This window comes from Isoptericola sp. NPDC057559, assembly GCF_042801555.1.
Classification (GTDB): Bacteria; Actinomycetota; Actinomycetes; order Actinomycetales; family Cellulomonadaceae; genus Isoptericola.
Genome location: NZ_JBHVFQ010000002.1, coordinates 145,074 through 256,148, shown reverse-complemented (window position 1 = coordinate 256,148; position 111,075 = coordinate 145,074). Strand labels below are relative to the sequence as shown.

Below are 111,075 nucleotides of genomic sequence, written 5' to 3'. Positions count from 1 at the left end.
CGGCGCGGTCGGGCCGCGGCCTGGCCATCGCGGGCATCGTGCTGGGCGCGCTGAGCACCGTCGGCTGGATCGTGGTCATCGGCCTCGCCGCGTTCGTCGTCAACAACGACGACTTCCAGGACGCGTTCCGGGACAGCTACCAGGAGAGCTTCCAGGAGGGCGCGGGGCTCGACTACGAGGTGGGCGAGTGCTTCGACTACCCCGGCAGCTCCGCCACGATCGGCGACATCACCCCCGCCGACTGCGCCGCGCCGCACGCGGCCGAGGTGTTCTCGGTGTCCCAGCTCCCCGGCGGCGACTTCCCCGGCGAGTCCGGCGTCGAGCAGGCGTTCACGGACACGTGCGTGCCGGCCTTCGAGTCGTACGTGGGCTCGGACCCCGCCGACACGTCGCTGACCGCGTACTACATCGGCCCGGACGAGGTGTCGTGGACGCTCGGCGACCGCCAGCTCCTCTGCGTCGCCGAGGCGGGCGACGGGTCGAAGCTCGACGCGAGCGTCGCGGGCTCCGGCCTCTAGCGGGCTCCGGGGGCGCCTCAGCGCAGGGGCGCCCCCGTCAGCCGCTCGTACGCCTCGAGGTAGCGGTCGCGCGTCCGCTCGACGACCTCGGCCGGCAGCGCGGGCGGCGTGGTGTCCGCGGCGCGGTCCCAGCCGGACGCCGGCGACGTCAGCCAGTCGCGCACGAACTGCTTGTCGAAGCTGGGCTGGGCGTGGCCCGGCTCCCACTCGTCCGCCGGCCAGAACCGCGACGAGTCGGGCGTGAGGACCTCGTCGCCGAGCACCGTGGCCCCGGTCGCCGGGTCCACGCCGAACTCCAGCTTGGTGTCCGCGAGGATGACGCCGCGGTCCCGGGCGATCTCCTCGGCCCGGGAGTAGACCGCGATCGTGAGCTCCCGCAGCCGCGCGGCCGCGTCCTCGCCGACCCGGCGCGCGACCTCCTCGAACGTCACGTTCTCGTCGTGCTCGCCCTCCTCCGCCTTGGTGGCGGGGGTGAAGATCGGCTCGGGCAGCCGCGACCCGTCCACCAGGCCGGCCGGCAGCGGGAGGCCCGTGACCTCGCCGGACTCCCGGTACTCGGCCAGCCCGGAGCCGGTGAGGTAGCCGCGGGCCACGCACTCGACGGGGAACATCTCCAGGCGGCGGCAGATCATCGCGCGCCCCGCGACGACGTCGGGCACCAGGCCGTCGCCCGGCTCCGCGCTCGCCTCGGTGGACACCACGTGGTTCGGCACGAGGTCGGCGAGCTGGTCGAACCACCACAGGCTGAGCTGGGTGAGCACCACGCCCTTGTCGGGGATGCCCGGGGACAGCGCGTGGTCGTAGGCGGACACGCGGTCCGACGCGACGACGAGAACGACGTCGCCCAGCGGGTGCACGCCGCCCAGGGCCGGCAGGTCCGGCTCGTACAGGTCGCGCACCTTGCCGGAGTAGACGTGCCGCCACCCCCGCAGGTCGAGCGGTCCGCCCGCGAAGGCGTCGTTCTGGTCGGCATCGCGCGTGTCGGTCACGCCCCCTAGTGTTCCAGCATGTCGCCCGACGACGGGACCGCCGTCCCCTCCGTGGATCTCCTGCCCTTCCTCGCGGCCTTCCAGCGGGTGTCCGAGCTGGCGGCAGAGACGCAGCAGTCCCGGACCTCCGGCGGCACGACGATCGCCGAGGTCCTGGCCGAGCATCTGGGCCGCGACCCGCGGTCCCTGCCGGTCGTCGCCGAGACGCTCTCGCCCCTGCGGACGGTGGACGCCGACGTCGCGCTCGACGTCCTGGCGGAGCGGCACGGCGGGGGCCGCGTCGTCGGGGTGGGCGGCGGCGAGCAGCGGATGCACTGCTCGCTCTCGGAGATCGTCGAGCAGTCCTCGCAGTGGCGGCAGTTCCCGGTCGGCGCCGTCGACTACACGCGCACCGCGACCGGACCGGACTCCGAGCGCCGCGTGGTCTCCTTCGGGCTCCGGCTCCTGACGGTGGGCGGTACCCCGGTGGCCGTGCTGCAGCGGGCCGCGGCGCCCCGGTTCGGGATGGAGGGGGCGCTCGAGGTGCTCGCCCCGGACCAGGACGACGCGCTCGCGTTCCTCGCCGAGCTGCGCGAGGCGATGGTCGCCCACAGCGTGCTGCGCGGTCAGGTCGTGTCGTTCACCGCGGGCGACTACGAGGCCACGAGCGCCGGCGTCACGTACCACCGGCGCGACCCCGTGCCGGCGGCGGACGTCGTCCTGCCGTCGGGCACGCTCGACCGGGTGACCCGCCAGGTCCTCGGCGTCGCGGAGCACCGGGAGCGGCTGCTCGCCGCCGGGCAGCACCTCAAGCGTGGAGTGCTGCTCTACGGGCCGCCCGGCACGGGGAAGACCCACACCGTCCGCCACCTCGTCGGTCGCGCCGACGGGACCACCGTCATCCTCCTCGCGGGCAGCACCCTCCAGCTGGTGGGGGTGGCCGCCGAGACCGCGCGGGCCATGCAGCCGGCCGTCGTCGTCCTCGAGGACTGCGACCTCATCGCCGAGGACCGTTCGTTCCACGACGGGCCGCAGCCGCTGCTGTTCGAGGTGCTCGACGCGATGGACGGGCTGGCTCCCGACGCCGACGTCGCCTTCGTCCTGACCACCAACCGTGCGGACCTCCTCGAACGGGCCCTGTCGCAGCGCCCGGGGCGCGTGGACCTCGCCGTGGAGATCCCGCTGCCCGACGCCGTCGCGCGGCGCCGCCTCTTCGACCTGTACGGCGGTGGGCAGGGCTTCGGCGGCGCGGCCCTGGACGATGCCGCCGAGCGTACCGAGGGCGTGACGGCGTCCTTCGTCAAGGAGGCGATCCGCCGGGCCGTCCTGCTCGCGGCCGACGACGACCGGCCTGCGGCGGACGGCGACCTGGCCGCCGCCGTCACGGAGATGACCGCCGACGGCGAGCGGATCACCCGCTCGCTGCTCGGGGGCGCGGCGATGGACCCGGACGACGACGTCGACGGCGTGGACGGCGAGGACGACGACCTCGACGGCGGTGACACCTTCGGCTGGTTCCCGGAGGCCCCCGGCCCGGGGGCCTTCCGCCCCGGCCCCTGAGCCGCGGTCCGGCCCGACGGCGTCAGGGGACGGCGACCTCGCCGCGCTCGGCCTTGAGGGCGATGTCGCTGCGGTGGTGCGAGCCGTCCAGGGCGATCCTGGCGACGCCCGCGTAGGACGCGGCACGCGCGGCGGCGAGGTCGGCGCCCCGGCCCACGACGGACAGCACGCGCCCGCCGGCGGAGACGAGGGCGCCGTCGGCGACGGCGGTGCCGGCGTGCAGCACGTGCACGCCGTCGAGCGCCTCGGCGTCGCCGATGCCGGTGATCGGGTCGCCCTTGCGCGGCGACTCGGGGTAGCCCTGGGACGCGACGACCACGTTGACGACGGCGTCGTCCGACCAGCGCAGCGGCTCGATGCCGTCGAGGCGACCGGTGGCGGCGGCGAGGAGGACGCCGGAGAGGGGGGTGCGCAGCCGCGCGAGGACCGCCTGGATCTCCGGGTCGCCGAAGCGGGCGTTGAACTCGACCACCCGGGTGCCGCGGCTGGTCAGCGCGAGCCCCACGTACAGCACGCCCGCGAACGGGGTGCCGCGGCGGGCCATCTCGTCCACCGTGGGCTGCGCGATGCGCTCGACCACCTCGGCCACCAGGCCGGTCGGGGCCCAGTCGAGCGGCGTGTACGCGCCCATGCCGCCGGTGTTGGGGCCGGCGTCGTCGTCGCCCACACGCTTGAAGTCCTGGGCGGGCACCATCGGCACCACGGTGGCGCCGTCGCTCAGGCAGAACAGCGACACCTCGGGGCCGTCGAGGTACTCCTCGACCACCACGCGGCCGTCGGCGCCGCGCGCGTCGAGCGCCTCGCGGGCGTGCGCGAGGGCGGCGTCGCGGTCGGACGTCACGACGACGCCCTTGCCGGCCGCGAGCCCGTCGTCCTTGACGACGTAGGGGGCTCCGAACGCGTCGAGCGCGTCGGCGACCTGGTCGACGGTGGTGCACACGTGCGCCATGGCGGTCGGGACGTTCGCGGCGGCCATGACGTCCTTGGCGAACGCCTTGGACCCCTCGAGGCGGGCGCCCTCGGCCGACGGGCCGAAGCAGGCGATGCCGGCCTCACGGACGGCGTCGGCGACGCCGGCCACCAGCGGCGCCTCGGGGCCGACGACGACCAGGTCGACGCCCAGGGTCCGGGCGAGCGCCGCGACGGCGCGGCCGTCGTTCGCGTCGACCGGGTGCAGGGCGGCCTGCGCGGCCATGCCGGGGTTGCCCGGGGCGGCGTGCAGCTCGTGCGCGGGCTCCTCCGACGCGAGGGCGTGGACGATGGCGTGCTCGCGGGCACCGGTCCCGACGACGAGGATCTTCACGGGCGACCATGCTAACGACCCCGGCGGCGCGGGTGCCGCGTCGTCCGCCGCCGCGGCCCGCTCAGGGCTGCGGCAGGCGGGCCATCCCGTAGACGCGGTCGACGCGCAGGCGCAGCACCTGGCGCCGGTCGGCCACCATCGCCCTCCGGAACTCCTCCCAGGCGGGGTGCTCCTGGCGGGCCGCGACGCGGAACGTCTCGACCAGCTCGTCGGTGGCGGCATCGTGCGGGTCGGCGGCCACGTCGCTCAGCTCGGCCGTGCCGTCGAGGACGGCGTAGCTCCAGAAGTCGGGCGCGCTCACGTGCAGAGAGACGCGCGGGTCACGGGCGGCGTTGCGCGTCTTGGCTCGGTCGGCCGTGACGGACACGCGCGCCGTCCGCGACTCCGCGTCCCACGCGTAGAGCACGTTGGACAGCTGAGGGCGACCCTCGCGCCGCAGGGTCGTGAGGACCCCTTGGTGGCCGTCCGCCACCAGGGCGAGCAGGGCCCGCTGCTCGTCCGTCCCGGTCGTGCTCGACGTCGTCATGCCGGGACAACCGGGCAGGTCAGGCGGATGTTCCCGTGGGCACCGTGGCGTCCTGCCCCGACCGGACGAGCGAGGCGGCGACGAAGCCGTCCGCCACCAGGTCCGCGACCGCGTCGCGCAGCCACGCGACGGCGACGGGGTCGCGGTCGCGACCCGTGGCCACGGCCTGGCGGATCTCCGTGAACCGCGGCTCGACGACCCGCAGCCCGCGGTGCTCGGCGACGTACCGCGTCAGCGGCTGCCGGATGCCGGCCGCCACCTCGAGGCCGTCGGCCTCGAACACGGTGGTGCCGTCGGCGCCGCGCACCACCTCCGCGTGCTGCAGCGTGCGGGTCAGGTACAGGTCGTAGGCGGAGCCCTGCTTGACGCCGACCCGCACGCCCGGCCGGTCGACGTCGTCCGCGGTGCGCACGGGCGAGCCCTCCGGGACGGCGAACACGCCCTCGATGAGCACGTACGGCGCGGTGAACGCGACCAGCGCCGCCCGCTCGGGCTCGACGGCCAGGAAGCCGACGTCGACCCGGCCCTCCGCGACGGCCGCGAACGACAGCCGTGCGGCGTCCACGCACTCGAGGCGCACGGGCACGCCGAGACGGCGCGCCAGCTCCCGCGCGAGGTCGACCGTGACGCCCGACGGGGCGTCCGGCGTGCCCTGCGCCAGCACCGGGTTGCCGAGGTTGACCACCGCGCGCAGCTCCCCCTGCGGGGCGAGCGCGGCGAGGACCTCCGGGGAGACCTGCGCGGGAGCCCCCACGTCAGCGCGCGTGGATCAGGTCGTGCACGGGGATGATCTCGTCGCGGCGCGGGCCCACGCCCACCGCGGAGACGCGGCAGCCGGAGAGCTCCTCGAGCCGGGCGAGGTACGCCTGCGCGTTGGCGGGCAGGTCCTCGACGGTGCGGGCGCCGGAGATGTCCTCCCACCAGCCCGGCATCTCCTCGTAGATCGGCTTCGCGTGGTGGAACGCGGACTGGTCGTCGGGCATCTCGTCGTAGCGCGTGCCGTCCACGTCGTACGCGACGCAGACCGGCACCTTCTCGAGGCCCGTGAGCACGTCCAGCTTGGTGACCACGAGGTCGGTGAGCCCGTTGATGCGTGCCGCGTAGCGGGCGATGACGGAGTCGTACCAGCCGCAGCGGCGCGCGCGGCCCGTGGTGACGCCGTACTCGCCGCCGGTCTTGAGCAGGTACTCGCCCATGTCGTCGAACAGCTCGGTGGGGAACGGGCCCTCGCCGACGCGCGTCGTGTACGCCTTGATGACGCCGATGACGGAGTCGACGCGGGTGGGCCCGATGCCCGAGCCGGTCACCGCGCCGCCGGCGGTCGCGCTGGACGACGTGACGAACGGGTACGTGCCGTGGTCGATGTCGAGCATCGTCGCCTGGCCCGCCTCGAACAGGACGTTCTTGCCGGCGTCCAGCGCCTGGTTCAGCACCAGGGGCGTGTTCGCGACCATGGGGCGCAGGCGCTCGGCGTGCGCGAGCAGCTCGTCGACGGTCTCGTCGATCTCGACGGCGCGACGGTTGTAGACCTTCACCAGCAGGTGGTTCTTCTGGTCGAGGGAGCCCTCGACCTTCTCCCGCAGGATCTTGGGGTCGAACAGGTCCGCGATGCGGATGCCGACGCGGTTGATCTTGTCCGCGTACGCCGGCCCGATGCCGCGGCCCGTGGTGCCGATGCGGCGCTTGCCCAGGAAGCGCTCGGTGACCTTGTCGAGCGTGCGGTGGTAGCCGGCGATGACGTGCGCCTGGCTCGACACCAGCAGGCGGGAGACGTCCACGCCGCGCTCGATGAGGTCGTCCAGCTCCTCGAACAGCACGTCGATGTCCACGACCACGCCGTTGCCGATCACCGGCACGACGCCGGGCGACAGGATGCCGGAGGGCAGCAGGTGCAGGGCGTACTTCTCGTCGCCGATGACGACGGTGTGCCCCGCGTTGTTGCCGCCGTTGAACTTCACGACGTAGTCGACCCGTGACCCGAGCAGGTCCGTGGCCTTCCCCTTGCCCTCATCGCCCCACTGGGCACCGACGAGCACCACGGCTGGCATGAAATCTCCTCGCGTCGACGAGGCCCGGCATGTCACCCGTCAGGCGGGCCTCCTCGGCCGGACCGCGCCCGAGTTTACCTGCCCGTGACCTCGTGCGTTGAGCCGCCGCGACGGGCGTCCCGACGAGCTCAGCCGGCGGGGTGGTGCGACGCGGGTGCCGGCTGCGCCGGGGCGGACTCGCACCGGTGGTCGCGGTCGATGCGGAACAGGTCGAGGGCACCGCAGACCTCGAGGACGAACAGGTCGCGCTCGTCGGCGCCGCGCAGCACGGTGGCTCCGCCGCGCTTGCGGCCGGAGTCGGCCAGCGAGATGAGGAACGCGGCGCCCGTCGAGTCCATGAACGTGACCCGGCACATGTCGATCACCAGCAGCTGACGGCGCAGCCCGACCACCCGGGTGGCGATCTCCGGGAACTGGTCGCGCTCCGCGAGGTCGAGGTCACCGGCGATCACGAGCGTCGTCGTCGTCGATGACGTCGCGATCTCGATCATGCTGCCGAGCGTACCCGCGACGGGCGTTGCACGGCGCCCCAGGCGCGAGGCCCGGCTCCCGGGCCAGAATGGGGCCCATGACCTCCCCTGTGGACGACCTGCTCGCCGGCCCGCCCCCGACCCGCCTGCCCGACGACCACCCCCAGGTGCGCGACGGCCTCGACGTGGGCGCGGACCCGGCGCAGCTCGCGGCCGACCACCCCGCGTCCTCGCTGGCCTGGGCCGTGCTGGCGGAGCGCACCCTCGACGGCGCGGGCGCCGGACCCAGCGCCGCGCGGTCCGTCACGGGGTACGCGTACGCGCGCACCGGCTACCACCGCGGGCTCGACGCGCTGCGCCGGGCGGGCTGGCGCGGCCAGGGCCCGATCCCCGCCGACCACGAGCCGAACCAGGGCTTCCTGCGCGCCCTCACGGCCCTCGCGACCGCGGCCGCCCAGATCGGCGAGACCGCCGAGGCCGAGCGCTGCGAGCAGTTCCTCCGCGACTCCGGCACGTCCTCCGACGAGGTCCGCGCCCTCCGCGACTGACCCGGGCGCGACCCGCGACACGACCCCCGGCCCGGCGCCGAGGTGCCGCACGACGGCACCCCGGGAGTCAGCCGGGGGTCACCGAGCTCGCGTGCAGCTTGGCCCACACGAGCTTGCCGGACCCGGCGGGCCGCCACCCCCAGTCGGCCAGCCGCTCGACGATCTGCATCCCGAACCCGCCGACGCGGTTGGGGTGGCCGTCGGTGGTCACGGGCGGGGCGGGGTTGGAGTCCTCGACCTCGATGCGCAGCCCGTCGCCGGTGTCGAAGAGCCGCAGGGCGATGTTGCCCCACCCGTGCAGCACGCCGTTGGCGACCAGCTCGGAGACGACGAGCTCCGCGGACGCGGACTCCGGCAGCCCCCACGCCTGGCAGGTGCGCAGCACGGCGTGCCGGGCGCGGCCGATGGACGCGGGCTCGCTGGGCAGCAGCCACCGCCGCGAGCGGGGGCTCAGCGGCTGGATCTCGGCGTCGGCGACGGGGTCGGGCACGCGGACGACGACGAGCGCGACGTCGTCCTCGGGCGCGTCGGCGAGCCGGGACAGCAGCTCCTCCCCCACGCCGGCGGCGTCGCGCGCGGTGATACGCGCGGACGTCTCGACGAGGGCGTCGAGGCCGACCTTGAGCGACCGGTCGCGGCGCTCGATGAGGCCGTCGGTGTAGAAGAGCAGCACGTCGCCGCGGCGCAGCTCCGCCTGCCCGGTGGTGCGGGGGCGCGAGCCGAAGCCCACGAGCGACCCGGCGCCGCCGGCGAGCTGCGTGACGGTGCCGTCGCGCAGCAGCAGCGGCGGCAGGTGGCCGGCGCGGGTGTACTGGACGGTCCAGGCGTCGCCGTCGGGCTGGTGCCGGAGCGTCGCGTAGACCATCGACGCGGAGCGCGGGATCCGCATGCCGGTGACGAGCTGGTCGACGCGGTCCACGACGATCCCCGGCGTGGCGAGCTCGAACGCGTACGACCGGACCACCGACCGCAGCTGCCCCATGGCGGCGGCGGCCTCGACGTCGTGCCCGACGACGTCCCCGACGACCAGCCCGACGGTGCCGTCGCTGATCTGCAGCACGTCGTACCAGTCGCCGCCCACCTGGGCGTGCTCGGCGTTGGGCGCGTAGTACGTCCACACGTCGAGCCCGGAGACGTCGGCCTGCTCGGGCAGCATGGCGCGCTGCAGCGCCTCGGCGAGCCGGTGCTCGCGCGCGTACAGGCGCGCGTTGTCGATGGCGGTGCCGGCGCGGCGGGCGACGACCTCGATCACGGTGTGCACGTGCTGCGGCTCGGGCGCCGTGGGCCGGGGGTCCTCGGTGACGGTGCCGTCGGCGGCGACGCCGACGCCGTGCCAGGTGGCGAGGAGGCCGAGCACGCGGCGGCGGCCGGCGACGGCGTGCACGACGACGGCGCGCGGCAGGGCCCCGGTCTCCTCGACCACGCGGCGCAGCAGGTCGCGGCGCAGCCACCCGGAGGCCGAGTGCGCCGGGAAGCGCGCGTCGAGGCGCAGCATCACGGGCCCTTCGACGACCCCCTCGAGCAGGTCCTGGACCTCGTCGCGGGTGGGCTCGTGGGCCTCGTGCGGCTGCCCGTCGGCGGCCTCCCCCTCGGGGGCCTCGGGGACGTAGCGGGCGTGCCTCCGGCCGCGGCCGCTCGGCGGCGAGGCGACGTCCACGCCGTCGGCGAAGAGCAGGCCGTCGTCGTTGACGTAGAAGCCGGCCCAGGGCACGAGCGAGCGCAGCAGGTCGGCGATGTCGCGCAGGGCGTACGGGTACTCCAGGTCGCCCAGCAGCTCGGTCGTCTGGGCGATGAGGTCCAGGTCGGCGCGCTCGCGGCGCTCCACCTCCAGGGAGGCGAGCTGCGCGGCCTGCCGTTCGACGTGGGTCGAGACGTCGGTGGCGGTGCCGAACCAGCGGCCGGCGGAACCGTCCGCGTCCCGCACGGGCGACACCGTCAGCTGCCACCAGGTGAGGGCGCCGTCGGCGCGGCGGCCGCGCACCATGCGCGTCGTGGGTCGTCCCGCGCGCAGCTCGTCCTGGCTGCGCGCGCGCTCGGCGTCGTCGTCGACGAGCGACAGCAGCGGGTGCTCCCCGAGCAGGGCGAGCTCGGCCACGCCCATGCCCGTCTCCCGGGCGAAGGCGTCGTTCACCCACAGCACGGGCATGCCTTCGTCCCACGGTCCGGTCACGAAGACCGGGAAGATGGCGTCCGCGATCGCGGCGTCAAGAAACCCCTCGGGAAGGGGCGGCACAGGACCGGATGATTCGGTCATAATGCCTCCACTGCCAAGATTCCCCGCCCTGGTTGGTGTTCTTGCTGGTCATTCAACCGTAGATTGGTGTCGGCCGAGACTCGAGATGAACGCCCCGCGCGTGGAAGGAGCACCGTGCACGACGGATCGAACACGACCCCACGTGACCTGCGGCGTGCGGACGTCAGGGAAGCGGATCTGCCGCCTGAGCTGGGCGATCCCGCCAGCGTGCACGTCATCGTCGGGGCCTCGCGCGCCCGCGTCGTGCTGTCCGGCGAGATCGACGCCGACATCGGCGCGGAGCTGGGCGAGGCGATCTCCGACGCCGAGGGCTCCGGGCTCCCCGTCGAGATCGACGCCCACCACGTCACGTTCATGGACTCCTCCGGCGTGGCGTTCCTCGCACGGCTCGCGTCGCGCAGCCCGCACCGCGTGCGGGTGCTGCGCGCCCCGCCCACCGTCCGCTTCCTCCTCGAGGTCACGCGCATCGGCGAGCTGCTGGAGATCGTCGACGTCGACCCGGGCTTCGACCTCGAGACCCCGGCACCCCGATAGGCGGCGACGCCGTGCGGCTCTCGCCGAGGTAGTCGAAGGGGCGGCCCGCACCATGTGCGGACCGCCCCTTCGAACTACCTCGCCGAGTGTCGAGCTACCTCGGCGGGAGGGTCACATCTTGTGGCCGGCGGAGCGCAGCTGCTGCGCGGCCTCGACGATGCGGGCGGCCATGCCGGCCTCGGCCAGCTTGCCCCAGGCGCGCGGGTCGTAGGCCTTCTTGTTGCCCACCTCGCCGTCGATCTTGAGCACGCCGTCGTAGTTCTTGAACATGTGGTCGACGACCGGGCGCGTGAACGCGTACTGGGTGTCGGTGTCGATGTTCATCTTGATGACGCCGTTGTCGACGGCCTCGGAGATCTCCTCGGCCGTGGAGCCCGAACCACCGTGGAACACGAGGTCGAACGGGTTCTCCTTGCCGATCTCGTCGCCCACGGCCTTCTGGATGTCCGCGAGGATCGACGGGCGCAGCTTCACGGCACCCGGCTTGTACACGCCGTGCACGTTGCCGAAGGTGAGGGCCGTCAGGTAGCGGCCCTTCTCGCCCGCACCGAGCGCCTTGACGGTGGCGAGGCCGTCCTCGGCCGTCGTGTAGAGCTTGTCGTTGATGGCGGCCTCGTGACCGTCCTCCTCGCCGCCCACGACGCCGACCTCGATCTCGAGGATGGTGCGCGCGGCCTGCGAGAGCTCGAGGAGCTCCGCGGCGATGACGAGGTTCTCCTCCAGCGGGATGTCCGAACCGTCGAACATGTGCGACTGGAAGGTCGGGTTCTTGCCGGCCTTGACCTGCTCGGCCTCGAGGGCGAGCAGCGGGCGCACCCAGGAGTCGAGGTTCTTCTTGACGCAGTGGTCGGTGTGGATGGCGATGTTCACCGAGTAGTTCTTCGCGACCTCGGTGGCGTAGGCGGCCAGGGCCAGCGAGCCGACGACGCGGTCCTTGATCGTGGCGCCCGAGGCGTACTCGCCGCCGCCGACGGAGACCTGGATGATGCCGTCCGACTCGGCCTCGGCGAAGCCCTGGAGCGCGGCGGTGACGGTCTGCGACGACGTGATGTTGACGGCGGGGTAGGCGAACTTGCCGGCCTTCGCCCGGTCGATCATCTCGGCGTAGACCTCGGGGGTTGCGATAGGCATCTGCGGTACTCCAATGACGGGGCGTACGAGGATGCAGCGGGGCTTCGTCGCGACGGGCGCCGTGCGACCCGCATGCACCCGGATTTTCTCACGTCCGCGTCATGGGAGTCACGTTCCGTCGGCTGGGTGAGACGGCGCGAGCCACCGCGAGGCCCACGCGTGCATCGCGATCGCCCCCGCGGCGCCCGCGTTGAGGGAGCGCGTGGACCCGTGCTGGGTGATGTGGAGGACGACGTCGCACGCGTCCTGGGCCTCCGGCGTGAGGCCCGTGGACTCCTGCCCGAACAGCAGCACGCAACGCGCCGGCAGCGCGTAGCCCTCCAGCGGCACCGACCCGGGCACGTTGTCGATCCCGACCACCGGCAGGGCGACGCCGTCGTCCGCCGTCGCCGCCCACGCGGCCAGCGCCGCCGCGTCCGGGTGGTGGTGGGTGTGCAGGTAGCGGTCGGTCACCATGGCGCCGCGCCGGTTCCACCGCCGCCGCCCGACGACGTGCACGCCGGCGGCGTTGAACGCGTTCGCGGTGCGCACCACGGAGCCGATGTTGAGGTCGTGCGCCCAGTTCTCGATGGCGACGTGCAGCTGCCGGTCGGCGGGGCGGCGGGCGTCGAGGTCGGCGACCACCGCCTCGACGGTCCGGTACCGGTACCGGTCGACGACGTTGCGCCGGTCGCCGTGCGCCAGCAGGTCCGGGTCGTAGCGGGGGTCCGGGGCGCCGTCGGGCGTGCGCGGCCACGCGTCCGGGCCGCCGGGCCAGGGGCCGACGCCGACCTCGCGCTCGTCGGCGCTCACCGGCCGGCCAGCCAGTCGTCGTAGGTCGTGGTGCCGACGGCGGCGTCGGGCACGAGGTTGCGGCCCGCGCGGAAGAACTCGCCGAGCGGCCCGGGCAGGGGCACGCCCACCGGCACCCGCCGCGAGCCGTGCGCCCGGCGCCACGCGCGGGCCATGGTGCGGACGGCGAGCACCTGCGGGCCGCCGACGGTGGCCGTCGGGGCACCGCTCGAGCCCGGCACGGGAGCGACGCCCAGCGGGTCGTCGCCCTGCGCGGCGTCGACGAGGGCGCGGGCGACGTCGCGCAGGTCGATCGTCTGGAAGCGGCAGCCGCGCGGGTACGGCAGCAGGCCGAGGCGCGACCAGGCGCCGAGCCGGCTGTCGGCGCCGAAGAAGATGCCGAGGAACTCGTGGAACTGCGTGGCCCGCACGACCGTCACCGGCGCGGGCCCGGCCGCGTACACGCGCTCCTGCTCGGCGTGCGCGCGGTAGTACGGGTACTCGCTCCGGTCCACTGCGGCGATCGACAGCACGACGACGCGGCCCGCGCCCGCGCGACCGGCCGCCTCCGCGACCCGCCGCGCCCCCGTGGTGAACACGGCCTGCGCGCCGGGCGCCATGCCGTTGCTGGTGTCGACCACGGCGTCCGCGCCGTCGAACGCGGCGGCCAGGGCCGCGATCACGGCCGCGTCGTCGTCCGCGAGCAGGTCCACCGCGTGGTGCGCGGCGCCGAGGGGACCTTCCGGCCGACGGCGCGACACCACGCGCACCTCGTGCCCGCGCGCCTCGGCCTCGCGCACGACGGCGCGGCCCGCGTGCCCGGTCCCGCCCACCACCACGATCGTCGTCATGGGCCCATCCTGGCGGACGCACGCGGGCGGCCCGCGCACTAGGGTGAGCGGGTGAGCGAACGACGGATCGAGTGCTGGCTGACCGACATGGACGGCGTCCTCGTGCACGAGGGTCAGGCCATCCCCGGGGCCCCGGAGTTCATCCGCGCCCTGCGCGACGCGGAGCGGCCGTTCCTCGTCCTCACGAACAACTCGATCTTCACGCCGCGCGACCTGCGCGCCCGCCTCTCCACGTCCGGCATCGACGTGCCGGAGGAGGCGATCTGGACGTCGGCGCTCGCGACGGGGCAGTTCCTGTCGGACCAGGTGCCGAACGGCTCGGCGTACGTGATCGGCGAGGCCGGCCTCACCACCGCGCTCTACGAGGCGGGCTACACGCTCACGGAGTCGAACCCGGACTACGTGGTGCTCGGCGAGACGCGCACGTACTCCTTCACCGCCATCACCAAGGCCATCCGCCTGGTGCGCGACGGGGCCCGCTTCATCGCCACCAACCCGGACACCACCGGCCCGTCGGCCGAGGGCCCGCTGCCCGCCACGGGCGCCGTGGCGGCGATGATCCAGGCCGCCACCGGGCGCTCCCCGTACTACGTGGGCAAGCCGAACCCGATGATGTTCCGCTCCGCGCTCAACCGCATCGACGCCCACTCCGAGGTCACGGCCATGATCGGCGACCGCATGGACACCGACGTCGTCGCGGGTATCGAGGCCGGCCTGGAGACGTTCCTCGTCATGACGGGGTCCACCACCCCCGACGAGATCGACACCTACCCGTTCCGCCCGTCGCACGTCGTGGACTCGGTCGCGGACCTCATCGGCCGTGTCTGACGACGCCCCCTTGCCCCCCGGGGACTCTCGGGGACGACGCGGCACGTGGATCGCGGTGGCCTCGATGGCGATCGGCGCCGGCATGATCCTCTGGGTGCTGACCCGCCCCGTCGGCTACGCGTCGTTCGGCTGGTTCGCGTACGCCCCGCTGTCTGACACCGTGTTCGTCCCGGGGTCCTCGCGGCTCATGGGGATGTGGGTGCTGTTCGGGCTGGGCGCGCTGCTGACCGGCCTGGGCGGGGGCTTCCTGCTCGGCCGTCGGCGACGCTGAGCAGGCTCAGGCGAGACCCTCAGGCAAGGCCGAGGTCCGCCAGGTCGAAGAGGTAGTGGTAGGGCACGCCGAGCGCCTCGATCTTCTCGCCGGCGCCGGTGGCGCGGTCCACGATCGTGGCGCAGCCCAGCACCTCGGCGCCCGCGGCACGCAGCGCCTCGATGGCGGTGATGGGCGACCCGCCGGTCGTCGTCGTGTCCTCCAGGACCACGACCTTGCGGCCCGCGACCTCGGGGCCCTCGATCTGCCGCTGCATGCCGTGCGCCTTGGCCGCCTTGCGGACCACGAACGCGTCGAGGTCCTGCCCGCGCGACGCGGCGGCGTGCAGCAGCGCGTCCGCGATCGGGTCCGCCCCGAGCGTCAGGCCGCCGACGGCGTCGACCTCCGCCGTGCCGAGGCCGACCTCCTCGAGGTGGTCGAGCAGCACGTGGCCCACCAGCGGGGCGGCCCGGTGGTGCAGGGTGATGCGGCGCAGGTCGACGTAGTAGTCGGCCTCCTTGCCGGAGGACAGCGTCACCTTGCCGTGCACGACGGCGAGCTCGGTGATGAGGTCGCGCAGCTGCTCGCGGGGCGTGGGGCCGAAGGAAGCGTCGGAGGTCGTCACGGGGACCAGGGTACGGGGCGGGCCCCGCCGGGACGACGGCGCGTCAGCGGTACTTGCCGACGGCGCGGACGGCGGACCGCGGCGCGAGGCGCAGCAGGGCGGAGGCCGTCTTGTACCGGACGGACGGGGTGGAGATGACGACACCGCGGCGGACGTCCGCGAGCGCGTCGGCGACGACGCGCGGCGCGTCCAGCCAGCCCGCCTCGGGGACCGTCGACATGTCGATGCCGGCGCGGTCGTGGAACTCCGTGCGCACGAACCCGGGGCACAGGGCGGTGGCGGTGACGCCCGTGCCCTTGAGCTCGACCGCGAGGCCCTCGGTGAACGTCCGCACGAACGCCTTCGCGGCGGCGTACGTGCCGCCGGCGGTGAGTGCGGCGACGGACGCCACGTTGAGGATGGCGCCCCGCCCGCGGGCCGTCATCTGCCCGGTCGCGGCGTGGGAGAGCACCAGCACCGCGTGCACCATCACGTCCAGGGCCCGCAGCTCGACGTCGAGGTCGCCCCCGACGAACCGCTGCGCGGTCGCGAACCCGGCGTTGTTGACGAGCAGGCCCACCGGTCGCCGGTCGTCGCCCTCCTCGTCGCCGGTCACGGCGAGGCGCTCGGCGACGCGGTCCAGGTCCTCGGGGACGGAGAGGTCGGCGGGCAGCACCTCCACCCGCACGCCCGCGGCGGCGCGCACCTGCGTGGCGACCTCCTCGAGGCGGTCGACGTCGCGCGCGACGACGACGACGTCGTGTCGCGCGGTGGCGAGCTGCCAGACGAACTCCAGGCCGAGGCCGGCTGTGGCGCCGGTGACGAGCGCGGTACCCATGGGGGCAGCCTAGAGCGTCCGCACCGGTGCCCCGTGGCCCGGTGCCACCTCGCGCACGAACCGCACGATGCGGCGGGCCCGGAACAGGAGCGCGAACCCGATCGCGCTGACGTGCCCGACCACGCGCATCTCCTCGTTGACCGCCCCCGGCAGCACCGGGTCGTGGTCGGGGATGACGCCGTCGTGCGCCGAGCGGAGCGACAGGATGCGACGGCGCTCGTGCGGTCCCAGCCGCTCCAGCGCGCGCGGGACGGCGTGCAGCGCCTCGTCGAAGACGTCGTTGTGGTCGAGGACCGCCTCCGGCAGGTGATCCGGGCGCCAGAACTTGCCCGCGACGAGGACGACGGCGGCCAGGTCGCGCCGCTGCTCGTACGCGGCGAGCACCGCCCCCGCGCCCGCCGACGCCCCGAGCAGCACCACCCGCTCGCCGCGGTCGGCGTACCGGTCGACGAGGTGCACCAGCGCCTCGACGCGGTCGTCGAAGGGCACGTCCGCCGACCACCGCACGCGGAACACCGCCGTCCGCACCCCCAGCGGGCGCCACGACCGCAGGGCCTCGCGCTGCAGGCGGACGAGCCAGCCCAGCCGGTCCCCCAGCCCCGGGACGAAGAGGACGCGCATCGGCGCAGGACGGGGCGGGCGACGACGGTTCATGGCCGCCCCAGCCTAGGGCGGCGGCGGCCGCCCCCCGGACGCCCGACCCGGACGCGACGTGAGGCCCCACGCCGGCCGCACGAGGGCCGCCGCGAGGGAGTGACGAGCCCGACGCCGGGCGGGCCGCCCCGGCGCGGCGACCGCCGGTAGCCTGGCGCCCGTGCGCCTCGCCACCTGGAACGTCAACTCCGCCCGTGCCCGTGTCGACCGCGTGATCGCGTTCCTCGAGCGCTCGCAGACGGACGTGCTCGCGATCCAGGAGACCAAGTGCCGCGACGAGCAGTTCCCCGTGGGCGCGTTCGAGGCCGCGGGGTACGAGGTCGCGCACGTCGGGCACTCGGCGTGGAACGGGGTCGCGATCGCGTCGCGGGTCGGGATCGCGGACGTCGAGACGTCCTTCCCGGGCCAGCCGGGCTTCGCCAAGGCCACCGCCCCGGCGCCGGCCGACGACGCCCCCGGGGAGGCGCCCGACGCGGCCCCCGGAGAGGCGCCGGCCACCCTGCTCGACGTGCCGCCGCCCGTGGAGGCGCGCGCCCTGGGCGCCACCTGCGGCGGCGTGCGGGTGTGGTCGCTGTACGTGCCGCACGGCCGGGCGATCGGCGACCCGCACTACGCCTACAAGCTGGCCTGGCTGGGGGCGCTGCGGGACACGGCGGCCGGCTGGCTCGACGCCGACCCGCGCGCCCAGGTGGCGCTGGTGGGCGACTGGAACGTCATCCCCCTCGACACCGACGTGTACGACCCGGCCGCGTTCGCGGGGCACACCCACGTCACCCCCGCGGAGCGGGAGGCGTTCGCCGCGTTCGCCGCCGCCGGCTACACCGAGGTGACGCGCGAGCACCTGCCCGCCGAGCACACCTACACGTACTGGGACTACCAGCAGCTCGCGTTCCCGCGGAACAAGGGCCTGCGGATCGACTTCGCGTACGCCTCCCCCGCCGTCGCCGAGCGCGTCACCGGCGTCGCCATCGACCGCGACGAGCGCAAGGGCAAGGGCGCCAGCGACCACGTCCCGGTGATCCTCGACCTCGCCGACCCCGCCTGAGCAGGACGGAGCACGCCGTGACCACCGACCCGTCCAGCGGACCGCACAGCGAGCCGACCGCCGCACCGTCGGGGCCGCCCCCCGGGGCGACGCCCGCCGCGACGCCGGAGGAGCCGGTCTTCGCGGCACCCACGCCGCCCGGCGCGCTGCCCGCGGAGGGCCTGACGGACCTGCATCTGCCGGACCTGGCGCAGCACGGACCCGCGCCGGCCGGTGGCGCGCCCGGCACGACGTCCCCGCGCCGGACGGTGTCGGCCCGCGCCCGGCGCCGGCTCCTGTGGGCCGGGGCGGCGGTGGCGGTGCTCGCCGTCGCGGGCGGCGTGACCGGGATCGCCGTCACCACGGCACGCGACCGGGCGTGGGAGCCCCTGCCGGCCGCGGTGCCGGAGCCGGTCGGGGCGAACGCGGTGCAGCTCGTGCTCGGCACGTGCCTGCGCGGCCTGCCCGCCGGCGACGTCGGCCGGGTCACGGCGGTGCCGTGCGACGACGCGCACGTGGCCCAGGTGGTCGGGCGCACGGACTCCGACCCCGGCGCGGTCTGGCCGGGCGGCGACGCCCTGGTGCAGCGTGCGTCCACGGTGTGCGGCCCGGAGCAGCTCGGCTCCGCGGGGCGCGAGGTCGACGGCGTGCGGTTCGTGGTGCTGACGCCCTCGGAGGAGGGCTGGTCGCGCGGCGACCGCACGGGCCTGTGCCTCGCGGTGACCGACGAGCCCGGCGCGCACGACCTGCTGTCCTGATCCGGGAGGATCGACCCGTGCCCCTGCCCTCCGACCCCGTCGCCCGCACGCCTCGGGAGCCCTGACCGGCGAGGAGTACGCGGCCACGAAGCGGCGGCTGGTGGGCTGACCGGCACACCTTCGACTCCAACTGTGACCTTGGTCACATTCCGTATCACGCCATGCCGCCCGGTTCGGGCCGGGATGCCCCGACTCGTCCTGCGCGGACGCCGGACAACGGTTGCCCGGAAGACGCACAGGCTCCGTTATCGGAACGTGACCACCCGGCGTCCGTCGGGTTAGCGTCCCTCGACCGCACCTTCTCCAGGTGTCGGCCGACCGGGACGCAGCCGAGTGCTGCCGGCGTCACGGTGACCACGAAACTCACGGCAGCAGCGGGAGACCCACTTCCGGCCGGCCGCCCGGACGCGCCACGCTCCGGACGCCCCCGGCCTTGGGGTTCAGCCACCCGATGGTGGCGGGCCAACGATCTCGGCCTCACCCGACAGCTCATCTCGCAGGCTGGAGGTCACGACCCATGCCTACGTCCCTCGATCCTGCGCGCCCCGGCACCGTCGCCGTGACGGCCTCCCGGCCGCGCCGCGCACTCATCGCCCTCGGCCTCACCGCCGCCCTCACCGGCGGCGTCCTCGTCGCCCAGACCCAGCAGGCCCCGCACGCCTCCGCCGCCACGGCGAAGCCGAGCACGACGTACTCGGTGTCCCGGCACTCCGTCGCGAAGAAGCCCGGCGCCACGAAGGCCCGCTACACGGTCACGGCCAGCAAGAACGGCAGCAGGATCGCCGGCTCGGCCACGCTGATCATGAACGGCAAGCGCCAGTACAGCGCCCGACTCGTCCACGGCAAGTTCACCTTCACCCCCGGCCTGTGGCGCTACCGCGTCGGCACCAACACGGTGCGCGTCGTCGTGCACCCGGCCCGCGCGGCGCTGGCGGACAAGTCGACGAAGACCGTCCGTGTCACGGCGACGAAGCCGCTCACGGCGCGGCAGAAGCTCGTCAAGGTCGCGAAGGCCCAGGTCGGCGACCGCTACGCGTACGGCGCCAGCGGCCCGAGCTCGTTCGACTGCTCCGGCCTCACCAGCTACGTCTACAAGAAGGCCGTGGGCAAGTCGCTGCCGCGGTCCTCGTCCGCGCAGAAGGCGGCCGGCAAGGTCGTCTCGCGCAAGAACGCGCGCCCCGGCGACATCATCTGGACCCCCGGTCACGTCTCGATCTACGTCGGCAACGGCCAGCAGGTCGAGGCCGCCCGTCCGGGCGTCGGCGTCGTGAAGCGCCACATCTGGCAGGACAGCCCGCGGTTCATCCGCATCTGACCCGGCGGACACGCGAAGCGCGGCCCACGAGACCTCGGTCTCGTGGGCCGCGCTTCGTCGTCCCCGCTCAGGCGGTCTGCGGCGTCACGACCAGCCCCGCGCCGTCGGGGTCGAGGTCGACGACGACGGCGCCGCCGTCGGTGACCGCCCCGGACAGGAGCTCCTTGGCGAGCCGGTCGCCGATCTCGCGCTGCACCAGGCGGCGCAGCGGGCGGGCCCCGTACGCCGGGTCGAACCCCTCGAGGGCGAGCCACTCGCGCGCGGCGGGCGTGACGTCCACCGTGATGCGCCGGTCGGCCAGCCGCTGCGCGAACGCCGCGACCTGCAGGTCGACGATCTCGCCGAGCTCCTCGACGGTCAGCGCCTCGAAGACCACCACGTCGTCGAGCCGGTTGAGGAACTCCGGCTTGAACGACGCGCGCACGGCGGCCATCACGGCCTCGCGGCGAGCGTCGTCGTCGAGGGCCGGGTCCACGAGGAACTGCGACCCCAGGTTCGACGTCAGCACGAGGATGACGTTGCGGAAGTCCACCGTCCGCCCCTGGCCGTCGGTGAGGCGGCCGTCGTCGAGCACCTGCAGCAGGATGTCGAAGACCTCGGGGTGCGCCTTCTCCACCTCGTCCAGCAGCACGACGGAGTAGGGGCGCCGGCGCACGGCCTCGGTGAGCTGGCCGCCCTCCTCGTAGCCGACGTACCCCGGAGGGGCGCCGACGAGCCGGGACACGGAGTGCTTCTCCGAGTACTCGGACATGTCGATGCGCACCATGGCGCGCTCGTCGTCGAAGAGGAAGTCCGCCAGCGACTTGGCCAGCTCCGTCTTGCCGACGCCGGTGGGGCCGAGGAAGAGGAACGACCCGGTGGGCCGGTCGGGGTCGGCCACCCCCGCCCGCGAGCGCCGCACGGCGTCGGACACGGCACGCACGGCGGCCGTCTGCCCGATGAGCCGCTCGCCGAGGACGTCCTCCATGTGCAGGAGCTTCTCCGACTCGCCCTGCAGCAGCCGCCCGGCGGGGATGCCCGTCCAGGCGGAGACCACCTCGGCGATCTCGTCCGAACCCACCTTGTCGGCGATCATCGGCGCCTCGTGCGCCACGGTCTCGTCCGCCTCCTGCGACGCCTCGACCCGCTCGGCCTCCGCGAGCTCGCGCTCGACCTGCGGGATCTCCCCGTACAGCAGGCGGGCGGCGGACTCGAGGTCGCCCTCGCGCTGCAGCCGGTCGGACTCGGTGCGCAGCTCGTCGATGCGGGCACGCAGGTCGCCGACCCGGTTGTGGCCGGCCTTCTCCGACTCCCACCGGGCGGTGAGGGCGGCGAGCCGCTCGCGCGTGTCGGCGAGGTCGGCGCGCAGCCGCTCCAGGCGGTCCTTCGACGCGGCGTCGTCGGACTCCTTGAGCACGACCTCCTCCATCTCGAGGCGCGTGACGGCGCGCTGCAGCTCGTCGATCTCGACGGGCGAGGAGTCCATCTCCATGCGCAGCCGCGACGCCGCCTCGTCGACGAGGTCGATCGCCTTGTCGGGGAGCTGGCGGCCGGTGATGTACCGGTCGGACAGCGCGGCAGCGGCGACGAGCGCGGAGTCCGCGATCGTCACCTTGTGGTGCGCCTCGTACCGCTCCTTGAGCCCGCGCAGGATGGCGACCGTGTCCTCCACGGACGGCTCGCCGACGAACACCTGCTGGAACCGGCGCTCGAGGGCCGGGTCCTTCTCGATGTGCTCGCGGTACTCGTCGAGGGTCGTGGCGCCCACCAGGCGCAGCTCGCCGCGGGCGAGCATGGGCTTGAGCATGTTGCCCGCGTCCATGGCGCCCTCGCCGCCGGCGCCCGCGCCGACCACGGTGTGCAGCTCGTCGATGAAGGTGATGACCTCGCCGTCGGACGCGGTGATCTCCTCGAGCACGGCCTTGAGCCGCTCCTCGAACTCGCCGCGGTACTTGGCGCCCGCGACCATCCCGGCCAGGTCCAGCGCGACGAGGCGCTTGCCCTGCAGGGACGTCGGGACGTCGCCCGCGACGATGCGCTGGGCCAGGCCCTCGACGACGGCGGTCTTGCCGACGCCGGGCTCGCCGATCAGCACGGGGTTGTTCTTGGTGCGGCGGCTCAGCACCTGCACGACGCGGCGGATCTCCGCGTCCCGACCGATGACGGGGTCGAGCCTGCCGTCGCGGGCCTGCTGCGTGAGGTCGCTGCCGTACTGCTCGAGCGCCTTGTACGTGCCCTCGGGGTTGGGGCTGGTGACGCGCGAGGAGCCGCGGACCGCGGGCAGCGCGGCGCGCAGCGCGTCGGCGGTGGCGCCCGCCTCGGTCAGCGCCTGGGCGGCGGCGGACTGCCCGGCCGCCAGGGCGATGAGCAGGTGCTCGGTCGAGACGTACTCGTCGCCGAGAGCCTCGGCCTCCTTGGCCGCGTTCTCCAGCACGGCGCTCATGGCGCGCGACGGCGAGGGCTGCGCGACGGCGCTGCCGCTCACCTGGGGCAGGGCGACGAGGGCCGCGCGGGCGCGCTGCCCGATCTGCTGGGCGCCCGCGCCGACGGCGTCGAGCAGCCCGACGGCGACGCCGCCCGTCTGCTGGAGCAGCGACTGCAGCAGGTGCACCGGCTCGAGCTGGGGGTTGCCCGCGGCGGCCGCCGACTGGACGGCGTCGCCGAGCGCCTGCTGCGACATGGTCGTGAGCTTGATGTCCATGGGACCTCCGGGATGACACGGGAATTCGTCTGTCGAGGGAACGCCGCCAAAGTTGAGTCTATTCCGCTCAACTTTGATCGCAAGCCGCCCGGCATGCCCGGTGGCTCACGTCCGGACGCTGCGGGATGCTGGGCCGGTGACCACTCCAGCCCGCGGCCCCGTGCGCCGCCTCCGCACCGCGATCGCGGCCATGCTCGCCGCCGTCGGGATCCTCGCCCTCTCCGGGTGCATGAAGGTCGACCTGGACATGACGTTGTCGGAGGACGACACCGTCTCCGGGACGATGATCATGGCCGTCTCGAACAGCCTCGCCGAGACGATGGGGATGTCGCCCGGCGACCTGTGGAAGCAGGCCGGCGGCGAGCTGGGGCAGGACGCGCCGAAGGGCGCCACGCAGGAGCCGTACTCCGACGACGAGTACACCGGCACCAAGTACACGTTCACCGACGCCCCGATCAGCGACATCTCCGGCACCGGCGGAGAGGACCTGACCATCACGCGCGACGGCGACGACTACGTGGTCGACGGCACCCTCGACCTCGCCCAGGGCGCCGACCAGCTCAAGTCGCTGCCGCAGAAGGTGCAGGACGCCTTCGACGTGCGCCTCGCCATCACCTTCCCCGGCGCGGTCAGCGACGCCACCGGCACCGTGGACGGCGCCACCGTCACCTGGACCCCGAAGATCGGCGAGACCACCACGATCCACGCGGTGGGCGCCGCCGACGCCGGGGCCGGCGGGTTCCCGTGGTGGGTCGTCGGGCTCGTCATCGGGCTGGTCGTCATCGGTCTCGTCGTGTGGTTCGTCGTACGGAACAACCGCCGTCCCGCCGCCGTCACCGGCACCGCGTCCGGCGACGCCGCGTTCGCCGCGCAGGCGGCGCCCGGGGCCGTGCCCGCCGCCGGCCCGACGCCGGAGGAGCAGGTCTTCGGCGCGCCGCCCGCGACCGGCCCCGTGGCGGAGCCGCTCGAGCCGGAGGCCGCGCCCGAGCCCACGCCCCCGCCCGGGCCCTCGACCGGCCCGGTCGCCGAGCCGCTGGAGCCCGGCCGCCCCGGCGAGGAGGACGCCTACCGGCAGGAGCACGACGCCGCCGAGCCCGGCCCCACCCCGCCGTCGTCCGACGAGCCCGGCCCCACCCCGCCGTCGTCCGACGAGCCCGGCCCCGACGAGCCCGGCCCCGACGAGCCCGGCCCCGACGAGCCCGGTGCGACGCCCGGGCCGGAGCGCCCGACCGGCCCGACGCCCGGTGCCTGACGCCCCGGCCGCGCCGGGCCCCGCGGCGTCCTGGCGCGAGGACGTCCTCGGCCCGGAGTTCCAGGCACGCACCCTGCTCCTGCCCGGCGGCGCGGAGGCGGTGCTGGTGCGCCACGTCCCGTCCACGCCCGGACCGTCGGACCCCGCCGTGGCGGGCGGCACGCCGGGAGGCGCGCCGCCCGCCCGCACGGCGGTGCTCTACGTGCACGGCTTCGTGGACTACTTCTTCCACCCGCACGTCGCGCGCGCGGTCGCGGCGCGCGGGCACGCGTTCTACGCCGTCGACCTGCGCGGCTACGGGCGGGCACTGGCCGCGCACGTCGCCGCCGGGCGCGACCCGAACCTCGTGGACGACCTCGCCCTGTACGCGCAGGACCTCGACGCCGCGGCCGACGTCGTGCGCGCCGCGGGCCACGAGCGGCTGGTGGTGCTCGGGCACTCCACGGGCGGCCTGGTCGCGCCGCTGTGGGCGAACGCCCGCCCCGGCCGCGCGGACGCGCTGGTGCTCAACAGCCCGTGGCTCGAGCTCAACGAGAGCTGGCTCATGCGCGGCCCGGCGACCTGGGCGATCGACGTCGTCGGGCGGTTCGCGCCGCGGCTGACCGTGGGCTCCGTCGGCGAGCACTACGGGGCCGCGCTGCACCGGGAGACCGGCGGCGAGTGGGACTACGACCTGGCCTGGAAGCCGCACGCCGGCTTCCCCGCCCGCGCCGGCTGGCTGCGCTCGGTCCGTCGCGCGCACCGTCGGGTGGCCCGCGGCCTGGACCTCACGATCCCGGTGCTGGTGCTCGCCTCCGACCGGTCCGGCCCGGCGCGGTCGTGGCACGACGAGCTGGTGACCACGGACTCCGTGCTCGACGTCGTGCACATCCGCGAGCGTGCCCCGCGCCTGGGCAGCGACGTCACCGTGCGGACCGTCGTCGGCGGCGCGCACGACCTCGCCCTGTCGCCGCAGCCCGCCCGCGACGCGTACCTCACCACCGTGCTGGACTGGATCGAGTCCCTCACCTAGCACCGCACCCCGGTGCCGAGCAGGCAGTTGCTCCCGGTATGGCGGCGATGCGGCCGCCATACCGGCAGCAACTGCCTGTTCGGCGTTCAGGGAGGCTCCACGGCCGTGTCCGATTCCCGCTAGCCCGGCGTCGGGGGCGCGCGTGAGGATAGGGGCATGACGACGACAGCCCGGCCCGGCACCCCGGCCCCGACCGCGCGGGACACGCAGGCCTTCGCGGAGCGGTACCGGGCGATCGCGGCCCGCGACACCCGCTTCGACGGGCAGTTCTTCACCGCCGTGCGGTCCACCGGCATCTACTGCCGGCCGTCGTGTCCGGCCCGGACGCCGAAGCCGGAGAACGTCACGTTCTACCTGACGTCGGCGGCGGCCCACGAGGCCGGGTACCGCGCCTGCAAGCGGTGCCTGCCCGAGGCGGCGCCCGGTACGCCGGCGTGGGACCTGCGGCACGACCTGGCCGGGCGCGCGATGCGGCTCATCGCCGACGGCGTCGTCGACCGTGAGGGCACGGACGGTCTGGCCGCGCGGCTCGGGTACAGCGCGCGGCACGTGCACCGGCTGCTCTCCGCCGAGCTCGGCGCCGGCCCGCTCGCCCTCGCCCGGGCGCAGCGGGCGCAGACCGCGCGCAGCCTGGTGGTCGGGACGGACATGCCGCTCGCGGACGTCGCGTTCGCCTCCGGCTTCGGCTCGATCCGGCAGTTCAACGAGACCGTGGTCGAGGTCTTCGACACCACGCCGAGCGACCTGCGCGCCCGCGCCCGCCGCCGCCCGACGCCCTTCCAGCACGCCGTCCCTCGCCCGACGCGGCCCGACGGCGCGAACGATCGCCTGCTGGAGGGCGACCGCGGCTGCGACGTCGCGCGGGTCCGCCTCGACCTGGAGCTGCCGGTCCGCGAGCCGTTCGACGGTCGGGGCGTCGTGGCGTTCCTCGCCGCCCGCGCCGTCGACGGCGTGGAGGTCGCCGACCTGTCCGGCGACGACGCGCGGTACGCCCGGACGCTGAGCCTGCCCCACGGCCCCGGGGCGGCCGAGGTCGTCGCGGGGCCGGGCGTCGGGCCGGGGCGCGTCGCGGTGCGGCTGGAGCTCGCGTCGGCCGCGGACGTCTCCGTGGCCGTGACGCGCCTGCGCCGCCTGCTCGACCTCGACTCCGACCCGGCCGCCGTCGACACGACCCTCGCCGACGACCCGGCCCTCGCGCCCCTCGTCGCGCGCACCCCCGGGCTGCGCGTGCCGGGCACGGTGGACCCGCACGAGATCGTGGTGCGCGCCATCGTCGGGCAGCAGATCAGCGTCGCCGCGGCGCGCACCCACCTGGGCCGGCTCGCCGCGGGCGCGGGCACCCCGTACGACTCGGCCGTGCCCGGCCTCACCCGGCTGTTCCCCACGCCCGCGCAGGTCGCGGCGTCGGCGGCCGACCACCTGCGGCTGCCCGCCCGGTCCCTGGCCACCGTCGAGGACACGGCGCGCGCGCTGGACGACGGCTCCCTCGCCGTGGGGGTCGGCGACGACGGCGACGAGCTGCGCGCCGCGCTCGTCGCCCGGCGTGGCATCGGCCCGTGGACCGCGGCGTACGTCGCGATGCGCGTGCTGCGCGACCCGGACTCCTGGCTCGACGGCGACGTCGCCCTCCTCGCGGGCGCGGCGGCGGCGGGGATCTCCCTGCCCGGGGTGCCCGACGACGCCCCTCGCGCCGCCCGGTCCCGCGCCCTCGCCACCCGCGCGGAGCGGTGGGCTCCGTGGCGGTCGTACGCCGCCATGCACCTGTGGCGCGCCGCCCTCCCGCCGACCAGGCAGTAGCCACCGTCTCCGGCGGCGTTCCCGCCGCTTTCCGCGATCAACCGCCTGTTCGGCACCCGACTCCTGGAGGAACCATGTCTGCTCGTACCACCACGCTGAGCACGCCCGACGGCCCGTTCACCGTCGTCGTCGAGCCGGACGGCACGGTGCTGGCGTCCGGCTGGACCACCGACGCCGACGCACTGGTCGGCCTCACCCACCCCGACGTCCGACCGGCCGAGACCGTCGGCGTGCCGGAGGACGACGCGGCCGTCGCGCCCGCCGTCGCGGCGGTGCGCGCGTACTACGCGGGCGACGTGCACGCGATCGACGGCGTCCCCGTGCGCCAGGTCTCCGGGCCCTACCGCGCCCACGCGTGGGACGTGCTGCGCACCGTCGACGCCGGCGACCCGGTCACCTACACCCGCTACGCGGAGCTCTCCGGCCGGCCCGCCGCGGTGCGCGCCGCCGCCGGCGCGTGCGCGATGAACGCGGCCGCCCTGTTCGTGCCGTGCCACCGCGTGCTGCGCACCGACGGCACCCTCGGCGGCTTCCGCTACGGCCTCGACGTCAAGCGGAGCCTGCTGGCCCACGAGGCCCGGCACGCGGGCTGAGCCCGCCGCCGGGGCCGCGCCCCGGAGGAGCCGTCACGCCAGCGACGGCTCCTCCGGCGTCGACACGGTGAACACCGCCCCGGCGATGACGGGCACCTGCGTGGCGGCGCGCTCGAGGTCGTCGAGCCGCCGCGCGACGGTCGACTCGGGCTCGTTGCCGCTGAGGTCCACGCTGGCCACGAGGTACAGCGACCGCGGCCCCACGTACTCGAGCCGCAGGTACGTGACCCGCTCCACCTGCGGCATGGTGACGAGGTGCGCCAGCACGGCGGACGTCGTCTCGGGCCGCGCGGCCTCGCCGACGAGGAACCGGCGGTTGCGGTCCACGAGAACGAGCGACACGACCGCGAGGACGACGCCGACGAGGATCGACCCGAGCGCGTCGGGCACCGGCGACCCGGTGAGCTGGTGCGCCAGCACGCCGCCGAACGCGATCACGAGACCGATCAGCGCGGCGGCGTCCTCCGCGTAGACGGCGCGCAGCGTCGGGTCGGAGGTGACCAGGACGTGGTGCAGCACGTCGTGCTCGGCCTTCTTCGCCTCGGCGCGCGCCTGCCGGCTGGCCTGCAGGAACGACATCCCCTCGAGCACGAACGCGAGCCCGAGCACGGCGTAGGCGACGCCGAAGTCGCTCGCGGGCTCCGGGTGCACCAGCTCCTGGATGCCGTGCGTGATGGACACGCCCGCGCCGACGGCGAACAGGCCGATGGCGGCGAACATGGACCACACGTACGCCTCGCGGCCGAACCCGAGCGGGTGGAGCGGGTCGGCGGGCCGCCGGGAGCGCCGGTCGGCGACGAGCAGGAAGATCTCGTTGCCGGTGTCGGCCCAGGAGTGCACGGCCTCCGCGAGCATCGACGCGGACCCCGTGATGACGGCGGCGGCGGTCTTCGCCGCCGCGACGACGGCGTTCGCGAAGAACGCGATGATCACCGTGAGCGTGCTCTCGCCTCCGTGGGCGTCCTGCACCACGCGCGGGCTGACGCCGGGGTGGGGAGGCGCGGCGTCCGGCTCCGGAGCGGCGGGGTGCGTGAGGGCGTCGAACGGGTCGGGCGAGGACTCGGGCGCGGCGGGTGCCATGCGCCCGGTCTACCAGTCGCGCGTCAGTCGGGCTCGCCGAACTCGTTGGGGCGCAGGTCCTCCGGGTCGACCTTGCCGGTGCGGAACCCGGCCCGGCCCACCATGTGCGCGGCGACGGGCGACGTGACGAGCTGGAACGCCACCACCAGCACGAGCATCGCCACGGCCGACCAGCTGCGCACGCGCAGCGCGAGGGCCGTGAGCATGAGCACCAGCCCCAGCACCTGCGGCTTGGTCACGGTGTGCATGCGCGCGAGCAGGGACGGGAAGCGGGTCAGGCCCACGCCCGCAGCGAGGGTGAGGAACGCGCCACCGAGCAGGCACACGACCGCGAGGGAGTCGGCGATCGTGGTCCACAGCCCGGGCTCGACCTGGGTCATCGCGCGGCACCTCCCTCGTCCTCGGCGTCGCGCTCGGCGCGCGCCGCGTCCCGCGCCTCGCCGCGTTGCTCACCACGCGGCACGTCCGCGGCGCGCGCCTGGGCGGCGACCTCCTCGGGCGAGCGCACGCGGCCCTCGCCCTCGGGCTCCTTCGCGGCGAACCGCGCCATCGTGACGGAGCCGACGAAGCCGACCATGGAGAGCGCGACGAGGATGGGGATGGTCTCGGTGCGGCGCGACCAGAACGCCTCGATGGCGATGGCGCCGACGAGGGTGATCGTGAGGGCGTCCAGGGCGACCGCCCGGTCGAGCATCGACGGTCCCCGCTCGACGCGGACCAGCGCGAGCATCGCCGCGACGGCCACGAGCACGGCCGCCGCGATCACGGCTGCGAGGATCATGCGTCCTCCTCCCCTCGTCCGGGCTGTCCGGGCTGTCCGGGCCCGACGGCGTCGGCCCCGAGCCCGCAGCGGGTCAGGACGGCGCTGCTCGCGAACGCCCGCAGCACGCGCTCCTCCAGAGCGAGCGTGTCACGACGCACCGCCTCGGCCCCGCCGGCCCCGTCGATGTCGAGCACGTGCAGGTAGACGACGCCGGTGCTGCGCCGCGCCTCGATGACGAGCGACCCGGGCACCAGCGACGACATCACGGCCGTGATGGTGAGGTACGCGTCCTCGGGGTTGCGCAGCCGGACGGCGACGATCGCGCCGTGCGGCGTGGGGCCGGGCTTGATCGCCGTCCACGCGACCTCGAAGGACGCGAGGAACAGGTCGGAGACGAACCGCCCCACGAGGACGGCGGTGGGCCACGGCCGCACGGTGCCCTGCATGGAGATGTTCGGCAGCGGGAACAGCGTGACCACGACCGCGGCGATCAGGGCGCCGGCGATGACGTTGGCCCACGACAGGTCGCCCCACAGCAGCACCCAGATGAGGGTGAGCAGCGCGAGGGCGTGCCACTGCGAGCCCAGGCGGCGCAGCAGGTGGGGCCGGCGCCGCGGCTGCGGGCTCACTTGCCGCCTCCCTCGTGGCCGCCGTTCCCGGCGACCGACTCGCCCTGCCCGCGGTCCGCGCCGCCGGGGAAGACGGCGTCGACGTACGTGTGCCCGTCCATCGACGCGGTCGCGGCCCGCTCCGCGTACCCGTACAGCGGGCCCGCGACGACGGTGAGCAGCAGCCCGAACGCGACGAGCGCGCCCGTGGGCAGCACCATCCCGCGCGGCAGCGGCACGTCGGACTCGATCTCCTCCGACGGCGCCTGCCAGAACGCCTTGTTCCACGCCTTGACGACGGCGTAGAGCGTGAGCAGCGACGTCACGACGGAGCCCACGACCAGCACCCACGCCAGCCCCGTGCCGACGCGCGCGCCCTCGGTGAGCAGGCCCACCTTGCCCAGGAACCCGGACAGCGGCGGGATGCCCGCCAGGTTGAGCGCGGGCACGAAGAACAGCACGGCCAGCCCCGGCGCGAGCTTCGCGAGGCCGCCGAGCCGGTCGAGCGACGTCGAGCCGCCGCGCCACTCCACGAGCCCCACGACGAGGAACAGCGCCGTCTGGACGGAGATGTGGTGCACCACGTAGTAGATGGCCGCGGCCGTGCCCGCCTCGGTGGCGAGCGCGATGCCGAAGATCATGTAGCCGATGTGGCTGACCAGGGTGAACGACAACAGGCGTTTGACGTCGTTCTGCGCCACGGCGCCCAGGATGCCGATGACCATGGTGAGCAGCGCCAGCACCATGAGCACCTGGTCCACGGTGGGGTTGTCCGGGAACAGCAGGGTCTGCGTGCGCAGGATGGAGTACACGCCCACCTTGGTGAGCAGGCCGGCGAACACGGCGGTGACGGGCGCGGGAGCCGTCGGGTAGGAGTCCGGCAGCCACGCGGACAGCGGGAAGATGGCGGCCTTGATGCCGAAGGCGAGGAGCAGCAGGAGCTGCAGCGCGGTGCGCACGGTCGGGTCGATCTCCGGCAGCCGCTCGGCGAGCTGCGCCATGTTCACCGTGCCGGTGGCGCCGTAGATCAGCGCGATGGCCGTGAGGAACAGCGTCGAGGACACCAGCGTCACGATGATGTAGACCGACCCGGCGCGGATGCGCTCGGCCGTGCCACCGAGCGTGAGCAGCACCGCCGACGACGCGAGCAGGATCTCGAAGCCGACGTACAGGTTGAACAGGTCGCCGGTGAGGAACGCGTTCGCCACGCCCGCGGCCAGGATGAGGAACGTCGGGTGGAAGATCGCGACGGGGATCTGGTCGCCGCGCGTGGTGCCCGGGTCGTCCTCCCCCTCGGGCACGCCCTGGCCCAGCGAGTACAGGAGCACGCACAGCAGCATCACGAACGAGACGGTGAGCATCACCGCCGAGATCCGGTCGGCCACCAGGTCGATCCCGACGGGCACCGCCCAGTTGCCGACCTCGACGACGATCGGGCCGGAGTCGGCGGCGAACAGCAGCCCGACCGACGCGGCGAGCGCGGCGGTCAGGGCCGTGACGCTGATGATGCGCTGCACGCGGGCGTACCGGTGCAGGGCGAGCGTCAGCCCCGCCGCGAACAGCGGCACCATGACCGGCAGCGGGACGAGCGTGTCGACGGACCAGGCGATCACGGGCGCTCCTCGGTGTCCGTGCGGCGGTCCGTCGGCTCGGGGTCGCTGTCGGCGTGGGGGTCGGTCCTGCGGGCGCCGCGGCGCTCGCGCGGGGCGTCGTCGTCGCTGTCGTCGACGTCGTCGTGCACGTCGGCGGCTTCCTCGTCGAGGGTCTGGTCGGGCTCGGTGTCGTCGGCGTCCTCGAACGCGGGCGCGTTGAGCGCGGCGTGCCGGGCGACGCGGCGGTCCTCGACGTCGTCCGCGACCTCGTCGTGGCCGTGCAGCTGCCACGAGCGGTAGGCCATGGCCAGCACGAACGCGGTGAGGGCCAGGGTGATGACGATCGAGGTGAGCACCATGGCCTGCGCCAGCGGGTCGCTCATGCGCACGCCGTCCGGGGCGTTGCCGATGATCGGCGACGCGCCGGAGCGGCCGCCCATGACCAGCAGCATGAGGTTCACGCCGTTGCCGATGAGCACGAAGCCGAGCAGCACGCGCGTCAGCGGACGCTCCAGCAGCAGGTAGACGCCGGTGGCGAAGAGCACGCCGATGGCGAGGACCAGGATGGCTGGCGGGGTGTTCTCGAGGACGATCATCGGGCGGCCTCCTCGTGCGGGGCGTCGCCCGGCGGGTGCGGGGCGACGCCCGGCGGGGGCGGGACCTCGACCTCGCCGACCACCGTGCGCGCGGGCCGCGGGTCCTGCCGGTCGATCTCGGCCCCGAGCGTGCGCAGCAGGTCGAGCACCAGCCCGACGACCACGAGCATCACGCCGATGTCGAAGAACAGCGACGTCACGAGGTGCACCTCGCCGAGCACCGGCAGGTGGATGTTCCGGATCGTGCTCTGCAGCACCTCCTGGCCGCCGACCAGCGTCGCGAGGCCCACGCCGGCGGAGAGGAACAGCCCGGTGCCCAGCAGCACGCCCGGGCTGATCGGCGCGGCCTCGCCGAGCTCGTACCTCCCGCCCGCGAGGTAGCGCACCGCGAACGCGATGCCCACGACGAGCCCCGCGGCGAAGCCGCCGCCCGGCGCGTTGTGCCCGCTGAACAGCAGGAACAGGGCGAACACGATCATGGCGTGGAAGATGACGCGGGTGATGACCTCGAACATCACCGACCGGCGCTCGGGCTCCAGCGTGGAGCCGGCGGCGAGCCACACGCGGCGGGTGTGCGGGTCGGACTGGCTGACCTCGTCCACGCGGGACAGGCGCAGCACCTCCCCGCTGCGCTGGCGCAGGAAGATGAGCGACGCGACGCCCGTGGCCGCGACGAGCAGCACGGAGATCTCGCCCACGGTGTCCCAGGCGCGGATGTCGACCAGGGTCACGTTGACGATGTTCTTGCCGCCGCCCCAGGTGTACGCCTCGTCGGGGAAGTGCGTGCTGATCGGCTCGGCCACCCGCACCAGCGGGGCCGCGACGGTCAGGGCCATCATCACCAGGCCGGTCACGACGCCCAGCACCAGGCGCACCCAGCGGCTGGCGGCGAGCGGCCGGTCGGTGAAGTACGGGGGCAGGCGCCGCAGCACCAGCATCATGATGACCAGCGTGATCGTCTCGCACAGCACCTGGGTGAGGGCGAGGTCGGGGGCGCCGTGCAGCATGAACAGCGTCGCGTTGGCGTACCCCGCGACGCCCACCAGCACCACGGCCTTGAGCCGCCGGCGCGCGCGGGCCGCGAGCACGCACGCGATCACGATGATCGCGACGACGGCGGCGTCGCCCGGGCGGTCCCAGAGCACCAGCTGCACCTCCGGGGTGCCGCCGACCAGGCCCGCGGCGATCACGGCGCCGGGGGCGACGGCGAGCACCACGAGGATCATGCCGAGGTAGACCGGTAGGGAGCCGCGCTGGGTGGCGGCGGTGACGTCGGCCGCCAGGTCGTCGAGACGCCGCATCGTGCGCCGGTAGACGACCTCGGCGCTGCGCGGCGACCAGAAGAAGTCCTGGGCCCGCTCCACCCGCGCGCGCTGCCAGAAGAGCACGAAGCCGGCGAGGAGCACGAGGACGGTCAGCGCGAGGACGGGCGTGAACCCGCCCCACAGCACCAGGTGCCCGGGCTCCCCCGTCGGGTAGAGGTCGGCGTACGGGGCGAGCAGCCGCTCCCCCGTGGCCGGGACCAGCGCGACGGCGAGGCCGAGCAGGGCGAGGACGAGCGGCGGCGTGACGAGCAGCCACGGCTGGCGCCGCACGGGCGTCGCGGGCGCGGGCTCCGCGGCGGCGTCGTGCGCCGACGGGGCGGCCATCGCGCCGGCCGCGGTCGCGCCAGGGCGCCGCTTGGTGCCGAACGCGCCCCACGCGAACCGCAGGCCGTAGGCCACGGTGAGGGCCGAGCCGACGACCACCGCGACGAGGGCGATCGTCTCGACCGCCCCGGCGCCGTGGGTGACGTCGTGCCACAGGCCCTCGAGCGCGGCCTCCTTGGCGACGTACCCGGCGAACGGCGGGAAGCCGATCATCGACGCGGTCGCGAGCACGCCCGCCGCCGTGGTGAACGGCATCGTGCGCCACAGCCCGGAGAGCTTGCGCAGGTCGCGCGTGCCGGTCGCGACGTCGACGGCGCCGACGACGAGGAACAGGGCGGCCTTGAACATGGCGTGCGCGCCCAGCATGGCCAGGCCGGCGAGCGCCAGCGACCTCGAGCCGAGCCCGAGCAGCAGGACGATCAGGCCGAGCTGGGAGACGGTGCCGAACGCGAGCACCAGCTTGAGGTCGTGCTGGCGCAGCGCCTGGTAGCCGCCCAGCAGGAGCGTGCCGCCCCCGAGCACGAGCACCAGCCAGCGCCACACGGGCAGGTCGGCGAAGGCGGGGGCGAAGCGGGCGACGAGGTAGACGCCCGCCTTGACCATGGCCGCCGCGTGCAGGTAGGCGGACACCGGCGTCGGCGCGGCCATCGCCGCGGGGAGCCAGAAGTGGAACGGGATGAGCGCGGACTTGGTGGCGGCGCCCGCGAGCAGGCAGACGGCCGCCCAGGTGACGGCGGTGCCCGACGGCGGGTTCGCCACCAGCTCCGAGACCCGCCACGTGTCGCCGACGACGCCCAGGATGATGAGCCCGACCAGCATGGCGAGACCGCCCGCGGTCGTGACGACGATCGCCTGCATCGCCGCACGCCGCGACGCCTTGCGGTCGGCGTAGTGGCCGATCAGCAGGTAGGAGAAGACGGTGGTGAGCTCCCAGAACACGAACAGGAGCAGCAGGTCGTCGGCGACGACGAGCCCGACCATCGCGGCGGCGAACGCCGTGAGCACGGCCGCGAACCGGCCGAGGCCGAGGGCGTCACGCGCGAAGTAGGCCGAGCAGTACAGGAGCACGAGCGCGCCGACGCCGCCGACCACCAGGAGCATGAACCACGCGAGGGTGTCGAGCTGCAGGGTGATCGACAGGTGCAGGCCGGGGACCCACGGGACCTGGGTGGTGGGGAAGTCGCCCGCCGTGACCCGCGGGGTCATGGCCAGCGCGTAGACCGCCGCCGATGCCGGCCCGAGGGCCAGCACCCAGAAAGCCCGTCTGCCCAGCCATGCCACCAGAGCCGGCGCCGCGAGGGCCAGCAGGAAAGTGAAGAGCAGCACTGGGAGCACAGCACTCCGTCCGGTCGAGGGGCGGGGCGTCGGCTTTACCTTACCGGCAACGAGCGATGGTCCCGGCGCGATCGAGATGACACAGGCCTGTGACCTGGGTCGCGCCCCCGCCCTCGCACGGGCTCGTGCGGGGCGGGAGCGCGGTCGGGAGCGCGGTCGGGCGCGGGCCGGCGGTCAGTCCCCGCCGGGCGAGCCGAGCAGCTCGCGCACGCGCCCCGAGACGCGCCCGAACTCGGGGTCGCGCACGGTCGCGGCGTAGTCGCGCTCGGCGGGCAGGTCCACCGTCAGCTCCTCGACGATCGTGCCCGGCCGCGGCCCCATGACGACGACCCGGTTGGCGAGGTACACGGCCTCCGCGACCGAGTGCGTCACGAGGAGCACGGAGACGCCGGTCTCGCGCCAGATGCGGTGCAGCTCGACGTTCATCCGCTCCCGGGTGAGGGCGTCGAGGGCGCCGAACGGTTCGTCCATGAGCAGCACGTCGGGCTGGTGCAGCAGGGCCCGGCAGAGCGAGACGCGCTGCTGCATGCCACCCGACAGCTCGTGCGGCATCGCCTTCTCGAAGCCCTTCAGCCCCGTCATCTCGACGAGCTCGTCGCACCGGCGGCGCGCGGTGGCGCCGTCCATGCCGCGCATCTCGGCCTGCAGCAGGATGTTCGCCCGGACGTCGCGCCACTCCAGCAGCGCCGCGCGCTGGAAGACGAAGCCGATGTCCTGGCGCGGGCCCCGCACCACCTCGCCGCGCAGCCGCACCTGCCCCGTCGTCGGGGCGGTCAGGCCGGCCACGACCTTGAGCAGCGTGGACTTGCCGCAGCCCGACGGCCCCGCGATCGTGACGAACTCGCCGCGGGCGAGCTGCAGGTCGACCGACCCGAGGGCCGGGGTGGACACGCGGCGGCTGCGGAAGGTGACCGAGACGTCCTCGATGTCGACGACGGCGCCGGTGGTGGCACCCCGCGCGGCGAGCCCGCCCGTGGTCGTGGTGGTCATGGCCCCTCCGTTCAGTTCGCCGGGGCGAACGAGTCGTCGAAGTAGTCGTCGGCCGTCGTGCCCTCGGCGACGAGGCCCGAGCTGGACAGGACGTCCAGGGTGGCGGCCCAGTCGGCGGGGTCGTTCACGCCGGGCGCCTTGCCCTCGGTGGCGTCGGTGTGGAGCAGGTCGATGGTCTGCTTCCACTGCTCGGTGAGCACGTCGGCGGCGGGCATCTGCGGGTCCTTGCCCTCCATCGAGGCGACGGCGGCGTCCGGGTCCTCGGCGGCCGCGGCGAACGCCTCGGACGTCGCGGCGACCATCTCCTTCACGAGGTCGGGGTCGGAGGAGATCGTCTTCTCGGACGCGATGAGCCCGTTGCTGAAGAAGTTGAGCCCGACGTCGGAGTACCGCAGGTAGGTGATGTCGCGGCCGCTCTTGGAGGCGATCGTCGGGCCCTGGTCGTGCGCGAACCCGATGAGGCCGTCCACCTTCTCGGTGAGCATCGCGGAGATCTTGCCGGCGGGGTCGAGGTTCTGCTGCGTCACCGCGTCCTCCGGCACGCCCGCGGCCTCGAGGTAGAGGGGGAAGGTCGTCGTCGGGGCGTCGCCCGCGGAGACGGCGATGGTCTTGCCCTTGAGGTCGGCGGGCTCCTTGATGCCCGAGTCGGAGAAGACCTGCACCGACGACGGCGTCGTCTGCAGGAAGACGCCGAGGCTGCGGATCTTGACGCCCTTGTCGATGTTGGCGAGGACGGCGGGCGTGTCGGCCCAGCCGAACTGGACCTGGTCGGCGCCGACGGCCTGCGCCGTCTTGGTGGAGCCCTGGCCGGCCTCGATCTTCAGGTTGATCCCGTGGTCGGCGAAGATGCCCTCCTCGAGCCCGTAGTAGAACGGGGCGTGCTCGCCGTAGGGGTACCAGTTGAGCATCAGCGTCACGTCGGTGGTGTCGGCCCCGGCCGGGGCCTCTGCCTCGGCTCCCCCGTCGGTGGACGGGGCGCAGGCCGCGAGCGTCAGGGCGGTCGCGGAGAGGGCCGCGGCGGCCGCGAGGGCCTTGGATCGGGCGGTCGCTCGGAGAGTCATCGGGGTGCTCCTTTGCACGTGAGGGTCCAGGGGTTCGCGCCGGCGGCGCGGGGTGACTGCGGTCAGGCCGCGACGGTGGTGGCGGCCGATTCGAAGCGGCGCGACGCGTGCCAGCCGATGAGGAAGCGCTCGGCGACCTGGATGATCGCGAACAGCACGATCCCGAGGGCCGACATGATGAACAGGGCGGCGAAGAGCATCGCGGTGTCGATGTTGCCGTTGGCCTGGAGGATGACGTAGCCGAGGCCGTCGTTGCCGCCGACGAACTCGCCGACGACGGCGCCCGTGACGGCGAGCGTCGCGGCGACCTTGAGCCCCGACAGCAGCTGCGGCAGCGACGCCGGGAACATCACCTTGGCGAACGTCTTGATGCGGCTCGCGCCCATGGTCGAGGTGAGCTGCAGGATCTCGGGGTCCACCGAGCGCAGACCGGCGAGGCCGGAGATCACCACGGGGAAGAACGCCATGAGCACCGCGACGGTGATCTTGGGCGCGAGGCCGAAGCCGAGCCACACCACGAACAGCGGCGCGACGGCGATCTTCGGGATGACCTGCGCCACGAGGATGATCGGGTAGAGCGTCTTCTCGGTGCCGCGGGAGTACGCCATCAGCACCGCCACGAGCTCGCCGACCACGACCGCGATCGCGAAGCCGACGACCGTCTCGTAGGTCGTCACGTACGTGTGGTGCAGCAGGTAGTCGACGTTCTCCGTCGCGGCGGCCCACGTGTCCGCCGGAGACGGCAGCACGTACGGCGCGACCAGGCCCTCCGCGGTGACGAACCACCACACCGCGAACAGCACCACCACGAAGGCGATGGGCCGCCACTGGTCCAGCACCCAGCGCACGGGGGTGGGCAGCGTGCGCGGACGCCGTTCCTGGGCGGGGGCCTCCTGGGCCGCCCGCCTCTCCTGCTCGACCGCCGACCCCGGTGTCGTCGTCACCATGCTGCTCCTCACGCCAGTGTGATGAACCTCGCGGAATACGCTTTCCGAGATGAACGCTAAGCGGCTCGCCCGGGGGTGTCAAACAGGCAGGCCAGCCACCCTCGCGGCCGGCGGACGGCGCGGGAGCGGCCGCAGGGAGGGGCTCCGGGCAACGGTCTGCCCGGGCATCGGGACGGCCGCGCGGCCGGGAGCGGTCAGAGGTCCTCGGGCGCGAGCAGGAAGTCCGCCTCGTCGGCGATCTCCCCGCCCACGGCGGCGTGGATCGCCACCGCCATCTTCCCCACGAGGTCGGCCGCCCGGCGACGCGCGACGACGTGCGCCGCCTGCGGGAACTCCTGGTTCGCCTCGAACACGTCCGGGGCGTCCCAGCGCACGTGATAGCAGACGGCGCCGGCCGCCGCCCACGGCAGCTCGCGCACCAGCAGCGGCAGCGTCTCGTCGCCGACCACCTCGACCGTGATCGAGCCGTCCAGGCCCAGGTCGCTGGTCAGCCCGTAGGCGTCCAGCACCATCGGGGCCTGCAGGGCGTCGATGTCGACGTCGTCGGCGCGCTCGTGGATCGCCTTGCGCACCTCCGGGTCGAGGGGCTCGCCCGGGTACAGGGGGCGGTCCGCGAGGCCGCGCGGCGGGCCCTGGTACGGCTTGCCCTCGGTGGCGAGCACGACGCGCGGGTGCACGGCCTGCAGCACGCGGTGCGCGGCCTGCGGGTCCAGCCAGATGTCGGAGTAGACCGTGAGGTCCACGGCCCGGCCCGGGTCAGGGGTCAGGACGACGCCCGGGCCGGAGGCGCGGCGTCCGCCGTCCGACTCGTCCCACGTGCCCGCGACGTCGAGCCGCACCGAGCCGCCCAGGCGGCGCGCCGCCTCGACCAGCCACTGGACGACGCGCTCCTCCTCACGGTTCGGCAGCGCGGCCGGGAACGCCCGGCCGATGCCGTCGCGGTCCCCGCCGAAGCGGGTGGCGTCGTCCCAGCGCTCGCGCGGGCACACGACGTCGAAGACCATCTCGGTGCCCGGCGGGAGGCCGGCGTCGACGCCCTTGCCGGCGGGCGCGTACGGCCCGGAGACCGCGCTGTGCCGCGACAGCCGCAGCACGCCCGGCTCGCCCGGGTTCGCCATCCGTCCCACCGGGACGTCCGCGCCCGGCAGGTCGGCCGGGACGACGTCCCAGCGCGTGCCGACGAAGCGCGACATCGCCAGCACCTCGATCTCGTCCACGACGACGTCCGAGGGGACTCCGAGCAGGTGGCGGGCCTGGTGACCCTGCGCCGACACCTGAGGCAGCGACGGCAGGGCCGGCTGGTTCTGCGCCGAACGGTTCTGGGCCACTTCGCGGAGCTCCTTCCGGGTCACGGGCGCGGCGCGCCCCGCACCGGTGCCGGCGCGACGGGACCGAGCGTAGCGACGTCCCGACCCCTCGCGGGACGTCCGCTCGGACCCCGCCCCGGGCCCGGCCCCGAACCCAGGGCGTCCGCCCCGCGCGCCGGTCAGACCGTGCTCCGGTGGAAGGACTGCCAGGACCGGCTCGCCGTCGGCCCGCGCTGCCCCTGGTACCGCGACCCGTACGCGTCGGAGCCGTACGGGTGCTCCGCCGGCGACGACAGGCGGAAGAAGCACATCTGGCCGATCTTCATCCCCGGCCAGAGCGTGATCGGCAGGGTCGCGACGTTGCTCAGCTCCAGCGTCACGTGACCGGAGAACCCGGGGTCGATGAACCCCGCCGTGCTGTGCGTGAGCAGGCCGAGCCGCCCCAGCGACGACTTGCCCTCCAGCCGCGCGGCGACGTCGTCGGGCAGCGTGACCGACTCGAACGTCGAGCCGAGCACGAACTCGCCCGGGTGGAGCACGAACGGCTCGTCCGGCGCCACCTCCACGAGCCGCGTCAGCTCCGGCTGCTCCTCCGACGGGTCGATGAACGGGTACTTGTGGTTGTCGAACAGCCGGAAGTACCGGTCGAGGCGGACGTCGATGCTGGACGGCTGGAGCATGGACGCGTCGTACGGGTCGAGGACGACCCGTCCGGCGTCGAGCTCGGCCCGGATGTCGCGGTCGGAGAGCAGCACGGGGACACGGTAGTCGCCGACCTCGCCGGGCGCCCACGTACGCTCACGGACCGTGCGCGCCCTCGACATCGACGTCCCCGACGCCCTCGCCGACCGCTGGTCGGGCTGGTTCGCCCCCGCGCGACGCCCCTTCGTCGCGCCCGCAGCCCTGGCCGCGCGCCTCCGGCTGCCCGACGAGCGCGGAGGCCTCGTCCCCGAGGAACGTGACGCGTTCGACCTCTACGGCCTGGCGGACGACGACGCCGTCGTGCGGCTCGACCGCGCGGCCTACCGGTCGCTCGCGCCCGGTCTGCGCACGGAGCTCGCCCACCAGCCCGCGGGACCCCGCTGGCCGGACGCGCGGACGACGGAGCGGCTCGTGCGCTGGGTCGAGGAGGGCTGCCGCCCCAGCCGGCACGACGACGTCCCCGGCGACGTGTGGGAGCGCGCCGCCGCGGCGGGCCTCCCCCGGGCGCGGGAGCTCGCCGGGAGGTTCCCCGAGCGCAGCGGCCCCAACTGCTTCGGCACGGTCATGGGCGCCGCGGGCGTCGAGGGCGCGGAGCGGGAGTGGATGCAGCGCGACCCGTTCGAGCGGTGGCTCGCCGAGCGCGCGCGACCGATGCCCCGCGGCCCCCGGCACGACGACGAACCGGGCGTCGTCCTGGTCTGGCGGACGCCCGCCGGAGCGGTCGAGCACGCGGCCGTCACCCTCGGCGACGGGTGGGCGCTGCACAAGCGCTCGCAGTGCTGGTTCAGCCCCGTGAAGGTGCTCGCCGTCGACGGCGTGAAGGCCGGCGGTCGCGCCCCGGGACGACGGCTGCGGCGCTACCGGATCGGTGCCGACTGAGGGGACCGGCGCCGCGCCGTGTACCATGGGTGCCGCGCACGCCGGGGATCGACCCCACGGCACTCTTCGGTCCTTTGCATCGAAGCATGGTCCCGCGCACGCGACAGCACCGCTGTCCACCGACAGAACTCCGCCCATCGAGCGCGGAGCGAGAGCAGAGAGCATCACTTCTTCTTCCACCCTGGAACGGCCCGTGCCCGAGTCTTCGGCACCCGCGTCTGCGGCAGAGGCCAGCCCCCGATCGACGCCCGTGTGGCGCCGCGCCGACGACGACCTGTGGGTCGCGACGGTCGACGGCGAGTACGGCGGCATGATCACCCGACGTCCCGACGGCTTCCACGTGCACGACCGCTACTCGCGGCCCGTCGCCGCCGTCCCCACCCTTGCCGAGGCGAAGCGGCTGCGCGCCCCTTCGCGCCCCGGCACCGTGCGGGCTCGCCGAGCCCGTACCCGAACCGTCCGCGCCCGCTCGGGCGCGACGACCGGACCCACGTTCGCGGGTCCGTCGCATCAACGAGAGAAGACAACATGACCACCGGAACTGTGAAGTGGTTCAACGAGGAGAAGGGCTTCGGCTTCATCGCCCCCTCCGACGGCACCGCCGACGTGTTCGCGCACTACAGCGCGATCTCGGCCAGCGGCTTCCGCACCCTCAACGAGGGCCAGCAGGTCGAGTTCGAGGTCACCCAGGGCCCCAAGGGCCTGCAGGCCTCGGACATCCGTCCGCTCTGACGCCGCCGCCGGCACGCCGTCCGCGGCGTGCCGGCCACCGGTTCGGAGCATCAACCCCGGTTGGGTATGATCGGGGCGCGCACACCGTCAGGTGCTGCTGCGCGGGTGTAGTTCAATGGTAGAACTTCAGCTTCCCAAGCTGACAGCGCGGGTTCGATTCCCGTCACCCGCTCCACCACGAGGCCCAGACCGTTTCTCCGGTCTGGGCCTTCGTCGTTCCTGGTGCATCGACGAGCACTCCTACCCCGCACTCCGCGCGACCTCGCCGTCACGATCGCGAACGACGACATCACGGAGCTCAGGTAGCCGCTTCGTTCAAGCAGAGACCAGAACACGCGGTGATCACGCGCATGCTGCTGGGTAGCTCAGCCTCGGCAAGGAAAAACCATTGAGCGCGCCTGCAGTCGGCGGCGATCGTTGCCGGATGGGACACGAGGACGTCTGGGACGCTGATGTCGCCCAGCACTACGACACGCCCGGAACCGATGTGTTCGCACCTGAGGTTCTGGGCCCGACGGTGCAACGCCTCGCGCAGCTGGCGGGCGGCGGGGCCGCCCTCGAGTTCGCCATCGGCACTGGCCGCGTGGCTGTTCCGCTCGCCGCGCTCGGGGTCCCGGTCGCAGGCATCGAGCTGTCGCCGCACATGGTCGAACAGCTGCGCACCAAGGTCGATGAGACGACTGTCCCCGTCGTCATCGGCGACATGGTGACGGCCAAGGCTCCGGGCGAGTACGGCCTCGTCTATAGCGTCTACAACGCGATCTCCTTGCCGCTCACACAGGTCGACCAGGTCGAGTGCTTCCGCAATGCGGCGCGCCACCTCGCCCCCGGCGGGCGCTTCGTGGTCGAGCTCTGGGTGCCCGATCTGCGCAGGCTGCCCCCGGGACCGGCCGCTACGGTCTTCCGGTCCGAGCCCGGCTACATCGCGCTGGACACCTATGACCTGCTCCACCAGCAGGTGGTGTCGCACCACTTCCGGTTCGACGGCGGCAAGCAGGCGGAGCTGTTCCGCAGCCCGCACCGCTACGTCTGGCCGGCCGAACTGGACCTCATGGCCCAGCTGACTGGGTTCGAGCTGGAGAGCCGACACGCCGACTGGGACGGCGCGGAGTTCACCAGCGAGTCGCGCACGCACGTCTCCGTCTATCGCCTGCCGCCATCGCGCTAGCCGAGAGACGAGCAGGTGCGCCGTCGGCGTGCCGTCAACCAGGGTCACCTGTGGCCGTCCATGGCCCCGCGTGCCCGCGGACGGCCCGGCCACCCATGCGCCGGACGCATGAGTCGGGCGCCCGGCGTCTTGGCGCGCATCGGTCTCCCGCTGGCACGGTCGTCACCTCGACGACCCGAGGAGACGACCATGACCCGTCCCGTCCGCCGCCGGACCCTGCTCGCCGCGGCCGGCACCGCCGCCGCCGGAGCCCTGGCCGGCGCTCCCCCCGCGCTCGCCACCCTTCGGGCGCCGGACGCGGGTGCGACCGGCTTCGCGTCGTTCCGCTGGCTGGGCGTGGCGGGCTGGCAGATCCGCACGCCCGGCGCGCACCTGCTGGTGGACCCCTACCTGACCCGCTTCGACACCGGGCTCGCGAGAGGTCGGTTCACGCCGACCACCGGGCTCACGGTGGACCCCACGGCGGTCGACGCCGCCCTCGGCCCGGCGGACGGGGCGGGCCGGGTCACCGCGACCCTGGTGACCCACACCCACTGGGACCACTTCGGCGACGTCCCGCACATCGCCGGCACCCGGGGAGGCACCGTGTTCACGACGCTCACCGGCTACCACCTGGCGCAGTCCCTCGGGGTGGCGGCCTCGCAGGTGGCGGTGCTCAAGGGCGGCGAGGAGATCGTCCTGGGCGACCTGGTGGTCCGTGCGATCCGGTCGCTGCACAGCCGCTCCGGCAACGGCGGGGTCCTGTTCCCCGGGGTGCGCCACACGGTGCCGCCCGCCCCCGCGACCGTCGCCGACCTGCCGGAGGGCGACACCCTCGCGTACCTCCTCCGCGCGCCCTCGGGCCGCAGCGTGCTGCTCCTGGGCGCGAGCGACTTCGACGACGTGTCGTTGCGAGGGCTGCGGCCCGACGCGGTCGCCGTCCCGGTGCCCGCCAACGACGTCACCAGCGAGTACGCCGCGCGGCTCATGGACGTCCTCGGCGGCCCACGGCTGGTGGTGCCCGTCCACTGGGACCATTTCGAGGCCCCGCCGACCGACCCGCCGACCGTGCAGGACGAGAAGACCGCCGGCCAGCTGCGCGCCACGGTGAGCGCGATCCGCCGCGCCTCGCCGCGGACCCGCGTCGTCGTGCCGGACTACCGGACGCCGCTCGAGCTCCTCTGACCGGGGGCGCCCGCGCGGACGGGCGGCGCCGTGCGGCGCACGAGGTCGTGCAGCCGGCGCGCGGCCCGCCCGAGGACGATCTCCGCGGCCGGCTGGGCGCCCGCCGCGACGGCCGACCGGCTGAGCACCACGACGACGATCCGGCGACCGTCCGCGTGCTCGACGACCCCCGCCTCGTGCCGCAGGTTGAGCACGGTGCCCGTCTTGGAGGACCAGGTGGACGCGTCGCGGTCGAACTCCGGCGCCAGACGCTGCCGGTGCACGTTGGCGGCGAGCAGCTCGCGCAGCCGGGCCGACACCGCCGGGTCCACCCTGTCGGCGCTGTCGGCGCTGTCGGCGCTGTCGGCGCGCCATACGGCGGCGAGGAGGTCGGCCAGCACGCGCGCCGACGACGTCGTCGTCACCGAGACGTCGAGCCAGCGGATGACGCTGCCGCCGTTCGCCGTGGTCGCCATCGTCGCGAAGGCGTGCCCCAGGCCGGGGTGGAGGTGCTCCAGGGCCTCGACCGGCGTGTCGCCCAGCTCGCCCAGGCCGTGGCGGATCTCGATGCCCGGCACCGCGAGCTCGCGCAGCACCCGCCCGACCTGGGCCGGCGGGGTGAGTGCGAGCAGGGCGTCGCAGGCACTGCTGTCGCTCAGCGAGACGGCGAGGTAGACCAGGTCCTCCAGGGCCACGGAGGCAGGGTGCCGGAACCGCGTCGTCCCCGGCGGGCCTGCGGTCGTGACCCGCCCCGGCTCGACCGTCACGGTCGCGGCGGCGTCGAGCTCCCCGCGGCGGATCCGCTCGAGCGTCGCCAGGGCCACCGGGACCTTCACCAGGGACGCGATCGGCAGGTCGAGGTGCGGGTCGATCCCGACCTCGTGCCCGGAGTCGAGGTCGCGCACGAGGATCCCGGCGGTGAGCCCCGCGTCGGCGAGCTCGCCCCGCACCTGCCGGACCACGTGCGCTGCGGCGGACCCGGTGGGCACCGTCACGCCGCGACCTCCGCGGCGCCCAGCGCGAGCGCGACGGCCGCGACCAGCGTGCCCTCGACGGCGCCGGCCGCCTCGGAGTGGCCGGCCCGCAGCTCCGCGCGGTACGTGCGGGTGAGGTCGACCCCGCCGAGCGGGGTCCAGGAGAGCCCCAGCTCGCGCGCCTGCGCCGGCGTGCACAGCAGCAGGTCCGCACTCGTCGTCACGGCGGCCAGGGCCGGGACCAGGGGCGCGACCCGCACCTGCGCGGGGAGGCAGCCCGCGGCGACCGCGTGGCGCGCCAGGGCGTCGCCGACGAGGGCGTTGTCGTCCTCCGGCGTGACCCACACGCGCCGCGGGGAGGCCGCGTCGCCCCGTCCCGGCGACAGCTCGTCCAGGTACACCCGCGCCCCGCCGTCCGGACCACAGCCACCGAGGCCCAGCGGCGCGGACCAGCGGGCCGCGCCGGTCGTGGCGGTCACCAGCGCGGCGTCGACGAACGCGTCCCGCACCAGCTCCGCACGCCGGGCCGGCGCGGCCGGTACCGGCCGCAGCGCGATCCCCTCCGCCTGGGCGTCCCCGATCAGCGTGGCAGCGGCGGACGGCGACATGTCCTCCGGGACCGCCAGGCGTACAGGGGCGGCCTCCCGCGTCGCGGCCGCCGCCCGCAGGTCGTCCGCCGCCTCGACGACGCGCTGCGCGGCGGGGAGCAGCCGGCGTCCCAGCGCGGTCGGGAAGACCTCGCGCGTCGTCCGGTCGAACAGGCTCCCGCCCAGGTGCGACTCGAGCGCGGCGACGCGGCGGCTGACCACCGGCTGCGGCACCCCGATCGACGCCGCCGCCCCGGTGAAGCTGCGACGCTCGCTCACCGCGACGAACGCGCGGCAGCCGCTCTCGATGTCCACGCGGCGATTATCCCCACCGGCCGGGCGGCGCGGGCGCGGCGACGGTCGTCCGACCGGCGGTCGCCGCGGGCCTGCCCTACCGTGCCGGGCATGAGCCTCGCCTCCCGCGCGCTGCACACCCGCTGGTTCGTCCGCGCCCCGATCGGCATGTTCCGGGCGGGCCTGGGGTTCCTCGCCGGGGGCCGGCTGCTGATGATGCAGCACCGCGGCCGGAGCAGCGGGCAGCGGCGGTACGTCGTGCTCGAGGTCGTCGCGCGGCCCGCGCCGGACCGCGCGGTCGTCGTCGCGGGCCTGGGGCCGGGGTCGCAGTGGTTCCGCAACGTGAGGGCCGACCCCCGCGTGCTCGTCTCGATCGGCACCCGTCGGGCCGATCGGGCCCGGGCGGTCGTGCTGCCGCCCGACGACGGCGCCGCGGTCCTGCGCGCGTACACCGACGCCCACCCCGGCCCGTGGGCGCAGCTGCGCCCGGTGCTCGCGGAGTGGGCGGAGCCGCTGGCCCGCGAGCGCGGCGAGGCCGACTGGCTCCGGGTGGTGCCGGTGGTCGAGCTGCGGCTGCTCTGACGCCCGTCGGCCCGGCCGGACGGCGCCCCGGGCGACGATTTCACCCGCCCGGGAGGTACGTCACCCCTCGACAGGGCGGGCGACGGCGCGGGCCGGTGCCTACGCTTCTGGCACCGCCCGCGCCCGTCGGGCCGCGGCACGCCGGAGCCCCAGGGGGAGTCATGCAGGCTCGCGCGATCACCGTCGCCGCTCTCGTCACCGCGGCGCTGCTCGCGGAACCGCTCGCCGCGGCGGGCGCACCGTCCGTCGCCGCCGCGCCGTCGGGCGTCCAGGCCGCGTCCGTCGCGGCGTCGGTCGCCGCAGGTCACGGCGACGACCTCACCATCGACGGTCGCGCCGTCGACGACCGTGCCGTCGACGACACCGTCCGCTGGCAGTCCGCGGCGACGGGGGTCTCCCCCGACCTGGCGCGCTCGACCGTGCGCGCGCAGGCGGACCGGCGTGTGCACCAGGTGGACGTCGCCGTCGCGACGCCGCGCTGGATGTCCAAGGCCCGGGCGGCGCAGCTGATCCGCGACCAGGACGTGGACGCGCTGCTGGCGAAGGTCTCGACGTACTGGTCGACGCAGTCGGGCGGCCGGATCACCTTCGTCCGCAGCTCGGCGATCAAGCGGGTCGAGACCGGGGACGGGTCCTGCTCGACGACGGGCCGCATCATCTCGCAGGTGAAGGCGGGCGGGCGGGCGCACTACGGCTCCGGGTGGTGGGACTCGAGCACGCGGGGGCCGGGGCGGCGGGAGCACCTCGTGGTGCTGTTCCCGTACGTGCGCACCGACTTCCCGGGCGGCGCCCGCTTCGGCGACACGTGCGCCGGCACGCTCGGCCTGGGCTCGCTGCCGGGCGCGGCGGGCCGCGACAACCCGGGCGGCTGGTCCTTCTCGCTCTTCGGCGGCGCCGACGGCGAGGCGCGCTCCTCCCGCTTCAGCCACGCCCAGTACGCGACGGCCGTCTCGACGCTGGCGCACGAGCTGGGCCACAACATGGGGCTCGAGCACTCCGGCGTCGGCTGGTGCCGCGGCGCCGCCGACGGCGGCTTCACGTCGACGCGCTGCGGCGCGGTCGAGGGCCTCGACCCCATGGATCTCATGGGCGCCGACTTCGCCGCCGTCGGCACCGCGCCCCTGTCCCGGGCCCAGCTCAAGCGGCTGGGCGTGCTCCCGGCGTCGGACATCGTCACCGTCACGAAGAAGGGCGGGGCGCGCACCGTGACGATCGACGCCCGGCACCGGTCCACCAGCCGGCCCACCCTGCTGCGTGCCGTGGACCCGAAGACCGGGCAGTACTACTCCGTCGAGCTCCGCCGGCAGTCCGGGGCGCGCTACCCCTACCTCGGCGGCATGCCGTGGCGGGCGGCCGACGACTACACCGTCTCGTACGGGGTCACCGTCAGCCGGTTCGGGAAGAAGGGGTCGACGTGGGCGATCCCCGGCGAGCACCTCATCGTGCCGATGGGCAAGGAGTCGGCGCGGAAGTCGTACCTGCTCCGGGGCTCGACGTTCACCACCCGCTCGGGCGCGCTGCGCCTCACCGTGCGGTCCACGACGGACGGGACCGCGACGCTGCGGGTGACGTTCCCCCGCACCTGACGCCGGTCAGCGGCGGGTGCGCGGACGCAGCCGCACGTCGGGCAGCGCGGGCGCCCGCAGCGGCCCGCTCGCGTACCCGTGCACCTGCCCGAACCGGCGCCCGGCGGCACCGTCGGAGTACCGGGTGGGCGTGCCCGCGCCGTCGTCGGCGACCTGCGCCATCCAGTCGGCGCGCGCCCGGGCCACGTCGTCGTGCGTGCGGCCCACGAAGTTCCACCACATGACCACGTCCTCGGTGAACGGCTCGCCCCCGATGAGGACGGCGCGCACGGGCGTCGCGCCCGCGGTCACGACGAGGCGGTCGCGCCCCGGTGCGACGTAGCCCAGCTCGGCGGGCGGCACCGGCTCTCCCTCGAAGGTGGCGTCGCCGGCGTCGACCAGCAGGGCGTGCTCGAACGACGGGTCGGTCCCGACGGTGACGGTGGCACCCGCCGGCACGTCGAGCTGCGCGCCGACGATCGGCGTGTAGGTGCGGGCCGGCGACACCAGCCGCTCCCCCGCGACGCCGAGCGCGCCCATGAAGACCTGCACGCGCGCGCCGCCGGAGGTCGCGACGGGCAGGTCGCCATGGTGCTCGAAGTGGGGCGCGCCGCCGCGGTCCGCCTCCGGCAGCACCGTCCACAGCTGGACGCCGTGCAGCGTCGGCGGGCGCCCCTCCGCCGGGGACTCCTCCGAGTGCGAGATGCCGACGCCCGCCGTCATGAGGTTGAGCTCCCCCGGCCGCACCGCCTGGAGCGAGCCCACCGAGTCGCGGTGCAGGATCTCGCCGGCGAACAGCCACGACACGGTCTGCAGCCCGATGTGCGGGTGCGGCGGCACCTGCATGCCCGCCGACGCCGACACGTCGTCCGGGCCGTAGTGGTCGCAGAAGCACCAGGCGCCCACCAGCGAGCGCTGGCGCTGCGGGATGGTGCGGCGCACGTCCATCGCGCGCGGGCCGCCGAGCGGGACCTCCCGCGCGGTGAGCAGCTCGACCCCGGCGGGCTGGTCCCCGGCGGTGCAGGTGCGTTCCGTGGGGCGCGTCTCGAGGTTGCTCATGGGCCGAGCCTAGGACGCGCGAGGAGGGTGGTGCGCCGGGTGTGCCGAGGCCCCCCGGGGCGGCCGGGGGGCCTCGGAGATGACCGCGTACCCCTGATCGACGGTCCCGGGGACCAGGGGTGCCGTGGCGACGTCACGACCCCGACCGCTCGTCGCGTCCCGTCGAGGCCTGGTGCGTCGTCGCCTCTCAGGAACCCGTTCTCCACGAACAGCCGGGCGCGGGTGGTCTTCCGGCCCCGTACAGACACCTGTGTCGTCACCCACAACCCGCACCGCGGTACGGGACGGCCCGTCGTTCTCCGGTCGACCGTGTCCCGTGGAGTGGGCAGACGACCGTCCTTCGCAGGTGGTTCGTCGACCCGATCTCCGCAAGACCGGTAGGCACGTTTCTAGACCTGCTGGGAGTGCGGTGCAAGGGGTCCGAGGAGGGTTTTCCGGCCCGGATCTCCAGTCACAGCCTTGTCCACAAGCTGACCGGCGGAATCCCCACACCACCCACAGGCCTGTGGAAGAAATTTGTGGACGACGCGCCGGGCGCGACACGCGCTGCCCGTTCCGGGGATCGACGGCGGCGTGGTACGCACCGCGTCGGGGCGACGTCCTCGCACGGCAAAAACCGCGGGATCTCGCGGTTCCTGGCGGCATCTCCGGCGCTGACGGCATGGCCGCGGGCGGCACGGACGCCCGCCCGCGGCACGGTTCCAGCGTGGAACGCCCCAGGTGAGGGGCGCGGAGCACGCCGTCGTCCCGCCGCCGCGGTTGTGGACAGAGCCTGTGGACAGAGCCTGTGGACGACGGCGGCTCACACCCAGGCGCGCGTGCCCGGCGTGGGTGACTCCCGCCGCGCACTCAGGTCCGCGGCACGCAGGGCGAACCCGGCGTCGTCGAGGACCGCGCCCCCGGCCCGTGCCTGCAGCAGCGCCGCGATCCTCGCCAGCAGGGCCCGTGCCCGGGACCGGGCGATGCCGTGCACGCCCGACGGCACCTCGACCTCCAGCTCGTACGGGTCCTGCGGCAGCCACGCGAGGCGGAGCATCGTGGCCGGCGCGCCGTCCGGCCACGGCTCGTGCGCGAGCGCCCGGGGCAGCCCGCCCGCCGGCGCCTGGTCCACCACGAGGTCGCCGTCGTACGGGGTCCGCGCCACCACCCGGTGCCCGGGCACCCCGCCGGGCAGCATCCCGAGGTCGGACGTCGCGACCACGGAGCGCACCGCCTCGAGCAGCTCCGCCGCGGGCACGGGCCGGGCCGGCCAGACGGACAGGTCGACGGACGCCGCAGGGTCCGGACGCAACGCCTGCCGGCCGTCGGCGAGCAGCACCCCGCCCGTGCGGCGGGCGGCCGCCACGGCCCACGTCACGACCCGCAGCTCCTCGCCCGCCGGCAGACCCGCCGCGAACGCCCGTACGAGACCGTCACGGTCGTCGTGGGCCATCGGCCGCCCGGCGCGCTGGTCGAGCCCGCCGTCCACGCGGCCGAGCGCCCAGGCCGACGCCGGCCCGACGACCCCCAGCGGCGCGGCGGTCCCGTCATCGAGCAGGAAGGGGCCGGCCGCGCGATGCTCGTCGCCCAGGCGCAGCAGGGCCGGCGTCGGCCGCCCGCGCACCCGCGCGCCGTGGAACCGGGCCCCGCCGCCACCCCTCGTCGGCGCGTCGTCGGCGGGCGGGCGCAGCCAGGCCACGTCGTCGAACCAGGCGGCGGCCAGCCCCGGCAGAAGGTCCGGCGCCGACGCGCCCGGCCGGGGCAGGACCAGCACGTGGTCCGCCATGTGCTCCGCAGGGACGAGCGCCGGGACCGAGGCCATGGCGCGGACGGTACCGCCGCCGGGGTCACCGGGACGTCACGGCGGTGTTGCGATCGTGTGACCTGCGGGGACGGCGCCCGGCGCGGTCAGGCGCGCACGTCGTGCAGGTGGTGCACCACGTCGTGCAGGAAGTACTGGCCCAGGGTGCGCACGGTGAACACCGACCCGTTCGACCGGCGGCCGGTGCGCTCCTCCTGGCCCGGCTCGACCGCGTCGAACGCCGCCGCGACGACGTGCCCGGCGACGTCGATCTCGTCGGCCACGGCCGCCGGGACCTGGTGGGCGTAGTCGCTCTCGACGGCGGTGACGTCCTGGTCCCAGTTCTCGAACGCGGGGTCGTCCTGCGTCAGCATGAGCGCGAGCCGCTCGTCGAAGACGCGGAACACGTCGCGCACGTGCGCGGCGTACTCGAGCGGGGACCACACGTCCGGGCGGGGCCGCGCCGCGGCGTCGGGGCGCTCGAGGGCGGCGCGCCACCGCGGCAGGGAGTCGCGGACGGCCGGGCCGACGTCGGACGGGGAGACCTCGGCGGCCACGAAGCCGCACTCCGGGCACGGGCGCGCGAGCACCCAGGTCCAGTCCTTGGTGTCGGGCACGATGCGGTCCTCGGGGGCGGCGGGGGCAGGCTCGGACGACGCGGTGGGCTCGGTCACACCGGCACCCTAGCGTCCCGAGGTGCTGACAACGGATGCCTATGATGTCAGCATGCCCAAGATCATCGGGAAGAGCCTGCACGAGCACCGCCAGATGACCCGGCACAAGCTGTTCACCGCGCTGTCGACGTTGATGTCGGAGCGCGGGTTCGACTCCGTGACGCTGGCCGACATCGCGACGGCCGCCGGCGTCGGACGGACCGCGGTGTACAACCACTTCCCCGACAAGGAAGCGCTGCTGCTGGGCTTCATCACCCACGAGACCGAGCAGTACGCGCAGACCCTGGAGCGGGCCCTCGCCGAGGTGGACGACCCCGTGGAGCAGCTCCGGACGTACATCCGCCAGCAGGCCCAGCTCACCCGCGTCTTCCACCTCGCCCCCGGCCCGGACCTCCGTACCGTGCTCTCCCGCACCACGCAGGCGCGCCTGCGCGAGCACGCGGAGATCGTGGAGTCCATCCTCAAGCGCATCCTGCGCGCGGGGATCGCGGAGGGCGAGTTCCCCGAGCAGGACATCGAGCCCACGGTGCAGCTCGTCAACGCGTGCCTCTCCGGCCGGCTCGTGCCGGACGAGCCCGAGGCCCGCGAGCGCGCCGTGCGCGCCACCGAGGCGTTCGTGCTGCGGGCCGTCGGCACCCGCGTCCCCGTCGCCTGACCCGCTCCGCGGACCCTCCCGGCGGCTCCGCCGGGGGCCCGGGGTAGGGCCAGCCCTACCCCGAAGATCATCGCCTGCACGGTGGGGCGCCGACCGGCGCGTCGCAAGACTCGACGCATGACGATCCTCCAGCAGACAGCCCGGGTGAGCCCGGCAGCGGCCGCACCCCCCGCCGTGGTGCAGCTCGTCGACGTGACCCGCGTGCACCCCGGCCCGATCCACGCCCTGCGCGGCGTGACCGTCGGGTTCGGCCGAGGGACGTTCACCGCCGTGATGGGCCCCTCCGGCTCCGGCAAGTCCACGCTGCTGCAGTGCGCCGCGGGGCTCGACCGCCCGACGTCGGGGCGCGTGCACCTCGCCGGACAGGACCTCGGGACGCTGCGCGAGCCGCGCCTCACGACGGTCCGCCGCCGGCACGTGGGCTTCGCCTTCCAGTCGTTCCACCTCGTCGACGCGCTGACCGTGCTGGACAACGTGCTGCTCCCCCAGCGGCTCGCGGGGCACCGGCCGGACCGCGCGTGGGCGCGCGAGCTGCTGGAGCGGGTGGGGCTGGCCGGGCGCGAGAAGGCACGGCCGGCGCACCTCTCGGGCGGGCAGAAGCAGCGGGTCGCGCTCGCCCGCGCCCTCGCCTCCCGGCCGGAGGTCGTGTTCGGCGACGAGCCGACCGGCGCCCTCGACCTCGCGGCCGGCCGCGAGGTGCTGGGCCTGCTGCGCGGCTTCGTGGACGAGCTCGGCGCGACCGTGGTCATGGTCACCCACGACGCGGCCGCGGCGGCCCGCGCCGACCGTGTCGTGCTCCTCGCCGACGGCGCGCTCGCCGGCGAGCTGCACGCGCCCACCGTCGACCAGGTGTCGGCGCGCATGGCGGAGCTGACCCGATGAGCGCCCGTCTGGCCGTCGCGAGCGTCCGGCACCGCCGCGCGTCGTTCGCCGGGACGTTCCTCACGGCAGCCCTGGCGGTCGCCCTGCTCGCCGCCGGCGGCCTCCTGCTGTGGTCGGTGCTCACCGCCGGCCCGGGGGCCGACCGCTTCGCCCGGGCAGACGCGACCGTGGCCGGGGCCCGCGACGTCGCGGTCACCACGACCAAGGACAAGGGCGACAAGGTCAAGACGAAGACCAAGACGGAGCGCCTCACGGGCGCCGAGCCGCTGCCGGACACGGTCGTGCGGGCGGTCGCGGGCGTCCCGGGCGTCGAGTCCGTCGTCGAGGACCACGCCTTCCCGGTGGCCCTCGCCGCGGAGGGGGCACCGGTCGCCGCCCCCGGCGCCGCGACCGTGGCGCACGGCTGGTCCTCGGCCGCGCTCACCCCGTACCGGCTGGTCGACGGCACCGCACCCGGGCGGGGGGAGGTCGTGCTGCAGCGTGACCTCGGGGTCCGTCCCGGCACGGTCGTGCGGCTCACCTCCCGCACGGGCACGCAGGAGCTGCGCGTCGTCGGCGTCGTCGACGGCGACGTGCCCGGTCAGGCCGGGGTGTTCGTCCCGGACTCCCAGGTGCCCGCCCTGTCCGGACTGACCGGACCCACGGCGCTGGCGATCCGGGCCGAGCCTGCGGCGGTCGACGCCGTGGCCGAGGCGGTCGACGGCGCCGCGACGGTCCACACGGGGGCCGACAAGGTCGCCGCCGACCTGCCCGGCGCCGTGCCCGACTACGTCGGTGCCGTCTCCGTGCTCGGCTTCACGCTGGGCATCACGGGGTTCGCCGCGATCTTCGTGCTGACGGGGACGGTCTCGCTGAGCGTGCGCCAGCGGCTGCGCGAGCTCGCCCTGCTGCGGACGATCGGCGCCACCCCCCGGCAGCTGCACCGGATCCTGCGGGCCGAGGCCGCCGTCGTCGCGCTGCTCGCCGCCGTGCCCGGCCTGCCCGCCGGGGTCGCGCTCGCCCACGTGCTGGCCGCCCGGTTCCGCGCGCTGGGAGCCGTCCCGGCGCAGCTCACCGTCGACGTGAACGTGCCTGTGCTCGTCGCGGCGGTCGCCGCCGGCGTGCTCGTCACGACGAGCGCCACCTGGGTCGCCGCGCGCCGGGCCGCACGGATCCCCCCGACCCTGGCGCTGCAGGAGAGCGCCGTCGCGGGCCGGGCGGGGACGGCACCCCGCGTCGTCGTGGCGGCCGTGCTGGTCGCCGGGGCCGTCGCCGTCCTGACCCTCGTGCCGCTCGGCGGACCGTTCGGCATGGGGATGTCGTTCGTCGCCAGCGCGCTGCTGCTGTGCGCGACCGTCGCGGTCGGCCCGCTCCTCGTCGGCGCGCTCACGGCGGCCGCCTCCCGCGCCGTGGCGGTCACGGGACCGCTGGGTCTGCTCGCCGGGTCGCTGGCCCGAGCCGGGAACCAGCGGGTCGTGGGGGTCGTCGTCCCGCTCACCCTCATGTTCGCCCTCAACGCCACCATGCTCCTGAGCGGCGACGTCCAGGCCCAGGTCACGGCGGACCAGCAGGTCGCCCGTTCGGCCCTGTCCGACGTCCGGGTCGCCGCCACCGACGGGCCCGGCGTCCCGCTGGACCGGGCGCAGGACCTGGCCCGGGACCCGCGGGTGTCGGGCGCCGCGGCGACGATCGGCACGCGCGTGGTCGTCACCCGCGACGGCAAGCCGGAGGACTACCCCTCCGAGGGCCTGTGGGCGACGGGCGAGGACGCGCTCGACCTGGGCGTCGTGCACGGCGACCTCGGCGACCTCGGGTCACGGACCGTGGCGGTCAGCGTGCCCCTGGCCCGGGCGAACGGCTGGGCGGTCGGCGACCGGCCGACCCTCTGGCTGGCGGACGGCACGCCGGTCCGCCCCACGATCGTCGCCACGTACACGCGCTGGCGCGGCTTCGGCGACCTGGTCCTCCCGGCGGGCCTCGCGGCCGCGCACGACCCGCGCGGGCTCGTCGGCTCCCTCTACCTGCGGGGCGACGACGTCGCGGCCGTCGTCGCCGACGTGCCGGGTCTCGCGGCGACCGCCGCGGCCGACCCCCGCGCCGGCGCGGCGGACCTGCGCAACCAGCAGGCGGCCTGGGAGCTCATGGTCGTCATCTCGCTGGGCTTCACCGCGATCGCGGTGGTCAACACCTTCGCGGTGTCCACGGCCGCCCGCCGGCGGGAGCTGGGCGACCTGAGGCTCTCCGGGGCCACCGGCCGGCAGGTCCACGGGCTCCTCGACCGCGAGGCGGTCGTCGCGGTGGCGATCGCGCTCGTCCTCGGCTGCGCGGTCGCCGGCGCCGTCGTCGGGACGTTCAGCATCGCCCAGGACGGCCGGTGGCGGCTCTTCGCCGACCCCCTGCGCTACCTGGGGATGGTCGGCGCGGTCGGCCTCCTCGGGATCGTCGCGGGGGCGGTACCTGCCCGGATCGTGGTCGGACGGCGGTCCCTCCCGCTGATCGCGGGCTAGGTTCGTCCCGTGCTCCGTCGCGCCCTCGTCGCGCTTCCCCACCTGCTGGCCACCGTCGTCCTCGCGCCCCTGACGTTCACCTGGGCCCTGGTCACGACGGTGGTCAGCGGTGTGCTGTCCTTCACCTACCTCGCGCCGCCGGTCTTCCTCGCGGCCACGTGGGTCACCCGGCGCCTCGCCACGCTCGAGCGGGTGCGGGCGTCGTCCGTCCTCCGCCGCCCGGTCGAGGTGCCCTACGACCCGCCCGGCGGCGGAGACGTCTGGCGGCGGGGCCGCGCCCTCGTGCGGGACGCCGCCACGTGGCGCGACCTCGCCTGGCTGCTCCTCATGCTCCCCGCGGGGCTCGCGGGCGCGGCGGCCCTGGTCGCGGCCGTCGTGGACGTCGGCGTCGTGCTCGCGCCCGTGTGGTTGTGGGCCGTGCCCAACCCCTCGCTGCCCGCCGTCGCGGACTGGCTCTTCCACACCGTGGCCGGCCGGTTCGTGCTCAGCGCCGCGGGCCTCGCCCTCGCGCCCGTCGCCGCGTGGACCGTCGCCGCTGCCGCGCGCTGGCAGGCGCGGTCCGCCGCGGCCCTGCTCGGCCCGGGGCCGCGCTGGCGGCTGAGCCGTCGCGCGCACGTGCTCGAGACGAGCCGACGACGCGTCGTCGACGCCCAGGCCGCCGAGCTGCGTCGCATCGAACGCGACCTGCACGACGGCGCCCAGGCGCGGATCGTGGCCGCCGGGATGACCCTGGCGCTCGCCGACCGCCGGCTGCGCGCCGCGGGCCAGCCCGCCGACGACGTGCGTGCCGCGCGCCGCCAGCTCGAGGACGCGCTCACCGACCTCCGCCGGCTGGTCCGCGGCATCCACCCGCCGATCCTCACGGACCGGGGCCTCGTGGCGGGGCTCGCCGCGCTCGCGGGCGACGCCCCTCTGCCGGTGGGCGTCACGGCCGGCGCGCTGGGCGCCCTGCCCCCGGCGGTCGAGTCCGCCGCCTACTTCGTGGTCGCCGAGTCCCTCGCCAACGTCGTCAAGCACGCGGACGCCGCGACCTGCGACGTCACCCTGGTACGCCACGCCGACGTCCTGACCGTCGAGGTGCGGGACGACGGCGTCGGCGGCGCCGACCCCGACGGCTCCGGGCTGGACGGCCTCCGCCGCAGGGCCGAGGCGCTCGACGGCCTGCTCGACGTCACCAGCCCACCCGGAGGACCGACCGTCGTGAGGACGGAGCTGCCGTGCGCATCGTGATCGCGGAAGACCTGCTGCTGCTGCGCGACGGGCTGGTGCGCATGCTGACCGACACCGGTCACGACGTCGTCGCGGCCGTGGCCTCGGGCCCCGACCTGGAGGCCGCCGTGGACGAGCACGCCCCGGACCTCGCGGTCGTGGACGTGCGCCTCCCGCCGGACTTCCGTGACGAGGGGCTGCGCGCCGCGCTCGCCGTGCGAGGGCGTCGGCCCGCGATGCCGGTCCTGATCCTGTCGCAGTACGTGGAGCGCGTGTACGCGGCGGAGCTGCTCGCCGACGGGCGCGGCGCGGTCGGGTACCTGCTCAAGGACCGCGTGACCGCCCTCGACGACTTCCTCGACGCCCTCGAGCGGGTGGCGTCCGGGGGCACGGCGATGGACCCCGAGGTGGTCCGGCAGCTCGTCGCCCGCCAGGGCCGTGACCGCGGGGTCGCCGCCCTGTCACCGCGGGAGCGCGAGGTGCTGGGGCTGGTGGCGCAGGGGCTCTCCAACTCGGCGATCGGGGCCGAGCTCCACCTCGCCCCCGCCTCGGTGGAGAAGCACATCGGCAACATCCTCACCAAGCTGGAGCTGCCGCCCTCGGACGACACGCACCGGCGGGTGCGGGCCGTGCTGGCCTACCTCAACGGCTGACGCGGGAGCTCACCAGGCGTCGGCGGGCAGGTGGTGGTGCTCGGCCGGCGGCGGCTGGTACGGCTCCGGGACGGGCGCCAGGTGCGCCCGCGCGAACTTCAGCGCCGCCTGGAGGTCGGCGTGCCGCTCGCTCGCGGTGCGCGCCTTGCGGGTGGAGATCTCGACGACGACGTCGCCGGCGAAGTCGCGCCGCACCAGCTCCTCGAGGACCTTGTCGCAGGCCATGTCGCCGCGGCCGGGCACCATGTGCTCGTCACGCCCGGACGCCGTCCCGTCCGCCAGGTGCACATGCCGCAGCTTGTCGCCGAAGCCGTGCACCAGCGACAGCCCGTCCTGGTGGGCGATGGCGGCGTGCGAGAGGTCGAGCGTGACGGCGTCGTAGTCGTGGTCGGCCGGGTCCCAGCCGGGCAGGTAGGCCTTGAGCTCGCGGTCGCCGCGGGAGCGCGGCTTCCACGGGTACATGTTCTCGACGGCCACGGTGACGCCGCCGGCCTGGTCCGCGCTGGCCACGTTGAGCTCGTGCACCAGCTCCTGGAACTGCTTCGCGTACTTGTACTGCCAGCGGAACGGCGGGTGCACGACGACCGTCGGCGCCCCCAGCTCGCCGGCCATGCCGACCGCCCGCCGCAGCTTGTCCGCCGGGGACCGGCCCCACACGCGCTGGCTGACCAGCAGCGTCGGCGCGTGGACCGACCGGATCGGCACGCCGTGCTCGTCGGAGAGCCGCTGCAGCGCGGCGGGGTCCTGCGTGGCCGGGTCCGACCAGACCATCACCTCGACGCCGTCGTAGCCGAGCTCGGCCGCGACCTCGAACGCGAACGCCGCGCGGCGCGGGTAGACGGACGCGGTCGACAGCGTCACGGGTACGGTCACGTCTTCGGTGGCACCAGCCATGCCTCGCACGATAGCCGCCGCGGCTGGACGAAGGCTGACAAGCGGCTGTCCTCCGACCGCGCACCGGGTGTCGGACAGGTGCCGCACGGGTGCCCGATAGGGTCGCGGCCATGGTGCGTGCGGTGGTGTTCGACGTCGGCGAGACCCTGATCGACGAGACCCGGATCTGGACCCGGTGGGCCGACCGGCTGGGGGTGCCGGCCCTGACCTTCCTGGGCGTCCTCGGCGGCTGCGCGGCCCTCGACCTGTCGCACCGGCACGCGTTCGAGATGGTGCGGCCCGACGTCGACGTCCCGGCCGAGATCGCCCGCTGGGCGCTCGACGACCCGGACGGGCTGCGGGAGAACTTCGACGCCGACGACCTCTACCCCGACGTCCGCGAGGCGCTCGCCGCGCTGCGCGCCGCCGGCCTCACCGTCGTCGTGGCCGGGAACCAGCCGCCCCAGGCCCGCGCCGCGCTGGAGGCGATGGGCCTGCCCGTCGACGCGATCCGCACCTCCGACGAGTGGGGCGTGGAGAAGCCGGACCCGCAGTTCTTCGCGAAGGTCGCCGAGCTCAGCGGGCTGCCCGCCGGTGAGATCGCGTACGTCGGCGACCGCCTCGACAACGACATCCTGCCCGCCGCCGACGCCGGGATGGTGCCGGTGCTGATCCGCCGTGGCCCGTGGGGCTACCTGCACGCCGAGCGGCCCGAGGCGGCGCGCGCCACCGTCGTCGACTCGCTGCTGGAGCTGCCCGCCCTCCTCGCGGCGTGAGCAGCCGCTACGCTCGCGCGGGTGCTCACCAAGACTGAGGTCACCGACGACCAGGTGGTCGCCCTGCTCGCGCCGGTCGGCGCGGTGCGGACGGTCGCGCCGCTGAGCGGCGGCATGTTCGCGAGCGTGCTGCGCGCCGACCTCGCCGACGGCCGGGCCGTGGTGGTCAAGGTGACCGGTGCGGACACCGCCCGGCTGCTGCGCTACGAGCACGGCGTGCTCGGCACGGAGACGGAGGTGGACCGCCTCGGGCACGCGGCGGGGCTGCCCGTGCCGCGCGTCCTGCACGTCGACACGACCCGCGCGCACGTGGACGGCGACGCCCTCGTCACGACGTTCCTCGACGGCGACCTGTGGAGCGCTCTCGACCTCGACGCCGACGGCTCCGCCCGGGCACGCCGCTCGCTGGGTGCCCTCATGGCGCGGCTGCACCGCCTCACGGGCGACCGGTTCGGGTACCCCGCCCCGGAGGCCCGCCTCACCGCCCCGACGTGGCCCGAGGCGTTCGACGCCATGGTGCACGCGGTGCTCGACGATGCCGAGCGGTGGGGCGTCGACCTCCCCGTCGACCGCATCCTCGGCGCCGTCGCACGGCACCGCGACCCGCTCGCGGCCGTGACCACGCCCCGCCTGGTGCACGCGGACCTGTGGGCGGGCAACGTGCTGCTCGACCCGGAGGAGCGCACGGTGGTCGGCGTCCTCGACGGCGAGCGCGCGCTGTGGGGCGACCCGGTGTTCGAGCTCGTCGGGGCGGACCAGCTCGGCGTCGGCGCCGTGGACCCCGACCTCCTCGCCGGCTACCACGACGCGGGCGGCGACCTGGGCGTCGGCGACGGCACCCCCGGGTCGGGCGACCCGGACGCCTGGCGCCGCCTGCGCCTGTACCGGGCGTACTTCGCCTGCCTGCTGGTGGTGGAGCTGCTGCCGCGCGCCTACACCGGCGACTGGGTGGCCGGGCACGAGCGCGCCGCCCGCGCCAACCTGCGCACGGTGCTCGACGAGCTCGACGCCTGACCTCGCGTCAGCCGGTCCAGCCGAGGCGGCCCAGCGCGTTGAGCGTGAGCAGCACCCCGAGGCCTCCGAGCGCCCACCCGGTGAGCTCGGCCGCGTTCTTCGACAGCCACCGCTCCAGCCGGGCCAGGAGCGGCTCGACGACGCGGCGCGCCAGCAGCCGGCCGCCGAGCAGCAGGAGCGCCGGGAGCACCATGACGACGCAGTAGGCGGCCAGCACGCCGACGCTCGCGGTCGTCGTCAGGCCCGACGTCGCGAGGAGGCCGATCGCCGCCAGGTACGGCAGCATCGTGCCGACCTCCAGCGCCACGGCACCCAGCGCGAGGCCCAGCAGGGGCAGCAGCGACGCCTGCGGGGGCGCGGCGGTCGCCGTCGGGAGCAGGCCCGGGACGGCGACGCCCGCCTCGGCGCCCGGCGTGGCGCCCGCCTCGATGCCCATCGCGCGGGCGCGCCAGCGCACGAGCCGCCCCGGCTTCGCCCCTTCCCGCTCGGCGCGGGCGGCGGCCTTCTTGCCGTCGAAGCGGAAGCTCAGCGCGAACAGGCCGAGGCCCAGGAGGAGCTGCAGGATCATCGCGGGCCGGGAGTCCAGGGCGGCGCCGTACCGGTCGAGGACGGCGCCGGCACCGAGCATCACCGCGATCCCCACCGCGAGGTAGAACGCCGCCACCGTGCCGAGGTACGCGAGCAGGCGCGCCGGGCGCGGCCGGCCGGGCGACATCAGCAGCCACACGGGGATGAGGAGGGTGCCGAAGCTGGTCGAGTCCACGAGCGCCAGCACCACGAGCACGCCGGCCATCGCGGCGAGGCCGGCGCCCTCGATGCCGCCGAGGTCGAAGGGAAGGTCCATCCGTCGATCCTGGCGGGCGGCCCGGCCGCGGTCGTCGGCCGAACGAGTGATCCTGCGGGCGCCGCCACGCGGTCGGACGCCGCGGATACTCCGTTCGACCGATCCCCCGCGCCGCCCCCTGTGCTGGGATGGGGCCGTGACGACCGACCACCGCGCGCCGACCCTGCTGGGCCGTGTCGTGCGCGTGTGGGGCGGCGACGACCGGCGCGGCGACGTCGCCACCGCGCTGACGCTGTTCGCGCTGGGCTGGCTCCTGCTGGAGGTGGGGCTCGTCGACCTCTTCCGGGGCGGCCCCCTCGGCGCGACGACGCCGCAGCCGTGGTGGCGGGTCGCGCTCCTCGCCGTCGGGTGCGCCCTCACGCTCGCCAAGCGCTCCCACCCGATGCTGGCGCTCGCCGGCGGCGTCGCGGTCACCCTGGTCGACCTGGCGTGGGGCGGCAGCCTCGCGATCCTGCTCGTGCTGTGGGACCTGCTGTTCGCGGCGGCGATGTGGTCGGGCCCGACGGCGCGCCGGTGGCTGTGGAGCACGGCCGTCGTGCTGAGCGTCGCGGGGGCGGTCGCCGCGGGCGAGGCGACCCGCGACGCGCGCGCCTTCGTCACGATGGGCCTGAACCTGGGCGCGATCCTGCTGGTCCCGATGTGGTGGGCCGACAACGTGCGGCAGAAGTCCGAGCTGGCCGCCGTGGAGCGTTCTCGCGCGGACGAGGCGCGGCGGACCGCGGAGCTGGAGCGCGAGCGCGCCGCCGACCTCGCGCGCATCGGCGAGCTCGACCGGCACGAGGCGGTCCGGGCGGAGCGTGCCGCCATGGCCCGCGACCTGCACGACGTCATCGCCTCGCACCTGTCGACCATCGCGATCCACTCGGGCGCGGCGCTCAGCGGCCCGCCGGACGCCGACCGGGACCGCGGCGCCCTCGAGCAGGTGCGCGCCAGCGCGGTCGAGTCGCTCACCGAGATGCGGTCGATGATCGAGCTGCTGCGCGCCGACGCGCCCCGCGACCCGCTCGCCGCCCCCGGCCGGTTGGACCGGCTGGACGACCTGCTCGGCGCCGCCCGCGCGGACGGCACCGTCGTGACCGTCGACGACCCGGACGGCGTGGCCGGCGCGGACCGCCCCGCCGCCGTCGGGCACGCCCTCTACCGGATCGCGCAGGAGGCGCTCACCAACGCCCGCAAGCACGCGCCCGGGGCCGGCGTCGCCGTGCGTCTGGCCCGCGAGCCGGCGCCCGGCGACGTGGTCGCGCTGGAGGTGCGGAACGCCGCCCCGCCCACCGGCAGCCGCCCCGGCGACGTCGCGTCGGCGGCGCCCCTCAGCGCGGGGACGGGGATGCTCACCATGCGCGAGCGCGCCGAGGCGCTGGGCGGGTCCTTCGAGGCCGGGCCGACCGACGACGGCGGCTGGGCGGTGCGGGCGCGCGTCCCGTCCGGCGCCTTCGACGCGGGCAGGGGCACGGACACGGAGAGCGGGGCGCGGACCCGATGACGACGATCCCGGCCCCCGGCACGGTCCGCGTGCTGCTCGCCGACGACCACGCCGCCATCCGCGCCGGCCTCCGCCTCCTGCTGGACGCCGCCGACGGCGTGGAGGTGGTGGGCGAGGCCGCCGACGGCACCGCGGCGGTGACCAACGCCCGCGCACTGCGCCCGGACGTCGTGCTCATGGACCTGCGCATGCCCGGCACCGACGGCATCACCGCCACGCGGGCGATCGTCGCCGAGGGGCTGGCCGACGTCCTCGTGCTCACCACCTTCGACCTGGACGAGTACGTGGACGGCGCCCTGCGCGCGGGCGCCGCCGGGTTCCTCCTCAAGACGGCGGAGCCCACCGCCCTCGTCGACGCCGTGCGGCGCGTCGCGGCCGGGGACGGCGTGCTCGCGCCCGAGGTGACGCGGCGCGTGCTGGCGCAGCTGACCGGCGGGCGGGCCCCGGCCCGCGGGCCCTCGCCCGCGACCACGACCACGACCACGACCACGACCGACCCCGCCGGCCGGCCCGACCCCCGGCTCGCCGGTCTCACGCCGCGGGAGGTGGACGTGCTCGGCGCGCTGGGGCGCGGGCTGTCCAACCAGGGCATCGCGGACGAGCTGGTCATCACCGAGGCCACGGCCAAGACGCACGTGTCGCGGGTGCTGGCCAAGCTGGGCGTCGTCTCGCGGATGCAGGCGGCGATCGTCGCGCGGGACGCCGGGCTCGCGTAACCCTCGCGGGGCGCGTCGCCGTCGCGCGGCGCGTCGTGCGGCGCGCCGTCACCCGGCAGGGGCTGCTGTTTTTCGCCTCGTCAGCAGAACGGGATCCGTGACCGCCCACCTGTCACCGGTCCGGCCCAGCACGATCTGCGTCCCCAGCCGGATCCGCGCTCGCACCGCAACCATCGCTCCTGGTTCGCTGACGACAGGAAGAACGACACCGCGGTCGGCGCGGCGACACGCCAGGCGACACGCCCGCGGAGTCGGCGCAGGGCGTCAGCCGACGGGCGCGAGGCCCGGGCTGCGGACCACCCGGGCGGCGTGCGTGGCCGCCGCCGACAATGCCTCCGCGACGTCCGCGCCGCGCAGGTGCGCGTCGAGGAAGCCCGCGAAGAACCCGTCGCCCGCGCCGTTGGTGTCCACGACGTCGTCCACCCGCTCGGCGGGGACGTCGACGAAGCCGTCGGCCGTGAGCGCCGTGGCGCCGCGCGCGCCGTGCGTGCAGACGACGAGCCGTGCCCCCGCGGCGAGGCGGCCGGCCATAAAGGCCCGGTGGTCGGGCAGGCGGTCGGAGCTGAGGAACACGTGCGTGCCCGCCTCCGCCCACGGGCGGTGGAACGCGGTGTCGCCGTCGTAGTCGTGCAGGTCGACCCACACGTCGCGCCCGCGGTCGGCCGCCGCCGCGAGCACGGGCAAGGAGTGCACCGCGAGGTCGACGACGATCGCCGCCGCGCCGTCCACGGCCGCGAGCGCCTCGTCCCAGCCCGGCCCGCCGGCCCGGACCTCGCCGGGCGCGCGCAGGTACACCGACAGCCGGCCGCCGGCGGTGTCCATGAGGTTGAGGTGGCTCTCCGTGCGCCCGTCCGGGGCCGGCTCGACCAGGAGACGGACGCCCGCGTCGTCGAGCACGCCACGGACGCGCGCGCCCTCGTCGTCGGCGCCGAGGACGGTGCGCAGCACGACGCCGCGACTCAGGCTCGCGAGGTTGAGGGCCTTGCCCGCGGAGGTGCCGCCCACCGTGTCGTACGCGCCGCGAGCGAAGACGGTGTGCGGCGTCGGGTCCGGCAGGGCGTCCAGGTGGACGATGCGGTTCCAGGACGCGGGGCCGGCGACGAGGACGTCGGGAGTGGTCACGCCGGAACCCTAACGGCCGAGGTCGCGGCGCCGCGTGCGCGGCGCCGCGACCCGGGCAGGGCCCGCGTCGTGGGGCTCAGTCGTCGACGCCGTACCGGGCGTCCCACCGGTCCTCGTCGCGGTCGGAGGCGCTGCCCTGGCGCACCATGTCGGTGCTCGCGCCGCCGCTGACGTGGTCGCTGCCGCGCTCGCCCTCGACGAGGTCGTGGCCCTTGCCGCCGTACAGGCGGTCGTCGCCGGAGCCGCCCTCGAGGTGGTCGTTGCCGGTCGACCCGCTGATCCAGTCGGCGCCGCTGTCGCCCTCGAGCTCGTCGTGACCCGAGCCGCCGTAGATGCGGTCGTCGCCGCGTCCGCCGTCGACCTCGTCGTTGCCGCTGCCCGCGCAGATGACGTCGTCGCCGCCGTTGCCGTCGATCTCGTCGGCGCCGCCGCGGGCGACGATGACGTCACGGCCCGAGGTGCCCTCGATCTCGTCGGCCCGGTCGGTGCCGACGATCGTGGCGCGCAGACCCGCGCAGGTGGGCGTCGCCGCCTGCGCGGACGACGCGAGGGCCGCGGTGGACAGGCCCGCCGCGGCCAGGGTGGCGAGCGACAGCGCCGCCAGACGGCGGGTGCGGGTGGGGCGAGCCCCTCGGGTGCTCGCTGCCGGGGTGCGTGCTGACTGGGTGCTCATCGTCGGACCTCCGTGTCGTTCCGGTATGGACACGACGACCGTCGCCCGCGGCGATGAGCCGTTCATGGGGCGCAGATGAGGCCCCTCTCATCCGGGGGGCCCGGGGTCGGAGGCCGCCCGAGGTCAGAGGCCCACGTGCTCGCCCGCGCCGACGGCGTACGCCTCGCGCAGCCACCCGGCGAAGGCGTCGTCGAGCTGGTCGAGGTCGGTGAGGCGGAAGTAGTGCACGAACAGGCGCTTGGTGTAGGGCTTGGCGTTCGTGATGCGCGGGTCCTCGACCACGCGCTGCAGGTCCAGGTACCCGCGCAGCATGTCGGGGCGCGGCACGACGCCCGCGAAGCCGCGCCGGGTGCCCTTCAGCGTGATCGCCGACCGCGAGACCGAGAGCGTGAACGGGCCGATCGCCTCCGCCCGCTCCATGAACGCGCGGTAGAGCTCCAGGGTCGCCTCGGGACGGCCCTCCAGGTGCCGGTCGACCGTCCACGGCGACTCGGCTTCATCCTCGGTGACGGGGGTCATACCGAGACGCTACGGCGAGCCCCCGACAGGCGCCGGGCCGGGGGCTCAGCCCCGCAGCGGCAGGACGAGGGTCGCGTCGCCGTCGGCGGTGACACGCACGGGCACGCCCCAGTCCTGCTGGGCGAGGTGGCAGGCGGGGAAGACGTCCGGGTCGGGCTCCCCGTCCGGGCCCAGGGGCACGACGTCGCACGACGCGGCCTTCGCGGTCACGTGCAGCACGCCCTCGGCCACGTCGGGGTTGACCACGAGCACGCGGTCGAGGTCGGTGCCGTCGCCCGCGCCGTCGAGCAGCAGCTCCGGCGGCGTGGCGCTGACCCGCAGCTCCGTGGACGGGCCCCAGCGGTCGTCGAGCTTCTGCCCCGGCGCGGGCGCGAACGGCACCTCCAGACGCAGCTCCCCGGCCGTGACCTCGGTCGCCGGCCGTGCCATGCGGTGCGCCCCGCCGTCGAGCACCTCGCCCGCGACGTCCGCCGGCAGCGCCACCCGCGTGAGCCGGTGCGCGGCGGACTCCACCACCAGCAGGCGCACGCCGTCGTCGGCCGTCTCGACGAGCACGTCGCTCGGCTCCGCCAGGCCGGTGGCGAGCGTCGTGACGACGCCGGCGGCCGGGTCGTAGCGCCGCAGCGCGCCGTTGTACGTGTCCGCGACGACGACGCTGCCGTCCGGCAGGGCCGCCACGCCCAGCGGGTGCTGCAGCAGCGCCTCGCCCGCCGGGCCGTCGCGGTGGCCGAAGTCGAACAGCCCCTGCCCGACCGCGGTCGTGATCGTGACCGACCCGTCGTCGGCCGGCGCGACCCGGCGCAGGGCGGACGTCTCGGCGTCGGCCAGCCACAGGGCGTCGCCGGCGTGCGGGCCGGTCGCCGCCGCCAGCCCGGACGGCTGCGCGAACCACGCCTGGTCGCCCGGGCCGTCCTCCAGCCCCTCGTTCATCGTCCCCGCGAGCAGCCGGACGGCGCCCTCCAGCGGGTCGAACGCCCACAGCGTGTGGTGGCCCGCCATCGCGACGACGAACGCGCCGAGCCGCGGCGACCAGGCGACGTCCCACGGCGAGCTGAGGCGGACCGCCTTCGCGGGGTGGGTCGCGGCCGCGTCGAACGGCCCCGTCGGCCCGACGACGTTCTCCTGCCCGCCCACCATGAACTGCTCGCCGGTGCCCGCGACGGTGGTCACGCGGCCCGTCGTCAGGTCGACCCCGCGCAGCACGTGGTTGACGGTGTCCGCGACGAGCACGTCGTACCCGAGCGCGGGCCGCAGCTCGTCCGGGACCTGGCAGAGCCCGTTCGGCTCGCTGAACGCCGCGTCCGCGGGGCCGCCGTCCACCAGCCCGCGCTCGCCGGAGCCGATGCGCCGCACCAGCGTCTCGCCGTCGGGCGCGAGCTCCGTCAGGGCGTGGTGGCCGGCGTCCGCGACGAGGAGGTTCCCGCCGGGCAGCGCCACCGCCTTGGCGGGGAAGCGCAGCGTGCTCGGCGCCGGCGCGGGCGGCACGTACGGGCCGTCGCCGCGGTGCAGCGTGCCCTTCGCGTCGTGCTCGGCGACCAGCTCGTCGACGATCGCCTCGATCGCCGACGCGTGCCCCTCCCCCGCCATCTGCGCCACGACGTACCCCTCGGGGTCGACGACGACCAGCGTCGGCCAGGCGCGCGCCGTGTACGCGCCCCACGTGACCAGCTCCGGGTCGTCGAGCACCGGGTGGTGCACCTCGTACCGCTCGACGGCGGCGGCCAGCGCCACCGGGTCCGCCTCGTGCGCGAACTTGGGCGAGTGCACGCCGACGATCACCAGCTCGTCGCGGTGCCGCTCCTCCAGCTCGCGCAGCTCGTCCAGCACGTGCAGGCAGTTGATGCAGCAGAAGGTCCAGAAGTCGAGGACCACGACCTTGCCGCGCAGGTCGGCCAGGGTGACGTCGCGGCCGCCGGTGTTCAGCCAGCCGCGGCCGACCAGCTCGGAGGCGCGGACGCGGGGAAGGCGGGTGGAGGAAGTCACCCGAGCATTCTGCACCGGCCCCGCCCGGCCGCCGTCAGTGCACCAGCTCGGGCAGCTCGACGGCGTTCGCCGCCTTGTGGATGGGCGCGGTCATCGCGGCGAGCATCCGCTCCTTGCCGGGCAGCCTGTCCAGCACGCGCAGCATGGTGAGCGAGGCGCGCACCTGCCCCTTCGTGCCGACGACCATGCGCTTGACGTTCGCCGGGCCGAGCGCCTGGTTCGCGGCCACGAACGGGCGCATGGTGCGCTCGTAGTCGGCGAGGGCCGTGGCGTGGTCGTCGTGCGCGGCGAGGGCCGCGGCCAGCACGTACGCCCCGACGAGGGCCATGCTCGTGCCCTGCCCGGACGCCGGCGACGCGCAGTGCGCGGCGTCGCCCAGCAGCACGACGCGCCCGGTGGACCACCGGTCCATGCGCACCTGGCTGAGGGGGTCGAACAGCAGGTCGGGCGAGTCGGGGACGTCCGCGAGCATCGCCGGCACCTCCCAGCCCTCGCCGCCGTACGCCTCGGCGAGGAGGCGCTCGCGCCCGGCGCGGTCGAGCCCCTGCTCCCCCAGCGGGCCGGACGACCACAGGAACATCGCGCGGGCGCCCTCCTCGCGCGCTGTGGCGTACATCAGCGCGGTGCGGCCCGGCCCCACGTAGGTGACCTCCTCGCGGTCGAGGCCGAGGCGGTTGGGGACGGTCGCGACGGCGACGTAGTACCCGAGGTCGACGAGGTACCGCTCGTCCGGGCCGAAGGCGAGGTTGCGGGTGGCGGACCGGAGCCCGTCCGCGCCGACGACGAGGTCGTAGCGGCCCGTGCGGCCGGACGCGAAGCCGACCTCGACGCCGTCGCCCGTGTCCTCGAGCGTGGCGATCGAGTCGCCGTGGACGTGCTCGGCCCCGGCGGCGCTCTCGCGCAGCAGGCGGTGCAGGTCGCCGCGCAGCAGCTCGACGTCGTCGTGCACCCGGCCGCCGAAGGTGTCCCCGTCCATGCTCGCCGCCCGGCGCCCGCGGGCGTCGACGACGGTGCCCGCGCGGACCTCGGTGCGCAGGGTCCGGGCCTCCTCCAGCAGGCCCATGCGGTCCAGGACCTGGAGCGCGGCGCCGCGCACGTCCACCTTGTAGCCGCCGGCGCGGGGCTCGGGCGCCCGCTCGACGACGGTGACCGCGTCGCCGCCGGCGGCCAGCCGCTGCGCGAGGGCGAGGCCGGCGACGCCGCCGCCGGAGACGAGGATCGTGCGGTTCATGGGAGGACCTCCTGCCGAGGGAACGTGACGGGCACCACCGTAGACGCGATTAAGACATCTGTGCAAGACGTTCGTGTCAGACGTTTGAGCTACCATCGACGCATGACCTCCTCGAGCACGCGCCGCCCCACCCCGCCGGCCGGGAACCGGGAGGCGCTCCTCGCTGCCGCGCGCGACTGCCTCCGCGACCGCGGCTACGCGCGCACCACGGCCCGCGACATCGCCACCGGCGCGGGCGTCAGCCTGGCCGCGATCGGCTACCACTTCGGGAGCAAGGAGGCGCTGCTCGACGCGGCGCTCGTCGAGGCCCTGCGCGACTGGGGCGACGGCCTGGAGGCCATCGGCGCGGAGGACCTCGGCGGCACGCCCGGCGAGCGGTTCCGGGCGGTCTGGGGGCGCGTCGTCGCGTCGGCGGCGGAGGACCGGTCGCTGTGGGCGGTGCAGTTCGAGCTCCTCGCGGACGCGGCGCGCGACCCGGAGCGGGCGGCGTCGCTGGGGGGCGCGAACGAGCAGGCCCGTGCCGCGCTGGCCGAGCTCTTCGGCGTCCCCGCCGAGCACGGCACGCTGTTGCAGATGCTGTTGCTCGGCGCCGTCTCGCACCTGTTGCTCGACCCGGCCGACGTCGTCGGGGCGGACGACCTGCTGGCACAGGCCGCGGCGCTCGTCGCACTGACCGCCTGAGCACGTCGGCGCCGCAGGCGTTGCTAGCCTCGGGCGCATGGTGCTGACGGAGGTCGACGGGATGCCGGTGCGCCTGCGCGAGGAGCACGACCTGTCGTTCACCGCCCGGTGGGGCACGGTGTTCGCCGTGCTGGACGACCAGGACTCGGGGAACCTCTGCCTCGGCGTGGACGGGCCCGACGGCCGCGTGTTCGTCAAGTACGCGGGGGCGCGCACGGCCCGGTACGACGGCGAGGTCGACCACGCCGTCGCGCGGCTGCGCCGGGCCGCCGAGGTGTACCGGGAGCTCGCGCACCCCACCCTGGTCCGGCTGCGCGAGGCCGTCGACGTCGGGACGGGGCACGCGCTGGTGTTCGACTGGACCGACGCGACGCCCGTCGGGCGCCAGTACGAGCGGGGGCACGTGGTGCGGGAGCTCTCGACCGCGGACCGGGCGGCCGCGGTGCAGCAGGTCTACGACTTCCACGTCCACGCGGCCGCCCTCGGCTGGACCGCGGTCGACCTCTACGACGGCTCCGTGCTGCTCGACCCCCGGACCGGGCGGGTGACGCTCTGCGACCTCGACGTCTACGAGCGCGCGCCCGTGGTGAACCGCATGGGCCGCATGTGGGGCTCGACGCGGTTCATGTCGCCGGAGGAGTACGAGCTCGGCGCGACCATCGACGAGGTCACCACCGTGGTCGCGCTGGGCGCGCTGGCCCACACCTTCCTGGGCGACGACGCGACGAAGGCGCCGGGCGCATGGGTCGGGTCCGCGGAGCAGCTCGCCGTCGCGGAGCGCGCGCTGCTCAGCGAGCGGGCCGGGCGCTGGCCGTCGGTGGCCGCGCTCGCGGAGGCGTGGCGGGAGGCGGGCGGCGGCCGCCCGTAGGTGTCAGAGCGCGGTGACCGCGCCCACGACCGTCACCTGGACGGGGACGCCGTCCACCTGCGGCGGCACGTCCTTGCGCGCGCTGAGGGAGACGACGTTCACCTGGAGCACCCAGTCCGCCTCGTCACCGCGTTGGGCGAGCCCGACGCCGCACACCCCCTCGACGCTCTCGAGCGCCTCGCGCAGGGCGGGCTTGGCGGCGCGCGCCTCGTCGATCGTGACCATGGAACACCTCCGACCCCTCCATTGTGCGCCACCCGACGACAGGGTCGCAGTCCGGGCACCGTGACCTGCGCCCCCGCGGCATCCGGCTATCGCACGGTCGGGCCCTCGACGTCCACGGGGCCCTGCGGCGACCGGCGCTGGATCCGCAGGTCGAGGGTGCTCCGAGACGTCGGGGAGACCGAGATCTGCGCCTCGCCCTCGCCCGCGTCGATGGCGCGCACGTGCAGATGACCGTCCTTGAGACGGATCGCGAACTGGTTCGACCCCGCGACGAACCGCACGTCGCGGTCGTCGTCGATCACCGTGGGGCCCAGAGGAAGACTCTTCGACATGGGTCCAGCATGCCTGCCGTCCGGACACCGTCCGCCACCCCTGGTCGAGGGTACAGGCATCCGTGTACCGTCGAACCCGTGACGACGCTGCCGCTCCGCCCCGTGCCGCCCGCGCGCCGCGCCCTGCTCGAGCGCCGCGTGCGCTGGATCGTCGCCGCCACGATCACGTACAACGTCGTCGAGGCGGCGGTGGCGATCGCCGCGGGCCGGGCCGCGTCGTCGGCCGCCCTGGTCGGGTTCGGCCTGGACTCCGTGGTCGAGGTGCTGTCCGCCGCCGCGGTGGCGTGGCAGTTCGCCGCCCCCGACCCGCATCGCCGCGAGCGCGCCGCCCTGCGGGTCATCGCGATGTCGTTCTTCGGGCTGGCGCTGTTCGTCACGGTCGACTCCGCCCGCACCCTGCTCGGCGCCGCCGAGCCCGACCACTCCCCCGTGGGCATCGTCCTCGCGGCGGTCAGCCTCGCCGTCATGCCCTTCCTCTCGTGGGTCGAGCGCCGCACCGGCCGCGAGCTCGGCTCGGCGTCGGCGGTCGCGGACTCGAGGCAGACCCTGATCTGCACCTACCTGTCCGCCGTGCTGCTGCTGGGGCTCGTCCTCAACGCCACCCTCGGCTGGTCGTGGGCCGACCCCCTCGCCGCCCTGGTCATCGCCGGGTTCGCCGTGAAGGAGGGCGTCGAGGCGTGGCGCGGCGACGCCTGCTGCACGCCCGTGGGGGCGCTCCTCGCGGGCGGCGACGACGGGTGCGACGACGGGTGCTGCGCGCCGGTCGACGGGACCGGCGACGGCGGGGCGGCCGGTCGACACTGATCCCCGGCGGCGTCGTCGACGCCGGGCCACCCCGCCGGGTCGACCGCATCGGACCACCGTGCGGGTCGGCCGGGGACGACCCCTCCAGCGTGCTCCCGACGGGGGCCGCGGGGCGACCCGGAGGACGATGGGATGGATCACGCGGCACGGTCATCTCGATGGCGACGCGGCGTCCGCTCGCTGCGGGCAGAGCCCCGGCGGGACAGGATGGGTGACATGAGCACCGAGATCCCGTCCCTGCCCCTGAACAACGGCACGTCGATCCCGCAGCTCGGCTACGGCGTCTTCAAGGTCCCGCCGGAGGAGACCCGCGAGCTGGTGCTGACCGCCCTCGAGGCGGGCTACCGACACATCGACACCGCGCAGATGTACCGCAACGAGCGCGGCGTCGGGGAGGCCATCGCGGCGGCCGGCCTGCCGCGCGACGAGCTGTTCGTGACCACCAAGCTGAACAACGCGTTCCACGAGCACGACGCCGCGCTGGAGGCCTTCGACCGGTCCCTGGAGGAGCTCGGCCTCGACCACGTGGACCTGTTCCTCATCCACTGGCCGCTGCCCGCCGTCGGCCGGTTCGCGGAGGCGTGGGGGGCGCTCGAGGAGCTGTACCGCTCGGGCCGCGCCCGCGCCATCGGCACGTCGAACTTCCAGCCGCACCACCTGCGCCGCATCCTCGAGGAGGGCACCGTGGTGCCCGCCGTGAACCAGGTGGAGATCCACCCGTGGTTCGGCAACGAGGACGTGCGCGCCTTCGACGCCGAGCACGGCATCGTCACCGAGGCGTGGTCCCCGCTGGGCCGCGGCCGCGTCCTCGACGACCCGACCCTCGCCCGCATCGCCGCCGAGCACGAGCGCACCCCCGCCCAGGTGGTGCTGCGCTGGCACGTGCAGCGCGGCGACGTCGTGTTCCCCAAGTCGGCCACGCCGTCCCGCATCCGCGAGAACCTCGAGATCTTCGACTTCGAGCTGTCCGGCGAGGACATGGCCGCCATCACGGGCCTCGACCGCGGCGAGCGCATCGGCTCCCACCCGGACCAGATGAACGACACCGGCCGCTGAGGTGGGCGTCGCGGGCGCGGCCGTGGCCCTGTCCCGGTGGAGGACAGGGCCACGGCCGCACCCCCGACGCTCCGGTCAGACGGACCGGCGGGTGGCGCGGATACCGACGACGAGGCCGACGGCGCAGGTGGCCACCGCGGCGACGGTGCCCCACAGGACGGCCGGGTCGGCGAACGTGCCGCCGAAGAGCACACGCTCGGCGTCGACCATGTAGGTGAGCGGGTTGAACTTCGCCGCCGTCTGCATCCACGACGGGCCCGCCTCGAGCGGCAGCATCATCCCGGACAGGATGAGCAGCGGGAACAGCAGCGACTGCTGCACCCCCCAGAACAGCCACTCGCGCCCCTTGGACGCCAGCGCGAGGGCGTGCGACAGCGCGCCGATCCCCACGCCGAAGACGCCCAGCAGCACCAGGCCGGTGAGCGCGGGCAGCACGTGGAACGTGAACCCGAACGGGATGCAGACGGCCGCGATGATCAGCCCCTGCACCAGCAGCGGGGCGAACTCCTTGAGCGCACGGCCCACGAGGATCGACGAGCGGTCGAGCGGGGTCGCGAGCACCCGCTCGTAGGAGCCGGTCATGATCTCGTACAGCAGGTTCGAGCCGGTCATCGAGGTGCCGAACAGCGAGATCATCACGATGACGCCGGGGACGAACCACTGCAGCGTCTCGGCCGTGCTGGCGCCCCCGCCGGACGGGCCGCCGAAGCCGCCGCCGAACGTGCCCGTGAGCAGCGGTCCGAACAGCCCGAGGAAGATCAGCGGCTGCAGCAGCGAGAAGATCAGCGTGAACGGGTCGCGCAGCACCAGCAGGATCTCGCGGGTGAACACGGCCGCCGTGTCGGAGAAGAACTTGCCCGGCCCGGTCCGCGTGACGATCCGCGGCGCCTCGTGGGTCGCGGCGGCCGGGGTGGTGGTGCGGGTCTGCTCGGTCATGCTGCCGCCTCCTCGCGCAGGCTCCGGCCGGTGAGGTTGAGGAACACGTCGTCGAGGCTGGCCTGGCGGGCGCTCGCCGACGTGGTGGTGATGCCCGCGACCCGCAGCGCCTCGATGACGCCTGGCAGGGTGTCCGCGCCCTGCGCGGTGGCCACCCGCACCCGCAGCCCGGCGTCGTGCTCGGCGAGCTCGACGTCGCCGAGCGCCGCGGGCAGGGCGGCACGGACGGCCGCGCCGTCGTCGGTCGCGACGACGAGGGAGAGGGAGTCGTCGGCGTGCCGGCGCTTGAGGACCTCGGGCGCGGCGTCGGCGATGATCTCGCCGTGGTCGATGACGACGACGCGCTCGGCCATGCTGTCCGCCTCGTCGAGGTAGTGCGTGGTGAGCACGACCGTCATCCCGTACCGCTCACGCATCGCCGCGATGTGGCCCCACAGGTTGGCCCTCGAGTGCGGGTCGAGGCCGGTGGTGGGCTCGTCGAGGAACAGCAGCGGCGGGTGGTTCATCAGACCGAGGGCGACGTCGAGCCGGCGGCGCTGGCCGCCGGACAGCGACTGCACCGACCGCTTCTCGAGCCCGGTGAGCTCGAGGGCGGCCAGGAGGTCGGCCGCCCGCTCCCGGTAGACCTCCGGGGGGAGGCCGTAGAAGCGGCCCTGGTTGTGCAGCTCGTCCACCACCTTGTAGCTGAACCCGCCGCCGTTGCCCTGCCCGATGAAGCCGAGCCGGGCCCGGACCTGCGCGGGGCTCCTGACGACGTCGTACCCGGCGACGGTCGCCTCCCCCGCCGTGGGCGCCAGGAGCGACGTCAGCATGCGCAGGGTGGTGGACTTCCCCGCGCCGTTGGGCCCCAGGAAGGCGACGAGCTCGCCCTCCGCGACGTCGACGTCGATCCCCTTGACCGCCTCGACGGTCTCCTTGCGACGGCTGAACGTCTTGGTCAGCCCGCGTGCTCGAATCATCTCCGCACCTCTCCCGCCATCATCTCTCGTACGCTGTACTGGAACTAGTCTCGAGCGTAACGAGGGGGTCCGACAAGACCTCGCGGCCCGTCGGACAGCAAGGGTGGGAGGATGACGAGCCATGTCGAGCACTTCGCCCAGACCTCCGGACGACGGGGTCCCCCGCCCGCCCGAGGTCGTCCGCCGCCTGGCCCTCCTGTGGGACCCGCCGCAGCCCTCCGGGCGGGGCCGCAAGGCCCGCCTGACCCTGGAGGACGTGGTCCGCGCCGGCACGGCCATCGCCGACGCGGACGGGCTCGACGCCCTCTCGATGCGGCGCGTCGCCGCCCACCTCGGCGTCGGCGCGATGTCGCTCTACACCTACGTGCCCGGCCGCGCGGAGCTCCAGGACCTCATGATCGACCGGGCGTTCGCCGAGCTCGACCTGCCGCCCGCCGACGCCGGCTGGCGGGAGGGCCTGGCCACCTACGCCCGCGCGCACTGGGAGCTGTTCCAGCGCCACCCGTGGATCCTCCAGACCAACATGTGGCGACTGCCCCTGACGCCCGCCGTGCTCGACGCGCAGGAGTGCGGCCTGCGCACCCTCGTCGACACCGGGCTGCCGGAGCGGCAGGTGGTCGAGATCGTCGGCCTCCTCGACGCGTTCGTGCGCGGCCTCGCCCGCTCGACCGTCGCGGAGTCGGCGGAGAAGGACGCGTCGGGCCAGAGCAACGACGAGTACTGGACGTCGATGAGCAGCTTCTGGGCCGACTGGTTCGACCGCGAGCGCTACCCCACGATGCTGCGCATCTGGGAGGCGGGCGGCTTCGACGCCGAGGCCACGCCGTTCGACGCGTCGCTGGAGCGGCTGCTCGACTCCGTCGGGATGGCGATCGACCGCGCGCACCGGACTTCCCCGGACGGGCCCGCCGCCCTACGATGAACTGGTCCAGACCACCGTCCCCGGAGGACCCCATGGAACGCACCGTCGTCGTCGCCATCACCGAGGGCCTGCACGCCCGCCCCGCCGCGCTCTTCGCCCAGAGGGCGGGCCGGCAGCCCGTCCCCGTGCAGATCGCGAAGACCGGCGGCGACGCCGTGGACGCGGCGTCCGTCCTCGGGATCATGACGCTCGGCGCCGGAGCCGGCGACGAGGTGGTGCTCCGCACCGAGACCGACGGCGACGACGCCGCCGCCGCGCTCGACGACCTCGCCGAGTTCCTGTCGCAGGAAGCGGTGGCCTGACGGACCGGCCCGCCCGCCCGAGCGGGTTCTTCCACTCGGCCGGCTGGCTCTTCGGCGAGATGCTCGTCGGGGCGCTGGTCGGCCTGGTGGCCGCGTTCGTGCTGTCGGTCGACGCCGTGCACCTGGCGGCGGACCCCACGGCGGCGCTGTCGTGCGACATCAACGCCGTGGTCTCCTGCGGCACCGTCGGCACGTCACCGCAGGCCAGCCTCTTCGGCTTCCCGAACGCGTTCCTCGGCCTGATCGCCGAGTCCGTGGTGATCACCGTCGCCGTCGCCGGGCTCGCGGGCGTCCGCTTCCCCCGCTGGTTCATGACGGCCGCCCAGACCGTCTACCTGCTGGGCTTCCTGTTCGCGTACTGGCTCTTCTACGAGTCCATGTTCGTCATCGGCGCCCTGTGCCCGTGGTGCCTGACGATCACCGTCTCCACGACGCTCGTGTTCGTCTCGATGCTGCACTGGAACATCCTGGAGGACAACCTCTACTGGCCCGCGCGGGTGCAGTCGTGGGCCATGTCGCTGGTGCGCTCCGGCGCGTTCGGCATCCTCACCGCCGCGTGGTTCCTGCTGCTGGCCGCCGCCGTCCTGCTCAAGTACGGCTCGGCCCTCTTCGCCTGAGCGCCGGACGCCGCGAGGGCCGGGCCGCACCTGGTGCGGCCCGGCCCTCCGCCCTTCGCGGGGTCGCCCGCCGTCAGGCGCCGATCACGTCGACGGCCTCGCCGGTCCGCGCGCTCTCGTAGGCGGCGAGGATGATGCCCAGGACGGCGATCCCCTCGACCTCGGTGTTCAGCGGGCGACGGCCGCTCCCCAGGCAGTCGACGAAGTCCACGATCTCGGCCGCGAAGGTGTCCACGGCCTCGTGCTCGAAGACCTGCTCGTCCTCGCCCCGCAGCCGGACGCGCAGCGTCGTGCCGTCCGAGCTGAGCGAGCCCTTCTCCCCGACCACGCTGAACCGGTCGGTGCCGGGAGCGGCGTCGTACGCCCAGGAGGTGACGAGCTGACCGACGCTGCCGTTGTCGAAGCGCACGAGCACCTGGGCCGAGTCCTCGCCCTCCATGAACGTCAGCCGGTGGGTCGACATCATGGCGAACGCCTTGATGGGCCGCGCCCCCGCGAGGTGCATCAGCAGGTAGGTCGGGTGGTAGCCGGTGTCGATGAACTCGCCGCCACCGCTGGTCGCGGCGTGGGCGCGCCACCCCATGGTCGAGGGATCGAAGTCGTTGTAGAACGAGTCGGTGGTGCGCACCTCGTACACGTCGCCGAGGGCGCCGGAGTCGATGACCTCCTTCGCCTTCGCCACGGCGGGCATGAACAGCTGGTTGTGCGCGCACATGAGGGTGACGCCGGCGGCCTGCACCGCGGCGCGCACCTCGGCCGCCTCCTCGGCCGTCAGGCACAGGGGCTTCTCGCAGAGGATGTGCTTGCCCGCCTTCGCCGCGGCGACGATCGCCGCCTTGTGGAGGTGGTGCGGGAGGCAGATGTCGACGGCGTCGACCTCCGGGTCGTGCACCAGCTCGGTGAAGTCGGCGTAGGCGCGGGCCCCGGTCTCCTCGGCGCGGCGCGCGAGGGTCTCCGGCACCGCGTCGGCGATCGCGGTGACCCGGACGCGGTCGGGGATCCTCGCGTAGCCCGCGAGGTGGGCACCGGCGATGCCGCCGGCGCCGATCAGGCCGATTCGGACGGGAGAGGTCACGGTCATGGCTGAGCCCTGTTCTGTCGGGGTGCGGGACGGTCAGACGTGCGCGGCGGAGCGCGCGGCGGAGTTCGCGGCGTCGACGAGCGCGGTCAGGGACCGTGCCCGCGGGAGGGTGTCCTCGAGCGCCCTGCCCGCGCGGATCGAGTCCACCCACTGCGCGAAGAGGATCGGCTGGTCGGCGGGCAGGTCCACGCGCGACGAGCCCGCACGGGTCGCCAGACGCATCACGGGCGCCCCTGCCTCGTCGAGCTCGAAGCCGTAGAGCAGGGACCCCTCGGTGCCGTGGACCTCGATCGAGAACGGGCTGGCCGGAGTCACGAAGCCGGTCTCGATCACGCCGATCGCGCCGTCGGGGGTGGCGACCGTCACCGACGCGTTGTCCTCGACCCCCCGTCCCGTCTGGTCGGTGTAGGTCGACCGCACGGAGACGAGCTCGTCGCCCAGGATCAGCTGGGTGAGGTAGACGGGGTGCGCGCCGAGGTCGGAGAAGGCGCCGCCGAGCGCCTCGGACGCGTCGTAGAACCGTGCCGGCAGCCAGTCGGCCGTCGAGCCGTCGTGGGCCAGCCGGACCCGCGAGTACGTGATCCTGCCCAGCGCCCCCTCGTCGAGGATCGCGCGCAGGGCCGCCGTGTAGCCGTGCGTGAGGCGCGGCAGGGAGACCGTGAGCCGGACGTCCGCGGCCCGGGCGGCGTCGACGAGCGTGTCGCACGCCTCGACGGTCGGGGCGAGCAGCTTCTCGGTGAAGACGTGCTTGCCGGCGGCGACGGCCCTGCCGATCACCTCGAGATGGTCGCTCGTGGCGGCGGTGACGGTGACGCCGTCGAGGTCCTCGCGGCCCAGCAGCGCGTCGAGGTCGGTCGTGGCCTCGACGCCGAGGCGCTCCGCGAGGTCGCGGCCGCGCTCGGCGTCGTCGTCCCAGACGGCGACGAGCTCGGTGCCGGGATGGTCGACGGCGGCGCGCCCGTACTCCTCGGCGTGCACGTGCCATGCGCTGAGCACGGCGATCCGCAGGGGTGTGGTCATGGGGGGTCTGCTCCTCGTGTCGTGTCGTGTCGTGTCGTGTCGGGTGGTGCGTCCGGCGGTCCCGGCCTAGCCCGGGATCACGCTGTTCTGCCCGTACGTCGCGGGCATCTGGTACCCCTCGAAGAGCGCCATCTTGGGGGCCACGCTCTGCTGGTTGTTGGCGATGACCTGCTGCGGCGTCGCCGAGCCGATGATCACCGAGCTCCGGGAGCGCTGCAGCGTGTCCCACGCCACCGAGCCCACGGGCAGCGGGGGGCGGGACGTCGAGGTCGGCAGCATCTGGCGGAACAGCTCGGCCTTCGGGTTGTACTTCCGGGCCTCGATCGTCTCGAGGTTGGTCGGCAGGTCGCCGAGCAACGGCTGCACGATGCTCTGGCCCTGGTGACCCGTGTAGAACTTCATGAACTCCCAGAGGTTGCGCGTCATCCGGGCGCCCTTGGGCACCACGAGCGAGGCCCCACCGGACCACGAGTACGTCTCGTCGCCCTCCGTCGCGACCGGCAGCCACGTGAACTTCAGCGGCAGGTCCGGGGCGTACTTCTCGTTGCTGCGGATGGAGAACGGCCCGGTGGTGGACATCGCCAGCCGCTGGGAGAACATGGCGGTCTGGCTGGGCGGGGCGTTCGGCGGCTGGTAGGTCGCGAAGAACGCGTCAGCCTTGGCGTAGGGGAACTCCTCGGCCCAGTCCGCGTACAGGTCGAACACCGACCTCCACTGCGGGGAGTCCAGCGTGACCGAGGAGGACTCGTTCGCGTAGACCGCCGCATCGAGGCCGAACCCCCAGGTGTACGGCCAGCCCTCGCCGTCCCAGGGCACGAACCCGAGATTCGTGAAGTTCCCGCGGGAGTCCGTCCTGGTGAGCTTGCGCGCGACCTCGCGCAGCTCGTCCCACGTGAGCACGTGCTGCTGCGGGTCGAACATGTCGAGGTCGACGCCGGCATCGCGCAGGAGGCTCTCGTTGTACATGATCCCGCGCGCATCCGTGTTGATCGGCAGCCCGTACAGCCGGCCGTCGTACGTGAGCTCGTCGACGGCGAACTGGATCCACTGCTTCGTGAAGTCGTCGACGGAGGCGTCCTCGTACTTCTCGATGAGGCCGTCGATCGGCTCGAGCAGCCCGATGGACGCGTTCTGGACGGCGTTGAAGCGGTCCATCTGCCAGACGTCCGGGGCGGTGCCGCCCCGGACTGCGGTGATGATCTGGCTCATGTCCGCCACGCCGTTGCTCGGCACCTGGTTGACGTCGAGCGTGATGCCCGAGCCGACCCTCGTGGCGTTGAACGCGTCGATGACCTTGAGGTCCTTGTCGGCGTCGGCGGCGCCCATGCCCCAGTACCGGATGACGGCGTCGCTCGACGACCCGCGGGGCGCGCACGCCCCGAGGGAGAGGGCGGCGACGGACGCCGCGCCGGCGCTCAGGAAGGTGCGGCGTGTGATCACTTGAAGCCTCCGATGGTGATGCCCCGGATGAAGTAGCGCTGGAACACGAAGAAGAGGATCAGCAGAGGCAGGATGACCAGGAACGACGCGGCCATCAGCTGGTTGAACGAGACGTCCTGCGCGTGCACGGAGCGGAACGACTGCAGGCCGATCGAGAGGGTCTGCACGCTCTCGTCCTGCAGGTAGATCAGCGGCCCCATGAAGTCGTTCCAGGAGGCGACGGCCGCGAAGATCGCGACGGTCGTCAGGGCCGGCTTGGCCGTGGGGAACACGAGGCGCCACAGGATGGTCCACTCGCGCGCCCCGTCGATCCGCGCGGCGTCGAGCATGTCCCTGGGGATCTGCAGGAGGAACTGCCGCAGCAGGAACACGTAGAACGCGGACCCGAACATCGCCGGCAGGATCAGCGGGACGAAGGTGTTGACGGCGCCGAGGCGGGCCCACATGTCGAACATCGGGATCAGGGTCACCGGGAACGGCAGGAACAGCGTCGCGATCACCACGTAGAACACGACGTCGCGGCCGGGCCACCGCAGGCAGGCGAAGCCGTAGGCGACGACGAGGTTCGAGAGCACCGACAGGATCACCACCGAGAGCGTGATGATCGTGGAGTTCGCGAAGAAGTGCAGGAACGGCATGGCCGCCACCGCGTCGACGAAGTTGCCGAGCTGCCACGAGTGGGGCCAGAACGTGGGCGGGAACTGGGCGAGCTCCTCGTCGGACTTCAGCGACGAGATGATCATCCAGTACAGCGGCAGCAGGAAGACGAGGGACAGGACGATCATCACCACGCGCGCGATCACGGTGGAGTACCAGGGGCGCCGCGTCCCGTCGGCCCGCCGGTTCAGCTGATCGAGGTCCGCGGCGCGGACCTGGGACCGGCGCTTGCGCGGGGAGTCCGTGTGGGTCGTCGTGCTCATCAGGAGGCCTCCACGTCGTAGTTCACGAAGCGGCGCGAGCACCAGAAGATCAGCAGGGCCAGGCTGAGGCCGGCCAGGAAGAGGAGGACCGCCAGGGCCGAGGCGTAGCCGAGCTCCGCGAAGCCGAAGGCGTTCTTGTAGAGGTACATCATGTAGAACAGCGCGCCCGCGTCGGGGTCGCCGGTGCCGTTGGTGACGATGTAGGCCTCGGTGAAGACCTGCAGCGCGCCCGAGACGCCGGTGATGAGGTTGAACAGCAGCACCGGGCTGAGCAGGGGCAGCGTGATCGACAGGAACTGCCGCACCGGGCCCGCACCGTCCACCCGGGCGGCCTCGTAGACCGTCTTCGGGACGTTCCGCAGCCCGGCCAGGAAGATCAGCGCCGCGTTCCCGGCGCCGAGCTGGGCCATGAGGATGATCGCGATCTTCACGCCCGTCGGGTCGCCGAGCAGGTTGACGTTGGACCCGCCGAACACGTTGAGCACCTGGTTGAACGCCCCGAACTGGGGGTTGAGGAACACGATGAAGATGAACGACATCGCGAAGGCGGGGACCAGCGACGGGGCGTAGAAGATGGTGCGGTACCAGGCGACCTCGCGGACGTTCTGGTTCATCGCGAGCGCGAGCGTCAGCGCCACGAGGAGCCCGACCGGGACGGCGATCAAGGCGTAGAAGATCGTGTTGCCGGCCGCCTTGCCGACGAGCGGGTCGGCGAACGCGGCGCTGTAGTTGGACGCTCCCACCCACGTCGGGGCGCCCATGCCGGAGTAGCGGGTGAAGCTCAGGTAGATCGAGTACCCCACGGGGTAGACGACGAAGACCAGGACGCCGACGATCCACGGCGAGATGTACTTCAGCCCCAGGGCGAGGTCGCGCCGGTCCGTGCGCGAGAGCCGGTGGCGCGTGCGCGCGGGCGGCGGGCCGGTGGCGGCGTCCGCCGCATCCGGCGGTGCCGTCCCCAGGGGCGTTCTGGCCGTCAGTCCGGTCGCAGTCATCGTTCTCCCTCCGCTTCGGCGACGGAGCACGTCCGTCGTGGCCTGGACGTGGGCCGCTGGCGCCGAAGCGGCGTCGTGGACCTCTGTGTCCGACGCCTCAGGACATTACTCATACCGATGGATATATTCAATGGTGCATCATGTTCCCGGCGGAGGGAGGGCCATGCGCGCGACGACGATGCCCCAGGTGGGAGCCCGGAACGAGCTGGTCGTGCTGCGGGCGATCCGGCTGTCGTCGGACGGGGTGGACCAGTCCGACCTCATGGAGCTCTGCGGGCTCTCGCGCCAGGCGGTCTCGCAGATCACGCGGCGGCTGATCGACCGCGGGCTGGTGCGGGCGGCACCCGTGCACACGAACCGGCGCGGGAAGCCCGCGATGTCGATGCAGGTCGAGCCGCGCGCCATGGTCGCCGCCGGGGCGCACCTCGACCCGGCGCACATCACGGTCACCCTGGTCGACATGCTCGCCCGCCCGATCGCCAAGAGATCGCTTGAGCGTCCCGGCGACGACCCGGCGGCCGACGTCGAACGCATCGGCGCGGCCCTCGACGACATGCTCGGGGAGCTCGGGGCCGCGCCGACCGGAGGTCGCGACGGCGCGATCGAGAAGGGCGTCCAGGGGATCGGCGTCGCCGTGCCGGGCGGCCTGGACGCCGCGCACGGCACGGTGGTGGCTCCCCCGTGGCTCCCGGGCTGGCGCGACGTTCCGCTGCTCGACATGATCCGCACCCGGACCGGCCTGCCCGCCGTGATGGACAAGGACACCAACGCCGCGCTGACCGCCGAGTGCTGGCCCGGTCGCTTCGCCGTACAAGAGACGGTGCTGTACCTGTACGTCGGCGCCGGCGTCGGGTCGGCCGTGGCGGGCGACGGCACCATCCACCGCGGGGCGACGGTCCAGGCCGGGGAGATCGGGCACCTCCCGACCGGCGTCGACTCCACCCGGTGCCGCTGCGGCCGCCTGTCGTGCCTCGCGCTCCACACGGACATGAACCGCTTCCTCGACAAGGCGCGTCGCGCCGGCGTGCCCCTCGAACCGCACGCCCCCGACGCGGCGGCTCTCGCCGCCCTGCAGCAGCGGACGCCCGGCGACGCCGCCGCACGCGCGCTGGTCGAGGAGTACGGGGCCGCGCTGGGCGAGGCCGTGCGCACCCTGATCAGCATCCACGACCCGCACCGCGTCATCGTCGGCGGCCCGTACTGGGGGTACCTGGCCGAGCACGCCATGCCCCAGGTGCAGCTCGTGGCGCGACGCGCCCGGGACGGCACGCAGGAGGTCCCGGTGACGTCGTCGACGTTCGGCGACGACGTGGGCGCGATCGGGGCGGCCACGCTCTTCCTCGAGCGGAAGCTCTCGCCCGTCGCGGCCTAGCGCGCGCCCGGCTAGAGGACCAGGGCCTCGAGCACGTCGGACAGCTCGCGCCGGACGGCGGCGCGCGCGGCGTCGGCGTCGGGCTGCTCCAGCGCCACGCGGGCGAGGTCGCGGCAGCGCGCGAACGACACCTCCGCCAGCACCGCCGCGACGTCCGCGAGCGCGCGCGGCGTCATCGACAGCGACCGCACGCCCAGCCCGACGAGCACCGGGGCCAGCACGGCGTCGGCCGCCGCCTCCCCGCAGACGCCCACCGGGCGGCCGTGCGCGTGCGCGCCCTCGCAGGTCGCCCGCACCAGCTCGAGCACCGCGGGCTGCCACGACGTGGACAGCGTCGCGAGGTCGCCGAGCAGGCGGTCGGCGGCCATCGCGTACTGCGTGAGGTCGTTGGTGCCGATGCTGCCGAACGTGGCGTGCTCGAACACCCAGCGCGAGCGCAGCGCCGCCGCGGGCACCTCGATCATCGCGCCGGCCCGGCCCAGGCCGTGCGCCTCGCACGCGGCGACGAACGACCGCGCCTCGTCGGTCGTGGCCACCATCGGCGCCATGACCCACACGTCCGCGGACTCGGCGGCCGCCGCTCGGGCGATCGCCTCCAGCTGCCGGTCCAGCACCTCGGGGTGGGCGACGGCGGTGCGCAGCCCGCGGACGCCGAGCGCCGGGTTGGGCTCGTCGTCGGCCGTGACGAAGGGCAGCGGCTTGTCCGCCCCGGCGTCGAGCGTGCGCACCACGACCTTGCGGCCGCCGAAGGCGGACAGGACGCCGCGGTAGGCGGCGACCTGCTCCTCGACGCTCGGCTCGACGTCGCGCCCGAGGAAGCAGAACTCGGTGCGGAACAGGCCCACCCCCTCGGCGTGCGCGGCGACGGCCGCCTGCGCGGCCTGGGGGTCGGCCACGTTGGCGAGCAGCTCCACCCGGTGCCCGTCGGCGGTGCGGCCGTGGCCGTCGAACTCGCGCTCGACGCGCACGGCGTCCCGCGCGGCCGCGACCTCGGCCTCCGACGGGTCGCGCAGCACGGTGCCCGCGCCGCCGTCGACGACGACGGTCTCGCCGTCGGCGAGCTCGTCGGCCCCGCGCACGGCGACCACGGCGGGGATGCCGAGCGCCCGCGCGAGGATCGCGGTGTGCGACGTGGGGCCGCCCGCGCTCGTGGCGATCGCGACGACCGCCTCCGGGTCGAGGGTCGCCGTGTCGGCGGGCGCCAGGTCCTCGGCGACGAGCACGAACGGGTGCCCCGGCGACGGCACGCCCGGCGGTCGCACCCCGGTGAGCTCGGCGACGATGCGGTCGCGCACGTCGCGCACGTCGCGGGCACGCTCGCTCAGCGGCGGGCCGAGCGGCTCGAGCTGCGCGGCGAGCGCGTTCGCGGCGTCCCACACCGCCCGCCCGGGCGTGAGCGAGCCCTCGCGCACGCGGCGCTCGGCGTCGCGGGCGAGCGTCGGGTCGGCCGCCATCGCCGCGGTGACGGCGAGCACGTCGGCCGCCGTCCCCGTGGCCTGGGCCGCCTGCGCGGCGAGGCGGTCCCGGACGGCCGACGTCGCGGCGCCCAGGCGGGACACCGCGTCGTCGGCAGCGGATGCGTCGATCGTCTCCGCCGGGGGCTCCGGGACGGGGGCCGGCATCGTCACGACGACGCCGGCCGCCCGCCCGGGGCTCACCGGGGCACCGGTGAGGGTGGTGCTCATCAGTCCGAGCCCTTCTCCTTCGCGGCCCCCGCGCCGCCGTCGGCGGCGACGCCGGCGGACACCGTGGCGGCCTCCTTCTGGTCCGTGACGGCCTGGTCGCCCTCGACCGCGGCCTCCTCCTCAGGATCATCCTCGCGGCCCGGGGTGCGCAGGTTCCACCTGGTGATGACCCAGCGGAACAGGAAGTAGTAGATGACGCCGTAGGCGAGGCCGATCGGGAGGAGCAGCAGCGGCTTCTGCGCGATGCCGAGGTTGAGCACGTAGTCGATCGCGCCGGCGGAGAACCCGAAGCCGGAGTGGATGCCGAGCCAGTTCACGAGGGCCATGGACACACCCGTGAGGACGGCGTGGATCGCGTACAGCGGGTAGGCCACGTACACGAAGGAGTACTCGAGGGGCTCCGTCACGCCGGTCACGAAGGCGACGAGGGCCGCGGAGCCGAGCACGCCCGCGATGACCTTGCGGTTCTTCGGCTTGGCGGTGTGGATCATGGCCAGCGCGGCGGCCGGGAGGGCGAACATCATGATCGGGAAGAAGCCGGTCATGAACGTGCCGGCGGTCGGGTCGCCGTGCAGGAAGCGGGCGATGTCGCCGTTCCACACCGCGCCGTTGGCGTCGGTGTACGAGCCGAACTGGAACCAGGGCAGCGAGTTGAGCAGGTGGTGCAGGCCGAACGGCAGCAGCAGGCGGTTGAGCGTGCCGAACACGAACGCGCCGAGCACCGTCGACCCGGTGACGAAGCCACCGATCTGGTCGTTGAAGAGCCAGTTGAAGCCCGGGTAGATCAGGGCGCCGATGACGGCGATGACCACGGCGGCGCCCGCCGTCACGATCGGCACGAAGCGGCGCCCGCCGAAGAAGGCGAGATAGGCCGGCAGCTTGATCCGGTAGTACTTCTGGTACAGCAGCGCGGCCGTGAGACCGATGACGATGCCACCGAGCACGCCGTAGTTGATCATCATCTGCTCGCCCGCCTCGTCCATCCCGAGGACGTACGGCGAGAGGGCGTCGCTGACGCCGCTGAAGACGAGGTACCCGATGAGGGCGGCGAGCGCGGTCGAGCCGTCCGACTTGCGCGCGTAGCCCACCGCGACACCCAGGGCGAAGATCATCGGGAGGTTGTTGAACAGCGCGTTCCCCGCGGCGCCGAGGACGTCCGCCACGGGCTGCATCCACGAGAGCGTGCCGGCCACGCCGTCGGCGCCCAGCATGTCGGGCTGGCCCAGGCGCAGCAGCAGCGCGGCGGCGGGCAGCGAGGCGATGGGCAGCATCAGCGAGCGGCCGACGCGCTGCAGCTGCGCCAGGCCGGGGAATCCCCGCTTCTGCTTGGTCTCAGCGACCGTGGTCATGGTTCTCCTCCGATGGATGGCCCGGGGCGGGCATGTCCTGCAGGTCCGGGCCTGCGTCGTCCGGCGGCAGTGTCGCGACGGCGTGCGGGCGTCATTGCCGGTGATCCACCACGCTGCCACGGGCAGGTTGTCTGGACCACTTGCACGAAGACTGGTCTAGACCTCATGATGTGTCAACCCCGCGTTCACGGCGGGGCCGGGAGCAGCACACGGGCCGCACGACGCGCCGCCCGCGATACTGGTCCCGATGTCGAAAACGACGCTGATCGATGCCGATCACAGGGCAGGACGGGACACGACGATGGTCAGGGGCGCAGCTCGCGGCGGTGAGCACAAGTACCTCGCGGTGCGCGCGTACCTCGCGGACCTCGTCACGACCGAGCTCGCCGTCGGGGACGCGGTCCCCTCCGAGCGCAGCCTCACCGAGAAGTTCGGCGTCTCGCGCATGACCGTGCGCCAGGCGATCGACGCGCTGGTCACCGAGGGCGTGCTCGAGCGCGCACAGGGCCGCGGCACGTTCGTCGCGCCGCCCCGCGCCGACTTCGAGATGCGCCTGACGACGTTCGGCGAGGAGGCCCGACGCCGCGGCCTCAAGCCCGGCGCCACCGTGCTCACCCGCGAGGAGCTGCCAGCGCCCGCCGTCGTCGCGGAGGCGCTCGACCGCGAGGCCGGCACCCCCGTGCACCACGTCGTGCGGCTGCGCACCGCGGACGGCAACCCGATGAGCGTCGAGGAGTCGTGGATCCCCGTCGACCTCGCCCCCGACCTGCTGGCCGACGGCGTCCCCGAGAGCCTCTACGCCGCCCTGCGCGAGCGCGGCCTGAACCCGACGTGGGGCGAGGAGGTCATCACGGCCGCCGACGCCACCCCCGAGGAGCTCGAGTCGTTGCAGATGCAAGGCTCCCGCGCCGTCATGCGCACCGCCCGCCGGACCTTCGGGGGTGACGCCCCCGTCATGTACTCCCGCGCCTGCTACCGCGGCGACCGGTACAGCGTCTTCGTCCCGCTGCGCGAGGCACGGCCCACGCTGGTCCCCCGCAGCCGACCCGCCGAGAGCGCCGGCACAGTCCCCGTCCAGCCCGGACGCATCCCCGAAGGGAGCCCCCGATGAGCACCTCCGACAACGACGCGCGGCTCGCGGCGTCGATCCTCGCCGGTCTCGGCGGGGTCGCGAACATCGAGGAGATCGACCCCTGCACCACGCGGCTGCGGTCGCTGGTCAAGGATCCCGCGCTCGTCGACGCAGCGCTGCTGAAGCGCGCCGGGGCGTTCGGCGTGATGGTCAACGGGCGGGTCGTGCAGGTGGTGGTCGGCCCGCGCGTCGACACGATCGCCTCCGACCTCGCCGAGCTCATGTGACCTCCGCCTGAGCCCGACCGCCCCCACGAACCTCCTCCACCAGGAACCACCAAGGAGCACCATGAGCAAGGCACAGCAGATCCTCGACGCGCTCGGCGGCGACGACAACATCGTCGATCTCGAGCCCTGCATCACCCGGCTGCGCGTCGAGGTCGAGGACCCGGACAAGGTGAACGACGCCGCCCTCACCAAGGCCGGTGCCATCGCCGTCGTGCGCTCCGGCATCGCGATCCAGGTGATCGTCGGGCCCGAGGCCGACACGCTCGCCTCCGACATCGAGGACCTCCGCTGATGACGGCGCTGACCGTCCTCGCGCCCGTCACCGGCACCGTCGTGGACGTGTCCGAGGTGGACGACCCGGTGTTCTCCGCCGGCCTCGTCGGGCCGGGCCTCGCGATCGAGCCCGACGACGTCCGCGGCGGCGAGGCGGTCGCGCCCATCGCCGGCACGATCGTCAAGCTGCACCCGCACGCGTTCGTCCTGCAGCACGCGGACGGCCGCGCGGTGCTGGTGCACCTCGGCATCGACACGGTCAAGCTCGGCGGCGAGGGCTTCACCACCCACGCGTCCGAGGGCGACGTCGTCGAGCGCGGCGCCGTCCTCGTCTCCTGGGACCCCGCCGCGGTCCGCGCCGGCGGCAGGTCCGCCGTGTGCCCCGTCGTCGCGCTCGAGGCCACGCCCGACGCCGTCGACCGCCTCGCGCAGGTCGGCACGCTGGTCGAGCACGGCGAGGACCTGCTCACCTGGGGCTGAGCCCCGCGCCGGGGTGGTCCGGCGGGATCCGGACCACCCCGGTGGTCAGGCGAGGGTGACGCCCAGGGCCTGCAGGACGGCGTCGACCGGGTTGCAGTACGTCAGCCCGGTGCCGTCGGCGCCGCCGGTCTCGGAGCCGGCGAAGAGCAGGCCCAGCGCGACGCCGTCCTCGCGGTAGACGAGCGACCCGGAGTCGCCGCCGCGCGAGAACGCACCGCCCACGCCCTCCACCTCGATCTGGTCGTCGAAGGACAGGGCGCCCAGCTCCTCGCCGTACCCGACCACCACGTCGTCCATCTCGATCGCCGTCACCCGGCCCTGCGTGAGCGCGGTGGTGCGGCCGATCTTCGCGACCGCCTCGCCGCCCGCCGCGACGGCGGTGGTCGTGACCGCGCCGACGGGATACGTCGGGTCGGTCCCGATCCCGTCGTCGAGCAGCGCGAGCGCGGCGTCCACGGTGGCCGGCTGCCCGGGGGTCAGCGGCACCACCTGCGCGAGCGTGCCGACCCGGTCCTGCGGCGCACGACCGCCGTCGGCCGGGCCCGGCTGCACGACGACGTCCCCGACCTGCGCCGACGGCGACCCCGCCAGCACGTGGTAGTTGGACAGCACGTAGCGTGCGTCGTCGCCGGAGCCGTCCCCCTTCACGACGAACGCGCCGATCGTGCCCGCGGTGACGTCCACGTGCGCGATCGACACCCCCGGCCGCAGCGGCCGCACGCGGTCGGTCTCGCCGAGCGCCCGCGCCGTCACGACCGGCGGGCGGGTCTGCGCGCCGAGGGTGCGGATGCGGCCGGTACGGCGCACGTCGACGGAGTCGCCGGCCTCCGCGGCCAGGCGCCGCACGAACGAGCGCGCCGTCGGCACCCCGAGCCGGTACCGCACGGCGATGGCGAAGGCGCCCTCCCCCTGCGGCGCGAGGCCGAGCGACAGGGTCGGCGCGCGCACCACGTCGGCGGGCGTCGCGTCGTCGCCGACGGCGTACGGGCTGGCGGGCACGCCATGACGCTCGGCCAGGTCACGAGCGAAGTCGGTGAGCTGTGCCTTGGTCTCGCGCGCCGTCGTCAGATCCATGCCGAGAGTCTGCTGCAGGCCGCTGACACACCAGATGTCACAAACCGGCGAGTCGGACATCTCTCGTAGCCGTGAGACCCGCACCATCCACGCTCGCGCCCTTGTCCGACGACGTCTGCCGGGCCCTCACCTGGGCCCTCGACCACGACCTGCACGCCCTGATGGAGCACCGTCAGGTGGCCCACCTCGGCGTCGCCGCGCGGCGGCGTGCCGACGCCCTGCTCGTGCTGCGCTGGCAGCGCGCCGCGGCGCGGTCAGGCGCGCAGTAGCCGCCGCACGCCCAGCCGGCGGCCGCGCGCGGTGACCAGCGTGGCGAGCGCGAGCCCGCCCAGGCCCCACAGCACGAGCAGCGTGACGCCCATCCCCAGCCCGCCGGCCGCGGGCACGACCACCGCCGTCAGGGCGTCGCGGGCGGCACCGACCGGCAGCGCGTCGACCAGGCCCTGCAGCAGCGTGGGGACGGTCGCGACGATGCCGGTGGCGATGAGCAGCACCGCGATCAGCAGGCTGATCCCCCGGCCCAGGTTGCCCAGCAGGCCCACGAAGCCCTGGTGCACCGCGACGAACGCCACCGACGCCACCGCGCCGACGATGATCGCGCCGACCCAGCCGGCGAGGTCGAGGCTCTCGACCGCCGCGAGGATCACCCCCACGGCGGCACCCGTGACCGCGCCCACCGTGGCGGGCAGCGCGAACGCGCGCAGCGCCAGCCGCACCGAGTCGCGCGTCGAGCCGAGCGCCCCCGCCAGCACCGGCGGGAAGATCGTCAGCAGCGCCAGCGCCCCGAGCCACAACGCCACGACCGCGAACAGCGGCCCCGACGCGCCGGTGCTGATGCCGTTCGCCGTCGGCGCCTTCACGGGCTCCGCGACCACCGACGACAGCGTCTGGCGCTCCGCGTCCGAGGTCGTCGGGATCTGGCCCTTCGCGTCGCCGAGGCCCTCGGAGAGGTCGCCCGCGCCCGACGCGAGGTCGGTGCTCCCGGACGCCAGCTGACCGACGCCGGACGACAGGTCCGTCGCGCCGGAGGCCACCCCGGTCGCCCCCGTGGCGAGCTGGCCGACGCCCGTCGAGAGCTGCGACGCCCCCGTCGCGAGCTGGTTCGCGCCGCCCGAGAGCGTGCCCGCCCCCGACGCCACGCCGTCGGCGCCGTCGGCCACCTGCGACGCCCCGCCCTGGAGCTTGCGCAGCCCCTTGGCCAGGTCCCGGTTGCCGCCGGCGATGCCCTCGACGCCGGTCGCGACGCCCTCGGCCCCGGTCGCGAGCTTGTCCGTCTGGGTGGCGAGGGCGTCGAGCTGCCCGCGCGCGTCCACGACGTCCTGGATCGTCTCCTCGACGCCCGCCGAGTTCGTCTGCAGCTGCGCCAGCGTGTCCGCGAGCGCCGCGCAGGCGTCGGTCGACGGGTTGACGTCGCACCCGAGCGCGGCGCTCGCGGCGGCCGCGAACTCGTCGGCCCGCTTCTGGGCGTCCGCCAGCGACTTCGTGATCGCCGTGACGTCGGGGACCTCGTCGTTGATGGCCGCGACCTGGTCGGCCAGGGCGCGGTTGCCCTCGGCCACCCGGGTGGCGCCGCCGGCGAGCTTCTCGCCGCTCTCGGCCAGGTCGTCCGCGCCCTGGGCGCTCTCGCCGATCCCCCCGGCGATGCCGCGCGCGCCGCCGGCCACCTGGGAGGCACCGGAGGCGAGCTGCCCGGCGCCGTCGGCGATGCCCGACGCGCCCGAGGCGACGCCGGACGCGCCCGAGGCGGCGCTGGACGCGCCGTCCGCGAGCTGGTCCGCGCCGTCCGCGAGCTGCCCGGCCCCGTCCGACGCCTGGTCCGCGCCGTCCGCGAGCTGGTCCGCGCCGTCCTGGAGCTGGTTCGCGCCGTCCTGCGCCTGGCCGATGCCGTCGGACAGGTCGTTGAAGCCGACGAGGACGTTGTCCACGTAGGTCTCGGTGAGCGTGCTGGACATGACCGACGTCGCGGTCGCGGCGACGACGCGGGCCAGCGCGTCGTCGGCGACCCGGCCGCCGGGCGGCGTGCTGACGTCGATGGTGGCCTGCTCGGCGGACGACGGGTCGTCGTTGCCCATCGACGTCGCCGCGGCGGAGAAGTTCTTGGGGATCGTCACGACGGCGGCGTAGGTGCCGTTCGCGAGGCCGTCGGCCGCGGTCTCCTCGTCGGTGATGGTCCAGTCGAAGTTGGTCGCGTCGGGTGCGGGCTGCGCGGCCTTGGCGCCGTCGGCCGTCTCGCCGCCGCTGACCAGGCCGGACGCGAACTGGCGGCCGAGCGGGACGGTCTGCCCCTGCACCTCGACCGGCTCGTCGAGGTTGACGATCGCGGCGGGCACCTGGTCGAGCCGGTCCTGCGGGTTCCACAGGGCGGCGAGCAGCAGCCCGAGGATCATCAGCGGCAGCAGCGCGACGGCGGCGACGCTCCACGGGTTGTGGCGCGCGGCGGCGACGCTCGTCGGGGTCGGGGTCGCGGCGGTCATGCCTGCACCTCCTGCACGTGGGTGTCCTCGTCGATCTCGGCGGAGCCCCCGGCGGCCGGGTCGCCGGCCGGGCGGTCCTCGCCCGGCTCCTGGCCCGGCCCGGGCCCGTCGCCCGGCTCGGGGGACGGCGGGGGCGGGGGCACGTCGGCCCCGGTGAGCACGCTCGGCGCGCCGAACCCGGCGCCGACGTCCAGCACGGCGACCTCGCGGCCCGTGCCGTCGGCGGGACCGGCGGCGTCGAGCAGGTCGGTCGCGGCGACGCCGCTGGCCCCCAGGAGCACCGCGGTGCCGCCGTGCTGCGCCCGGGCGAGCGCGCCGGCGAGCGCCTCGCGCGCCGGGCGGTCGACGACGGCGTCCGTGCGGTCCACGACCACGACCCGCGCGCCGTCGCGCACCGCGGCGTCCACCGCGGGGGCGGGGCGGCCGCGCTCGGCCAGGGCGTCGACGACGGCGACACGGCCGCGCACCGTCATCGCGCGCTCGGGCAGCACCAGGCCGGTGACCTTGACCGCGCCGGCGTCGGGCGCCATGCGGCCGGCGAGGGCGAGCAGCACCGCGGACACCGGGGCGGCCGCGTCGCCGTGCACGCACAGCGCACCGCCCGCCGGCACCCGCATGCTGACGGGCCCGACGACCGGCACCCCGCCGTCGTCGTCGGGGCCCGCGACCACGAGGTCGCGCGCGGCGACGGCGTCGGTGGCGTCCGGCTCCGGCCAGGACGCGAGCCGCAGCTCCTTGGCGAGACCCTCGCCCTCGACGTCGAACGTGGGCAGGATGCGGTCGAGCCAGCGCGGCATGTGCCACGCCCGCTCGCCGAGCAGCGCCAGCACGGCCGGCACGAGCGTCATCCGCACGATGAACGCGTCGACCACGACGCCGACGGCGAGGCCGAGGGCGATCGGCTTGAGCGTCATGTCCCCCTCGGGCACGAACGCGACGAAGACCGCGAACATGATGACGGCCGCGGCGGTGACCACCTTCGCGGAGCCGAGGAACCCGGTGCGGACCGCGCGGCGGGCGTCGCCGCCGTGCACGTAGTCCTCGCGGATGCGGGAGACGAGGAAGACCTCGTAGTCCATCGCGAGGCCGAACAGCACGCCCATGAGGATGATCGGCATGAAGCTGATGACGGGGCCCAGCGTGGTGACGTTGAGCGCGTCGGCGAACACGCCCTCCTCGAAGACGAGCGCCACCGTGCCGAAGGCCGCCCCGACCGACAGGAGGTAGCCGAGCGACGCCTTGATCGGCACCCAGACCGAGCGGAACACCATGGTGAGCAGCACCAGCGACAGGCCCACGACGACGAGGCCGAACGGCAGCAGCGCCGCGCCGAGCTTGTCGGAGACGTCGATGCCGACGGCCGTGAACCCGGTGACGGACAGGTCGACGCCGTACTTCTCCAGGTAGTGGTCGTGCTGGTCGCGGATCTCGTTGACGAGCGCCTTCGTCTCCTCGGACGTGGGCCCGCCCTCGGGGATCACCTGGACGATGCCGGTGTCGGCGGTCGGGTTGGGCGTGGACAGCGGCACGTCGGCGACGCCGTCGAGCGCCCCGATCTCGTCGCCGAGCTCGTCCATGAGCTTCACGGGGTCGTTGCTGGTGACGATCGACCCGGTGACGATGAGCGGGCCGTTGAAGCCCTCGCCGAACTCCTCGCCCACGAGGTCGTAGGTGACCCGGGCGCTGTTGTCCTCGGGCAGCGAGCCGGCGTCCGGCAGCGCGAGGCGGAGGTTCGTGGCCGGCCAGGCGAGGGCCGCGATGGCGCCCACGACCAGCACGATCGTCAGGACGGGGAACCGGGTGGCGCCGCGCACCCAGCCGTCGAAGAAGCGGTTGTGGCGGACCCCGTCCGTCGGCGCCGCGGCACGCCTGGCCTTCCCCTTCGGCTTGCGGGCGGCGCGGGGGGCGCTGGGCCGCAGCCGCTCGCCCGAGAACGACAGCAGCGCCGGCAGCAGCGTGAGGGAGACCAGGACGGCGACGCCGACCGCCACGGCCGCCGCGATGCCCATGACGGTGAGGAAGGGGATGCCGGCGACGCCGAGGCCCACCAGCGCGATCATCACGGTGAGGCCGGCGAAGATGACGGCCGAGCCGGCCGTCGCGACGGCGCGCGCGATCGACTCGTCGACGTCGAGCCCCTGGGCCAGCTGCTCCCGGTGCCGGGACACGATGAACAGCGCGTAGTCGATGCCGACGGCGAGGCCGAGCATCAGGCCCAGCATCGGCGTCGTCGAGTTGATCGGCCCGAACACCGTCGCGGCGAGCAGCAGCAGCATCGACACGCCCACGCCCATGAGGGCGTTGACCAGCGGCAGGCCCGCGGCGACGAACGAGCCGAGCGTGATGATGAGGACGACCAGGGCGACGACGACGCCGATCGCCTCGATGATGCTCAGCGCCGGGAACTCGACGCTGAACAGCTCGCCGCCCAGGCTGGCCTGCGCGCCGTCCGGCAGCGCGGCGGCGAGGTCGTCGCTCGCGTCGTGCAGCGCGTCCTTCGTCGCGTCCGTGATGACGGACTGGTCGCCGTCGAGCTGGACGGTCAGCAGCGTGGCCGTCTTGTCGTCGTTGACGGACGCGGCCATCTCGTCGTCGTAGGGCGAGGTGACGGCGGCGACCTGGTCGATCTCGCCGATCGCGTCGACGGCGTCCGTGACGGGGCCGCGCACGGCCGCGTCGTCGATGGTGGACCCGTCGGGAGCGACCACGATGATCTGCGCGGACGCGCCGCTGACCTGCGGGAACGTGGCGGCGAGGCTGTCGAGCGCGTCCTGCGACTCGGTGCCCGGGATGGTCACGGAGTTGTCGAACCCCTGGTAGAGCACGCCGGCCGCACCGCCGACGACGGCGAGCACGAGCACCCAGCCGATGACGACGAGCCGCCGGGCCCGGGCGGCCCAACGACCGAGGGAGTACAGGACGGAGGACACAGGCTCTCCCGGGACGACGGAGCAGGGATTCGATACGGCACTGTATCCGATGCACGAACGTATCGGATACATCCCTGTATTGGCTAGAGTGGGCCCGGTCCGGGCAGACTGCCCGCGCCGGGCCGGTGCCCGGCAGAACCCGAGGAGGAGCCCTGACCACCGAGAGCGTGGCCCCCGACGACGCTACGGCCGTCACCGGCCGCTCGCCCCGGCGCGAGCGCACCCGCGAACGCCTGCTCGACGCCGCCTTCGAGGTGTTCGCGCAGGTCGGTGTCCAGGCCGCGTCGATCGAGGCCGTCTGCGAGGCCGCCGGATTCACCCGCGGCGCCTTCTACTCGAACTTCGCGAGCAAGGAGGAGCTGTTCCTCGCGCTCACGGAGCGCGAGGCCCGCAGCCACCTCGGGGCGCTCGAGCGCGCCGTCGCGACGGTCGACCCCGCCGCGCTGCAGACCCCGGACGGGTTCCGTTCCACGGTGCGCGAGGTCATCGCGTCCGTGCTGCCCGACCCGGCCGCCAAGACGTCGTGGTGCGTCATGGAGCTCGAGTTCGAGCTGCTCGCGCTGCGCGACCCGCAGGTCGCCCAGCGCTACGTGGACCAGCAGCAGGTGCTGCGCGAGGAGATGATCGCCGCGCTGAACCGGGTCATCACCGCCCTCGGCCTCCGGTTCGCGATCGACGAGCACGTCGCCATCGACCTGCTCCTCGGCGCCCACGAGGCCGGTCAGCGCGCCGCGATGCTCCCCGCCGCGGGCGCCCGCAAGGACGCCACCACGATGCTCGAGGTCCTCGTGGACCTCATCGTCGCCCCCGCCTGACGGCTCGGCACCGGGCTCACCGCGGGCTCACGGCGGGCTCACCTGGGCCCACCACGGGCTCAGGGGTCCGGCTGCTCGGCCCGCCCGGCCGCCGCCGCGGCGAGGCCCGCGATCTCAAGGTCCACGTACCGGCGCGCCGTCGCCCCGGTCCAGCGCCACATGAGGCCCGCGAGGACGCCGTCCTGCCGGACCGAGAGGGTCACCTCGCTCCGCCGCTCGCCCCGCGCCCGCACCTCGTGGCGGCCCGTCGTGCGCACCCCCGGCGCACGGCTGGTCCAGGCGAACACCTCCGGCGGCCGCCACTCGTCGACCACCCACGTGGCGGGCGGGAGGCCCGGCTGGCGCACCCGCGCCCGCGAGCCGAGGCCGAACGGTCCCCCGTCCAGCCGGCGCACGGCGTCCATCGACGCCGTCCACGTCGGCATCGCCTCGACGTCGGCGAGCACCTGCCACACCACCGCGGCGGGCGCTGCCACCGGAGCGGTGACGGTGTACCCGTGCCGGTCGCTGCGTCCCGGAGCCATGAGGCCCACGGTACCCAGGTGGGTGCCGTGGGCCTCGGGACGCGCGACCTCGGAGGGCGACGTCAGAGGTAGTCGGGCAGCTCCTGCTCGGCGTCCAGCACGTGCTCGGCCAGGTACGCCAGCACCGCCTGGTACCAGACCTTCGCGTGCTGCGGCGCGAGCACCCAGTGGCCCTCGTCGGGGAAGTACAGGAAGCGGTGCACGGTGCTGCCGTCGTCGGCGGCGGGCAGGCCGGACTCCGTGAGCAGCTCCTGCCACAGGCGCAGGCCCTCGCCGATCGGGACGCGGTAGTCCTTGTCGCCGTGGACGACCAGCATCGGGGTGCGGATGTCGGCGACGAACCGGTGCGGGCTGTAGGCCTCCGCCATCTCCGGCGTCATCTCGCGCTTCCAGTAGTAGCCGTGGTCGGTGGTGGGGCCGAACTGGTCGAGCGCCCACAGGCTGGCGTGCGTGACGATCGCGCGGAACCGGTCGGTGTGCCCGGCCACCCAGTTCGCCATGTACCCGCCGAAGGACCCGCCCATGGCGGCGGTGCGCGTCGCGTCCACCTCGGGCAGCGCCTCGACGGCGTCGGTGATCGCCATGAGGTCGGTGAACGTCGCGTCGCCCCAGGTGCCCCAGCCCCGCTGCACGAAGCGCTGGCCGTAGCCGGTGGACAGGGCCGGGTCGGGCAGCAGGACGGCGTACCCGCGCGCCACCATCAGCCACGGGTTCCAGCGCCAGCTCCACGCGTTCCACGAGCCGAGCGGCCCGCCGTGGATCCACAGCAGCAGCGGCGCCGGGGCGTCCGCGGCGGCGCCGTCGGGCAGCGCGAGCCAGGCGCGGACGCGCGACCCGTCGGCGGCCGTCGTCTCGACCTCCGTGAGGGTGCCGGGCAGCGCCGGAGCGGGCACCGGCCCGCGCAGCGCGGCGGCCGCGACCGGCGCCCGCTCCCCCGCGGCGCCCGACGCGACGAACGCGGCGAGGTCCACCCGCACCGGCTCCGACGGCGCGGCGTAGCTGGTGCGCAGCGCGTAGAGCGCCGACCCGTCGGGCGCGACCCGCACGTCGGAGAGAGCGGCGTCGTCGGCCGTCACGCGCTCCACCGTCACGGGCTCCCCCGCGCCGGGGCCGCCCGCGCCGAAGGTCAGCAGGAACAGCGGGCCGCGCCCGTCCTCGTCGGCCGTGACGACCAGGCCGGAGCCGTCGGGCAGCCAGGTGGCGGAGGTCGGCCAGCGGTCCCAGTCGTCCGCGAGGACCTCGGGCTCGCCCGAGCCGTCCAGGCGCACGAGGCCCAGGCGGATGACCGGGGCGTCCTCGGGCGTCGTCACCGACTCCGACACGAAGGCGACCCACTGCCCGTCCGGGGAGACCGCGGGGGCGAACGCGTCGGCGTCCGGGTCGTCCACGAGGGCGCGGCGCTCGCCCGACGCCGTGTCGACCACGGCGAGCGTGCTGCGCTGGGCCGCCCCCGGGTCCGCGACGGCCCACGTCGTGACGAGCGTGCCGCCGTCGGAGGACAGGTCGGCCCCGTGCTCGAACAGCTGGCGGCCGGCGCCGGTGACCTGCCGCAGCTCCAGGCGCGCGTCGTCGGCCGCGAGGTGCGCCACGAACCGGCGGTCCTCGTCCGGCCCGAGGTCGTGGTCCCAGTGCCGCACCGGGTAGCCGGAGTGCAGGATCGCGGAGATCTTGCGGTCCGTGCGCTGCTTGCGCAGCTCCTCGTCCTCGGTGAGGCCGGCGGCCCGCGGCAGCACCGGGGCGGACACGGACACGACGTCAGCGGCCCGGGCCGCGAGCACGCCGCCCAGGCCGCCGGGCGCCGTGGCCACGACGCGCGCCTCGCCGCCGCCGGCCGGCAGCAGCCACAGGGCGGCCTTCGGCTCCTCGTCGTCCTTCTCCGCCTCCGGGTCCGGCCGGGCGGACGTGAAGAGCACGTCGCCCGACGCCGCGAACACCGCCGACGACTCGCCCTTGCGGCTCCGCGTCAGCCGCCGCGCCGGGGCCGTGCCCGTCGGGTCGACCTCCCACACGGCCGTCGTCCAGCCGGTGCGCTTCGCGTCGAGCGTCTGGACGGTGGTGACGAGGCGCGTGCCGTCGGGGCTCAGCGAGAGCCCACCGACGCGTGGCAGCTCGACGTAGCGGTCGAGGTCGTGGAAGGGCGTGGGGGCGACGTTGTCCTGGGTCACGCGCCCCGGTCTACCACAGCGCCGGCCGAACAGGCGGTTGCGCACGGACTGACCGCTCATTCCCTGCGCAACCGCCTGTTCGGCCCCCCTCAGCGGGGCCACGGGGAACGCCGGATGAACGTTCGCTGAACTTGTCCGCCCCGGCGCCCCGTGCGGTTGAGAGGGCCCGTCGACATCGGGCACGGTCTGGTCGTGAGACCACCGTCGCCCCGCGCCACCCACCGGCCGCCGCTGCCCGCCACCGCCGACCTGGTCGTCGTCGGGGCGGGGATCGTGGGTCTCGCGCACGCGCTCGAGGCGCACGCGCGGGGGCACTCGGTGCTGGTGGTGGAGCGCGACCCGCGGCCCGACGGCGCCTCCGCCCGCCGCGGCGGGCACGTGGCCGTCACGACGCAGGACGCCGCCACCCTCTCCTGCGCGCTCGCGTCGCGGGAGCGCTGGCTGAAGCTGGGCCGCGAGGCCGGGTTCTGGGTCAAGGACACGGGCGCCGTGGTCGTCGCGCGCTCGGCGGACGAGCTCGCCGTCCTGGACGACCTGGTCGCCGCGCGCGACGGCGACGCCCAACTCCTCGACGCCGCGCAGGCCGCCGACCGGGCGCGCGTGACCGAGGACGGGGTGGTCGGCGGCGCGTTCCTCCCCCTCGACCTGCGCGTGGACCCGCGCGACGCGCTCCGGGCGCTCGCCACCGCCCTCGACGCCCGGCCGCGGGCCGACGTGGCCTGGTCGACGACGGCGCTGACGTTCGAGGCGGGCACCGGGCGGACGCTGGTGCGCACGTCGCGCGGCGAGGTCGTGGCCCGGCGCGTGCTGGTGGCGGTGGGCCCCGACCTCGACCGCTTCTTCCCCGAGGAGGCCGCGCGCACGGGCCTACGGCACGACGTGCGGCAGGTGCTCCGCGTCGTCGCCCCGGGGCGCGCGCACGACCCGGCCGGCCCCGCCGTGCTGGGCGGCAGCACCCTCCTGCGCGACGCCGCCTACGCCCACAGCCCCGCGCTGGCGGACGTGCGCGAGCGCCTGCGCACCGAGGCCCCCGAGCTGCTCGACGCCGCCGTCCACCTGACGTTCACCCCGCTCGCCGGCGACGGCTCCCTGCTGCTCGGCGAGGCCCGCCGCACGGACGCCGAGCGGCGCGCGGACGGCGGGCTCGACCGCGACCCGGAGCGCTCCGACGTCGCCGACGCGCTGCTGCTGCGGGAGGCCGGCGCGTTGCTCGGCCGACCGGTGGAGGTGCGCCGGCGCTGGTCCGTGCCCGACGTCGTCGTGCCGCGCCCGCGCCGCGGCCCGTTCGCGGGCACGCCCTTCGTCGTCACCGACCCGGCGCCGGGCGTCACCACCGTGACCGTCGCGGACGGGCTCGGCACGACCACCGCGCTCGGCCTGGCCGCGAAGGTGGTCGACGGCCTGCTCTGACCGGTGGCCGCGCCGGTGACGTAGCGATTCGTCGCCGTACCGGGCGCTGACGGCGACCGATCGCTACGTCACCCGCCGAGACCCGCCCGGATCGCGCCCAGCGCGCGGTCGAGCTCCCCGTCGCTCACGCCGCCGAAGCCGACCACGACGCCGGTGTGCCGGGCGGTGCGGCACACGTCGGACAGGAGCGGCAGGTCGAAGCCCGCCTCCCGGGCGGCGGCGTGGGCGCGCAGCGCCGCGTCCTGCGGCAGCAGCCACGTCGAGTACATGCCGGCGGACGTCGCCGCCGGGGCGGCGTGCGGACCCAGCACGGCCGCGACGCGCGCCGCCCGCTCGGCGTACACGCGGCGCGCGGTGCGGACCACGCTGTCCAGCCAGCCGTCGCGCAGCAGCGTCAGCAGGGCGCGCTGCACGGGCCACGCGGCGACGTCGTGCACGAGCTCGCGGTGCCGGGCCACGTCGTCGAGCAGCGCCGGCGGCGGCACCATCCACCCGACCCGCAGCCCGGGCGGCGCCGACTTCGACGCCGTCCCCAGGTACGCGACCCGGTCCCGGCCGAGGGTGGCGAGGGCCGGCACGGGCGCCACGTCGTAGCGGAGCTCGGAGTCGTAGTCGTCCTCGACGACGACGGCGCCCGTGGCCCGCGACGCGGCGAGCAGCGTCAGGCGGTCGTCGGCGGGCATCACGCGGCCCAGCGGGTGCTGGTGCGCCGGGGTCACGTACGCCGCGGCGAGGCCGCGCAGCGCCGCCTCGTCGTGCCGGGCCTCGGCGGGGAGGTCGACGACGTCGCGACCCGCGGCGCGCGCGGTCGCGACGGCGGCGCGGTAGCCCGGGTCCTCGATGCCCACCGGCCCCGACGGCAGCACGGAGAGCACGTCGCGCAACCCCGCCGTCGTGCCCGCGGTGACGACCACCTCGTCGGGGTCCACCACCAGGCCGCGGGTGCGGCCGAGGCGCTCGGCGAGCGCCTCGCGCAGCGCGGGCAGGCCGCAGGGGTCGTCGTAGCCGCGCGGCGGCGTCGCGGCGGAGACCTCCCGCCACGCCCGCCGCCAGGCGGCGCGGTGCCGCGGGTCGATCCACGGCTCCCCGGTGCTCAGGCGCACCAGGCCCGAGCCCGGCCCGGCCGGCCGGCGCCGCCGCACCTCGGCGCGCGGCGCCGCCTCCGACGCGACGAACGTGCCCGCGCCCCGGCGGGCGGACAGCCAGCCCTCGGCCACGAGCTGGTCGTAGGCCTGCTCGGCCACCGAGCGCGCGACGCCGAGGTCGGCGGCGAGCGCCCTCGTGCTGGGCAGCCGGTCGCCGCGCCGCAGCGTGCCGCGGGAGACGAGGTCGCGGACCTGCCCGGACAGCTGTGCGCCGAGCGGCTCGCGGCCGTCACGGTCCAGGCGGACGGGGAGGGCGGCCACGGGGCTCCTGTCGTCGGGCGTCGATGTCGATCGCGAAGTGGCCTGTCGGATCCGGCGGGAAATGGCTCGTGACGGCAGGCCAACCAGGAGCCACGCTAGCGGCATGGACGCACTCTCCCCCACCCCGAGGACCACCGTGCGGCGCGGCCGGGACCGCGCCGTGCCCGACCGCGCGGCGCTGCACGCCCTGCTGGCCGACGGGCTCGTCGCGCACCTCGGCGTCGACGTCGGCGAGGGCCCGGACCGGCACCCCGTGGTGCTGCCCTGCGCCTACGCCGTCGACCTCGACGGCCCCGACGACGGCGGCACGCTCTACGTGCACGGGTCGGTCGCGGCGCGCTGGCTGGTCGGGGCGACGGACGCGACCGTGTGCGTCACGGTGACCGAGCTCGACGGGCTGGTGCTGGCCCGGTCCGGTTTCCACCACTCCGTGAACTACCGCTCCGCCGTCGTCATCGGCGCCGCGCGGCTCGTCACCGACGAGGGCGAGCGGGTCCGCGCGCTGGACGCCATCGTCGACCACCTGGCGCCGGGCCGGGCCGCGACCCTGCGCCCCGCGACCCGCAAGGAGCTCGCCGCGACCGCGGTGCTCGCCGTCCCCCTGCGGGAGGCGTCCATGAAGGCCCGCGCCGGCGGCCCGGTCGACGACCCGGCCGACGTCGCCGCCGGCGGGTGGGGCGGGCACGTGCCGGTGCGGCGCATCGTCGGCGCCGCGATCTCCGACGCCGACTCCCGCGCACCGGTGCCGGCGCACGTCGCCGCGCTGGCGGGGCTGTCCCCGCGGACGCGCCCGCTGCCCCGGCCCGCCTGACCGCGAGGTGGACCACCTCGCGGGAGCCCGGACCTACGCGGGGCCCGCCTGGTCCCGGTCCGAGGCGCCGCCCGTGGCGCGGTCGGCGTCGCGGTCGGCCATCTTGGCGAGCATGGCGTTGTACTCCTCCAGCTCGGCGTCGCCGTCGCGGTCCGCCTTGCGGTCGCGGCGACGCGCCTCGCGCTCGTCGGAGTTCGTCCACTGCAGCGCGACGGCGATGGCGAGCGCGAGCGTCGGCAGCTCGCCGATGCCCCACGCGACGCCGCCGCCGCGCTGCTGGTCGTCGATCGCGGGCAGGCCCCACGGCCGGCCCATGTTGCCGAACCAGTCGGCCACGAGCAGCGACGTGCCGGTGGTGAGCACGACGCCGAAGAACGCGTGGAACGCCATCGTCGCGAACAGGAGCAGCAGGCGCTGGGGGTAGCCCGGGCGCTTGGGCCCGGGGTCGATCCCGACGAGCGCGTTGGCGAACAGGTACCCGACCAGCGTGAAGTGCACGATCATCCACACGTGGCCCGCGTGGTTGCGCAGCGCGAACTCGAACGCGGGCGTGTAGTAGAACGCGATCATGCCGCCCGCGAAGAGCACCGCGGCCACCACCGGCCGGGCCAGGAACTGGCCGAACCGGGAGTGCACCAGGCCGAGCACCCACTCGCGCGGGCCGCGGCTGCCGTCCTTGCGGGCCGGGATGGCGCGCAGCAGCAGGGTCACGGGGGCGGCGAGCACCAGGAACAGCGGCACCAGCATCGCCAGGATCATGTGCTGCACCATGTGGCCGCTGAAGATCACGCGTCCGTACACCGCCGGGCCGCCGCTGGTCACCCAGAACATCACGACCATGCCCAGGCACCACGACACCGTGCGCCCCACCGGCCACCTGTCCCCGCGCCGCGCGAGCCGCACGGCCCACCGCAGGTAGACGACCAGCCCGGCCACGCAGGCGAACGCCAGCAGCGGGTCGAGGCTCCACTCGGTGAACCAGCGCGCCATCGTCGGCTCGGGCGGCAGCGCCCGGCCGGTGAGCTGGAAGGCGGGCGAGACGTCCACGGGGACCTCGTCGGGCACGGGCGGCGCGGTGGACCCGAGCGCCACGGCCACCCCGGAGACGGCGCCGATGACGAGCACCTCGACGGCGAGCAGCCGCCAGAACAGGCGCCGCACCGCGCCTCGCGAGTCCGCCCGGCCGAGCCGGCCCACGACCCACATCCGGTGCGCGAACCCGAACGCGCCGAGGCCGACCATGAGCACGGCCTTGGTCAGCAGCAGCACGCCGTAGGGGGTGAGGAGGTCGCCGAACGAGCCCATGCGCAGCAGCGCGTTGAGGATGCCGGAGAGGCCGACGGCCGCGAAGCACCACCCCGCGACGGGCGAGAACCGCGCGACCGCCGACGCGGCGGTGCGGCCGTCGTCGCGCCCCTCGCCCCGGGTCAGCACGACCACGAGCAGCGCGCCCAGGCCGCCCACCCACACGGCCGCGCCGACGAGGTGCAGCAGCATCGCGCCGACCGCGAGCTCGTGGTCCGCGGCGCCGGCGGCGTGCCCGGTGGTGGACTGCATGGCCAGGGCCGCGACGGGCAGCACCGTGGTCCACAGGGCGCCGACCGGCCCGCGCACCGCCATCGCGAGGGCGGACGTCACGGCCGCGACGACGATGATCGCGAGGTAGAGCCTGCCGAGGTCGAGGTCGGTGACGAACTGCGCGAGGCCCTGCCCGAACGCGGGCGACGCGGGCGACGTGCCGGAGATGTTGGAGTACCGCAGCACGAGCTGCAGGACGGCGGCGACGGCCCACACGGCGCTCGCGGCGCCCGCGGTGGTGAGCACCCGCGTCTGGGCACGCCCGGGCGGGAGCAGGCACGCGGCGACGACCAGCGCGCCGAGCGTCACCGAGACGCTCACCTCGGTGAGCACGGTGACCACGGGCAGCCCGAAGCGGACGGCGGCACCGGGGTCGGTGAACCCGCTCAGCGCCTCGAACGCGCCCGAGTAGGCCCCGCCCGCGAGCACGGCGAGCACGGCGACGAGGACGGCGGCGGGCCCGGCGGCGACGAGCCACCAGGGGCGCTGCGGCACGCTCGGGGTACCGCCCGACCGCTGGACGGCGGGAGCTGCGGAGGTCACCCGTCCAGCCTATGGGCGACGGGCGGTGCCCCGGAACGCCCGTGGTGTGAGACTGCCCCGCCGAGCGATCTTCCCAATCCAACGATTATCGATTAGTGTCCGTGGCGTTCGTTCGACACCGGATGCCACCCCCACAGGCGTCCGCCCCACACGTAGGCCGGACGGCGCGGACACCCGCACAGCAGCGGGCCGCGCCAGGCGGCGACCCGAGAGGATCAACGATGATCAAGCACCGCACCCTCGCGAGCGTGGGCACCCTCACGGTGGCCGCCCTCGCGCTCACCGGCTGCGCCGGCTCCGACGACGGCGGCAGCGGCGACGCCGGCGGCACCACCGAGGTCAGCCTCCTCGTCAACGTGACCCCGAACCTCACCGAGGAGTTCTGGAACGACCTCGTGAAGCCGTTCGAGGACGCCAACCCGGACATCGACGTCGTCGTCCAGAACCCGGGCGCCGAGGGCGTGACCGCCGCCCTCCCCCGCCTGCTCACCGCGGGCGACGCGCCCGACGTCGTCCAGTCGCTGCCCCCGACCACCGACCTCGCCCCCGAGCTCGTCGACCTGTCCCAGTACGACTGGGCGAAGACCGGCCCGCTGGCGGACCAGTACTCGATCGACGGCAAGTACTACATGGCCGGCATCGGCTTCCAGCTGCAGAGCCTCTTCTTCTACAACAAGACGGCGTTCGAGGAGGCCGGCATCACCGAGGTGCCGACCACGGTCGAGGAGCTCACCGCCGACCTGGGCAAGCTGAAGGACGCGGGCTGGACGCCGCTGCAGACCGGCGGCGACTGGATGACCAGCCACTCGATCCAGGCCCTCGGCCTGCCGACGATCATCGCCGAGAACCCCGACTGGTTCGCGCAGATGAGCTCGGGCGACGTCACCTTCTCCGACACGTACGGCGACACGGTCGCCACCTACGCCGACTGGGTCGCGAAGGGCTACATCCCCAAGGACGCGCTGGGCATCAAGTACCCGGACGCCGAGCAGGCGTTCCTGTCCGGCAAGAGCGCCGTCTACCCGATGGGCAGCTGGTTCGTCGGCTCCGAGGTCAAGGCCGAGGACAAGGCCGACATCGGCGTCTTCCGGGCCCCCGCCGTCGACGGTGTCGCCGACCCGGCGATGGGCGCGAACATCGCGAGCCCGTACTCGATCCTCAAGGCGAGCAAGGACCAGGACGCGGCGGCCAAGCTCGTCGAGTTCCTCGTGACCGACAAGACCGCGGTCGCGGACCAGCTCGAGGTCGACGGCAACTTCCGCGACGGCTACGAGTACGAGATGGACGACCTGGGCAAGGAGCTGCTGCAGATCGTGGCGGACACCCCCGCCGAGTCGTACACCCCGACCGGCCAGGGCTACGGCGAGCGCACGCTGCCCACCGGCTACTCGGACGAGATCAACGCGCAGACGCAGGCGCTGATCGGCGGCACCGCGCCCGCCAAGGTCGACTCCGCGATGGACGCCTGGTTCGCCTCCACCGCCGGCTGACCCAGCCCGCACACCCCACCCGCCCGGGCGCGGCGCAGCCGCCGCGCCCGGGCCCGCACCGACGACGGAGGCCCTTGCGATGGCAACCCTCACGACCGCACCGCGCACGGGCCTGGCCGCGCCCGCGCGCCGACGCTCCGCGGCGCGCGTGTGGCGCGACCGCGTCCCCGGGATCGTCATGGGCGGCCCCGCCGTCCTGGTGTTCCTCGCGATGTTCATCGTGCCGATGATCCTGGCGTTCGTGCTCAGCCTCACCGACTGGAACGGCTACAGCCTGAACTTCACGTTCATCGGGTTCGACAACTACGCGGAGGCCTTCCGCAACCCGCGCACCGTGGACGCGGCGATCTTCACCGCCGTCGTCGCGTTCTTCGGCACGATCCTGTGCAACGGCGTCGGCCTCTTCATCGCGGCGCTGATCGCCGGCAACAGCCGCGCGAACACGCTGCTGCGCACGATCTTCTTCTACCCGTACATCATCAGCGCGCTGATCATCGGGTTCCTGTGGTCGGCGATGCTCTCCCCCGAGGGCGCCGTCAACGGCCTGCTGGGGCACCTCGGCATCGCGCCGGTGCCGTTCCTCACCGAGGTCGCGTTCGCGAAGGCGAGCGTGATCCTCACGATCGTGTGGTCGCACTTCGGCTTCAACATGATCCTGTTCCTCGCGGGCATCAAGTCGGTGCCCACCGAGTTCTACGAGGCCGCCACCGTGGACGGCGCCTCCAAGTGGCAGCAGTTCCGCAACGTGACGATGCCGCTCATCGCCCCCGTGTTCACCGTGAACCTCGTGCTCACGCTGGTGGGGCTCCTCAAGGTCTACGACATCGTGCTGGCCCTGACGGACGGCGGCCCCGCCGCGTCCACCCAGACGATCGTCTACCAGATCCTGCGCGACTCGTTCGCCCAGTCCGAGCTCGGCTTCGGCGCGGCGCAGTCCGTCGTCCTGCTGCTCGCGACGGCGGTGCTGGGGCTCGCGGTGACGGTCGCCCGGCGCGGCGCGGAGAAGAAGGTGGCCGACTGATGGCGACGACGACACAGGCGACGCAGATGACGACGCACGACGCTCCGCAGGACACGGCGACGCCCCCTGGCACGACCTCGGCCGGCACGCACCGCACCGCGCGCCGCCGGCGCCGCGAGCGCCCCGGTGCGGGCACCGTCCTCAAGTGGGTGGTGCTCGGCCTCGGCGCGCTGGTCATGCTGGTGCCGCTGTACATCATGGTGATCAACGCCTTCAAGCCGCAGGACGCGATCATCGCGTCGCCGCTGGCGATCACCCCGGACACCTTCAGCCTCGAGTACCTGCAGGCCGCCCTCACCAGCGAGAAGTTCAACGTGGTGAAGGCGTACGGCATCACGCTCCTGTTCGTCGCGCTGGTCAACGTGTGCGGCATCGCGCTCGCCGCGCCGGTCGCGTACGTCATCGCGCGCGGCCGCTCCAAGTGGCACCTGGGCCTGCTGCTGCTGTTCGTGTCCGGGCTGTTCATCCCCGGCCAGGTGACGCTGATCCCCGTCGTCTTCGTGCTGCGGGTGCTGGGCCTCATCAACACCATCCCGGGCTTCATCCTGTTCGAGACGGCGGCGACGCTGCCGGTGACGATCTTCCTGTTCTCCGCCTACCTGCGCACCGTGCCCCGCGACATCGACGAGGCCGCCGCCCTGGACGGCGCGAGCAAGATCCGGGCGTTCTGGTCGTGCATCTTCCCGATCATGAGGCCGGTGGTCGCGACGATCGTCGTGCTGAACTCGATCAGCGTCTGGAACGACTTCGTCAGCCCGCAGATCATCCTGGGCCCGAGCTCCGGCATCTACACCGTCACGACGGGCGTGTACGCGGCCGTCGGCGAGTTCTCCACCGACTACACGACCGTCTTCCCGACCCTGCTGCTGGCGGTGAGCCCCGCGATCCTCTTCTTCGTGCTCATGCAGCGGCACATCATCGGCGGCCTCGTGGCCGGGGCGACGAAGGGCTGAGCACCATGACCGACAGCACGACCGACAGCACGACCGACCGCACGACCGACCCCCGGGTCCCCACCACCCCCCTGCACGAGGTCCCCGCCTGGGCCGTGCTCGAGCGGCGCCTGTTCGACGCGACGGAGGACGCCTGGCGCCTGTTCTCCGACCGGTACACCGGGCCCGACGGGCGCATCCTGCACGCGGGCGGCTTCGAGCACCGCGACGGCGTGGACGACCTGTACGAGCCGTTCTTCAACTGGCCGGCGTTCTACGCCCTCGGCGGCAGCGACGAGATCCTCGCCGCCGCGAAGCACCACTTCGAGGGCGTGACGGCGCAGCTCACCGAGGGCGGCATGCTCACGGGCGAGTACGAGAACGGGTACGACTGGTTCCACCAGGGCGAGTCGCTGCTGTTCTTCTACGCGCTGTGCGCCGCCGACCCGGGCGACGAGCGGTTCGCCGGCCGTGCGCGCCGGTTCGCGGCGCTGTACACCGACCCGGCGCACGGCAACTACGACCCCGCGCGCAACATCGTCACCGCGCCGCACAACGGGGCGCGCGGGCCCCTGCCGGGCCTGGGCACCGAGTGGCTCACCTACCCGGCGTCTCTGGACTACATGGAGGCGTACGGCCTCCCCCTGCACGGGCTGCCCGGGATCACGCGGTGGTCCGACCTGGAGGACCCGGCGCACGCGCGGCTCATGGGCGACGAGCTGCAGCGCCGCGCGGCCGGCGACACCGCCGTCAACCTCGCGGCGACGTCGCTCGTGGTCAACCGCTGGCTGTACGACGGCGACGCCGCGTCGGGCGCGTGGGTGGCGCGGTACGTCGACGGCTGGCGCGAGCGCGCCGCCGCGGCGGGGGGCCTCATGCCCGACAACGTGGCGCCCGACGGCACCGTCGGCGGCCTGCACGACGGCGCCTGGTACGGCGGCCACTACGGCTGGACCTGGCCCCACGGCCTGCACTCGGTGGCGATGAGCACGCTGATCGGCGCGATCAACGCGTCGTTCGTGTCCGGCACCCTGTCGGGCAGCAGGGACGACGGGCCGCTCGACCTCGTGCGCACCATGCTCGACACGGTGCTGGACCACGCGATCACGGCGCCGGTCACCGAGACGCCGTTCAGCCTGCGCGGCAGCTGGATCGAGCGGCTCGGTGAGCACGCCGCGGAGCCCGCCACCCTGGTCCCGTACCGGTACGGCGCCGACGGCTGGTTCGACTACGGCCCCCTCCAGCTCGACCTGCCCACCTGGCTGTGGTGGTGGACGCGCGACGACTCCGACCGCAAGCGCCTGGACCGCGTGCTCGACGGCATCCCCGGCTCCGACGAGGTGCGGCCGTTCCGCGACAAGGTGGAGGCCGGGCACGAGGGCCCGTGGCTCGCGTTCCTCGACGGCTCGCTGCCGGACTACCCGGAGCGCGCGCTGTCGATGGCGCTCGGCCAGCTGGCCCGCCGCGTCGCCGTGATGGACGCCGAGCCCGTGGACCCCGAGACCGTGCACCTGCACTTCTGGCAGCGCGCCAACCCGGTCGTCACGGAGGTGCTCGGTCAGCTGATCACCGGCACCCCGCAGACCCTGTACAACGGCGGGCTGCCGTTCGCCGCCGTGGCCTACACCGACGCCGACCGGGGCCGCCCCGGGCTGCCGCCGGACGTCGCGGCGCTCGTCTCCGGCCTCGACCGCGACGCCGACGGCACCGGCCGCGTCGAGCTCAGCCTCGTCAACCTGTCCCCCACGCACGCCCGGCGCGTGCGGGTGCGGCCCTCGCGGTTCGGCGAGGAGCGGCTCACGGGCGTCGTGACGCGGGGCGAGGACGGCGGCGTCTGGCCCGGGCCGTCCACGGCCTCGGCCGGGGTCGCCGGGGCGCGGACCGCGGCGACCGTCCCCCTGGACGCCCCCGACCTGCTCGTCGAGCTGCCGCCGAGCCACCGCGCCGACCTCGTCCTGCTCACCGCCCCCGCCGCGGCCGCGCCGCGCCACCAGCACACGACTGCGCACTCCCCGCACCACGAAGGAGCCTGACCATGACCGACTCCCTGACCACACCCGGTCTGGACGGCCTGTCCGCCGCGTCCGGCCTCGCCGGCCTCGGCACGGGCCTCGATCCGGCCGCCGGGCTCGTGCGGCCCGACGTCTCGCTGCCCGTGCGCGGCCTCGCCTTCGAGCGGGCCGACGCCGCGGCCGTCGAGCGGCTGGGCCAGGTGTCCTCGGCGACCGCCTGCGCCAAGCTGCACGGCCTCGGCATCCGCCACTCGTTCGTGGAGGGGCCGCGCCCGCTCAAGCCCGGCTACCAGGTGGTCGGGTCCGCGCTCACCCTGCAGTTCATGCCGCAGCGCGAGGACCTCGCCGCCGGCGACGAGCAGGAGTACGTGGAGCGGCACACCGCCCTCTGGCACGTGCTCGAGACGGTGCAGCCCGGCGACGTGCTGGTGATCCAGGCGTACGGCAGCCGGTTCTCGGGCTGCGTGGGCGACATCCTCGCGCGCTACTTCCAGCGCAAGGGAGGCGCGGGCATGGTCGTCGACGGCCGCATCCGCGACTCGGGCAAGATCCGCGACCTCGGGCTGCCCGTGTGGTCCACCGGCGTCACCCCGCACTACGCGTCGCAGTCCGAGCTGTTCCCCTGGGCCTTCGACGTGCCCGTCGCCGTCGGCGGCGTGCTCTGCATGCCGGGCGACCTCGTGGTCGCGGACGACGACGGCCCCGTCATCGTGCCCCGCGCGATGGCGGACCAGGTGGTCGCCTCCGCGCAGGACCACGAGGAGTGGGAGGGCTTCAGCCGCCAGCGCCTCGACGAGGGCGCCCGCCTGAGCGACTACTACCCCCTGACCCCCGACACGCGAGGGGAGTTCGAGGCATGGCGTTCCGCGCAGGGCTCCGCCCTCTGACGCCGGCCGGCGACGGGCCCGACACCGTCGCCGCGTCGTCGTTCGGCCTCGGCTGCGCGCCGATCGGCAACCTGTTCACGCCGGTCGCGCAGGGCGACGCCGAGGCGACGGTCGGCCGCGCGCTCGAGCGCGGCGTCCGCTTCTTCGACACCGCGCCGCACTACGGCGCCGGGGTCAGCGAGCAGCGCCTCGGCGCCGCGCTGGCCGGCGTCGACCGCGACTCCGTCGTCCTCGCGACGAAGATCGGCCGGACGATCGTGGACGCCGGCGGCGTCTCCGTCCCCACCGGCGGCACCGGCACGGGCACGGTGGGCGACCTCAGCCGCGACGGCGTGCTCCGGTCGCTCGAGGGCAGCCTCGAGCGCCTGCGCACCGACCGCGTCGACCTGCTGTACCTGCACGACCCGGAGGACGTCGACGCCGCCCTGCGCGGCGCGCTGCCCGCGCTGCTGGAGCTGCGCGACCAGGGCGTCGTGCGCGCCGTCGGCGTGGGCATGGTGTGGACGGAGCCCGTCGCGCGGTTCGTGCGCGAGGCGGCCGGCGTGCTGGACGTCGTCATGCCCGCCGGGCGCGTCACCCTGCTGGACCGCACCGCCCTGGACGACCTCCTCCCCGCCGCCCGTGAGCGCGGCGTCGGGGTGATCGCGGCCGGCGTCTACAACTCCGGCGTCCTCGCCGACCCGGTGGCCGCCCCGTTCTTCGACTACCACCCCGCGTCCCCGGACCAGGTGGACCGGGCGCTGAGCATGGCCGCCGCGTGCGAGGCCGCCGGCGTCGACCTGCCGACCGCCGCCGCCCGCTACCCGCTGCGCGTCCCCGGCGTCGAGGCCGTCGTCGTGGGCGCACGCACCCCCGCCGAGGTGGACGTCTTCGCGGACGCCGCCGACGCCGTCGTGCCCGACCCCCTGTGGGCCGAGCTCGACGCGATCGCCGCCCCCGCTCCCGCCACCCGCCCGTGACCCCGCCGACCGGCGCCGAACAGGCGGTGGTGCACGTTCTCGACCCTGAGAACCGGACCCCCCCCCCGTTTGGCCCCCCCCGGGGGGGGGTAGGC

106 protein-coding genes and 1 tRNA gene (1 of these 107 cut by a window edge) are annotated in these 111,075 nt (G+C 74.7%); 51 read left to right on the top strand and 56 right to left on the bottom strand.

Annotation, left to right across the window (positions count from 1 at the left end; all coding sequences use genetic code 11):
* Positions 1-518, top strand: partial view of a septum formation family protein gene (locus tag ACFU5J_RS04150; protein WP_430577922.1) — the 3' portion only. 358 nt of this gene lie to the left of the window's left edge; 518 of the gene's 876 nt are visible here — the last part of the coding sequence; its start codon lies off the left edge, out of view; its stop codon occupies positions 516-518.
* A 17-nt stretch (positions 519-535) separates the two neighbouring features.
* Here the strand turns inward: ACFU5J_RS04150 and ACFU5J_RS04145 are convergent, their stop codons facing one another.
* Entirely contained in the window at positions 536-1,507 is a 972-nt protein-coding gene (locus ACFU5J_RS04145) for a phosphoribosylaminoimidazolesuccinocarboxamide synthase (RefSeq protein ID WP_430577921.1), read from the bottom strand.
* Positions 1,508-1,525: 18 nt separating this feature from the next.
* Between ACFU5J_RS04145 and ACFU5J_RS04140 the strand changes: the two genes are divergently transcribed.
* A complete protein-coding gene (locus ACFU5J_RS04140) occupies positions 1,526-3,046 on the top strand; it encodes an AAA family ATPase (RefSeq protein ID WP_430577920.1) in 1,521 nt (506 codons plus the stop codon).
* Positions 3,047-3,068: 22 nt separating this feature from the next.
* Here the strand turns inward: ACFU5J_RS04140 and purD are convergent, their stop codons facing one another.
* The 5 genes from purD to ACFU5J_RS04115 form a co-directional block, all read right to left on the bottom strand.
* Complete coding sequence (gene purD, locus ACFU5J_RS04135; protein WP_430577919.1) at positions 3,069-4,349, bottom strand: phosphoribosylamine--glycine ligase; 1,281 nt, start codon at positions 4,347-4,349, stop codon at positions 3,069-3,071.
* A 61-nt stretch (positions 4,350-4,410) separates the two neighbouring features.
* On the bottom strand, positions 4,411-4,875 hold the full coding sequence (locus ACFU5J_RS04130; RefSeq protein ID WP_430574116.1) for a PPOX class F420-dependent oxidoreductase: 465 nt from the start codon (positions 4,873-4,875) through the stop codon (positions 4,411-4,413).
* A 19-nt stretch (positions 4,876-4,894) separates the two neighbouring features.
* Positions 4,895-5,629, bottom strand: a complete 735-nt coding sequence (locus tag ACFU5J_RS04125) for a transporter substrate-binding domain-containing protein (protein WP_430577918.1) — start codon at positions 5,627-5,629, stop codon at positions 4,895-4,897.
* A gap of 1 nt (position 5,630) precedes the next feature.
* Positions 5,631-6,923, bottom strand: a complete 1,293-nt coding sequence (locus tag ACFU5J_RS04120) for an adenylosuccinate synthase (protein ID WP_430574114.1) — start codon at positions 6,921-6,923, stop codon at positions 5,631-5,633.
* 128 nt (positions 6,924-7,051) lie between these two features.
* Complete coding sequence (locus ACFU5J_RS04115; protein WP_380326122.1) at positions 7,052-7,414, bottom strand: STAS domain-containing protein; 363 nt, start codon at positions 7,412-7,414, stop codon at positions 7,052-7,054.
* A gap of 68 nt (positions 7,415-7,482) precedes the next feature.
* Between ACFU5J_RS04115 and ACFU5J_RS04110 the strand changes: the two genes are divergently transcribed.
* On the top strand, positions 7,483-7,941 hold the full coding sequence (locus tag ACFU5J_RS04110; RefSeq protein ID WP_430574113.1) for a DUF3151 domain-containing protein: 459 nt from the start codon (positions 7,483-7,485) through the stop codon (positions 7,939-7,941).
* A 67-nt stretch (positions 7,942-8,008) separates the two neighbouring features.
* Here the strand turns inward: ACFU5J_RS04110 and ACFU5J_RS04105 are convergent, their stop codons facing one another.
* Positions 8,009-10,174 carry a SpoIIE family protein phosphatase gene (locus ACFU5J_RS04105; protein ID WP_430574112.1) on the bottom strand — a complete coding sequence of 722 codons (2,166 nt, stop codon included), beginning with the start codon at positions 10,172-10,174 and terminating at the stop codon, positions 8,009-8,011.
* A 228-nt stretch (positions 10,175-10,402) separates the two neighbouring features.
* Here ACFU5J_RS04105 and ACFU5J_RS04100 point away from each other — a divergent pair, with 228 nt between their 5' ends.
* Positions 10,403-10,729, top strand: coding sequence for an STAS domain-containing protein (locus ACFU5J_RS04100; RefSeq protein ID WP_139820970.1), 327 nt, complete (start codon positions 10,403-10,405; stop codon positions 10,727-10,729).
* 111 nt (positions 10,730-10,840) lie between these two features.
* Here the strand turns inward: ACFU5J_RS04100 and fbaA are convergent, their stop codons facing one another.
* The 3 genes from fbaA to ACFU5J_RS04085 form a co-directional block, all read right to left on the bottom strand.
* Complete coding sequence (gene fbaA / locus ACFU5J_RS04095) at positions 10,841-11,860, bottom strand: class II fructose-bisphosphate aldolase (RefSeq protein ID WP_430574111.1); 1,020 nt, start codon at positions 11,858-11,860, stop codon at positions 10,841-10,843.
* A gap of 108 nt (positions 11,861-11,968) precedes the next feature.
* The gene (locus ACFU5J_RS04090; RefSeq protein ID WP_430577917.1) at positions 11,969-12,652 is read right to left on the bottom strand and encodes a TrmH family RNA methyltransferase; all 684 of its coding nucleotides are present in this window, start codon (positions 12,650-12,652) and stop codon (positions 11,969-11,971) included.
* The gene (locus ACFU5J_RS04085) at positions 12,649-13,482 is read right to left on the bottom strand and encodes an SDR family oxidoreductase (RefSeq protein ID WP_430577916.1); all 834 of its coding nucleotides are present in this window, start codon (positions 13,480-13,482) and stop codon (positions 12,649-12,651) included. The genes ACFU5J_RS04090 and ACFU5J_RS04085 overlap by 4 nt, the downstream gene beginning before the upstream one ends.
* 87 nt (positions 13,483-13,569) lie before the next feature.
* On the opposite strand from ACFU5J_RS04085, the gene ACFU5J_RS04080 reads away from it, so the two are divergent.
* The gene (locus tag ACFU5J_RS04080; protein ID WP_430575340.1) at positions 13,570-14,310 is read left to right on the top strand and encodes an HAD-IIA family hydrolase; all 741 of its coding nucleotides are present in this window, start codon (positions 13,570-13,572) and stop codon (positions 14,308-14,310) included.
* 64 nt (positions 14,311-14,374) lie between these two features.
* A complete protein-coding gene (locus ACFU5J_RS04075; RefSeq protein ID WP_430574108.1) occupies positions 14,375-14,581 on the top strand; it encodes a hypothetical protein in 207 nt (68 codons plus the stop codon).
* Between the two features lie 19 nt (positions 14,582-14,600).
* Here the strand turns inward: ACFU5J_RS04075 and pyrE are convergent, their stop codons facing one another.
* The 3 genes from pyrE to ACFU5J_RS04060 are packed head-to-tail and all read right to left on the bottom strand — an operon-like array spanning position 14,601 to position 16,623.
* Positions 14,601-15,185, bottom strand: a complete 585-nt coding sequence (gene pyrE / locus ACFU5J_RS04070; RefSeq protein WP_430574107.1) for an orotate phosphoribosyltransferase — start codon at positions 15,183-15,185, stop codon at positions 14,601-14,603.
* Between the two features lie 43 nt (positions 15,186-15,228).
* Entirely contained in the window at positions 15,229-16,002 is a 774-nt protein-coding gene (locus ACFU5J_RS04065) for an SDR family NAD(P)-dependent oxidoreductase (RefSeq protein ID WP_430574106.1), read from the bottom strand.
* A 9-nt stretch (positions 16,003-16,011) separates the two neighbouring features.
* On the bottom strand, positions 16,012-16,623 hold the full coding sequence (locus ACFU5J_RS04060) for a hypothetical protein (protein ID WP_430574105.1): 612 nt from the start codon (positions 16,621-16,623) through the stop codon (positions 16,012-16,014).
* A gap of 193 nt (positions 16,624-16,816) precedes the next feature.
* On the opposite strand from ACFU5J_RS04060, the gene ACFU5J_RS04055 reads away from it, so the two are divergent.
* The 3 genes from ACFU5J_RS04055 (at position 16,817) to ACFU5J_RS04045 (ending at position 19,753) form a co-directional block, all read left to right on the top strand.
* On the top strand, positions 16,817-17,701 hold the full coding sequence (locus tag ACFU5J_RS04055; RefSeq protein WP_430577915.1) for an exodeoxyribonuclease III: 885 nt from the start codon (positions 16,817-16,819) through the stop codon (positions 17,699-17,701).
* 17 nt (positions 17,702-17,718) lie between these two features.
* The gene (locus ACFU5J_RS04050; protein WP_430577914.1) at positions 17,719-18,438 is read left to right on the top strand and encodes a septum formation family protein; all 720 of its coding nucleotides are present in this window, start codon (positions 17,719-17,721) and stop codon (positions 18,436-18,438) included.
* Between the two features lie 517 nt (positions 18,439-18,955).
* Complete coding sequence (locus ACFU5J_RS04045; protein ID WP_430577913.1) at positions 18,956-19,753, top strand: C40 family peptidase; 798 nt, start codon at positions 18,956-18,958, stop codon at positions 19,751-19,753.
* 67 nt (positions 19,754-19,820) lie between these two features.
* Here ACFU5J_RS04045 and clpB read toward each other — a convergent pair whose 3' ends face one another.
* Positions 19,821-22,433: an ATP-dependent chaperone ClpB gene (gene clpB, locus ACFU5J_RS04040; protein ID WP_430574101.1), complete on the bottom strand. Its 2,613-nt coding sequence runs from the start codon at positions 22,431-22,433 to the stop codon at positions 19,821-19,823.
* Positions 22,434-22,569: 136 nt separating this feature from the next.
* Here clpB and ACFU5J_RS04035 point away from each other — a divergent pair, with 136 nt between their 5' ends.
* From ACFU5J_RS04035 to ACFU5J_RS04020, 4 genes are all read left to right on the top strand, one after another.
* Positions 22,570-23,685: an LppM family (lipo)protein gene (locus ACFU5J_RS04035; protein ID WP_430577912.1), complete on the top strand. Its 1,116-nt coding sequence runs from the start codon at positions 22,570-22,572 to the stop codon at positions 23,683-23,685.
* On the top strand, positions 23,678-24,697 hold the full coding sequence (locus ACFU5J_RS04030; protein ID WP_430577911.1) for an alpha/beta hydrolase: 1,020 nt from the start codon (positions 23,678-23,680) through the stop codon (positions 24,695-24,697). The genes ACFU5J_RS04035 and ACFU5J_RS04030 overlap by 8 nt, the downstream gene beginning before the upstream one ends.
* 156 nt (positions 24,698-24,853) lie before the next feature.
* A complete protein-coding gene (locus tag ACFU5J_RS04025) occupies positions 24,854-26,494 on the top strand; it encodes an AlkA N-terminal domain-containing protein (RefSeq protein WP_430577910.1) in 1,641 nt (546 codons plus the stop codon).
* A gap of 74 nt (positions 26,495-26,568) precedes the next feature.
* On the top strand, positions 26,569-27,087 hold the full coding sequence (locus ACFU5J_RS04020) for a methylated-DNA--[protein]-cysteine S-methyltransferase (protein WP_430574097.1): 519 nt from the start codon (positions 26,569-26,571) through the stop codon (positions 27,085-27,087).
* A 33-nt stretch (positions 27,088-27,120) separates the two neighbouring features.
* Here the strand turns inward: ACFU5J_RS04020 and ACFU5J_RS04015 are convergent, their stop codons facing one another.
* From ACFU5J_RS04015 to dcd, 12 genes are all read right to left on the bottom strand, one after another.
* Entirely contained in the window at positions 27,121-28,167 is a 1,047-nt protein-coding gene (locus ACFU5J_RS04015) for a cation diffusion facilitator family transporter (RefSeq protein WP_430574096.1), read from the bottom strand.
* A 23-nt stretch (positions 28,168-28,190) separates the two neighbouring features.
* The gene (mnhG, locus tag ACFU5J_RS04010; RefSeq protein WP_430574095.1) at positions 28,191-28,547 is read right to left on the bottom strand and encodes a monovalent cation/H(+) antiporter subunit G; all 357 of its coding nucleotides are present in this window, start codon (positions 28,545-28,547) and stop codon (positions 28,191-28,193) included.
* Positions 28,544-28,948: a monovalent cation/H+ antiporter complex subunit F gene (locus ACFU5J_RS04005; protein ID WP_430574094.1), complete on the bottom strand. Its 405-nt coding sequence runs from the start codon at positions 28,946-28,948 to the stop codon at positions 28,544-28,546. The genes mnhG and ACFU5J_RS04005 overlap by 4 nt, the downstream gene beginning before the upstream one ends.
* Complete coding sequence (locus ACFU5J_RS04000) at positions 28,945-29,559, bottom strand: Na+/H+ antiporter subunit E (protein WP_430577909.1); 615 nt, start codon at positions 29,557-29,559, stop codon at positions 28,945-28,947. The genes ACFU5J_RS04005 and ACFU5J_RS04000 overlap by 4 nt, the downstream gene beginning before the upstream one ends.
* The gene (locus ACFU5J_RS03995) at positions 29,556-31,109 is read right to left on the bottom strand and encodes a Na+/H+ antiporter subunit D (RefSeq protein ID WP_430575339.1); all 1,554 of its coding nucleotides are present in this window, start codon (positions 31,107-31,109) and stop codon (positions 29,556-29,558) included. Before ACFU5J_RS03995 ends, ACFU5J_RS04000 begins: the two co-directional genes overlap by 4 nt.
* 38 nt (positions 31,110-31,147) lie before the next feature.
* Positions 31,148-31,726 carry a Na(+)/H(+) antiporter subunit C gene (locus tag ACFU5J_RS03990; RefSeq protein ID WP_430574092.1) on the bottom strand — a complete coding sequence of 193 codons (579 nt, stop codon included), beginning with the start codon at positions 31,724-31,726 and terminating at the stop codon, positions 31,148-31,150.
* Entirely contained in the window at positions 31,723-34,710 is a 2,988-nt protein-coding gene (locus ACFU5J_RS03985; protein ID WP_430574091.1) for a Na+/H+ antiporter subunit A, read from the bottom strand. Before ACFU5J_RS03985 ends, ACFU5J_RS03990 begins: the two co-directional genes overlap by 4 nt.
* A gap of 174 nt (positions 34,711-34,884) precedes the next feature.
* The gene (locus ACFU5J_RS03980) at positions 34,885-35,700 is read right to left on the bottom strand and encodes an ABC transporter ATP-binding protein (protein WP_430574090.1); all 816 of its coding nucleotides are present in this window, start codon (positions 35,698-35,700) and stop codon (positions 34,885-34,887) included.
* An 11-nt stretch (positions 35,701-35,711) separates the two neighbouring features.
* Entirely contained in the window at positions 35,712-36,761 is a 1,050-nt protein-coding gene (locus tag ACFU5J_RS03975) for an ABC transporter substrate-binding protein (protein WP_430574089.1), read from the bottom strand.
* Between the two features lie 62 nt (positions 36,762-36,823).
* Positions 36,824-37,708 (bottom strand): ABC transporter permease, encoded by an 885-nt coding sequence (locus ACFU5J_RS03970; RefSeq protein WP_430577908.1) that lies wholly within the window; start codon positions 37,706-37,708, stop codon positions 36,824-36,826.
* Positions 37,709-37,902: 194 nt separating this feature from the next.
* Positions 37,903-39,036 carry a hypothetical protein gene (locus ACFU5J_RS03965; RefSeq protein WP_430574087.1) on the bottom strand — a complete coding sequence of 378 codons (1,134 nt, stop codon included), beginning with the start codon at positions 39,034-39,036 and terminating at the stop codon, positions 37,903-37,905.
* A gap of 158 nt (positions 39,037-39,194) precedes the next feature.
* A complete protein-coding gene (gene dcd, locus ACFU5J_RS03960) occupies positions 39,195-39,770 on the bottom strand; it encodes a dCTP deaminase (protein WP_430574086.1) in 576 nt (191 codons plus the stop codon).
* A gap of 52 nt (positions 39,771-39,822) precedes the next feature.
* On the opposite strand from dcd, the gene ACFU5J_RS03955 reads away from it, so the two are divergent.
* From ACFU5J_RS03955 to ACFU5J_RS03935, 5 genes are all read left to right on the top strand, one after another.
* Positions 39,823-40,596, top strand: coding sequence for a hypothetical protein (locus tag ACFU5J_RS03955; RefSeq protein ID WP_430577907.1), 774 nt, complete (start codon positions 39,823-39,825; stop codon positions 40,594-40,596).
* A gap of 528 nt (positions 40,597-41,124) precedes the next feature.
* Positions 41,125-41,328, top strand: a complete 204-nt coding sequence (locus ACFU5J_RS03950; protein ID WP_380244697.1) for a cold-shock protein — start codon at positions 41,125-41,127, stop codon at positions 41,326-41,328.
* Between the two features lie 101 nt (positions 41,329-41,429).
* Positions 41,430-41,503: transfer RNA gene (locus tag ACFU5J_RS03945), tRNA-Gly, on the top strand.
* Positions 41,504-41,752: 249 nt separating this feature from the next.
* Entirely contained in the window at positions 41,753-42,496 is a 744-nt protein-coding gene (locus ACFU5J_RS03940) for a class I SAM-dependent DNA methyltransferase (protein ID WP_430577906.1), read from the top strand.
* Between the two features lie 189 nt (positions 42,497-42,685).
* Positions 42,686-43,660 (top strand): MBL fold metallo-hydrolase, encoded by a 975-nt coding sequence (locus ACFU5J_RS03935; RefSeq protein WP_430577905.1) that lies wholly within the window; start codon positions 42,686-42,688, stop codon positions 43,658-43,660.
* Here the strand turns inward: ACFU5J_RS03935 and ACFU5J_RS03930 are convergent.
* Together ACFU5J_RS03930 and ACFU5J_RS03925 are read right to left on the bottom strand one after the other, a co-directional pair.
* The gene (locus ACFU5J_RS03930) at positions 43,633-44,634 is read right to left on the bottom strand and encodes a serine hydrolase (protein WP_430577904.1); all 1,002 of its coding nucleotides are present in this window, start codon (positions 44,632-44,634) and stop codon (positions 43,633-43,635) included. The genes ACFU5J_RS03935 and ACFU5J_RS03930 overlap by 28 nt on opposite strands.
* Positions 44,631-45,515, bottom strand: a complete 885-nt coding sequence (locus tag ACFU5J_RS03925; protein WP_430574083.1) for a LysR family transcriptional regulator — start codon at positions 45,513-45,515, stop codon at positions 44,631-44,633. Before ACFU5J_RS03925 ends, ACFU5J_RS03930 begins: the two co-directional genes overlap by 4 nt.
* A gap of 90 nt (positions 45,516-45,605) precedes the next feature.
* Between ACFU5J_RS03925 and ACFU5J_RS03920 the strand changes: the two genes are divergently transcribed.
* A complete protein-coding gene (locus ACFU5J_RS03920) occupies positions 45,606-46,076 on the top strand; it encodes a nitroreductase family deazaflavin-dependent oxidoreductase (protein ID WP_430574082.1) in 471 nt (156 codons plus the stop codon).
* A 161-nt stretch (positions 46,077-46,237) separates the two neighbouring features.
* The gene (locus ACFU5J_RS03915; protein ID WP_430577903.1) at positions 46,238-47,662 is read left to right on the top strand and encodes a hypothetical protein; all 1,425 of its coding nucleotides are present in this window, start codon (positions 46,238-46,240) and stop codon (positions 47,660-47,662) included.
* Between the two features lie 6 nt (positions 47,663-47,668).
* Here the strand turns inward: ACFU5J_RS03915 and ACFU5J_RS03910 are convergent, their stop codons facing one another.
* The 3 genes from ACFU5J_RS03910 to ACFU5J_RS03900 form a co-directional block, all read right to left on the bottom strand.
* Positions 47,669-48,700, bottom strand: a complete 1,032-nt coding sequence (locus tag ACFU5J_RS03910) for a pirin family protein (RefSeq protein WP_430574080.1) — start codon at positions 48,698-48,700, stop codon at positions 47,669-47,671.
* A gap of 802 nt (positions 48,701-49,502) precedes the next feature.
* Complete coding sequence (locus ACFU5J_RS03905) at positions 49,503-50,501, bottom strand: hypothetical protein (RefSeq protein ID WP_430577902.1); 999 nt, start codon at positions 50,499-50,501, stop codon at positions 49,503-49,505.
* Between the two features lie 86 nt (positions 50,502-50,587).
* Positions 50,588-51,154, bottom strand: a complete 567-nt coding sequence (locus ACFU5J_RS03900; protein WP_430577901.1) for a DinB family protein — start codon at positions 51,152-51,154, stop codon at positions 50,588-50,590.
* Between the two features lie 52 nt (positions 51,155-51,206).
* Between ACFU5J_RS03900 and ACFU5J_RS03895 the strand changes: the two genes are divergently transcribed.
* From ACFU5J_RS03895 to ACFU5J_RS03875, 5 genes are all read left to right on the top strand, one after another.
* Positions 51,207-51,809: a TetR/AcrR family transcriptional regulator gene (locus ACFU5J_RS03895; RefSeq protein ID WP_430574077.1), complete on the top strand. Its 603-nt coding sequence runs from the start codon at positions 51,207-51,209 to the stop codon at positions 51,807-51,809.
* A 117-nt stretch (positions 51,810-51,926) separates the two neighbouring features.
* A complete protein-coding gene (locus tag ACFU5J_RS03890; protein ID WP_430577900.1) occupies positions 51,927-52,691 on the top strand; it encodes an ABC transporter ATP-binding protein in 765 nt (254 codons plus the stop codon).
* Positions 52,688-55,177 carry an FtsX-like permease family protein gene (locus tag ACFU5J_RS03885; RefSeq protein WP_430577899.1) on the top strand — a complete coding sequence of 830 codons (2,490 nt, stop codon included), beginning with the start codon at positions 52,688-52,690 and terminating at the stop codon, positions 55,175-55,177. The genes ACFU5J_RS03890 and ACFU5J_RS03885 overlap by 4 nt, the downstream gene beginning before the upstream one ends.
* Before the next feature lie 9 nt (positions 55,178-55,186).
* Positions 55,187-56,407 (top strand): sensor histidine kinase, encoded by a 1,221-nt coding sequence (locus ACFU5J_RS03880; protein ID WP_430574074.1) that lies wholly within the window; start codon positions 55,187-55,189, stop codon positions 56,405-56,407.
* A complete protein-coding gene (locus ACFU5J_RS03875; RefSeq protein ID WP_430577898.1) occupies positions 56,395-57,039 on the top strand; it encodes a LuxR C-terminal-related transcriptional regulator in 645 nt (214 codons plus the stop codon). The genes ACFU5J_RS03880 and ACFU5J_RS03875 overlap by 13 nt, the downstream gene beginning before the upstream one ends.
* A gap of 9 nt (positions 57,040-57,048) precedes the next feature.
* Here ACFU5J_RS03875 and ACFU5J_RS03870 read toward each other — a convergent pair whose 3' ends face one another.
* Positions 57,049-57,933 (bottom strand): sugar phosphate isomerase/epimerase family protein, encoded by an 885-nt coding sequence (locus ACFU5J_RS03870; protein WP_430574072.1) that lies wholly within the window; start codon positions 57,931-57,933, stop codon positions 57,049-57,051.
* 110 nt (positions 57,934-58,043) lie between these two features.
* Between ACFU5J_RS03870 and ACFU5J_RS03865 the strand changes: the two genes are divergently transcribed.
* Both ACFU5J_RS03865 and ACFU5J_RS03860 read left to right on the top strand, forming a co-directional pair.
* Positions 58,044-58,688, top strand: coding sequence for an HAD family hydrolase (locus ACFU5J_RS03865; protein WP_430577897.1), 645 nt, complete (start codon positions 58,044-58,046; stop codon positions 58,686-58,688).
* A 21-nt stretch (positions 58,689-58,709) separates the two neighbouring features.
* Positions 58,710-59,702: a phosphotransferase family protein gene (locus ACFU5J_RS03860; RefSeq protein ID WP_430577896.1), complete on the top strand. Its 993-nt coding sequence runs from the start codon at positions 58,710-58,712 to the stop codon at positions 59,700-59,702.
* A gap of 7 nt (positions 59,703-59,709) precedes the next feature.
* Here the strand turns inward: ACFU5J_RS03860 and ACFU5J_RS03855 are convergent, their stop codons facing one another.
* Positions 59,710-60,546 carry a GAP family protein gene (locus tag ACFU5J_RS03855; RefSeq protein ID WP_430574069.1) on the bottom strand — a complete coding sequence of 279 codons (837 nt, stop codon included), beginning with the start codon at positions 60,544-60,546 and terminating at the stop codon, positions 59,710-59,712.
* A 136-nt stretch (positions 60,547-60,682) separates the two neighbouring features.
* Here ACFU5J_RS03855 and ACFU5J_RS03850 point away from each other — a divergent pair, with 136 nt between their 5' ends.
* Both ACFU5J_RS03850 and ACFU5J_RS03845 read left to right on the top strand, forming a co-directional pair.
* Positions 60,683-62,029: a sensor histidine kinase gene (locus ACFU5J_RS03850; RefSeq protein ID WP_430577895.1), complete on the top strand. Its 1,347-nt coding sequence runs from the start codon at positions 60,683-60,685 to the stop codon at positions 62,027-62,029.
* The gene (locus ACFU5J_RS03845; RefSeq protein ID WP_430577894.1) at positions 62,026-62,745 is read left to right on the top strand and encodes a response regulator; all 720 of its coding nucleotides are present in this window, start codon (positions 62,026-62,028) and stop codon (positions 62,743-62,745) included. Before ACFU5J_RS03850 ends, ACFU5J_RS03845 begins: the two co-directional genes overlap by 4 nt.
* Positions 62,746-63,009: 264 nt before the next feature.
* Here ACFU5J_RS03845 and ACFU5J_RS03840 read toward each other — a convergent pair whose 3' ends face one another.
* From ACFU5J_RS03840 to ACFU5J_RS03820, 5 genes are all read right to left on the bottom strand, one after another.
* The gene (locus ACFU5J_RS03840) at positions 63,010-63,867 is read right to left on the bottom strand and encodes a carbohydrate kinase family protein (protein WP_430577893.1); all 858 of its coding nucleotides are present in this window, start codon (positions 63,865-63,867) and stop codon (positions 63,010-63,012) included.
* A gap of 76 nt (positions 63,868-63,943) precedes the next feature.
* The gene (locus ACFU5J_RS03835; protein WP_430577892.1) at positions 63,944-64,540 is read right to left on the bottom strand and encodes a calcium-binding protein; all 597 of its coding nucleotides are present in this window, start codon (positions 64,538-64,540) and stop codon (positions 63,944-63,946) included.
* A 123-nt stretch (positions 64,541-64,663) separates the two neighbouring features.
* Positions 64,664-65,059: a DUF5655 domain-containing protein gene (locus tag ACFU5J_RS03830; protein WP_430577891.1), complete on the bottom strand. Its 396-nt coding sequence runs from the start codon at positions 65,057-65,059 to the stop codon at positions 64,664-64,666.
* Positions 65,060-65,104: 45 nt separating this feature from the next.
* Complete coding sequence (locus ACFU5J_RS03825) at positions 65,105-67,042, bottom strand: NHL domain-containing thioredoxin family protein (protein WP_430577890.1); 1,938 nt, start codon at positions 67,040-67,042, stop codon at positions 65,105-65,107.
* A 34-nt stretch (positions 67,043-67,076) separates the two neighbouring features.
* The gene (locus ACFU5J_RS03820; protein ID WP_430577889.1) at positions 67,077-68,273 is read right to left on the bottom strand and encodes an FAD-dependent monooxygenase; all 1,197 of its coding nucleotides are present in this window, start codon (positions 68,271-68,273) and stop codon (positions 67,077-67,079) included.
* Between the two features lie 102 nt (positions 68,274-68,375).
* Between ACFU5J_RS03820 and ACFU5J_RS03815 the strand changes: the two genes are divergently transcribed.
* A complete protein-coding gene (locus ACFU5J_RS03815) occupies positions 68,376-68,954 on the top strand; it encodes a TetR/AcrR family transcriptional regulator (protein ID WP_430577888.1) in 579 nt (192 codons plus the stop codon).
* Positions 68,955-68,991: 37 nt separating this feature from the next.
* Positions 68,992-69,822, top strand: coding sequence for a hypothetical protein (locus ACFU5J_RS03810; protein WP_430574060.1), 831 nt, complete (start codon positions 68,992-68,994; stop codon positions 69,820-69,822).
* Positions 69,823-69,825: 3 nt separating this feature from the next.
* Here ACFU5J_RS03810 and ACFU5J_RS03805 read toward each other — a convergent pair whose 3' ends face one another.
* Positions 69,826-70,047: a hypothetical protein gene (locus ACFU5J_RS03805; protein ID WP_430574059.1), complete on the bottom strand. Its 222-nt coding sequence runs from the start codon at positions 70,045-70,047 to the stop codon at positions 69,826-69,828.
* Positions 70,048-70,133: 86 nt separating this feature from the next.
* A complete protein-coding gene (locus ACFU5J_RS03800; protein ID WP_430577887.1) occupies positions 70,134-70,379 on the bottom strand; it encodes a hypothetical protein in 246 nt (81 codons plus the stop codon).
* 78 nt (positions 70,380-70,457) lie between these two features.
* On the opposite strand from ACFU5J_RS03800, the gene ACFU5J_RS03795 reads away from it, so the two are divergent.
* Both ACFU5J_RS03795 and ACFU5J_RS03790 read left to right on the top strand, forming a co-directional pair.
* Positions 70,458-71,183: a cation diffusion facilitator family transporter gene (locus ACFU5J_RS03795; protein ID WP_430577886.1), complete on the top strand. Its 726-nt coding sequence runs from the start codon at positions 70,458-70,460 to the stop codon at positions 71,181-71,183.
* A gap of 216 nt (positions 71,184-71,399) precedes the next feature.
* The gene (locus tag ACFU5J_RS03790; RefSeq protein ID WP_430574056.1) at positions 71,400-72,239 is read left to right on the top strand and encodes an aldo/keto reductase; all 840 of its coding nucleotides are present in this window, start codon (positions 71,400-71,402) and stop codon (positions 72,237-72,239) included.
* A 75-nt stretch (positions 72,240-72,314) separates the two neighbouring features.
* On the opposite strand, the gene ACFU5J_RS03785 is transcribed toward ACFU5J_RS03790, so the two are convergent.
* Both ACFU5J_RS03785 and ACFU5J_RS03780 read right to left on the bottom strand, forming a co-directional pair.
* Positions 72,315-73,175 carry an ABC transporter permease gene (locus ACFU5J_RS03785; protein WP_430574055.1) on the bottom strand — a complete coding sequence of 287 codons (861 nt, stop codon included), beginning with the start codon at positions 73,173-73,175 and terminating at the stop codon, positions 72,315-72,317.
* On the bottom strand, positions 73,172-74,134 hold the full coding sequence (locus tag ACFU5J_RS03780) for an ATP-binding cassette domain-containing protein (protein ID WP_430577885.1): 963 nt from the start codon (positions 74,132-74,134) through the stop codon (positions 73,172-73,174). The genes ACFU5J_RS03785 and ACFU5J_RS03780 overlap by 4 nt, the downstream gene beginning before the upstream one ends.
* A gap of 121 nt (positions 74,135-74,255) precedes the next feature.
* On the opposite strand from ACFU5J_RS03780, the gene ACFU5J_RS03775 reads away from it, so the two are divergent.
* From ACFU5J_RS03775 to ACFU5J_RS03765, 3 genes are read left to right on the top strand one after another with little or no spacing between them, the layout of a single operon-like run.
* The gene (locus ACFU5J_RS03775) at positions 74,256-75,056 is read left to right on the top strand and encodes a TetR/AcrR family transcriptional regulator C-terminal domain-containing protein (RefSeq protein WP_430574053.1); all 801 of its coding nucleotides are present in this window, start codon (positions 74,256-74,258) and stop codon (positions 75,054-75,056) included.
* A gap of 32 nt (positions 75,057-75,088) precedes the next feature.
* Positions 75,089-75,358, top strand: a complete 270-nt coding sequence (locus tag ACFU5J_RS03770) for an HPr family phosphocarrier protein (RefSeq protein ID WP_430574052.1) — start codon at positions 75,089-75,091, stop codon at positions 75,356-75,358.
* 59 nt (positions 75,359-75,417) lie between these two features.
* Complete coding sequence (locus ACFU5J_RS03765; RefSeq protein ID WP_430577884.1) at positions 75,418-75,975, top strand: vitamin K epoxide reductase family protein; 558 nt, start codon at positions 75,418-75,420, stop codon at positions 75,973-75,975.
* 73 nt (positions 75,976-76,048) lie between these two features.
* On the opposite strand, the gene ACFU5J_RS03760 is transcribed toward ACFU5J_RS03765, so the two are convergent.
* From ACFU5J_RS03760 to ACFU5J_RS03740, 5 genes are all read right to left on the bottom strand, one after another.
* A complete protein-coding gene (locus tag ACFU5J_RS03760) occupies positions 76,049-77,056 on the bottom strand; it encodes a Gfo/Idh/MocA family protein (RefSeq protein WP_430577883.1) in 1,008 nt (335 codons plus the stop codon).
* A 33-nt stretch (positions 77,057-77,089) separates the two neighbouring features.
* Positions 77,090-78,076 (bottom strand): Gfo/Idh/MocA family protein, encoded by a 987-nt coding sequence (locus tag ACFU5J_RS03755; protein WP_430577882.1) that lies wholly within the window; start codon positions 78,074-78,076, stop codon positions 77,090-77,092.
* A gap of 66 nt (positions 78,077-78,142) precedes the next feature.
* Positions 78,143-79,516, bottom strand: a complete 1,374-nt coding sequence (locus ACFU5J_RS03750; protein ID WP_430577881.1) for a substrate-binding domain-containing protein — start codon at positions 79,514-79,516, stop codon at positions 78,143-78,145.
* Positions 79,513-80,436 (bottom strand): carbohydrate ABC transporter permease, encoded by a 924-nt coding sequence (locus ACFU5J_RS03745; RefSeq protein ID WP_430577880.1) that lies wholly within the window; start codon positions 80,434-80,436, stop codon positions 79,513-79,515. Before ACFU5J_RS03745 ends, ACFU5J_RS03750 begins: the two co-directional genes overlap by 4 nt.
* Entirely contained in the window at positions 80,436-81,431 is a 996-nt protein-coding gene (locus ACFU5J_RS03740; RefSeq protein WP_430574046.1) for a carbohydrate ABC transporter permease, read from the bottom strand. The genes ACFU5J_RS03745 and ACFU5J_RS03740 overlap by 1 nt, the downstream gene beginning before the upstream one ends.
* Positions 81,432-81,594: 163 nt before the next feature.
* Between ACFU5J_RS03740 and ACFU5J_RS03735 the strand changes: the two genes are divergently transcribed.
* Positions 81,595-82,803, top strand: coding sequence for an ROK family protein (locus tag ACFU5J_RS03735; protein WP_430577879.1), 1,209 nt, complete (start codon positions 81,595-81,597; stop codon positions 82,801-82,803).
* Between the two features lie 11 nt (positions 82,804-82,814).
* Here the strand turns inward: ACFU5J_RS03735 and ptsP are convergent, their stop codons facing one another.
* On the bottom strand, positions 82,815-84,488 hold the full coding sequence (ptsP, locus tag ACFU5J_RS03730; protein ID WP_430577878.1) for a phosphoenolpyruvate--protein phosphotransferase: 1,674 nt from the start codon (positions 84,486-84,488) through the stop codon (positions 82,815-82,817).
* Positions 84,488-85,837: a PTS transporter subunit EIIC gene (locus ACFU5J_RS03725; RefSeq protein ID WP_430574043.1), complete on the bottom strand. Its 1,350-nt coding sequence runs from the start codon at positions 85,835-85,837 to the stop codon at positions 84,488-84,490. Before ACFU5J_RS03725 ends, ptsP begins: the two co-directional genes overlap by 1 nt.
* 301 nt (positions 85,838-86,138) lie before the next feature.
* Between ACFU5J_RS03725 and ACFU5J_RS03720 the strand changes: the two genes are divergently transcribed.
* From ACFU5J_RS03720 to ACFU5J_RS03705, 4 genes are all read left to right on the top strand, one after another.
* Positions 86,139-86,948 (top strand): GntR family transcriptional regulator, encoded by an 810-nt coding sequence (locus ACFU5J_RS03720; RefSeq protein ID WP_430577877.1) that lies wholly within the window; start codon positions 86,139-86,141, stop codon positions 86,946-86,948.
* Entirely contained in the window at positions 86,945-87,196 is a 252-nt protein-coding gene (locus tag ACFU5J_RS03715) for a PTS transporter subunit EIIB (RefSeq protein ID WP_430574041.1), read from the top strand. The genes ACFU5J_RS03720 and ACFU5J_RS03715 overlap by 4 nt, the downstream gene beginning before the upstream one ends.
* A 61-nt stretch (positions 87,197-87,257) precedes the next feature.
* Positions 87,258-87,488, top strand: a complete 231-nt coding sequence (locus tag ACFU5J_RS03710) for a glucose PTS transporter subunit EIIB (protein WP_380326545.1) — start codon at positions 87,258-87,260, stop codon at positions 87,486-87,488.
* Positions 87,488-87,949, top strand: coding sequence for a PTS glucose transporter subunit IIA (locus tag ACFU5J_RS03705; RefSeq protein ID WP_430574040.1), 462 nt, complete (start codon positions 87,488-87,490; stop codon positions 87,947-87,949). Before ACFU5J_RS03710 ends, ACFU5J_RS03705 begins: the two co-directional genes overlap by 1 nt.
* Positions 87,950-87,994: 45 nt before the next feature.
* On the opposite strand, the gene ACFU5J_RS03700 is transcribed toward ACFU5J_RS03705, so the two are convergent.
* The gene (locus ACFU5J_RS03700; protein ID WP_430577876.1) at positions 87,995-89,023 is read right to left on the bottom strand and encodes a hypothetical protein; all 1,029 of its coding nucleotides are present in this window, start codon (positions 89,021-89,023) and stop codon (positions 87,995-87,997) included.
* A gap of 101 nt (positions 89,024-89,124) precedes the next feature.
* Here ACFU5J_RS03700 and ACFU5J_RS03695 point away from each other — a divergent pair, with 101 nt between their 5' ends.
* The gene (locus tag ACFU5J_RS03695) at positions 89,125-89,292 is read left to right on the top strand and encodes a hypothetical protein (RefSeq protein WP_430574038.1); all 168 of its coding nucleotides are present in this window, start codon (positions 89,125-89,127) and stop codon (positions 89,290-89,292) included.
* Here the strand turns inward: ACFU5J_RS03695 and ACFU5J_RS03690 are convergent.
* Positions 89,278-91,497 (bottom strand): YhgE/Pip domain-containing protein, encoded by a 2,220-nt coding sequence (locus ACFU5J_RS03690; protein ID WP_430577875.1) that lies wholly within the window; start codon positions 91,495-91,497, stop codon positions 89,278-89,280. The genes ACFU5J_RS03695 and ACFU5J_RS03690 overlap by 15 nt on opposite strands.
* Positions 91,494-94,427 (bottom strand): efflux RND transporter permease subunit, encoded by a 2,934-nt coding sequence (locus tag ACFU5J_RS03685; RefSeq protein WP_430577874.1) that lies wholly within the window; start codon positions 94,425-94,427, stop codon positions 91,494-91,496. The genes ACFU5J_RS03690 and ACFU5J_RS03685 overlap by 4 nt, the downstream gene beginning before the upstream one ends.
* 167 nt (positions 94,428-94,594) lie before the next feature.
* Here ACFU5J_RS03685 and ACFU5J_RS03680 point away from each other — a divergent pair, with 167 nt between their 5' ends.
* Positions 94,595-95,242 (top strand): TetR/AcrR family transcriptional regulator, encoded by a 648-nt coding sequence (locus tag ACFU5J_RS03680; protein ID WP_430574035.1) that lies wholly within the window; start codon positions 94,595-94,597, stop codon positions 95,240-95,242.
* A 59-nt stretch (positions 95,243-95,301) separates the two neighbouring features.
* Here ACFU5J_RS03680 and ACFU5J_RS03675 read toward each other — a convergent pair whose 3' ends face one another.
* Both ACFU5J_RS03675 and ACFU5J_RS03670 read right to left on the bottom strand, forming a co-directional pair.
* Complete coding sequence (locus ACFU5J_RS03675; protein WP_430577873.1) at positions 95,302-95,766, bottom strand: SRPBCC family protein; 465 nt, start codon at positions 95,764-95,766, stop codon at positions 95,302-95,304.
* A gap of 62 nt (positions 95,767-95,828) precedes the next feature.
* A complete protein-coding gene (locus ACFU5J_RS03670) occupies positions 95,829-97,931 on the bottom strand; it encodes a prolyl oligopeptidase family serine peptidase (RefSeq protein ID WP_430577872.1) in 2,103 nt (700 codons plus the stop codon).
* Between the two features lie 192 nt (positions 97,932-98,123).
* Here ACFU5J_RS03670 and ACFU5J_RS03665 point away from each other — a divergent pair, with 192 nt between their 5' ends.
* Entirely contained in the window at positions 98,124-99,341 is a 1,218-nt protein-coding gene (locus tag ACFU5J_RS03665; protein WP_430577871.1) for an FAD-dependent oxidoreductase, read from the top strand.
* Positions 99,342-99,409: 68 nt separating this feature from the next.
* On the opposite strand, the gene ACFU5J_RS03660 is transcribed toward ACFU5J_RS03665, so the two are convergent.
* Complete coding sequence (locus ACFU5J_RS03660; protein WP_430577870.1) at positions 99,410-100,747, bottom strand: PLP-dependent aminotransferase family protein; 1,338 nt, start codon at positions 100,745-100,747, stop codon at positions 99,410-99,412.
* A gap of 103 nt (positions 100,748-100,850) precedes the next feature.
* On the opposite strand from ACFU5J_RS03660, the gene ACFU5J_RS03655 reads away from it, so the two are divergent.
* Positions 100,851-101,558 (top strand): pyridoxamine 5'-phosphate oxidase family protein, encoded by a 708-nt coding sequence (locus tag ACFU5J_RS03655; protein ID WP_430577869.1) that lies wholly within the window; start codon positions 100,851-100,853, stop codon positions 101,556-101,558.
* 33 nt (positions 101,559-101,591) lie between these two features.
* Here the strand turns inward: ACFU5J_RS03655 and ACFU5J_RS03650 are convergent, their stop codons facing one another.
* The gene (locus ACFU5J_RS03650) at positions 101,592-103,679 is read right to left on the bottom strand and encodes a cytochrome c oxidase assembly protein (RefSeq protein ID WP_430577868.1); all 2,088 of its coding nucleotides are present in this window, start codon (positions 103,677-103,679) and stop codon (positions 101,592-101,594) included.
* 221 nt (positions 103,680-103,900) lie between these two features.
* Here ACFU5J_RS03650 and ACFU5J_RS03645 point away from each other — a divergent pair, with 221 nt between their 5' ends.
* From ACFU5J_RS03645 to ACFU5J_RS03620, 6 genes are all read left to right on the top strand, one after another.
* Positions 103,901-105,169 (top strand): ABC transporter substrate-binding protein, encoded by a 1,269-nt coding sequence (locus ACFU5J_RS03645; RefSeq protein WP_430574028.1) that lies wholly within the window; start codon positions 103,901-103,903, stop codon positions 105,167-105,169.
* 79 nt (positions 105,170-105,248) lie between these two features.
* A complete protein-coding gene (locus ACFU5J_RS03640) occupies positions 105,249-106,190 on the top strand; it encodes a carbohydrate ABC transporter permease (RefSeq protein ID WP_430574027.1) in 942 nt (313 codons plus the stop codon).
* Positions 106,190-107,143: a carbohydrate ABC transporter permease gene (locus ACFU5J_RS03635; RefSeq protein WP_430574026.1), complete on the top strand. Its 954-nt coding sequence runs from the start codon at positions 106,190-106,192 to the stop codon at positions 107,141-107,143. Before ACFU5J_RS03640 ends, ACFU5J_RS03635 begins: the two co-directional genes overlap by 1 nt.
* Before the next feature lie 5 nt (positions 107,144-107,148).
* The gene (locus ACFU5J_RS03630) at positions 107,149-109,155 is read left to right on the top strand and encodes a hypothetical protein (protein ID WP_430577867.1); all 2,007 of its coding nucleotides are present in this window, start codon (positions 107,149-107,151) and stop codon (positions 109,153-109,155) included.
* A gap of 2 nt (positions 109,156-109,157) precedes the next feature.
* Positions 109,158-110,021: a ribonuclease activity regulator RraA gene (locus ACFU5J_RS03625; RefSeq protein ID WP_430577866.1), complete on the top strand. Its 864-nt coding sequence runs from the start codon at positions 109,158-109,160 to the stop codon at positions 110,019-110,021.
* A complete protein-coding gene (locus ACFU5J_RS03620; protein WP_430577865.1) occupies positions 109,991-110,980 on the top strand; it encodes an aldo/keto reductase in 990 nt (329 codons plus the stop codon). The genes ACFU5J_RS03625 and ACFU5J_RS03620 overlap by 31 nt, the downstream gene beginning before the upstream one ends.
* Positions 110,981-111,075 lie beyond the last annotated feature (95 nt).

Bases quoted from the DNA above. Each gene is read 5' to 3' on its own strand.
- ACFU5J_RS04140 (WP_430577920.1), top strand. From the start codon at position 1,526: ATGTCGCCCGACGACGGGACCGCCGTCCCCTCCGTGGATCTCCTGCCC.
- ACFU5J_RS04130 (WP_430574116.1), bottom strand. From the start codon at position 4,875: ATGACGACGTCGAGCACGACCGGGACGGACGAGCAGCGGGCCCTGCTC.
- ACFU5J_RS04120 (WP_430574114.1), bottom strand. From the start codon at position 6,923: ATGCCAGCCGTGGTGCTCGTCGGTGCCCAGTGGGGCGATGAGGGCAAG.
- ACFU5J_RS04115 (WP_380326122.1), bottom strand. From the start codon at position 7,414: ATGATCGAGATCGCGACGTCATCGACGACGACGACGCTCGTGATCGCC.
- ACFU5J_RS04110 (WP_430574113.1), top strand. From the start codon at position 7,483: ATGGGGCCCATGACCTCCCCTGTGGACGACCTGCTCGCCGGCCCGCCC.
- fbaA (WP_430574111.1), bottom strand. From the start codon at position 11,860: ATGCCTATCGCAACCCCCGAGGTCTACGCCGAGATGATCGACCGGGCG.
- ACFU5J_RS04085 (WP_430577916.1), bottom strand. From the start codon at position 13,482: ATGACGACGATCGTGGTGGTGGGCGGGACCGGGCACGCGGGCCGCGCC.
- ACFU5J_RS04080 (WP_430575340.1), top strand. From the start codon at position 13,570: ATGGACGGCGTCCTCGTGCACGAGGGTCAGGCCATCCCCGGGGCCCCG.
- ACFU5J_RS04075 (WP_430574108.1), top strand. From the start codon at position 14,375: ATGGCGATCGGCGCCGGCATGATCCTCTGGGTGCTGACCCGCCCCGTC.
- ACFU5J_RS04065 (WP_430574106.1), bottom strand. From the start codon at position 16,002: ATGGGTACCGCGCTCGTCACCGGCGCCACAGCCGGCCTCGGCCTGGAG.
- ACFU5J_RS04060 (WP_430574105.1), bottom strand. From the start codon at position 16,623: ATGCGCGTCCTCTTCGTCCCGGGGCTGGGGGACCGGCTGGGCTGGCTC.
- ACFU5J_RS04045 (WP_430577913.1), top strand. From the start codon at position 18,956: ATGCCTACGTCCCTCGATCCTGCGCGCCCCGGCACCGTCGCCGTGACG.
- clpB (WP_430574101.1), bottom strand. From the start codon at position 22,433: ATGGACATCAAGCTCACGACCATGTCGCAGCAGGCGCTCGGCGACGCC.
- ACFU5J_RS04025 (WP_430577910.1), top strand. From the start codon at position 24,854: ATGACGACGACAGCCCGGCCCGGCACCCCGGCCCCGACCGCGCGGGAC.
- ACFU5J_RS04020 (WP_430574097.1), top strand. From the start codon at position 26,569: ATGTCTGCTCGTACCACCACGCTGAGCACGCCCGACGGCCCGTTCACC.
- ACFU5J_RS04015 (WP_430574096.1), bottom strand. From the start codon at position 28,167: ATGGCACCCGCCGCGCCCGAGTCCTCGCCCGACCCGTTCGACGCCCTC.
- mnhG (WP_430574095.1), bottom strand. From the start codon at position 28,547: ATGACCCAGGTCGAGCCCGGGCTGTGGACCACGATCGCCGACTCCCTC.
- ACFU5J_RS04005 (WP_430574094.1), bottom strand. From the start codon at position 28,948: ATGATCCTCGCAGCCGTGATCGCGGCGGCCGTGCTCGTGGCCGTCGCG.
- ACFU5J_RS03995 (WP_430575339.1), bottom strand. From the start codon at position 31,109: ATGGTGCCGCTGTTCGCGGCGGGGCTGACGCTCGCCCTGCACCGGTAC.
- ACFU5J_RS03990 (WP_430574092.1), bottom strand. From the start codon at position 31,726: ATGATCGTCCTCGAGAACACCCCGCCAGCCATCCTGGTCCTCGCCATC.
- ACFU5J_RS03980 (WP_430574090.1), bottom strand. From the start codon at position 35,700: ATGACCACCACGACCACGGGCGGGCTCGCCGCGCGGGGTGCCACCACC.
- ACFU5J_RS03975 (WP_430574089.1), bottom strand. From the start codon at position 36,761: ATGACTCTCCGAGCGACCGCCCGATCCAAGGCCCTCGCGGCCGCCGCG.
- ACFU5J_RS03970 (WP_430577908.1), bottom strand. From the start codon at position 37,708: ATGGTGACGACGACACCGGGGTCGGCGGTCGAGCAGGAGAGGCGGGCG.
- ACFU5J_RS03950 (WP_380244697.1), top strand. From the start codon at position 41,125: ATGACCACCGGAACTGTGAAGTGGTTCAACGAGGAGAAGGGCTTCGGC.
- ACFU5J_RS03940 (WP_430577906.1), top strand. From the start codon at position 41,753: ATGGGACACGAGGACGTCTGGGACGCTGATGTCGCCCAGCACTACGAC.
- ACFU5J_RS03935 (WP_430577905.1), top strand. From the start codon at position 42,686: ATGACCCGTCCCGTCCGCCGCCGGACCCTGCTCGCCGCGGCCGGCACC.
- ACFU5J_RS03920 (WP_430574082.1), top strand. From the start codon at position 45,606: ATGAGCCTCGCCTCCCGCGCGCTGCACACCCGCTGGTTCGTCCGCGCC.
- ACFU5J_RS03915 (WP_430577903.1), top strand. From the start codon at position 46,238: ATGCAGGCTCGCGCGATCACCGTCGCCGCTCTCGTCACCGCGGCGCTG.
- ACFU5J_RS03910 (WP_430574080.1), bottom strand. From the start codon at position 48,700: ATGAGCAACCTCGAGACGCGCCCCACGGAACGCACCTGCACCGCCGGG.
- ACFU5J_RS03905 (WP_430577902.1), bottom strand. From the start codon at position 50,501: ATGGCCTCGGTCCCGGCGCTCGTCCCTGCGGAGCACATGGCGGACCAC.
- ACFU5J_RS03895 (WP_430574077.1), top strand. From the start codon at position 51,207: ATGCCCAAGATCATCGGGAAGAGCCTGCACGAGCACCGCCAGATGACC.
- ACFU5J_RS03890 (WP_430577900.1), top strand. From the start codon at position 51,927: ATGACGATCCTCCAGCAGACAGCCCGGGTGAGCCCGGCAGCGGCCGCA.
- ACFU5J_RS03885 (WP_430577899.1), top strand. From the start codon at position 52,688: ATGAGCGCCCGTCTGGCCGTCGCGAGCGTCCGGCACCGCCGCGCGTCG.
- ACFU5J_RS03870 (WP_430574072.1), bottom strand. From the start codon at position 57,933: ATGGCTGGTGCCACCGAAGACGTGACCGTACCCGTGACGCTGTCGACC.
- ACFU5J_RS03865 (WP_430577897.1), top strand. From the start codon at position 58,044: ATGGTGCGTGCGGTGGTGTTCGACGTCGGCGAGACCCTGATCGACGAG.
- ACFU5J_RS03855 (WP_430574069.1), bottom strand. From the start codon at position 60,546: ATGGACCTTCCCTTCGACCTCGGCGGCATCGAGGGCGCCGGCCTCGCC.
- ACFU5J_RS03845 (WP_430577894.1), top strand. From the start codon at position 62,026: ATGACGACGATCCCGGCCCCCGGCACGGTCCGCGTGCTGCTCGCCGAC.
- ACFU5J_RS03835 (WP_430577892.1), bottom strand. From the start codon at position 64,540: ATGAGCACCCAGTCAGCACGCACCCCGGCAGCGAGCACCCGAGGGGCT.
- ACFU5J_RS03830 (WP_430577891.1), bottom strand. From the start codon at position 65,059: ATGACCCCCGTCACCGAGGATGAAGCCGAGTCGCCGTGGACGGTCGAC.
- ACFU5J_RS03820 (WP_430577889.1), bottom strand. From the start codon at position 68,273: ATGAACCGCACGATCCTCGTCTCCGGCGGCGGCGTCGCCGGCCTCGCC.
- ACFU5J_RS03815 (WP_430577888.1), top strand. From the start codon at position 68,376: ATGACCTCCTCGAGCACGCGCCGCCCCACCCCGCCGGCCGGGAACCGG.
- ACFU5J_RS03810 (WP_430574060.1), top strand. From the start codon at position 68,992: ATGGTGCTGACGGAGGTCGACGGGATGCCGGTGCGCCTGCGCGAGGAG.
- ACFU5J_RS03805 (WP_430574059.1), bottom strand. From the start codon at position 70,047: ATGGTCACGATCGACGAGGCGCGCGCCGCCAAGCCCGCCCTGCGCGAG.
- ACFU5J_RS03800 (WP_430577887.1), bottom strand. From the start codon at position 70,379: ATGTCGAAGAGTCTTCCTCTGGGCCCCACGGTGATCGACGACGACCGC.
- ACFU5J_RS03790 (WP_430574056.1), top strand. From the start codon at position 71,400: ATGAGCACCGAGATCCCGTCCCTGCCCCTGAACAACGGCACGTCGATC.
- ACFU5J_RS03785 (WP_430574055.1), bottom strand. From the start codon at position 73,175: ATGACCGAGCAGACCCGCACCACCACCCCGGCCGCCGCGACCCACGAG.
- ACFU5J_RS03780 (WP_430577885.1), bottom strand. From the start codon at position 74,134: ATGATTCGAGCACGCGGGCTGACCAAGACGTTCAGCCGTCGCAAGGAG.
- ACFU5J_RS03775 (WP_430574053.1), top strand. From the start codon at position 74,256: ATGTCGAGCACTTCGCCCAGACCTCCGGACGACGGGGTCCCCCGCCCG.
- ACFU5J_RS03770 (WP_430574052.1), top strand. From the start codon at position 75,089: ATGGAACGCACCGTCGTCGTCGCCATCACCGAGGGCCTGCACGCCCGC.
- ACFU5J_RS03765 (WP_430577884.1), top strand. From the start codon at position 75,418: ATGCTCGTCGGGGCGCTGGTCGGCCTGGTGGCCGCGTTCGTGCTGTCG.
- ACFU5J_RS03760 (WP_430577883.1), bottom strand. From the start codon at position 77,056: ATGACCGTGACCTCTCCCGTCCGAATCGGCCTGATCGGCGCCGGCGGC.
- ACFU5J_RS03755 (WP_430577882.1), bottom strand. From the start codon at position 78,076: ATGACCACACCCCTGCGGATCGCCGTGCTCAGCGCATGGCACGTGCAC.
- ACFU5J_RS03745 (WP_430577880.1), bottom strand. From the start codon at position 80,436: ATGAGCACGACGACCCACACGGACTCCCCGCGCAAGCGCCGGTCCCAG.
- ACFU5J_RS03740 (WP_430574046.1), bottom strand. From the start codon at position 81,431: ATGACTGCGACCGGACTGACGGCCAGAACGCCCCTGGGGACGGCACCG.
- ACFU5J_RS03735 (WP_430577879.1), top strand. From the start codon at position 81,595: ATGCGCGCGACGACGATGCCCCAGGTGGGAGCCCGGAACGAGCTGGTC.
- ptsP (WP_430577878.1), bottom strand. From the start codon at position 84,488: ATGAGCACCACCCTCACCGGTGCCCCGGTGAGCCCCGGGCGGGCGGCC.
- ACFU5J_RS03725 (WP_430574043.1), bottom strand. From the start codon at position 85,837: ATGACCACGGTCGCTGAGACCAAGCAGAAGCGGGGATTCCCCGGCCTG.
- ACFU5J_RS03720 (WP_430577877.1), top strand. From the start codon at position 86,139: ATGGTCAGGGGCGCAGCTCGCGGCGGTGAGCACAAGTACCTCGCGGTG.
- ACFU5J_RS03715 (WP_430574041.1), top strand. From the start codon at position 86,945: ATGAGCACCTCCGACAACGACGCGCGGCTCGCGGCGTCGATCCTCGCC.
- ACFU5J_RS03710 (WP_380326545.1), top strand. From the start codon at position 87,258: ATGAGCAAGGCACAGCAGATCCTCGACGCGCTCGGCGGCGACGACAAC.
- ACFU5J_RS03705 (WP_430574040.1), top strand. From the start codon at position 87,488: ATGACGGCGCTGACCGTCCTCGCGCCCGTCACCGGCACCGTCGTGGAC.
- ACFU5J_RS03700 (WP_430577876.1), bottom strand. From the start codon at position 89,023: ATGGATCTGACGACGGCGCGCGAGACCAAGGCACAGCTCACCGACTTC.
- ACFU5J_RS03690 (WP_430577875.1), bottom strand. From the start codon at position 91,497: ATGACCGCCGCGACCCCGACCCCGACGAGCGTCGCCGCCGCGCGCCAC.
- ACFU5J_RS03675 (WP_430577873.1), bottom strand. From the start codon at position 95,766: ATGGCTCCGGGACGCAGCGACCGGCACGGGTACACCGTCACCGCTCCG.
- ACFU5J_RS03655 (WP_430577869.1), top strand. From the start codon at position 100,851: ATGGACGCACTCTCCCCCACCCCGAGGACCACCGTGCGGCGCGGCCGG.
- ACFU5J_RS03645 (WP_430574028.1), top strand. From the start codon at position 103,901: ATGATCAAGCACCGCACCCTCGCGAGCGTGGGCACCCTCACGGTGGCC.
- ACFU5J_RS03640 (WP_430574027.1), top strand. From the start codon at position 105,249: ATGGCAACCCTCACGACCGCACCGCGCACGGGCCTGGCCGCGCCCGCG.
- ACFU5J_RS03635 (WP_430574026.1), top strand. From the start codon at position 106,190: ATGGCGACGACGACACAGGCGACGCAGATGACGACGCACGACGCTCCG.
- ACFU5J_RS03630 (WP_430577867.1), top strand. From the start codon at position 107,149: ATGACCGACAGCACGACCGACAGCACGACCGACCGCACGACCGACCCC.
- ACFU5J_RS03625 (WP_430577866.1), top strand. From the start codon at position 109,158: ATGACCGACTCCCTGACCACACCCGGTCTGGACGGCCTGTCCGCCGCG.
- ACFU5J_RS03620 (WP_430577865.1), top strand. From the start codon at position 109,991: ATGGCGTTCCGCGCAGGGCTCCGCCCTCTGACGCCGGCCGGCGACGGG.